Origin of the sequence: Rubrivirga sp. SAORIC476 (assembly GCF_002283555.1) — a bacterium.
Classification (GTDB): Bacteria; Bacteroidota; Rhodothermia; order Rhodothermales; family Rubricoccaceae; genus Rubrivirga.
Genome location: NZ_MVOI01000003.1, coordinates 1087484 through 1202826, shown reverse-complemented (window position 1 = coordinate 1202826; position 115343 = coordinate 1087484). Strand labels below are relative to the sequence as shown.

Genomic DNA, 115343 nt, shown 5'->3' with positions numbered 1-115343 from the left:
CTGGATCACGGCCATCGGCCTGCTCGGCTTCGGCGGGCTGGCGTGGCGCTGGCGCTCCCTGCCGGCGCCCCCGACGCCGCCGGCTCTCCTGAGCCGCGAGTCGCTCGTGTTCACGGGGGCGCTGCTGCTGGCCGTGACCGGTGGCGTGATCGCCCTGGGCACGTCGGCGCCCATCTTCGGCAAGCTGTTTCGCGACAACCCGAGCGCGGTCCCGATCGAGTTCTACAACACGTGGACGCTGCCGCTGGCCGTCGGCATCGCGTTCCTGGCGGGCATGGGGCAGCTCTTCTGGTGGCGCAAGATGACCGTCGAGGACGCCAACCGGGTGCTCTTCCGGCCGGTCCTGGCGACCGTCGTGAGCACGGCGGCCGTCGTCCTGATGACGCCCTTCGTGCAGGAGACAGTGCTGCCTGCCTCCGCCGAGGCGGCCTCGCCTGCGGTGGCCGGGGCGAGCGTGCTGGGGGTCGGCTTCTTCCAGACGCACGGCACGAGCCTGCTGCTGCTGCTGCTGCTCTTCGCGTCCTTCTTCATGCTCTGGGGCAACCTGAGCGTGATGTGGCGGGTCGGCCGCGGCAACCTCAAGATGGTCGGCGGGAGCCTGACGCACGTCGGCTTCGGGTTGATGCTGCTCGGCATCTTCGCCTCCTCCGTCTTCAACGACCCGATCTCGGACGGCGGCGGGACGGACATCCAGGGCAGCCGCGAGAACGTGGTCGTGCCGCTGGGGCGGACCGTCGCCGCGGATGGCTACCGCTGGACCTACACCGGCCAGGAGGTCAACGAGGACGGCCGGCCGGTCTACGTCATGGACGTGGTGGACCGCGACGGGCGCCAGTTCCAGACGCGCAACGTGGTCTACAAGGACGGCCGCGACCAGTGGATCCAGCAGCCGGACGTCCGGGAGGGCGTCACGAAGGATCTCTACGTGGCCGTCTTCCCATCGGCCATGAGCGAGAACCCGGCCGAGGGCCGCGCCGAGGTGACGCTTGCCCGTGGCGACTCGATCAAGCTGGCGACGCCCGCTCACGACCACGCCTTCACGGTCACGTTCCAGGACTACGAGCTGGAGGTCGACCTCGACGCCGTCGGCCTGGAGCGCGACTCGGTCGACCTCGCGGTGGCCGCGCGCCTGGAGGTCCGCAACGAGACCACCGGCGAGACGCGCCTGCTGCGGCCGGTGTACGTCATCACGCAGGACCGCCGCCAGCAGTACGTCCAGAACCGCGACCTGGAGTGGGGCCTGGGGACCGCCTTCGCCGGGATGGTGGTGGACGAGGGCGCCATCCGGCTCGTGTTCGAGGGCGCCACGGTGGCCTCCGAGGAGTGGGTGGTGGTGCAGGCCTACGAGAAGCCGTTCATCTCGCTGCTGTGGCTCGGGACGGGCCTGCTGGGCATCGGCTTCGGCATCTCGTTCCGGCGGCGGCTCGGCGAGGCGCGGCGGTAGCGAGTCGCCCCGCCTCGGCACCGAGGCGGGGCGGGCTACGCGTCGAGCGCCGCCTGGGCCGTCGCCATGAGGTCGTCGTAGAGCGCCTGGACCGGCGTGTCGGGCGGCGTCTCGCTCAGCGGCGTGTGCCACGCGACGCGGCGGCTGTCGCCGTCGGCCGTCACGGTGACGAAGGTGACCGTCGGGTCCATGTCCTGCCGCTGCATCGAGAACAGCTCGGCAGCCTGGACGCGCGCCCAGAGCGCCGCGATCTGGGCCGGGTCGAGGTGGCCCTCGGCCTGGACGTGCTCTTCGGGGGACCGGCCGTTCCAGCGCAGCACCGTCCCGTCGGCGCGGATCGTGTGGCCCTGCATCTGCCCGGCCATCCCGCCGGTCCGGCCGAACAGGACGACGAAGTCGGGAGGGGGCGCCCCCGCGTCCGATCCCGCCTGGCGCGATGGCGAGCAGGCGGCGATGAGCAGCAGGGCGAGGGCGAGGAGAGCGCGGAGCATGGGGTTACCGGACCAGGACGAACGTTTTCTGGAGCCGCGTCGGGGCGCCGCCAGGCGTCGACACGTCCAGACGGTACAGGTAGAGGCCGCTCGCGACGCTCAAGCCTTCCACGTCGCGGCCGTCCCAGTCAACCGTGTGGACCCCGGCCGGCCGCTGCCCGGCGTCGAGCACCCGGACGCGCCGGCCCGTCACGTCGAAGACCTCCAGCGTGACCTCGGCCTGGGTGTCCAACTCGTAGCGGATCGTGGTCCCGTCGCGGAACGGGTTGGGATAGTTCTGCGCAAGCCGCGCTCGCCCGGAGGGCGTCTCCTCGACGGCGACCGACCCATTGATGAGCACGTCGACAGGGATCGACAGGCTGCCGCCGTTGCTGGCCATCTGGACGGTGCCCTGGTAGGTGCCCTCGGCGAGTCCCTGCGAGTCGAACGACACCGTGATGGTGCGCGCGCCACCCGGCGCCACGGTCCCTTGCGCGGGCGCCACGGTGAACCGGGACGGCCCGGTCCCGCCCGTGATGGTGATCGTCCCCGAGACCTGCCCGGTGGCGCCGAGGTTGTCGGTCACCGTGAGCGTGAGCGTGTAGGTGCCCGCCGCCGCGTACGCGTGGGTCGCGACGGCCTGGGTGCTGGTGGCGCCGTCGCCGAAGGACCAGAGGTAGCCGACGACCGAGCCGTCGGGGTCCGACGAGGTGGAGGCGTTGAACGAGATCGACTGCCCGACGGGGGCCGAGTTGGTCGAGACCTGCGCGCGGGCCACCGGCGGCTGGTTGCCGCCGCCGCCGCCTGTTACGGTGAGCTGGGCCGAGACCTGTCCGGTGTCGCCGTCGTCGTCCGTGACCTGGAGCGACACGGTGTAGGTGCCCGCCGCCGCGTACGCATGGGTCGCGACGGCCTGGGTGCTGGTGGCGCCGTCGCCGAAGGACCAGAGGTAGCCGGTGATCGTCCCGTCGGGGTCCGACGAGGCCGAGGCGTCGAAGGTCACCGTCTGGCCTACCTGGGGCTGGTTGGTCGAAATCGTCCCGTTCGCGAGGGGCGGCTGGTTGGCGCCGCCGGTGGTCCCGATGGCCCGGACCAGGAACGCCCCGTTCTGGAAGCCCGGGATGGTGTTGATGTTGACGTAGCCCCCCACGTCGGGGTCGTAGTAGAAGCTCTTGTTCGGCACCTGCGCGTCGGTGTCGGCGCCCGCCGGGAAGGCGTACAGGCCGAGCATGAACACGTCCACGTAGAACGTGTCGCCGGGGTTGAAGGTGAGCGGGGTGTCGAGCGCGACGACGTACCACCGGCCCTGGGGGGAGAGGTCCAACTCCACCGTCTTCTCCTGCAGGCTCACGCCGCTGCCATCGAGGATCGAGATCAGGACCGTGTTGCTGGTGTAGCTCTCGGTCCGCATGTAGAACCGGACGCGCTCGATCTGGAAGGTTTCCGTGACGTCGAACTGGTTGGCGACCTCGACGAAGGAGCCGTCGCCGAAGCCCACGAAGTCGTCGGCGGTGTTGTTGCCGTCGTCGAGGATCAGGGTGGCGTCGGGGAGGCTGGTCAGCTCGATGCCGCCGGGGCCGAGGGTGACGGCGCGCTGGCCCAGCGCGAGGGGCGGGCCCACCTCGGTGAGAGCCGCCCGGGCCTCGGCGAGCGTCCGGGCCGGGCGTGCCCCCGAGGCGGACGGAGCCGCGAACGCCGACTGCGTGGCGGAGAAGGAGTACGACAGGTCCGCGGAGCCGGTGTTTCGGAGCGTGAAGCTGGTCGTCCCCGTCGCGCCCGGCTGAGCAGCGATGTCCAGGCGGGAGATGTCGACGCTGGCGGCGGCCGACCCCGCCTGACCGAGCGTAGCGCTGTAGGCGCCGCGGCCGTGCGTGCCGGCCACCACGAGCCCGTCCGAGGGACGGTGGACGATCATGTTGGTCACCACGTTGCCGATGGTTGAGGTCCCTTCCTGCGCCCACGTCGTGGTGGCTCCGCTGAGCGTGCGGGTCGAATACACGCCGGTGCTGGTCGCCAGGAAGTAGACCGTGCCGCTGGACGACGGCGCGATGGTCGCCCACCGCACCGACGGGCCGTCGGCGCCGCCCAGGTTGCCCTCCACCGATGACCAACTCGTCCCGCCGTTAGTCGAGTGCCAGACGCTCTCGATGCCATAGTTCGAGAACGTGGCGAGGATCTCGTCCGCGTTGGACGGGTGGACCGCGATCGAGGACGGGTAGGCGCCCTGCGTCAGGCCCCCCGGCGTGATGACGGTCCCCGCCGGGTTCGAGGCTGCATTGTCGACGCGCTTGAGGACAGTCTGCGTCTGGTAGTCCGTCGCCCCGAAGTAGAGGCGGTTGGCGGGCGCCGTGGAGACTGCGAGCGCCGTCACCTGGTGGGTGCTCGGCGTGCCGACCGCCGAGGCCGTCAGCCGGGTCCAGTTGACCGACGTCGGCTGGTTGCCGACCGGGATGGCGTCGAGGTTGCTGTTGCGCCAGACGGCGTTGCCCCCGGCGAGGTACATCACGCGCGCGTCGTTGGGGTCGAGCAGGTAGGGCGTGATGAACAGGAAGTTGCTCTCGCCAGCGGGCGCCACGGAGCTGTACGCCGTCTGCGTGATCCGAATCACGTTGCCATTCTGGGAGGAGGCGTAGACCGGGAAGCCGCCCGGGGCGACGGCTGCGAAGGCGCCGTCGCCGGTGAGGATCTCGATCCAGTCCTGGCTGCTGCTGGTGCTCTCGGTGAGCCAGGTGCCATTGTCCTGCAGGCCGCCGACCAGCAACTCGCTGCCCGCCGTCGGGTCCACGGCCAGCGCGTAGAACTGGGTGGTGAGGTACCCGTCGACGATCCGCGTCCAGGTCTGCGGCTGCTGCATCACGTTCGTCGTGACCGAGAGGCCGCCGTCGTGTCCCGAGATCATCGCGTTCGGGTTGTTCGGGTAGAACACGACGCGGTGCTGGTCGGGGTGGTGGTTGGGCCACTGCCCCTGCTGCATCGCGTCGGCGTGGTAGCCCGCCACCCAGGTGAAGCTCGCCCCTCCGTCCGTGGAGCGGTACAGGTTGGTGCCGCCGATCCAGACCGTGTTCGGGTCGTCGGGCTTCACGGCCACGACCATGTCGTAGCCGCCCTGGGTCGTGAACTCGCCCCCGAAGATGCTGGGGCTGTGCGGGAAACCGGCCGAGCGTTCCGTCCAGGTGTTGCTCGCCGCGTTGTAGCGGAAGAGCTGGTGGTCGCCGGGGGCGTTGCCTGCCTGGTTCTTCTGGACGAAGACGTAGGCCGTGTTCGGGTCCGAGGGGGCCGCGGCGACCACCATCCGGTAGGGGTCGGCGGTCAGTGTGGGCGGGTTGATCGAGGTCCAGGTCGCCCCGCCATCGGTGGAGCGGTAGACGCCGTACTCGGGGAAGCCGCCGCCACTCCGGCTCAGCACCGCGTAGGCCGTGCCGTTGGAGGCGAAGGTGACGTCGGTGGCGCGGCTGAACGGGGATGCGGACCGGCCGAGGACCTGCTGCCAGGAGGCGCCTCCGTCGGTCGAGCGCATGATGGCGCCGTAGGTCGCGGCCAGCACTGTCCCGTTCGTCGGGTGGACGGCGACGTTCCAGACGACGTCGAAGAACTGGTCGAAGGTCGTGCGGCTGCCCTGGGCCGTGCTCGGGAGCTGGGCCCACGTCTCCCCGCCGTCGGTGGACTTGAAGATCCCCTCGCCGACGAAGAAGGCGCCCGACCCACTCGCAGAGTTGCCCTCCAACTCTCCGGTGCCGTAGTACCACACCGAGCGGTTGCTGGGGTCCTGCGCCAGTGCCGTCACGCTGGCGAACTGGGACAGGTCCGAGGTGAGGCGCCAGCTGGTCCCGTTGTTCTCGGAGAGGTACATGCCACCCGAGATGCCTCCCGCCAGGACGCGCTGGTTGGAGGCCCCGTTGAAGTTGAGGTCGATCGCGAGCGCCCGCGTCCGCCCGCCGACGTTGAGAGGGCCGCGCTGGGCCCAGGTCTCGGCGAACAGGGACTCGGCGAGGCCGTCGACCTCCTCGCGCGATGGGACCCGCTCTGCGAACGCCAACTCACGCATGCGGATGTTCTCGGGGATGCGGCCGGTGCGCGGGTCCTGCAGCCGCCGCAGCTCATACTCGTTCCGCCCGATCGCGCCCGCGCGGTTCTTCGGCGACGACGACGACCGCACGCGGGGCACGTGCAGGTCGGCCATGAGGTCGGTCCAGTCCGTCGTGTCGGCCGGGGCGTCGTAGAGGGCATACCACGGGTCGAGCGCCTCGACGGTCTCCCGGAAGGCGGCCAGGCGCGGTCCGCACTCGTCGCCGACGCCCTCGACCTGCCACGAGGCGAAGCCCACCCGTCCCTCGGGCAGGTCCATGGCTGCCGAGGCGACGCGGAGGTTGGTGCCGACGTAGTCGTAGGCCCCGGCCTCGGTCCCTGCGAGCACATCGGGATGGGAGGCGATTAAGGTGTAGCGGCAGCCCGGCGCGTCCGCTCCCTCGACCGAGGCGGTCTGGATCGTCCTCGTCAGGAGCAGCGAGTCGCGGACGGCCTGCTGGGCGTGGACGGCCGGCGCGAGGACGAGCGCGGCGAGCGCGAGGGGCACGAGGCGCATGGGAGCAGTGTAGGTACTCCCTCTATATCGAGAAACCCTGCGAGACTGGCTCACGAGGCGACCCTTTATTTCTGCGCGGAGTGGAATGGGCGAGCGGACAGTGTGCCGAGGGGCCCGCGCAACACGGCTCGGTGAGGGCCGTAGCTGGCCCGACACCCACCCCACCCCCCCAATGCGCTCCCTCCTCCTCGCCGTCGCCGTTCTCTGGGCGCCTGCCGTGGTCGCCCAGGCTCCGGCCGACACCCTCACCCTCGCTCCCGGCGACGGCCACCTCACGACCGACTGGATGGCGTCTGGCACGCAGGCCTACACTGTCCGCCTGGTGCAGCCGCAGGCGATGGACATCGGCACGGCCTCGGAGACGACGACCGTCGAGGGCGGGACCGTCACGCGCGTCTTGACGCTCTCGATTCCCATGCAGGGGATGACCCAGACCGACTCGCTGGTCGCCGACGCGGCCACGCTGATGCCGCTCACGCACCACTCCACCGGCGGCCAGATGGAGGCCTCGCTGGAGTTCATGGCCGAAGGCGTCGTCGGGATGCTGACGCCGCGACAGGGCGAGGCGACGACCGTGCTGCTGGAGACCTACGACCCTGTGTTCGACTCGGCCTGGATGGGCGAGATCGCCCAGAGCCTGCCGCTCGTCGAGGGCGCCGTCGTCCGCGTGCCGGCGTTCACCAACCAGTCGCCGGAGGAGGCCATCGAGGCCATCCTGACGGTCTCCGGCCAGGAAACGCTCGGCGAGCGAACGGCGTGGGCCGTCGATGCCCAGATGGGGCCCCTGGCGGTGACCTACCTCGTCGACCCCGAGACGCGGGAGTTGCTCACGACCCGATTCTCGCCGCAGCCTGGCGTCCGCGTCGAGATCCTACCCGCCGACTGACCGCAGTCCGCTCCCCCCTCCATGCCTTCCTGCCCTGAGATGGGGTGGGTTTCTCTCCCTACGCCTTTCCATGACCCGACGACTTCTCGCCTCCTCTCTCGCCCTCCTGGCCGCTCCCGCCTTCGCGCAGACGGCCGACCTGGACGCCTTCGCGCTCGACGCTCTCACCCCCAGCAGCCGCACGGTCGAGCTGCTGGTCGACGGCGAGCCGGGGCAGTCCTTCGGGAGCGTCACCGAGACGGTGACCCTCGAGGGGGGCGTCCTGACCTACGTGTCCGTCGCCAACCTGCCGCAGGCGGGCGGCGTGCGCCTCGACTCCACGCGCATGACGTGGCCAGGCCTGGTGCCGCTCAGCGACGCGTTCGCCGCGGGCGGCGAGGTCGGGTCGACGACCTACACCGACGGCGGGGTTTCGGGCTCGTTCGGCGCCGAGGGGCGCGCGTTGCCGTTCGGGTTCGACCTCGATGCGCCTCGCCTCGCCCCGGCCGCTCTCACGCCGCTGGTCCAGGCGATCCCGTTCGAGGAGGGCTTCACCGTCACCCTGCCGACGTTCTCGGCGAAGGAGCGCTTCCAGGAGTCCACGCTGACCGTGTCGGGCCGTGAGGAGGTCGAGGGGCGCGATGGGGCGAGGGTCTCCGCGTGGGTCGTCGAGCAGCGCGGAGGGGGCGGCGCCGCGGGCCGGTTTCCCCAGACCCACTACGTCGACCCCCAGACGCGCGCGATCCTGAAGACGGAGATCGCCGCGCCCGGCATGATGATCGTCGCCGTCCCGATGACCGAGGCGGACCTGGTGGCCCGTGACCGGGCCGTCGCCGATGCGGAGGCGGCCGAGCAGGCGGTCCGTGCGGCCGCGCCCGCGCTGCGCCCCGGCGACGCGACGCTCGCCCTCGATGCCATCCAGAGCGAGGACGTGCGTCTCACTATCCGCCTCGTCCAGCCCCAGCAGATGGAAGCCGGAGCGGAGACGCGGACCGTCGTCGTGGACGAGGAGGCGGGCACCGTCACCCTGACCACGGACACCAACATCACGCTGGCCGGCCAGCGACTGCAGAGCACCCTCGTCGCCGCCTACCCGTCGTTCGCGCCGATCTCGATGGCCCAGGACGACGGCTCGGACCAGACCGAGCTGACGTTCGACGGCGCGCGCGTGACGGGCACCGAGGAGGGGGAGCCGACCGACCTGACGCTCGACGCTCCGGTCTTCGCCAACGCGTGGATGCCGGTCATCGTGCGGACGCTGCCGTTCGCCGAGGGCTACTCGGCCGTCTTCCACGGCTACTCGGCCGGCGACGGCGTCGTGGAGACGTTGCTGACGGTCACCGGCCAGGAGCCGGTTCAGACGTCGGCGGGCGAGCGGACGGCGTGGGTCGTGGAGGCCACCCGGGACGGCCGGACGCTCACGATCCGGATCGACGCGGAGACGCGGGCGCTTCTCAGCTACGGCCTCACCCCGCAGCCGGGCGTGATCATCGAGTTCGTCGCCGACTGACCGCGCGTCTCGGCTCCTTCCGCTGCCCACTCCGACCCGCTCGGGGTGGGCAGCGGCGCGTCTGGGCAGTCGCCTGGACCTCGGCCTGCCCGAAATCGTACCCTGTGTTCGACGATCCACGCCTTCCCCCCAATCCCACCCCATGCGCATTTCTCTTCTCGCCTCTCTGCTCGCCTTCGTGGCGGCTCCCGTGCTCGCCCAGGACGCGGTCGTCCTCCGGCCGGGCCACCCCGACCTGATGACGGCCGGGCTCACCCTCGACTCCGAGACCATCGGCATCCGCGTCGTCGAGCCCGCTCCGCAGGACCTCGGCACGGTCGCGTCGACGGTCAGCCGCGACGGCGACGTCGTCACCATCGTTACCGAGGCGGACGCGCCGCAGGCGGGGCAGGCCTACGAGTCCACCGTGATGCTGTCCTGGCCGTCGCTCGCCCCGATCTCGCGCACGCGGACGGCGGGCAACAGCACCGGCACCACCACCTACGACGGCACCCACATGACGGGGAGCTACGGCCGAGGCGACTTCGACCCGCTGCCGTTCGACATCACGCTTGCGGCGCCGGTGTTCCAGCCGGAGGCGATCCCGCTCCTTGCCCGGGCGCTCCCGTTCCGCGCCGGGTACACGGCGACAGTGCCCACCTTCACCGCCGACCGCCGCGTGCGCGACTACACGCTGACCGTCGTCGGCGAGGAGTCGTTCACCCGCGCCGACGGGACGACGGCTGAGGCCTGGGTCGTGGAGGAGACCAGCAGCGGTCGCGGCAGCTCCGCACGTCGCCACTTCGTCGAGGCGAGCACGCGGGCACTGGTCGCGACCACCTCCACGGCCCGCGGTGGCACGCAGATCGTGAGCGAGCCCGTTACCGAGGCGTCGTTGGCCGCGATGGCGTCCGCCGAGACGCCCGCCGTCGACCTGCGCCCCGGCCTCGACCGCCTCGCGGCCGACGCGCTCGTGGACTACGACAAGTCGTGGGTGGTCAAGCTGGTCGAGCCGCAGCAGCAGGACATCGGCACGCTCACGCGGTCGGTCGTGGTGGACCGCGATGCGGGCACGGCCACCATCAACGCGGAGACGGTAATCGCGATGGCCGGGCAGCGGACGGTCGAGCAGTCGGTGGTCGCCTACCCGTCCCTCTCGCCGATCTCGATGCGCGTCGAGGCGGGCGAGACGGTTCTCGACCTCGCCTTCGACGGCCTCTCCGTGACGGGCACGCGCACGGCCGACGGTGAGACCACCGACATCGAGCAGACGCTGGAGGAGGCGGCCTACGACCCGTCGTTCGCCGCCGAGGCGGTGCGCTTGATCCCGCTGGAGGCGGGCTTCCGCGGCGCCTTCCAGACGGTCGACCCGCGAGAGGGTGCGATCTCGATCGACATGGTGGTCGGCGAGCAGGAGGAGGTCAACGGCCGCACGGCCTGGCTCGTCGACGTGGTGGCGGGCGGCGGCGGCGTCCAGACGTTCGCCATCGACGCGGAGACGCGCGAGGTGCTGCGCATCCGCATCCGCCCGCAGCTGGGCGTGGTGGTGGACTTTGTCCCCGCCGAGACCGAGTAGCTGCGGATCTGCCGGAACGCACAGCGCCCCTTCGCCACATCGGCGAAGGGGCGCTGTCGTTCGGTGCGGCCTCTCGGGCGCTAGCGGCGGCCGGCGAGGCGGTCGAAGGCGCGCTGCTGGTCGGTGCCCGGCGGGACCTGGTAGGGGTCTGGCGGCAGGTTCACCATGCGGATGACCGGGTACTGCTCGCGGTGCAGGAACGGCTGCGGCGGCTCCGAGATGTCCTCGCCGATGATGAGCACCATCGTGCCCTGCTCCTTGATGCGGGCGCCGACCGACGAGATCGGGTCGCGCTGGTTCTCGACCTCCCACGTGTCGACCCAGTTGTAGAGCCACTGCGCGTCCGGCTCCAGCATCCGGATGCAGCCGTGCGACGCCGGGCCCGAGGTGGGCAGGGCGTACTGGTGCATGTGGATGCCGCGCTGCTCGTGGAGGTTCATCACCCAGTACATCTCCCACAGCTCGGCGTCAGGGGCCGAGGAGCCATAGCCTGGGCTGAGCGTGCTCACGCGGTACTCCTGCTGCCAGTTGACGTTGAAGCGCCCGCTCGGCGTCCGCGCGCTCTCGACGCCGGTGTTGATGATGCCCCAGCGGGCGAGCTCGCCGTTCTCGTAGGCGCCCCAGGCCTGGACGTTCTTGTCGAGGATGACCACCTTGCCGATGTCTCGCGCGCCGGGGTAGTAGCGCGGGAACGGCGCGTAGGCCCGGAAGTCGAGTCCGAAGTGGGTCGGCACCACGAGCGTGTCGCCGGGGCTGAGGTTCTCGAGGTCGTTGCGGTTGAGGAGCCACAGCAGCGGCTTGATCACGTCGCGGTCGCCGCCGTAGCGGCGGTACAGCGACAGCCGCGCCTCCAGCCGGTTCTGGCCCTGCGGCACGACGTAGTAGTCGTAGTACACGCGCGGCACGTCGCGGATGGACTCCGACGTACGCCGGTTCATCGTGTCGACGAGCCAGGACTGGCTGAAGTAGGTCACGTTGCCGTCCTGCGCGAAGTCGGCCGAGATGGCGGCGTCAGCGGCGAGGTCGGCGCTGCTCTGGGCGACGGCCGGAGCGGACGCGAGCGCGGCGAGGAAGAAGGCGGCGGCGAGGGCACGCATGAGAGTCGAATGCTGGGAGTGTGTCGAGTATACCCCGTGGGTCGGCGTCGGGGTCCGGGGCGATGGCTGCCAGGAGCGTGCCGGGGGCGATCCGACGCCTTCACGAGCGCGAAACGCACGGCACCGTCTACGATTGCGCGGGAAGTGCGCGCGAGCGGGACCGCCTGCCTCGGCACCGAGGCGGACGGCCGCGGAGGCTACCTCGCCTGCGCGCCCTCGGTGCGGATCTTGCGGATCTGCTCGGCGGTCGCGAGCACGATGAGCGCGTCGCCGGATGCGAGCGGGAGCTGGGCGTCCGGGTTGAAGCGCCACTCGCCGGTGGCCGCGCGCAGGACGCCCACCACGACGGCGTCGAAGCGGCGCCGGAAGTCGACCTCGGAGAGGGAGCGCCCGTCGAGGAGGCTGCCCGCCTCGACGGTGACCTCCTCCAGGTCGAAGTCGAGCGCCTCGACGCCGAGGACCTGCTCCATGAAGCGATCCACGCGGGGCCGGAGGATGGTCTGCGCGATGCGGTCGGCGCCAATCTCCAGCGGCGAGATCACCTTGTCGGCGCCCGCGCGGAGGAGCTTGTTGAGCGACGTCTGCTCGTTGGTCCGGGCGACGATGAACAGGCCCTCGTCGTCACGGATCTCGCGGGCCGTCAGCGCGACGAACACGTTGGCGGCGTCCTCGGGGAGCACAAGCACGAGCCCGGCGGCGCGCTCCAGCCCGGCGGCGCGGAGCGCGTCCTCCTCGGCGGCGTCCTCCTGTACGTAGGCGTAGCCCGCCTCGTCGAGTTGCACGGCCCGGTCGTCGCGGCGGTCGATCACCACGAAGTCGCGCCCGGCGGCGGCCAGGTCGCGTGCGATGCGCTGCCCGAGGCGGCCGTACCCGGCGATGACGTAGTGGCCCGAGAGGCGGGCGATCCGGCGCTGCATGGTCCGCTGACGAATGGCGTCGCTGGTGACGAGGATCTGAACGACGCGCGAGGCGATGGTGGCAAACGTACCGATGCCGATGAAGGCGAGCGCGGCCGTGAACACGCGCCCGGCGTCGGAGAGGGGCTGCACCTCGCCGAACCCGATGGTGGTCAGCGTGATGGCCGTCATGTAGAAGGCGTCCATCGGGGACCAGCCCTCGATGAGCATGTAGCCGGCCGTCCCGAGGCCCAACAGCGCCCCGACGGCGAGCGTCCCGATGGCGATCTCGCGGGTCGCCCCGGACCGAGCGCGGACCCAGTCGCCGGGGCGGATCACGCGGCGAGCGCGAAGGCGCGTGCGGCCCACGTGTCGCGCGCGTGGCGCTCGACGCCTCCGTCGCGCAGGTCGCCGACGGTCGCCGCGGTCACATCGAGGAGGACCGTCTCGGGGCCGGCGTCGCCGCTCCGCACAAGGCGGCGGAAGGCCGGTCGGGGGAGGCTCTGCCACGCCCCCGCGGCGTCGCGGTAGAGGACGCTGAGCGCAGGGGCCCGCTCGACGCTGTGTGCCTCCAGCGCCGCCGCGACGGCGTGCTCCATCGCGTCGATGCCACAGCCGGAGACGCCCGCGTTCAGATCCGCCTCCGAGATCACGGCGCCCACGGCGAGTGCCCGCCCGGCCAGCACGGCGGCCTCGGCACGGACCGGGCGCCCGTGGCTCTGCCACGAGGGGAGCCAGTCGGCGACGGACTGGCGGAGGGCGTCCGCCTCGGCGTCGTCGAGGGTCCGGTCCAGGGGGACGAGCCAGAGGCGGGCGGCGTCGGAGAGCGAGTCGAGCATGGGAGGGAGGGCCGTTTGGGAGGATACGCCTCCCGTCCGTCGCGGACTCCCGGTCGGGCGTCCGCGCCTCCCGTCACCCTCTACTCTTCATCCGTCACTCGCTCGGCCGCCCCTCGTCGCGAAGGGCCGCGAGGCCAGACAGGTCGATGCCGCGGAGCGCCGCCTCCAGGTCGTCGTCGGAGACCTGCGTGCCGGTCACCTCCACGTGGAAGCGGTCCGCGACGACGATGCTGAACTCGCCGGACTGCGCCTCCGAGTCGTACGACCGGTAGCCGCGCTCGCCGCCGAAGGTGACCGTCCGCTGGTACTCCGAGCCGGACTCGCGGTCGATGTCGGTGATCGTCCAGCCGAGGCCCATCATGGCCATCGACGGGATCGCGCCGTAGTCCATGATCCCGATGTCGATCTGGGCGCCGTCGGCGCCGGGGTAGACGGCCTCGACGCGCGAGATGGAGAAGCCCATCGCGCCGTCGGTCGCGCCCTCGACCTCGCCCTGGTCCATCCCGGAGACGGATGCGGGCAGGAGGTCGCGCAGGACGCGGAAGTTGACCGGGTCGGCAGGAGCACGCTCGGCCGACTCCTGCATCGTCTCGACCGCGTTTTGCATCTCCTGCAGCCGGCCCATCATGCCAGGCTCGCCGGTCTCTTCGACCTCGCCATCGAAATCATCGCCGTCGCCGCCGCAGGCGGAGAGGGGCAGGGCGAGGGCGAACAGGAGCGCGAAAGCGGTGTGAGCGGTCATGACAGCAACAGGGGGTGGGGGTACTTCACAGTACGTGCTTTCGGCGTGCCAGCCGTCACCGCCGGTCGTACCGACACCGAACCGGCCTGCCTCGGCGTCACACCGAGGCGGGCCGGTCGGCTGGCAGACGAGAGGCTACATGTTGGGGGCGGACGGGTCCCACTTCAGGACCGTCAGCGTGCCTTCCAGGTCGCTCGTGTACAGGTAGCCGCCCGGCGACGGCAGCGAGACGCCCCAGTTGCCGTAAAACGCTGCGTCGTCGTTGTCGGGGTGCGTGTCGTAGCGTGCCACCTCGACCGGGTTCTCGATGTCGGTGATGTCGAGGATGTACATCCCGGACGCGTAGTGCGACACGAACGCGTAGTCGCCGTCAACCTGGACGTTGTGCGCGATCCGGCTGGAGCCGAGCCAGTCGCCGACCAGCGTCGGGTTCTCGGAGTCGGAGAGGTCCCACACCTTGACCGTCTTGTCGACCGTCTCCTCGGTGGTGAGGGCGTACATCCCATCGTCCGTCGGCCAGATGTTGTGGACGTAGCCCGGCGACGGCACGCTGACGCGCGAGATGAGCGTCGGGGTGGTCTTGTTGCTCACGTCCCACATCGAGAAGGTGGGCGCGCGGCCCTCGGCGACGAAGAGCGTGTCGTTGCGCGCGAACACGTCGTGGGAGTCCGGCACGGGCACCGCGCCGATGTCGACCGGGCGGATCGGGTCGGACAGGTCGATCATGATGATCTGGTTGCCGTCCGAGTTGAGCATGTACGCGTAGCCCGTCGCCGTGTCGATCGAGAGGTTGTGCGAGGACACGAGCCGATCATTCTGGCCGCGGACGACCGCGATCTCTTCGGCGTGGTGCGGCAGCCCGCGCAGGTCGATCACCTGAAGGCCCTCGCTCTGGCCGTAGGCCTCGGTCGAGATGTAGGCGAAGGAGCCGTAGGTCTTGATGTCGCGCCAGTAGAAGGGCGCGTTCAGGGTCGGGCCCGGGATCTGGGCGACGACCTCCAGGCTCGGCACGGCCACGATGGCGATGCCCTCGACGTTGCCCATGATGGCATACTCCGAGCCGTCGTTGGCCGTGTAGGCCCACACGTCGGAGCCGCCGACCACGTCCGGGATGCCCATCGCGCCCTCGGGGCGGGGCTCGTCGGCGCCGGGGCGGGGGATGGTCGGAAGCTCGACGACGCCGATGAGGTCGAGCTGCTGCGCGCTGGCGGGCGCGACGAGGAGGGCGGCGAGGGCCGCGGCGACGAGGAAACGCATGGTCGGGGAGGGTGGGGCGAGCCCCAATCTAGGCGTTCCCGCCCCGACCGCCGCTCACGAGGCCGAGGCCCGTGAGCGGCGCGTCCGTCCTGTGGCTAGTTGCGCCCGCGGCGGTCGTTCCGACGGTCGCCGCGACGATCGTTCCGGCGGTCGCGCTGGTCGCGCCGGGCCTCACGCCGGTCGCGCCGCGAGCAGGCACCGAGTTCGTCGCCGTGGCGCCGGTGGCTGCGGACGGTGTTGCGCGGGACCGCGATCGTGTTGCCGTTGTGGCAGACGTACGGTCGGGCGGCGCTGCCCGGCCGGGCGTTCCGGGTGTCGACGCGGGCCGAGCCGGGGTGCGCCCGGTCGTATCGGTTGGTCGACGAGCAGCCGACCATGAGGCCAGCCGAGAGGGTCAGGAGAAACAGTGCGCGCATCGTGGTGGGAGGCAAGGGTGTGGTGGGATACCTCGGTCCCTCCCACACACCGTGCCGGGCACCCAAGCCTCCCTTGCGTGCGCTCAGAGCCGATTTCCTCCGCCTCGGTGTCGACTCGGCCGGACAGCCGCGTCCGCCGAATCAGGCGATGAGCTAGTTCCGTCCCCGCCCCTGTCCGTTCCCTCGGCTCCCGTTGCGGCTCCGGCAGGCCCCGAAGCGATCGCCGTGACGGAGGTGCGCCCGGACTGCCGGCTCCGGGAGTGTCAGGGTGTTGCCGCGATGGCAGAGCCGGTACCGATCCTGCCCACCCTGGGCGTCGACGCGTGCGGACGCCGGGTAGGCCCGGTTCGAGGAGGTGCAGCCTGCCGCGAGCAGGGTGGTGAGGACGAGGAGGCCGAGGGCGCGCATGGGACGAGGAGTGGTGGGAGCCGAGAAACGCTCCGGCTCCCCCGCGGTTCACCTGGCCGCTCGCTACCGAACCCCGCGACTCAGGCGATCAGGCCGTCCACCACACCCCGGTCGTCGATCACCGAGTCGACGGTCGCGCCGTCGCCCGAGGTCGCCTCGGTGGCCTCATGGGACGCGCGGGCCGTCCCCACGAGCGGGCCGAGGTCGAAGAGACAGGCGGCCCACGTCAGCCCGGCGCCGAAGCCGACCAGCGCCAGCGTGTCGCCCGCCTCGGCGCGGCCCGCCGTCAGCGCCTCGCTCAGCGCGATCGGGATGGTCGCCGCCGACGTGTTGCCGTAGTCGGCCACGTTCATCACCACCTTCTCCGGCGGCAGCGCGAGCGTCTTGGCGGCGTACTCGATGATGCGCGCGTTGGCCTGGTGCGGGATGAACAGGTCCACGTCGTCCACACCGACGCCCGCCTTGCCCATCACGCGCTGCAGCGACTCCGTCATGGTCCGCGTCGCGAACTTGAACACCGCGCGGCCGTCCATGCGGAGGTAGTGCGTCCGGTTGTCGACGGCGTACTGCGAGACGGGATTCCGCGTGCCGGGGCAGGGCGCGATGAGTGCCTCGGCCTGCGAGCCGTCCGAGCCGAGTTCGAACGAGCGGACGCCGCACGGGGCGTCGGTGGCCTGCAGCACGACGGCGCCCGCGCCGTCGCCGAACAGCACGCACGTCGTCCGGTCGGTCATGTCGAGGTTCTTCGAGATCACCTCCGCGCCGACGACCAGGATCGTCTTGTAGGCGCCCGTCTGGATGAACTGATCAGCCGTGACGAGGCCGTACACGAAGCCCGTGCAGCCGACCATCATCGCGAACGCGCCCGCGTTGACGCAGCCGAGCCCGTGCTGGACCTGGCTCGACACCGGCGGCGTGAGGTAATCCGGGCTGGAGGTGGCCACGATGACGAGGTCCACGTCTTCGGGCGCGACGCCCGACATCTCCAGCGCCCGCCGCCCGGCCTCGATGCTGAGGTCGCTCGTGGCCTGATCCTCACTCACGAAGTGTCGCCGCTCGATGCCCGACCGGGACTTGATCCACTCGTCCGAGGTGTCGACGATCTTCTCCAGGTCGGCGTTGGTGACGACGTTTTCGGGGGCGTAGTGGCCCCATCCGATCAAGGAGGCGTGCTTCCGGGTCATGGCGTGGCGCGTGGGTACAGAGCGGGCAAACGGGCCCGACGCGGAAGCGGTTTCAGGCATCCCCCGACTCCGCGAACTGGCCCGTCCGCAGGAAGCGAATCGTAAGCCCGATCACCAGCGGCGACATCATCATCATCGCGTGGGTCTTCGGGACCACCGCGCGGTCTGCCAGCCCGTCGGGCGCGTGGGCGCTCTCGACCGAGACGAGGCCGTCGTAGGGGCCAGAGAAGAGACGGCCGAACGGGAAGAAGGTCCGGGTGCCCGCGATCACGCCCGCCTCGACGCCGCGGAGGGGGCCGAGGCCGATGGGCACGCTGGCGTCCCCGGTGCCCAGTTCACCCAGTGCCGGGCCGAGGGTGGCGCGGAAGGGCAGCCGGTCGCCGAGCGCGTCGGCGACCTCGGAGCCGCCGTGGGGGGGCGCCAGCATGACGGCCCGCGAGCCGTCCGGGAGGGGCGTCCCGGCGTCGGCACGGCCTGCGGCGAAGGCGCGGACGAGCACGCCGCCCAGCGAGTGCGTCACGAAGTGGACCCGATCGGCGTCGGCCAGCGCGGCGTCGACCGTTGGCGAGACGATGGTCTCGACGAGGGCGCCGATGGCGTGCTTCCGGGACGGATAGTCCACCACGTGCGGGTCGAAGCCCGCCCGGCGCAGCGCGCGGGCCATCGGCAGCATCGACAGGCCGGTTCGGCCGAGGCCGTGGAACAGGAGGACGGGGTCGGCCATGCGCCTCGAACGGCGCCCGAGGCGGGGAGGGTCCGCTTCGCTCAGTCCGTGGGCGCAGGTGCGTTCTGGGCTGTCCGCACGGCCTCCACCAGCAGGTCGCGCAGTCGGAACTGCGTGCCGAGACGCGCCGAGACGCCCATGCCGCCGAGGACCCACACGAGCCCGACTCCCAGTCCGCCCGGGAACGGCAGCCCGCGTAGCGTCCAGGCGGCCCAGAGGGCGACCTCCATGGCCAGCAGCCCACCGAGCAGGGCGCCCCAGCCGGGCAGGCCGATGGTGTAGGCCACCGTGACGACGCCGCTGCTCTCTGACAGCCTCGCCGTGCCCGACGTGAGGCCGTACGTCGATCGGAAGCGGACCTCGGTGCCCTCCGTCTCCACCGCTGTCTGGACGTCCGTCAGCGCGAGCGGGCCGCCCAGCGGACCGCGCCGCCGAAGGCCGTCGGCGAACGCGACCACGACCGCGCCGAGGCGGACGGGGCTCGCAGGCGTCACGACCTCCCGCCCCGTCACGCGCTACTCGCCGTCCATCGACAGGCCCGGGTCCCGACGGAGGTACTCGTCGAACAGCTCCGTCTGGCGGCTCACGAGCGGGATCTGGTAGCCGTCGATGAACACCGCCGTGATCGATGTGGCGGGCTCGAACGGGTCGCCGTCGGCGATGAACAGCGTCGCGCTCTTGCCGACCTCGATGCTGCCGAGCCGGTCGTCCACGCCGAGGATGCGGGCGGGGTTGATGGTGATGGCCTCCAGCGCCGCCTGACGGTCGAAGCCGACCTCCTGCCCGTAGGCCACCGCAAAGCCCGCGTGGAAGGGCAGGTTGCGGTAGTTCTGCATCCGGTCGTCGGTGCGAAGGGCGACGCGGATGCCCGCCTGCGCCATGAGGGCCGCGTTCTGATAGGTCCGGTCGTAGCGGTCGCTGGCGCGCGTCGGCAGGCCGGTGACAGGGCCGGTGATGACGGAGAGCCCCGCCTCGGCGATGCGGTCGGCCACGCGCCAGCCCTCGGCGGCGCCCGTCAGGATCGCGCGGACGCCCTTGCCGTCGAGCCACTCGATGGCCTTCACGATGTCAGCCGCCGCGTTGGCCTCCACCAGAAGCGCCTGCTCGCCCCGGACGACCGGCAGCAGCGCCGCCATCTCGGGCTGGTACGGCATCGCGCCGCGGCCCGCCCGCGCCGAGTCGATGCGCGCGTACAGCAGAGCCTGCTCCCAGACCTCGTCCAGCGCCTCCATGGCCTTCTTGGTCGCCTCGTCGATGGCCGACTGCTCGCGGCGGTCGAACCGTCCGCGGCGGCCGGAGAGCGGGAAGTTGAGCACGACGCCCTCGAAGCCCGCTGCCATCTGCTCCGGCGTGTAGCCGTGCAGGTTGACGAGCGCCGCCGTGCCCGGCATCATGGCGCCCTCGGGCACCGACAGCGTGGTCGTGACGCCGGAGACGCGCGTGATCGGCACGTGGATGGTGGAGGGGTTGACGGCGGTCAGCGCCCGCATCTGGGGCGTCACGTCACCGACCTCGTCCACGTCCTGCGTCTCCTCCACGGAGCCGACCTCGACCAGTCCGAGCCGCGTCCCAGCATCGATCATCCCAGGGTAAACGGTGCCGCCAGCACAGGGCACCGCGATGGCTCCTGCCGGGGCGCTGGCCGTGCCGACGGCCGTGATCTGTCCGCCTTCGATGACGACTGTCCCGCGTTCGATCACGCCGTTGGTGACCGTCTCGATGCGGCAGCCGGTGAGCGCGAACGTGCCCGTCTGCGCGCGGTACTGCGCGCCCTGCGCCGAGGCGGGCAGGGCGACCAGAACGGCGAGGGTGAGGAGGAGAGAGCGCATCAGCATCGGGCGCGAGAGAGAGTCGAGGAGTCCCCCTCCAGAGGGGACACGAGGGGTGGACGTGGGGCGCCGATCACTCACCGGCGGCGAGTTCGTACAGGTCGGTGCCGAGCATGCACGAGGCCGAGTGGGCGTCGGAGCGCGACGGCAGCGCCATCACTTCCTCCTCGGGGTCGACGAACAGGCGCTGGTCGTCGCCGTCGCGGGCGCGGTCGAAGCGCGCGACGCCGTCGACGTACGTCAGGTCCACGCGGGCGTAGATCGAGAGCGGGTGGTCGGTGAACACGGCGAGGTCGGCGTCCTTGCCCACCTCGATGCTCCCGACGCGGTCGTCGATGCCGAGCTGCCAAGCCGGGTTGAGGGTGACGAGCGCCAGCGCCTCGTCATCGCTCAGGCCGCCGTAGCGCTGCGTCTTGGCCGCCTCGTGGGTCAGGTAGCGGAGCAGCCCGGCGTCGTCCGAGTTGATGGAGGTGCGGACGTCGTTCCGTGTGAGGACCGTCGCGTTGTAGGCGGACGAGTAGTAGACCTCGAACTTGTAGCTCGCCCAGTCCGAGAACACGCTCGCGCCCGCGCCGAAGGCGGCCAGCTCGGGGGCCACCTTGAACGCCTCGTTGGCGTGCTGGAACGTGAGCCGCTCGATGCCGAAGTCCTCGAAGACGCGCATCAGCATCAGGATCTCGTCGGCGCGGTAGCTGTGGCAGTGGACGAGCACGTCGCCAGAGAGGATGTCGGCGAGGGTCTCCAGGCGACGGTCGATGGGCGGCAGCGGCTGGCGGGCTTCGCGGGCGGCGTCCTGCGCGGCGCGGTAGGCGCGGGCCTCGGTGAACGCCTCGCGGTAGACCTGCTCGATGCCCATCCGCGTCGCCGGGCGGATGCCGCGGCCCCGGCCGTGGACGCGCGTCGGGTTCTCGCCGAGGGCGAACTTGATGGTGCGCGGGGCGCCCTCGAACAGGAGCCCGTCCGGGTCCAGCGTGCCCCAGCGGAGCTTGATGGTCTCGTTCTCGCCGCCGACGGGGTTCGCCGAGCCGTGCATGGTGTGGATCGTCGTCACGCCGCCCGCCAGCGCGCGGTAGATGCCGACGTCCGCCGGGTCGAGCGCGTCGCGCATCTGGACCTCGGCCACGATCGGGTTGCTGGCCTCGTTCACCGACGACAGCGCGATGTGGCTGTGCGCGTCGATGATGCCGGGCGTGACGTGGCGGCCGGTCACGTCGACCACTGTCACGCCGCGCGGAGCCTCCAGGCCCTGCCCGATCCGGGCGATCCGCCCGTCCGTGACCAGGATGTCGATGGCCTCCAGCGTCCCGCCGGTGACCGTGTGGACGGTGCCGCCGCGCAGCAGTACGCTGCCACGGGCATCCGCCGGGGGCAGGTCGAGCGGCGTCTGTGCCGTCGCGGCGACGGCGAGGAGCGTGAAGAGGAGGGTGCGGATCATAGGGGTACTCAGTACGAGGTACAGGGTACGGGCAGGCAGAGCGGGCCTCGCGTACCGGGTACCCTGTACCCCGTACTGCGGCCGAAGGGCGCTACTCGGGCTGGCGAGTGCCGGTCATCGGGAAGGACCCCAGCGCGCCGACGTCGGCGGTGCCGGAGAAGGTGTCGCCGGTGATGATGCCGGTGACAGTGACCAGGCCGATGTCGGGGGACGAGAACGTCATCGTGAGGGCGTTGCCCTCCAGCGTGGCCGACGCGAGCGGGGTCGTCTCGTCGGTCGTGATCTCGCCCGTGAGTGCATCCGGCGTGCCGGTGAGCGTGAACGTGCCGGACTGCGTGCCGCCCGGCGTGGCGACCTCGAAGTCCCACGTGCCGAGGGCCTGGACGACGGCGTCGGGGTCGGCGCCCGCCGGGCCGTCGTCCTCATCGATGTCGGTGCGGACGCCCTCGACGAACACGTGACGGATCTCCGTCGAGTCCGCGAAGAGAGGGCCGGTCGTGAGCACGAGGTTGGCCAGCTTGCCGGCCTCGACCGTGCCCACCTCGCGCCCGAGGCCGAGCATCTCGGCGGGCGTGGTGGTGAGCGCGGCCAGCGCGGCCTCCGGCATGAGGCCTGCCGCGATCATCCGGCGCAGGTTGCCGTGGACGTCGGCGGGCTTGACCTCGAAGGTGCCGAAGGCGAACGGGACCTCGGCGGCGGCGAGCACGGCCGGGCTGCCCTCGGCCCGCGCGACCGCAGCGCGGCGCTGGACCGTGAGTGCGGTGACCTCGGCCTCGGCGTCGGCGTAGGAGCGCACGCGGCGGTTGGACACGAACGAGGCGCCGCCCGGCGAGGTGGTCGGGAGGGCGGCGGCGAGCGCCGTGCTGTCGGCCTTGACGGTGTCGGGCAGGGCGAGGGGCGCGAACACCGCGAGGTCGTCGGCCTGGAGGCGGGCGACGAGGGGCGCGGCGTCGGGGATGCCCGCGAGGACAGGCGTCAGGCCCATCTCCTCAGACGCCCGCAGCGCGCGGAAACCGTCGAGCCAGCCGTCGGCCACGAACACCAGCTGGCGGTCGCCGTCGAGCAGGGCCGTGACGGCGTCCAGCACGGGGTCGAAGCGAGGCCGCGCGGCGCCCTCGGCAGCGCGGTCGTAGGCGGCCCGGCCGGCCTGGCGCCGGCGGGCGTTCTCGACCGTCTCCCGCATCTCCGAGAGCACCCCCATCGGCGTGGCGGGATAGACGCCTCGCGCGGTCGCGATCTGGGCCACGAAGCTGATCGGCTCGGTCAGCACGAGCGCTTCGGGTGCCTCCATCCGGCCGACCTCGCGGAGCAGCACCACGGCGCCCTGACCGGCGAAGTAGCCACCGCGCGGGGCGATGTGAGCGGCCGTGAACCCGACCTCGCGGAGTTGCCCGATGCGTGCGTCGGTGGCGTCGAACCCATCGCGCACGTCGCGCTCGGGCGTCAGGCCAGCGAGGGCACGCGGCGGGGCGCCGCGGTCGCCGTCGTAGTCCTCCGGGTCGGCGGGTTTGGGCACGCCCGCGATGCTGAAGGCATCGACGAAGCCTGCATAGACGGTCAGCGAGTCGCCCTCGACCACGTCGGCGTCGAAGGGCACGGCCACGTCGGGGCCGACCGCCACGATCCGCCCGTCGCGGACGACGACGGTGGCGCGCTCCAGCACCCGGCCGGGGGCGACCACCACGCGGGCGTTCGTAATGGCTGCGGCGCCCGTGACCGGGCGGAGCGGCGTCTCGGCGCCGACACCCTGGGCGCGGACGGGGCCGAAGAAGAGCAGGGCCGCCAGGGCGGCGAGACAGACGCGAACGGGCATGCGACGGCGGGGGAGGCGGCGAGAAGATAGGCGGGCGCCGCTCGGCTGCGGGGGCGCCCGGTCGTGGGGAATCGTCTGAAGCTGTGTCGGCGGCTCCGGGCGGGCACCCCGCCGACGTGGGCCTACCCCACAAAAATGCCCGCTTCCCGTCCGAGCGTCTGTGCGGCGGGCGTCACGATCTGGCCCGGCGTCAGCCGGATGCGGCGGTGCTTCAGGCGTGCCTGCCGCACGTCGGTCTCGGTGACCACGCGGCGCTCGATCACGACCACGCCCGCCTCGGCATCCGGCTCGGAGGGGGCGGGCGCGAGGTTGACGCCCGGCATCCAGCGCGCCGTCTCGGGCCGGTCGGCGGCAAGCCACAGGGCGCGCTCGGCCTCTATCCTCACCTCGGGTCCGGTCTCGACCGGGAGGCCGACCGCGAGCGGTCCCAGCCCGACCGTCGCCACGTCGCCGATGCCCCAGGCGCGACGGAGCCCGTCCGGGAGGACGAGCCGGGAGCGGACCGACTTCGCCGTCACCGGCCCGATGGCTCCGACGGGGCCGCGCAGGGAGGCGGCGCCCGCGATCGCGTCCGTCGCGTCCACCCAGAGCGCTAGCGCTGCGCCGGTCTCGACGGCGACGCGCCCCACGGCCTCCCCGAGGCGGACGACCTCGGCGGTCGCCGATGGCCGCAGCGTCGCCCCCGGTCCGAACAGCGCCGCTACGGCGTCGGGCGGAAGCACGGCCCGCGAGGCGAGCGGGCGCACCGGGAGAGCGTCGGGGCGCACCGGGAGAGCGTCGGGGCGCACTAGACTGTGCCCTCCGCGCCGGGCAGGAAGCGCGCCTCGACGTCCAGGATCTTGGCGACGCGCTTCGCGTGGCGCCCGCCCTCGAACGGGACGGCCAGAAACTCGGCCAGGACGCGCTTGCAGACCTCCACGCCCATCGTCCGGCTGCCGAGCGTGAGCACGTTGGCGTCGTTGTGCGCCTTCGCGTTGTACGCCGAGAACACGTCCGGGCACAGCGCCGCCCGCACGCCCGGCACCTTGTTGGCCACCATCGCCGACCCCACGCCGACGCCGTCGATCATCAGGCCGTACTGCACGCGCCCGAGGTGGACCAGCCGCGCGACGGCGTACGCGAAGTCGGGGTAGTCGACGCTGTCGGTCGAGTGCGTGCCCACGTCGGTGACGGTCCACCCGAGGCTGGTGGCGTGGGCCACGAGGGCATCCTTGATGTCGAACCCCCCGTGGTCGCAGCCGACGGCGAGGGTCTTCACGGGCGCGCTCGGCGGGCGGACCGGATCGGCGGGCGTCGGGGCGGAGGCTCCGGAGCCGGTGACGAAGGTGAGGCCCTGGGCCTTCGCCGTGTCGCGGGCGAGGGCCGTCACGAGGGCGCCCGCGGGCACCTCCAGCGTGGACTGGCCCGCAGCGAGGGCGTCGAGGACGGTGCGTTCGGAGACGAGTCGCGGCATAGGAGGAAGCTACGCGACCTCCGCACGGTCCGGTCCCGCCGGGCTCGTGTAGTCCGATCTCATCAGGTGGTCGAGCTCCGTACCGCGTAGCGTGTGCGTTCCCCCCAGACTCCGGCTCATGCGCATCTCCTTCCTGGTCGTCCTTCTCGTCGTGTGGGCCGCCGCCGCCGACGCCCAGCCACGCGTGGGTGTCGATGTCGGCGTGGCCGTCCCCACAGGTGCGCTGGGCGAGCACCGGTCGGCCGGTGTGGCAGCCACCGTCTCCATTGGGCCACGCGCGTCCGGCCTCACGCCCCGCCTCGACGTGGCGCTGGCCCATCTCCCCGGCGACGGGACCGTCTCGGAGAACGGCACCAACAGCAGGCGAGGCGACTACACCTCGGCGGGCCTCCGGCTGTCGGCTGTGTACCGAGCGCGGGGGCGCGGGGTGGTGCCGTACGGACTCATCGGCGGGGGGCTCTACGTCCTCACCATCGAGCGCGATCGGAACCCATACGGCGACGTGTTCGGAGGGCTTCACGCCGGCCTCGGCATCGACGTCCCCCTGGAGCGCGTCGCCCTCACGGCGGAGATCGGCGCGGTGGCGATGGCGACAGACTACGGGGCCGGCGCGTTCAACTTTCCGACGCTCCACGTCCCGCTGACGGTCGGCGTCCGGTTCTGACGGTTCCACGCCTGCTTCGCCCGACGCACGTCGCACCGGCGATAGCTTGCGGCACCTCCGATCGTACCCCGACCCGACATGGCGTCCACTCAAGATTTCCGCAACGGCCTCGTCCTCAACTGGAAGCACGATCTCTGGCAGATCGTCGAGTTCCAGCACGTCAAGCCCGGCAAGGGCGGCGCGTTCGTGCGCTCGAAGCTGCGCAACGTGCGCAACGGCAAGATCGTCGACAACACGTTCCGGGCCGGCGAGAAGGTCGAGACGGCGCGCGTCGAGCGGCGCGAGATGCAGTACCTCTACGAGGACGAGATGGGCCTCCACTTCATGAACACGGAGACCTACGAGCAGCGCTCGCTCCGGAGCGAGATGGTGGACAAGAAGGACCTCATCAAGGAGGGCTCCACCGTCGAGATGCTGATCGACGCGGGCACCGAGGAGCCGCTGACCGTCGAACTGCCCCGTCAGGTGGACCTCGCCGTGACGCAGACCGACCCCGGCCTAAAGGGCGACACCGCCACCGGCGCCACCAAGCCCGCCGTGCTGGAGTCCGGTGCGACGGTCTACGTGCCGCTGTTCATCAACGAAGGTGACATCGTCCGCGTCGACACCGAGTCGTCCAGCTACACGACGCGCGTGACGGCGGCGTAGGGACAGGCCCGGCTCGCACCCAGCGAGCGCCGCGGGTGCGGCGCGGGCTGGGTAAAGCGGACGGGACGCCCGAAGGACCTTGCCCGACCTGCGGGTCGCGCACGCTCCTGCGCTCTCCTCGCCCCGAGCGTCCGTAGCTTGGGGCTCCCCTCTGTGCCCCGCTCGTCCCATGGACATGGACCTCGACAAGATCCAACGCCTCCTCGAAATCGTCGCCGAGAGCGGCCTCGACGAGGTGAAGGTGGAGGAAGGCGACTTCAAGCTGACCGTCCGCGCGACGGCCCGGCCGACCGCCGCGCCCGCCGCGCCGATGATGATGGCCGCCCCGGCCGCTGCGCCCGCGCCGGCGGCCCCCGCTGCTGCGCCGGCCTCGGCCCCGCCGTCGGCCGCCCCGGCTGCCGAGCCCGGCTCGGGCGCCAACGAGTCCGTCGTGCTGGCCCCCATCGTGGGCACGTTCTACGAGGCGCCCTCGCCCGACGCCGCCGCGTTCGTGTCGGTCGGCCAGCGCGTCGAGGTCGGCCAGACGCTCTGCATCATCGAGGCGATGAAGCTGATGAACGAGATCCAGGCCGAGGAGGCCGGGACCATCACGCAGATCCTCGCAAAGAACGCGGAGCCGGTCGAGTACGACCAGCCGCTGTTCGTCATCGAGAAGTGAACGTGATGTGTGGTTCGTGATGCGTGACTCCCCGAGAGCCCGCATTCCGCATCCCTCCGTCCCGCACCCCTCCCTATGATCAAGAAAGTCCTCATCGCCAACCGCGGCGAGATCGCGCTCCGCATCATCCGGACCTGCCGCGAGATGGGGATCCAGACGGTCGCCGTCTACTCCACCGCCGATCGCGACACACTGGCGGTCAAGTTCGCTGACGAGGCAGTCTGCATCGGGCCGGCGCCGAGCGCGCAGAGCTACCTCAAGATCCCGTCCATCATCGCCGCGGCCGAGGTCACCGGCGCCGATGCGATCCATCCCGGCTACGGCTTCCTGTCCGAGAACGCCGAGTTCGCGCGGATCTGCCAAGACCACGACCTGACGTTCATCGGGCCGCGCCCAGAAACGATCTCGTCGATGGGCGACAAGTCGGTCGCCAAGGACACCATGAAGGCGGCGGGCGTGCCCGTCGTGCCGGGCTCCGACGGGGCCGTCGAGAACGTCAAGGAGGGACTGGCGGCCGCGAAGGAGGCCGGCTTCCCTGTCATGATCAAGGCGTCTGCGGGCGGCGGCGGCAAGGGCATGCGGATGGCGAACGACGCCGACGAGTTCGAGCGGCTGTTCGTGGCGGCCTCCAACGAGGCCCAGAACGCGTTCGGCGACGGCCGGATCTACATCGAGAAGTTCGTCGAGGAGCCACGCCACATCGAGATCCAACTCGTGGGCGACGGACAGGGGACGGTGGTCCACTTCGGCGAGCGCGAGTGCTCCATCCAGCGGCGCCACCAGAAGCTGCTGGAGGAGGCCCCGAGCCCGATCCTCGACCCCGTCCTGCGCGACGCGATGGGCGAGGCGGCCCGCGCGGGCGCCCTGGCGGTCAACTACCGCGGCGCCGGCACGGTCGAGTTCCTGGTCGACAAGAACCGGGACTTCTACTTCATGGAGATGAACACCCGGATCCAGGTCGAGCACCCGGTGACGGAGGAGGTCACGGGCACCGACCTGATCGAGTGGCAACTCCGGGTCGCGGGCGGCGAGACGATCACCTCGGGCGACCACCTGCCCACGGGCCACTCCATCGAGTGCCGGATCAACGCCGAGGACCCGTTCCGCAACTTCTCCCCGAGCCCGGGCAAGATCACGGCGTTCCACAGCCCCAAGGGCCGGGGCGTCCGCTGCGACACGCACGTCTACGCGGGCTACACCGTCCCGCCGACGTACGACTCGATGATCGCCAAGCTGATCGTCCGCGAGGACACGCGCGAGCGGGCCATCGCGAAGATGCTCCGCGCGCTCGACGAGTTCATCATCGAGGGCATCCGCACGACCGTCCCCTTCCACCAGCAGCTCCTCCGGGACCCCCGCTTCGTCGCGGGCGACTTCGACACGAAGTTCCTGGAGCGCTTCGAGCTCACGCCTCCGGCGTAGTCGGTTCAGGGTTCTCAAGGCCCCACACCTCGCGAACCCTGAACCCCGAACCCTGAACCACCCATGGACTTCCCCTCCGACCTCCGCTACACCAAGGACCACGAGTGGGTCCGCCTCGACGACGACGGCCTCGCGGTCATCGGCATCACGGACTACGCCCAGGGCGAGCTGGGCGACATCGTGTTCGTGGAACTGGAGGCCGAGGGCACCGAGGTTGACGCCGAGGGCTCGCTCGGGACCGTCGAGGCGGTCAAGACGGTCAGCGAGCTGTTCGCGCCCATCGCAGGCACCATCGAGGCGATCAACGAGGACCTCGACGGCGCGCCCGAGTCGGTCAACGGCGACCCCTACGGCGACGGCTGGATGGTCAAGGTCCGCCCCGCCAACGCGGACGACGTGGCCGGCCTCCTCTCGGCCGACGAGTACAAAGAGATGATCGGCGCCTAGCCGCCGACCGCTCCACCTTCCGAGGGTGCCGACGGACCGCGTCGGCACCCTTCGCTGTTTCCCCCGCCCGCCATGACCCACGAAACCGTCGTCATCCTGGACTTCGGCAGCCAGACGACCCAGTTGATCGCCCGGCGCGTCCGCGAGGCGGGCGTGTACTGCGAGATCCACCCCTGCACGCTGCCCGCCGCGGAGGTCGCGGCGCTGGAGCCGAGCGGGCTGATCCTGTCTGGCGGCCCGATGTCGGTCTACGACGAGGCCGGCCCCCAGCTGGACCCGGCGCTGCTGGCGCTCACGAAGCCCGGCACCGACGACAAGGTGCCGGTGCTCGGCATCTGCTACGGGTTGCAGGCGCTGGCGCACGCGCTCGGCGGGAGCGTCGAGCCGAGCGACCACCGCGAGTTCGGGCGGTCGCCGATCGTGTCGCACGAGGAGAACGAGCTGTTCCGCGGCGTCCCCGAGGGCTCGGTCGTCTGGATGAGCCACGGCGACCACCTGACGAAACTGCCGGCCGGCTTCCGCGCGGTCGCGGCGACCGACAACGCGCCCATCGCCGCCGTCGCCGCCGAGCCGGACTCGGGCCACGGCCCGATCTACGGTGTCCAGTTCCACCCCGAGGTGGTCCACACCGAGCACGGCGCGGCCATCCTGGGCAACTTCGTCACCGAGGTCTGCGACCTCCGCGGCGACTGGACGACGGGCTCGTTCATCGACGAGAAGGTCGAGGCCATCCGCGAGCAGGTCGGCGACGACCACGTGATCCTGGGGTTGAGCGGCGGCGTCGACTCGTCGGTGGCGGCGGCGCTCTTGCACAAGGCCATCGGCGACCAGCTGACGTGCGTGTTCGTGGACAACGGGCTGCTGCGCGCGGGCGAGTTCGAGCAGGTCCAGCACACGTTCGCCGAGGGCTTCGACCTCGACCTGGTCGCCGTCGATGCGTCCGACCTGTTCCTCGACCGGCTGGCCGACGTCGCCGACCCGGAGCAGAAGCGCAAGATCATCGGGGCGACGTTCATCGAGGTCTTCCAGGCGGAGACCGAGAAGGTGACGGAGCGCCTCGGCCACAAGCCGCGTTTCCTGGCGCAGGGCACGCTCTACCCGGACGTGATCGAGTCGGTCAGCTTCAAGGGCCCGAGCGCGACCATCAAGACGCACCACAACGTCGGCGGGCTGCCCGAGAAGCTGGGCTTCGAACTCGTCGAGCCGTTCCGCGAGCTGTTCAAGGACGAGGTCCGCGCGGTCGGCCGCGAGCTGGGTGTGCCCGAGGCCATCATCAAGCGGCACCCGTTCCCCGGCCCCGGCCTGGCCGTCCGCGTGCTCGGTCCGGTCACGCGCGAGGCCTGCGACCTGCTCCGCCAGGCCGACACGATCTGGCTCGACGAACTCGTCACGTCGGGCACCTACGACGACGTCTGGCAGGCCTTCGCAGTGCTGCTGCCGATCAAGAGCGTCGGCGTGATGGGCGACTACCGCACCTACGAGCAGGCGGTCACGCTCCGCGCTGTCACGTCGACGGACGGCATGACGGCCGACTGGGCGCGGCTCCCGTACGAGGTCTTGGGCCGGGCGTCGAACCGCATCATCAACGAGGTGCGCGGCATCAACCGCGTCGCGTACGACATCTCGTCCAAGCCGCCCGCGACCATCGAGTGGGAGTGACCCCGCCCGCCTCGGCGGCGCGTCCGAGGTGGGATCACCCGTCGGGACACGCCGGTGGCGTGCCCGGGGTGACGGCGGTGCTGGGTAGGGGCGTATTGCGATACGCCCCTACCGCATCATCGAGGCTGGATCTCAGGCGTCGTCGATACCGATTCGCTTCAGGTACCGGTCTGCCGCTGCTTCGTGGGCGGCCATCTTGTCCTCGCCCATCCGGTCGAGGTGGCCGGTGATCATCGCCATGCGGTGGTAGCCCTCGATCGGCTCGCGGTAGTCGCGGAGGAAGGTCCAGTAGAGGCCGTCCCACTCGGCCTCCCAGCCGCCGCGCGGGTAGTGGCTCATCTTGCGGAGGTAGTTCGAGCCCGACATGTAGGGCTTCGTGGTCAGGAGCGGACCGGCGGCGTGCTGGCTCATGCCGTACGCGTTGGGCACCATCACCCAGTCGTAGGCATCCACGAACAGCTCCATGAACCAGCGGTACACCTGCTGAGGGTGGATGCGGGTCAGGAAGAGCGCGCCGCCGAGCACCATCAGCCGCTCGATGTGGTTGGCATAGCCGGTCTGGAGGACGCGCGGGATCACGTCGTCCACGGGTGCCAGGCCGGTCGTGCCGTCGTACCACGCGTCGGGGAGGTCGCGGTCGAAGCCCCAGACGTTGGCCGTCCGCAGCGGGACGCCCTCCAGGTCGTAGAGCGCCCGCATGTACTCGCGCCACCCGATGACCTGACGGACGAATCCCTCCAGGGAGTTCAGTGGGATGCCGTCGGCCCCGAGCACGGCGTCCAACACCTGCTGCGGGGTCACCAGCCCGACGTTGAGGACGGGCGTCAGGACGGCGTGGTAGAGCGCCGAGTGTCCCGGCTCGATGGCGTCCTCGTAGGGTCCGAACCGCTCGAAGCGCTGGGCCACGAACGCGGCCAGCCACTCCGCCGCCCCGTCGTGGGTGGTCGGGTAGGGGAGCGGCCCGCTCGCGCCGACGTGGTCGGGGAAGTGCTCCTCGACGTAGGCCTGGGCCTCCTCGATCACGGCGTCCTGCTCGACCTCGGGCAGCGGGGGGACCTCCGCCAGTATCGCCTTGGTCAGTGTTTCGCGGTTGTCGTGGTCGAAGCTCCACTGGCCGCCCGCGGGCTCCCCGTCGTCGTCCACCAGAATGCCGAGGCGGCGGCGCTGGTGCTTGTAATAGTCGGCCATGAAGTACCGCTTCCGGCCCTCGAAGAAAGCCGCGTTCTCGGCGCGCATCGTCAGGAAGAGCGGCGTGTCGAGGATGTCGAGGTCCACCCCGGCCGCCTCGGCGGCTGCGTGGAGGCGCTTTTCCAGGATGAAGTCGACCGGCTCGCACAGGCGGACGGTCTCGGCCCCGTCGTCTGCCAGCCGGGCGAGGAGAGCGGCTGTCGAGACGCGGTCCGCCCAGGCCACGACCTCGACCTCGTGCCCGGCGTCGCGGAGGTGCGCGGCGTAGCGCTGCATCGAGGCGCGGTGGAGCACGAGCCGCAGCTTGTGATTGCGGGCCGGGTACTGCTCGTCGCGGAAGAACAGGTCGTCCTCGTGGAGCACCACGCGGTCGGCCCCGTCGAGGGCCGGGTGGTCGGCGAAGAGCTGGTTGGGGTAGACGAGGGCGACGGTCATGGGTCGGGAGGCCGGGCCGGGGCAACCCGGCGGCTCCGGGCGGGTTCGCCCAGCCCCCGCCGATCAGGAAGTGCCCCGTCGGCGTACGAGATCGTGCCCGTCGTGCGTCAACGCTCCACGCTTTGCCTCCCTCCCCATGCGCCTGCTCCTCCTCCTCGCCGTCCTCCTCGTCGGCTGCGACACCGCTGAGGTGATTCCCGAGGCAGACCCGGATCCGGTGCGCGCGCCGGCGACCTACACCGTGACGTTCGACGCGACGTGGAGCGCGGACACCCACCCGAATGACTTTCCCGGGAGTAGCGCCCACTTCTCGCCGCTCACCGGCGCCACCCACGCGCCCGACGTGACGCTCTGGGAGGTCGGCGGCACCGCGACCGAGGGGATCCGGTCGATGGCCGAGACCGGCGCCGTGGCGACCCTCCGCGCGGAGGTCGAGGCGATGGGCGTCTCGACGGCCACGTTCGTCGAGGGCGGCATCGTGGGCGTCTCACCGGGCACGGCGACCGCCGAACTGACCGTGACCTCGCTGCGTCCGCTCGCCTCCGTCGTGACCATGCTGGCACCCAGCCCCGACTGGTTCGTCGGCGTCGACCGGCTGGACCTCCGCGAGGGCGACGGCTGGGCCGACCGCGTCGAGGTCGACCTCGTGGTCTACGACGCAGGCACCGACGACGGGGCGACCTACACGGCCGAGAACGCGGCCCGCGCCATGCGCGCGCCCATCGCCGAGGCGACCTACAGCCCGCTGGCGGGCACGACCGTCGGCACGCTGACCTTCGAGCGGCAGTAGGCGCCTGCCGAACGGGCCCGCCTCGGCGCCGCGCTGGGCGGGGTGGAATCGTCGCCGCGCGCTGGGCGTTGGGAGCCGACGCCCCTCCCTCGCCATGACCGACTCCGACACGCACCGTCCGCTGGACGTGCTCGCCCTCGCTGCTCACCCCGACGACGTCGAACTCTGCGCAGGGGGCACGATGTGCCTGCTGGCCGACCAGGGGTACCGGACCGGTATCGTGGACTTCACGCGTGGCGAACTGGGCACGCGCGGCACCCCCGAGGGGCGGATGCAGGAGGCCGCCGCCGCCGCCGAGATCCTGGGCCTGAGCGTCCGCGAGAACCTCGGCCTGCCCGACGGCGACATCCAGAACACGAAGGCCAACCAACTGGCCCTGATCCGGTCCATCCGTCGGCACCGGCCGCCGATCGTGCTGATCACCGCCGAGCACGTCCGCCACCCGGACCACGGCGACGCCACCGCGCTCGCCGTCGACGCCCTCTTCTACAGCGGCCTCGCCAAGATCGAGTCGTTCGAGGACGACGGGACGCCGCAGGAGCCGTGGCGCCCGCACCACGTCCTCCACTACCTCCAGGCCCTCGACGTGGAGCCGACGTTCGTGGTCGACGTGTCGAGCGTCTGGGAGCGGCGGATGAAGGCGCTCCTCGCCTTCGAGAGCCAGTTCTACCAGCCCGGCACCGAGGGCGACGACGGCCCGGAGACTTACATCTCGAACCCGCGCTTCCTGAAGTGGGTCGAGGCCCGCGCCCGCACCTACGGCTATCGCATCGGGGCCGACTTCGGCGAGCCGTTCGTGTACCGCCACGGCCCGGTCGGCGTGGACGACCTGGTGGCGACGCTCAGCCGCGACAAGCCGTTCCGGTAGTCTGGAGCGAGGTGACCCGCCTCGTCTCGGCATCGAGGCCGACGGCTACCCCTCAAAGGCGTAGTTGACCAACTCGGCGGAGGTCTGGAACGGCTGCCCGTCCGGCACGGTCACCGCGCCGACCGACTGGAGGACGCGCTCGGCGTCCGCACCGAGTGTGGTGCGGAGGTGGGCCTGAAGGCTCCCGAAGAGCGCCTGGGCGGCGTCGGGCCCCGAGTCGGGCAGGACGACGGCCGCGCGCTTGCGGGGCGCATCGACGAGGAGGCGGTCGGTGGGGCGGAGGCCCGAGCGAAGGCCCGCCTCGACGGTGTCGAAGTGCGTGGCGTCGGGGACGGCCGGGTCCATGCGGAGGGCGATCACCACGAACGGCGTCGTCCCACGACTCGCGAAGGCCGCGTCGAGAGCCGTCCGAAAGGCGATGCCGGGGTCGGGGGCGCTCGTGGGGACGCTCCCGCCGAGGGGCGCGAATGCTGGCAGGCCGGGCGGCATCGCTGGCAGCGACGGCATCGCAGGTGCGGCCGGAGGCGCGCTCAGCGCGCTGCCTCGCGAGTCGGCGAGGTACCCCTGTGCGAAGAGGGCGTCCGCGGCGTCGTTGCCGAACGCGTCGGCCGAGGGGGCCAGCAGCGACGGGTCGGGCGGCGGCGGCGCGACGACGTCGGTGTACGGCGGTTCGCCCGAGGCAGAGGGAGCCGGCGCGCTCTGCGGCGCGGGGGGAAAAGAGGGCGCCGAAGGCTCGGGCGGGACCGTCGGTGCGGAGGTCTCCGGGGCGAAGGGGGGGGCGAAGGACGATTCCGGCTCGCCAGCCGGGCTGGGCGCGAATGTCGTCGAGTGATCCGGGCTGGCGGGCTCCGGCGAGGGCGGCTCCGACGAGGTCGGGGCGGGTGCGAACGCCGTCGGTTCTGGCTCGGCGGCGACCGGATCCGGCAGGGGCGACGGCGCGGGAGCGGGCGGCGCAGGCAGTGCGACGGCCGCTGGCGGTTCCGGAGCGGGCGGCGGCACGGCATCGACCGATGCGCCGTCGTTGGATGGGTAGTCGGCCCGGCCGGGCGTGCCCAGCACGAGGTCGCCCCCAGCGCCGAGGTGGATGGTGCCGTCGACCAGCCCCTCGACCACGTCGAGGAGGCGGCGGGAGGCGTCGTTGGCCGGGTCGCCCAGGCCGATGACGAGCGTCACGCCCTGTTCGCGGAGCGCGCCGACGAGCCCGGCGAAGGCGTCGTGGAAGCGCTCGAACGTGTCGAACTGGACGAGCGGCGTAAAGTCCTCGATGACGACGCGCGCCGGGTCGTCGGAGGCGACCAGGGCGACGAGGTCGCGGTACGACTTCGCCAGGCCCTCGGAGCCGCGCGCGGCGAGGTCCGCGGCTTTCGGAATGCGAAGCAGACGGAGCGTGCCCGCCGTGTGGGCCGCGGCCAGGTCCAGGCCGACCTCGTGCCCCACCTCGACGAGCTCGTCGGGCGAGCGCGGCGAGATGACGAGGCAGCGCTGGCCCGCATCCGCAGCAGCGCGGACCGTCTGCAAGGCGAGCGCGGAACGCCCGGCGCCCGCACGGCCGACGAGGAGGTAGGTGCGCCCGGCCGCCAGCCCGCCCCACTGGCGGTCGACGGCGGCGAGGCCGGAGGGGGAGGGGGTGGCGGCGGTCATGGTCGAGAGAGAGTCGCGCACAGGGGACGGCAAACGGCGTGCCACCGCCATGATTTTACATTCGACCCCGTATGAACGGTGAACGGGTGACTCGCGCGGGGTGAGTCGTAGCGGTCCCCGGCGGTCCCGTAACCCCACGGTACGGACTGGGATCCGTCCGCGCCCTGCCCGCCGTCCACGGAAGGAAGCCGTCACGCCGAGGCGACGCCGGGAGCGCCCATCGGCCGGGGTACCTTTCGGCCCGCCCGCCCGATGCTCCATGGACGCCGACCTCCTCTCCATCCAGGACGCCCGCGACGCCGTCCACGCGGCGCACGTCGCGACCAAGCAGTTCAAGACCGCCGATCAGGCCACCGTGGACCGCATCGTTGCGGCCATGGTCGAGGCCGGGGCTGCCGAGGCGAAGCGGCTCGGGCAGATGGCCCACGACGAGACCGGCTTCGGCAAGCCCGAGAGCAAGGAGCAGAAAAACCTCTTCGCGACCCGGACGCTGGCCGCGCGGATGGAGGGCATGAAGACGGCCGGCGTCATCGCCAAGAGCGACGACGGCAGCGTCTGGACCGTCGCCAGCCCGATGGGCGTGGTGGCCGCGCTCGTGCCGTCGACCAACCCGACCGCGACGGCCTTCTACAAGGCGATCATCTCGGTCAAGGCACGCTGCGGGATCGTGATGAGCCCGCACCCGAGCGCCGTCCGCTGCACGATCGAGGCGACCCGCGTGGTCGCCGAGGCGGCGGTCGCCGCGGGCGCACCCGAGGGCCTGATCGCCTGCCTCGGTGGCGGCGAAGGCGGGGTCACGCTTGCCGGGACGAACGCGCTCCTGGAGCACCCGGAGACCGACGTGATCCTGGCCACCGGCGGCGGGCCGATGGTCCGCGCGGCCTACTCGAAGGGCAAGCCCGCCTACGGCGTCGGCTCGGGCAACGTGCCGGCCTACGTCGACCGCAGCGCCAACGTGGAGAAGGCGGCGGCCGACATCCTGACAGGCACCTCGTTCGACTGGGGGACCCTCTGCTCCACCGAGCGCTCGGTGGTCGCCGATGCGCCCATCCGGCAGCGCCTGCTCGACGCGCTCCGCCAGCGCGGCGGCCACGTCTGCTCGGCCGACGAGGCGGCGAAGCTGCGCGCCATCATCAAGCCGGGCGGGCGCTTCAACGCGGGCATCGTGGGCAAGAGCCCGCGCCGGATCGCGGAGATGGCCGGGTTCTCCGTCTCCGAGTCCGCCCGCGCGCTCATCGCCGAGGTCGACGCGGTCGGGCCGGACGAGCCGCTGTCGATGGAGACGCTCTCGCCCATCCTGTCCTTCTATGCGGCCGACGGCTGGGAGAATGGCTGCGCGCGGTGCATCGAGATCCTGGAGTTCGGCGGCATCGGCCACACGCTGGCCCTCCACGCCACGTCCGACCGCGTGATCGAGCAGTTCGCGCTCCGCAAGCCGTCCATGCGGATCGTCGTCAACACGGTCGCCGCGCTCGGCTCGGTGGGCATGACGACGGCGCTCTTCCCCGCCATGACGCTCGGGCCGGGCACCGTCGGCGGGTCGATCACGAGCGACAACGTGACGCCGATGCACCTCGTCAACCTGAAGCGCGTCGCCTTCGAGACGGCGCCGCTCAACGACGACGCGGGGCAGGCACTGGCGGCGGCGAGCGGGAGACGAGGGGGGGACCGGGCGCGCGGGTCCGCCGCGCCCGCCTCGGTGCCCACACCGACCGCGTCGCCGAGGCGGGGCCAGCCGTCCGGTGACGGGTCGTGGATGGACGAGATCGAGGCGCGCCTCGTCGCGCGAGCGGGCAACCCGACGGTCGACCGCCCGACGCCTGCGTCCTCGCCAGCTGCGACCTCGCCGACCGCGACCGCCGCCGCGCCTGCGTCGTCAGTACTGCCGCTGCCGGACCCGCAGATCGAGGCGCTGGTGCGGCGGTTCAAGAAGTAGGGCCTCGTCGCGACAGGCTGGAGGAGAGCGGCTCCCCGGAGACCCGGTCGTCGGCGCAACCTCGTCCGATACCTGGGGCGTAGACTCCCGCATGGCCGAGGACGTCCCGCTGCCCGCACCGATCACCCGCGACGCGTTCGCGTCGGGGATGCTTGCGCCCGGGCCCGTCGCCGACCGCCTCCGGGAGGCGCTGGCGTCGATCCCCGATCGACCCGACCGGGTGCTGGCGCTGGCGCACGAGGCCCGCGACCTCGCCGACGGCGACCCGCTCGTGCTGGCGTTCGCGCAGGCCTACGAGGGCTTCGCGCGCCACATGCTGTCCGAACACGAGGAGGCGCTCGACCTGCTGACGCGCGCGCTGACCGCCATTGAGCCGCTCGGCGACCTTTCCGGCCGGTCGCTCGCCCTCGGCGCGCTCTCGTCCGTCCACGTCAGCCTCGGGCACTACGACGAGGCGCTCGACCTCGCCCACGAGAACCTACGCGTGGCGCGGGCGCTCGGGGCTCGCGAGCAGGAGGCGTGGGTCCGCAGCGGGCTGGGCAACACCTACATCGAACTCGACCAGCCGGACCGCGCCCTCGAACACGGCGAGGCCGCCCTGCGGATCTTCGCCGACCTCGACCATGCGGGCGGGCAGGCACGAGCACACACGGCGCTCGGCGGCGCCCTCCGCACCCTCGGCCGCTTCGAGGAGGCGAAAGCCCACCACGAGGCTGCGCTCCGGCTGGCCCGCGAGGAGGGGGTGCTGCTGACTGAGGCGCGCGCGCTCCATGACCTCGGCATCCTCGCCCACCAGCGCGGAGCGGACGACGAGGCGCTCGCCTTCTTCCGCGACGCGCTCCGCCTGCGCACCGGCAGCGGCAACCGGCAGTCCCAGGCGACCACCCTGATCGCGATCGGGCGGACGCTGACGGCCATGGGGCGCCCCGGCGACGCGCGGCCCGCGCTCGAAGAGGCGCTCGGCATCGCGGAGACGGCGGGTGCCGAACCACGCGCCGCCGAAGCCCACGCGGCGCTCGCCGACGCCTGCGAGGCCGACGGGGACCCCGCCGCCGCCCTCGCTCACCTCCGCGCGTTCCAGGGGCTCCGCGAGGCCCTGCTCTCGGCCCAGGCCCGCAGCCGCATCCAGACCGTCGAGATCCGGGCCGAGGCGGAGCGCGCCCAGCAGGAGGCCGAGATGGCGCGCATCCGCACCGACGAGTTGGGCGCGGCCAACGAGGAACTCTCGGAGACCCTCCGCGAGCTGCGGTCCGCCCAGACCCAGCTGGTCCAGGCCGAGAAGATGGCGTCCCTCGGGCGGTTGTCGGCCGGCCTCGCCCACGAGATCCAGAACCCGCTCAACTTCGTCGCCAACTTCGCGGCGCTCAACGCCGACCTGGCGATGGACCTGCTGGCGACGGTCGACGAGGCGCGCACGACGGGTGAGGCGCCCGACCGGGAGGCGGTCCGGGAGGACCTGGAGGCCATCGTCGACAACACCCGCCGGGTGCGGGACCACGCGCGCCGGGCCGAGGCCATCGTCCGCGGCCTCATGGGGCACGTCCGCGACGTGGGCGGCGAGCGGCGGCCGACCGATGTGCACGAGCTGATGGAGCGGGCGGTCTCGAACTCGCTCGGACAGGCCGACGGCGTCCGGGTCGAGCGGCACTACGGCGATCTGCTCCCGGTCGAACTGGAAGCCGCCTCCATCCAACGCGTGATCGTCAACCTCCTGGAGAACGCTCGCTGGGCGGTCGAGCGACACGCCGAGGCCGCCGGGGACGGCTTCGTGCCAACCGTCCGCCTATCGACGGAGGACCTCGGCGACGTGGTCCAGATCCGCGTCGAGGACAACGGTGTCGGGATCCCGGCGGCGCACTGCGCGCGCGTCTTCGAGCCGTTCTTCACGTCCAAGCCCGCCGGGACAGGCACGGGGCTCGGCTTGTCGCTCGCGTATGACATCGTGACCGAAGGCCACGGAGGCACGCTCCAGGTCTTCAGCCGCCTCGGCCAGGGCGCGACCTTCGTGATGACCCTGCCCCGAAGGGGAGAGGAGTGACGGCTCGTCCCCACCACCCGTCGTCCCTGAGCCCTCACTCCTCCAGCCGTTGCACCTCGAACGCGGTGATGCCCTCGCCGTCGGCTTCGTAGGCGACCTCGATGGGGTGGCAGCAGACCTCGCAGTCCTCGACGTACGTCTGGGCGTGGACGCTGGGGTCGAGCAGCATGCTGATCGGCGCGAAGCAGTACGGGCAGGAAAAGTCGACTTCGACCTCGGTCACGGCGGGCTAGGTTGGGCGGCGGTCTCCGCCAACGCCCCGATGCTGCGTCTCGCTCCCGCCCTCATCGTGCTCGTGCTGCTCGCCAGCGGCTGCACCGCGACCCGCCCGGCCGCCGTCGCCGGTCCGCCCTGGCCCGTGCCGCGCGCCGACGCCGCCCTCCAGGCCCGCCTCGACGCGCTGGCGGACGGCTTCAACGGCGTCGTGGGGGTCTACCTCCGCCACCTGCCGACGGGCCGCGAGGCCGCGCTCCGGCCCGACGACCTCTTCCCGACAGCCAGCATCGTCAAGGTGCCGATCCTCGTGGGCGTCTTCGAGCAGATCGAGGCCGGCACGCTCGCGCTCGACACCGAACTCACCTTCCGCGACTCGCTCCGCTACGGCGAGGACTCGGGCGAGCTGTTCGCCCAACTCCGCGACTCGTCGACGGTGTACCTCCACTCGGCGGTCGAGCAGATGCTGGCCGCGTCCGACAACACGGCGAGCCTGTGGCTCCAGGGCATGGTGACCGGCGAGGCCATCAACGCGTGGCTCGCGGCGGAGGGCTTCGAGGGCACGCGCGTCAACAGCCGCACGGCCGGGCGCCGGGGCGACTGGGAGCGCTACGGCTGGGGCCAGACGACGCCCCGCGAGATGGCCGAGCTGGTCCGCCGCATCGTCGACGGCGAGGCCGTCTCGCCCGCGGCCGACCTGGAGATGCACCGGCTGCTCACCCGCACGCACTACGACGACGAGGCGATCGCGGCGCTGCCGCCGAGCGTGCAGGTCGCCAGCAAGCAGGGCGCCGTCAGCCAGTCGCGCAGCGAGGTCCTCTACGTCCACGCGCCCTCCGGCCCGTACCTGCTGATGGTGGTCACGAAGGAGCAGGCCGACACGCGCTACGCGCCCGACAACGCGGGCTACGACCTCATCCGCGCCGTGAGCCGCCTCGCGTGGGAGACGTTCGAGCCGGGCGCCGACTGGACGCCCCCGCCGGGGAGCGACCGGTTCCGGTTCTGATCGACAGGCACCCGGCGTCTCCCAACTCGCTCCGCCTCGGTGCCGAGGCGGGCACACCGGTTGCTCAGCCCGCCCGCCGCCCCAGAGCGGGGTGCCGGTCCACGCGGAGCGTCGTCGCCTCGGGGTCTGCTTCCTCGATGGCCAGCTTCTCGAACCGCCGCCGGTGGCCGACGAGGTGGACGCCGAGGTCGAGGGCTGTCTTGAACGCGACCAGTAGCGCGAGCGCCAGAACGCCTGAGCCGGTCGACTGGACGAGGAAGCCGCCCACGATCAGCACGATGTGGAGCAGGATGACGCGCCCGTACGGCCGGAACATCTCGACCATCGGCGTCGCCTCGCGCCACTCCCCCTTGCCGAGGTAGTTGAGCACGAACGACGCGCCGTGGCTCAGCACCAGCGGGACGAGACCCTCCCACGGGACGTTCTCGACGAACCCGGTGATCGGTCCCCGACCGTCGCCGAACAGGCTCACCACGAATGCGCCATGGACGGCCCAGAAGCCGCCGAAGTGGACGGCGAAAAACGGCCCCATGAACAGCTTCTGGCCGTGTCCCTCGCCGGACGCGGTCAGGATCCGGAGCAGCGCGTACGCGCCGATGATGCCGTTCTCGGCCCAGTACAGCCACATCACCCCGAACAGGTCCCACCCGAACCAGAGCACGCCGACCAGCGGTACCACGTTGGCGACCACCAGTCCGATGGCGGACGGGACGGACGGGGCGCGGACGAACGGGGCAGAGGCCATGACCCAACCTAGCGCGCCGACTCGGCTCGCGGCCTCACCGGGGTGGGGGAGGCGCCCTCGGGCGATCGCCGAGATGAGTCCGAAATAGCGGGTGGACGAGGCCCGGCAGGGCGAACTCTAGATTGAGCAGCCGACTGTGCTCACGTCTTCGCCTCGTCCCCATGCGTCTCGCCGCCGTGCTCGCTCTCCTCCTCGTGGCCCTGCCCGCCTCGGCGCAGCTCGCGGGGACCTACGCCATCCCGGGCGACTACGCCACACTGGCTGCCGCCGCCGCCGACCTCGACGCTCAGGGGGCGTCGGCCGCCGTGACGTTCGCGTTCGCGCCGGGCGCCTACGCCGGGGCCACGATCGACGCCTGGGCCTCGACGGGCACTGGCGACCACCTCACGATCACGTCGTCGACCGCCGACGCGGCCGACGTCACGCTCACGTCGCGCGTCGACTTCGGCGGGACCTCGCTGACCGTCCGCGACCTCACGTTCGAGACCAGCACGACGGCCTTCGCGACCTCCACGACCACGTCGCTTGTGATCGAGTCGTCGGTGTTCCGACTCGCCGCGGGTGCGAGCCCGAGCGGCACGTACGGGATTCAGGGCTCTGGGAGCGGGGGGGCGCTCACGTCCATCCGGGGCAACGAGGTCTCTGGCTTCCAGGTGGGACTCTCCCTCCTCTACTCCGGGGGGCCGGCCGACCTCTACGTCGAGGACAACGCCATCTTCGAGGTCGAGCAGGGGATGAGCGTGCGGGCGACGCGGGAAAACCGGTTCCGCCGAAACCGGATCACAGCGACCCAACTCGGGCTGTTCTATTCGGGCCGCCGCTTCAATGGATTGGAGTACGTCAAGAACGGGCTCTTCGAGAACAACATCGTGGTGTCCGACGCCGATGCCGTCGACGTCAACGGGGGCCTCGTCTTCGTCCACAACACGCTCGTCGCGGGCACGGGGACGGCCCTCTACGCGATGTTCTACAGCTACGCCGACGCCTCCGAGACCGCGGGCGTCCCGGCCGATCTGTTCGACAACATCCTGGTCTCCCAGCAGGGCATCCCGTTCGTGGCGCAGTTCACGACGGGCCGGTCGAGCACCACCCTGCACTCGGACGCCAACGTGTTCTGGACCGGCGGGACCGTCGTCGGGCGCGTGCGGCGGAATGCCACTACGGTGCCGCTGGACTTCGAGACCGTGGCCGAGTTCGGAGACAGCCTCGACGACCAGTCCGGCGAGAGCGGGAACGAGGATCATTCGGCGCTCCTCGACCCGCAGTTCACGCCTGACTACACCCCTACCTCGACCTTCGTCGATGCCTTCGGCACGGATGTGGGCGTCGCCGAGGACATCGACGGGCAGGACCGTGCCGCGCTGACGCCGGTCGACCCCGGCGCCGTCGCCTTCATCGCGACGACGGCCTCGCCGCTGGCCGGCACGTACTCGGTCGGCACGCCCTCGTCCGACTTCCCGACGCTCACCGACGCCGTGGCCGCGCTCGCCCAGCGGGGCGTCAGCGGCAACGTCCGGATGGAGATGGAAGCGGGCACGTACGCCGAGCGCGTCGAGATCGGCCCCATCCAGGGCACGTCCGCGATGGCGCGAGTCACGATCACGACCGCCTCGGGCGATCCCGCGAGCGTGGTCATCGCGCCGCCCCCGGCGACGGGCCTCGCCGACAACTACGCGGTATCGCTCGACCGGGCGACCCACGTCGCGGTCGTCGGGCTCACCTTCCACGCCACGAACGCCACGTACCAGACCGCCCTCCTCCTCGGCGACGATGTCACCGGGGTGCGCGTGCTCGACAACGTGTTCACCGGCGGAACGCGCACCGGGACGCCGCCGCGCATCGGCGGCTTCGCCGTCCGCACGGGGACGCCGTTGACCGGCGCCGGGCTCTACCTGATCGGCAACACGTTCGACGGGGTCGACTCGGCGGTCCAGTTGAAGGGCGAGAGCGGGGCGGAGCCGACCGACGTCCGCCTCGTCGAGAACACGGTCGACGCGCTGAGCGACGGCTTCTCCCTCGACGAGCTGGAGGCGCCGCTGATCATCCGCAATCGTCTCGACACGCGGACGGACGCGCTGGAGCTGATCCGCATCACCGGGGCGACGGCGATCCGCCAGAACCGCATTTTCACCCGATGGGACGGCATCGACATCTCGGGAGGCAGCGGGACGGCCGGTGCGGAGATCGTCAACAACACGGTCGCGATCTTCCCCTCGCCGGTGCGCAACGGCTACGCGATCCGGCTCAACAACGCGCCGGGCTGGCGGATCGTCCACAACTCCGCGTCGGTGCTCGGCCACATCGTCGCCGGGCGCGGGTTCACGCTACGCCTCCAGGCCTCGCCGAACGCGACCGTGCAGAACAACGCCTGGGAGGCGACCGGCCGCGCCGTGCCGGTGTGGATCTCGAGCGCCTCGCGGCCCCTCGTGAGCGACCACAACGCGTACTCGTCGGAGGTCGCCATCGGGCGGATCGAGGGGGACCTGTATGGCACGTTCTGGGCGTACGTCGCCGGGCTCGATGCCTACGACCCGGACGGCACCGAGGGCATGGGCTCCATCGAGGCGGCACTCGGCTTCGCGAACGCTCGACAGGGCGATCTCCACACGACGGCGGCCGCGCTCCAGGCGGCCGGCGTGGACATCGGCGTGGCCGTCGACATCGACGGCGACCCGCGCCCGGCGGGCGCCCCGGACATCGGGGCCGACGAGGGCAGCCCCGACGTGGCGACGGCGGGTGCGCAGGCCGCGACCGTGCCGGCGGAGTTCGTGCTCGGGCTGCCGGTCCCGAACCCGGCGCCAGGAGCGGTGCGCATCCCCTACGCGGTGCCCGAGGCGGGCCCGGTGGAGGTCTCCGTCTGGGACGTGCTGGGCCGCCGCGTGGCCGTGCTGGCCGACGGGGTGACCGAGGCGGGCAGCCACGAGGCCGTGGTGGCGCCGGGCGCGCTGGCGGCCGGGACGTACGTCGTGCGGATGCAGGCGGGCGCGTTTTCCGCGACGACGCGGCTCACGGTCGTTCGCTAACTCGGACGCCGGGCACCCCAGACCACCTTGCTCGGGATCTCGACCGCCAGGTCCGCCTCGACGCGAATCTGGCAGGAAAGGCGCGGGTAGCCCCATGCCGCGGCCATCCGGTCGTGCCAGTGCATCGGCTCCGGGGGCGGGGTGGCGAACACGCCGCAGGTCGCGCAGAGCCCGCGTCCGCCGCAGTTGGCGCGGGCCGTGAGCGCGGTGTAGGGCGAGAGGTCGGCGTCGAGGAGGACCTGCCGGAGGACGGTCCCCGCGGGCACGTCGAGGCGGTGGACCTGGCCGTCGCGGTCGGTGACGGTCAGCGTCGGCACGTCAGCGGCGGAGGCCGAGGACGAGGCCGGTTGCGAGGGCCGCTCCCGCGAGCGCGCGGACGGCCGGGCCGCGCCAGGTCGTCGGCGGCGCCCCCTCGATCCGAGCGGCGACCTGGGTGGTCAGCGCGGCGCCGAAGCCGGACCAGAACGTCTGCATGAGCGCGTCCCACGCGAGGCCGAGCCCGTCCCGCACATCGGCGTCGAACTGGAGGCGGACCTCGGTGGCGTCGTCGCCGTCGGCGTCGGCCCAGATCTGGAGGCGCGTCGGGCGGGCCAGCCGCAGCGAGCCGACGTACGAGCCGTAGCCGTAGACGAGGTCTCGGTAGGCCGTTCGCCCCGGTCCGGGGGCGACGTGCTCGCCCAGCCGACCGGCCGCCAGCAGGCCCGGCCCGTGGTGGGCCGTCCAGACGCCCTCGCCGAAGCCGCCGTCGCGCCCGCTCGGGGCGACGAACTCGACGCGGTACGGCGGGATCTGTCCGTCGACGAAGGTCGCCGGGTCGGTCAGCCACGTCCAGACGGCGTCGCGCGGGTGCGGCACGTGCCACGTCTGGCGGACGGTGCGGGCCGTGAAGCCGTCGGGGGTGGTCGGGGCGAGGCGGGCGGGGAGCGTACTCATGCCCTCGGGACGACCCGGCATCCGTCCGGGATCCGCCCGCCTCGGTGTCGCTGCCGAGGCGGGCCGGGCGCTACTCGAACAGGCCTGCGCGGAAGGCCGGGTTGGCAGCGTACGCGAGCACAACCGAGATCACCAGCCCGGCCGTGCAGTAGGCGACGTCGCGACCCGCCAGCCGGAGCCCGTCGCGCAGCGGCCGGTCGCTGGCCCCGCGCAGGCTCAGAACCAACTCGCGCCCGGCGAGCAGGCCGATGAACACCCAGGTCGTCGACATCGGGATGGTGGAGACCTCCTTGAAGCCGAACAGGATGATCGCGTAGACGAAGTCGATGACGGTCGCCGAGCGGATGTCCTCCACGCTCGACTTCTCGTCCACGACGCGCTGGATCTTGTCGCCGCGGAGGTAGAGCAGCACCGCGAGGCCCGCGAGGATGACGCCCACGAACACGCCGAAGTCGGTCGCCGAGAGTTGGCGCGGGAGGTAGACGGCCAGGTTGGCGGCGTCCTGCATGATCCACGTCGCCCAGAGCGTGCCCGTCGCGAGCCACTGGAGCGGGTACCAGACCGGGTGCATCGGCGTCTGCTCGACGCGTCGCATCAGCCGCCCGACCACGAGCCAGGCCACGAGGGCAGTCGCGAAGGCGACGACGTAGCCCCAGAGGCTCTTCGTCAGCACGTCCCAGATGCCGTCCGGCGTCGTCGCGAAGCACGACAGCAGCAGGAAGGTCGTCGAGACCGGCATCCGCATCCGGGTGATGAGGAGCAGGAAGATGGGGGCCGCGACCTGGAGGAAGGTGAACGACGCAGGCGCCGTCTCGAAGCCCTTCGAGGCGAGGCGCCCGTAGCTCACGTCGCCGTCCATCGTGCTCCAGCCGTAGAACGCCGTCACCAAGAAGACGCCGCCGATGAACAGCCACAGCAGCCACCACGGCCGCGCCTTGTTGGACGCGATGAACACGCCGACCGTCTGGATGGAGTCGTTGGCGATGGCCGAGTAGGCCGCCAGCCCGAAGCCCAGCCACCGGGCGATGTCCGGGTACGGGAACGCGGCGCCCGCGGCGAAGAACGCCAGCCCGATCAGGATGAGGAACTGCCGCTCGGTCTGCGCGAGCCGGAGCAGCGCGCTCCCTTTCGGGACCGCAGTGGTGGAAAGGGACGGATCGACAGAGGTGGACAATGAGGTGGCGGAGAGAACCGCCCTCGAACGATTCAACCGTCGTCCGTTCCGTCCGCCGGGTCACCGAATCATTGCCCTTTCTGTCTCCGTCCCGCCCGCCTCGGCGCCGAGGTGGAGGGAGGCGACGGTCGGATCGCTCCTTCCCTGGGGCCAGCCCCCGTCCGTCGACCAGGGGCTTCCTGGCTCAAGGGCAGGGGGCGGTGCCTTTCTATAGCGTGCTCTCCATTCTATAGTGTGCTCTCCTCTTTCCCTCCTCTTTCGCCATGCACCGTCTCGCTTCGCTCGTCCTCGTTCTGGTCGCTCTCGCTGGTTGCGATGCCACGGCCCCTGCACTCGATAGCGGTTCGCCCGACGGCGGTGTGCTCAGAGCGCCTGTCACGCCAACCACGGCCTCCGCTGGGATCGTGGTCAGCCTCACCGCGCCCGACACCACCGTGGCGTTCGCAACGCCGCCGCCCGACCTCACCACGTACTACGCCGTCGGGGAAGGGAGCTACAGCACGCCGACGGGCGAGACCGTCTCCTGCGGCCCGACCGTGCTCCACTCGCTCAGCGTCTCAGCGTCGGACGGCCCCTATGTGGTCAGTCTCGATATCCCGGGGACGGAACTCCGCGAGGGGACGTTCGAGGTCAAGAAGCGCCACGGGGCGCTCTACCCCGAGGGCTGCATCAACCGCGACGACGTGGTGGTGAGCGGGCTCCGCGACGAGCGGACGCCGCAGTTCTTCTATGGCCTCGAGCAGGGAACGCTGACACTCGCCCGGGACGCCGCCGGCGACTTCGTCGGGACGCTGACCGGGACGTTCGTCTACAAGCAGGTCAGGGTCACGTACACGTCGTACACCCTGCCGGGGCTTCCCCGCTTCGATGGTGTGGTGGAACTGCGCATCCCGGCCGACACCCCGGTCGTCGACGCGGGCGGTCCGCCGCTCGACTGACCGTCCGCCGCGGCGTCGTCAGTTCGTGAGGCTCCGGATCGGCGCCGGGATGCGGCCACCGCGCCGCGCGAACACCACGTTCGAGGCCTGCGAGACCGGCTGGATGGGCGCTCGCCCGAGCAGGCCCCCGTAATCCGCCCACTCGCCGACGCCCTTCCCGGCGACCGGGAGCAGCCGCACGGCCGTCGTCTTGTCGTTGATCATCCCGATGGCGAACTCGTCGAACAGGATGCCCGCGATGGTCTCGGCGGACGTGTCGCCGGGGATGGCGACCATGTCGAGCCCGACCGAGCAGATGGCGCTCATGGCCTCCAGCTTCTCGATGGTCAGGTGTCCCGCCGCCGCCGCCTCGATCATGGCCTGATCCTCGGAGACCGGGATGAAGGCGCCCGACAGCCCGCCGACGTGGCGCGCGGCCATCAGCCCGCCCCGCTTGACGGCCTCGTTGAGCATCGCCAGCGCCGCCGTCGTGCCGGGCGCGCCGACGTGCTCCAGGCCAAACGCCTTCAGCACGTCGCCCACGGAGTCGCGCTCGGCGGGCGTCGGCGCGAGCGAGATGTCGACGACGCCGAACGGCACGTGCTGGCCCGAGCGCTGGGCCAACTCCTCGGCCACGCGGCGCCCGATGAGCTCTCCGGCGCGCGTGATTTTGAAGGCGGCCGTCTTGACGGCGTCCGTGACCGCTCCGAAGTCGGCCGTCGGCCCCAGCGCCTCGATGGCGCGGAGCACGACCCCTGGCCCCGAGATGCCGACGTTGAGGGCCAGCCCGGCTTCACTCGGCCCGTGGAAAGCGCCCGCCACGAAGGGGTTGTCGCCGACGGCGTTGCAGAAGGCGACGAACTTGGCGCACCCGATCGAGTCGCGGTCGGCGGTCCGCGCGGCCATTCCCTTGATCGCGTGGGCGACCCGGAGCACGGCGTCCGCGTTGATCCCGGCCGGCGTGCTCCCGCAGGCGACGGAGGCGCACACGCGGGCGGTCGTCGCGAGCGCCTCGGGCAGCGCCTCGATGAGGGCGGCATCGCCGGGCGTCATGCCCTTCTCGACGAGCGCGCTGAACCCGGCGAGGTAGTCGACTCCGACTTCGCCGGCCGCCTTGTCCAACGTCTCCGCGAGGCGGACGAAGTCGGCGGGCGAGAACCCGTCGGCGGCGAGGGCGGCGGGCGTGATCGAGACGCGCTTGTTGGCGATCCGCACGCCGTACCGCTTCTCGACCTCCTGCGCCGCGGCCAGGTGGTGGTCGGCCGCCCGCGTGACCCGGTCGTAGATGTTGCGCCGCGTCGACTCGGGGTCGCGGCTGGCGCATCCCCGCAGGCTGACGCCCAGCGTGACCGTCCGAATGTCGAACGCGTCCGCCTCGGTCATCCGAACGGTGTCGAGGATTTCGCCGAGGGAGAGAGGCATGGAGGGATGCGGGATGGAGGGGTGCGGAGGAGGTCGAGCTCAGCCCAGCGAGCGGACGAGGCCGTGGAGCATGCGGCGGATCTGGTCGACGGTTCGAAGGGACGTGGCTACTGTCTCCGGCGGACAGAGACCGATGCGCTCAGCGATGATGAGCTGGGGGCGCAGTTCGAATAGCGACCCGCGCGCGATCTTGAGGAAGCGGGCGTACTCGGCCTTCGACCCACGTCCCCAGCCTTCCGCGATGGTCGAAGGGACGGAGACGGCTGCTCGACACAGTTGGCTCGTCAGCTCGAATCGCTCGGTGCCGGGAAATGATCGGGTGATGCCATACACCAGTTCGCAGAGCACAACTCCTTTCTGCCAGACGCGGAGATCTTCGTAGCTCTGGATCTCGGGCTCCGTCACGAAGGAAGGAGCAGGCGTTTCTGCCCGTCCCTCCTCATCCCGCACCCCAAATCCCTCCCCGCTCATGGCCGATGCATCGCCTGGAACAGCTCTTCGTGCTGGAGCAACACCCGTGCGCCCATCGCCTCGCCGCGAGAGGTGAGCACGTCGCGGACGGCGCCGAGGTCGGTGCCCTCTGACAGGTCCGCGACGAGAACGACGGTGAAGTAGCCCTGGAGCACCTTCTGCGACACGTCCAGGATGTTGGCGCCCGATGCCGACAGCTCGGCCGTGATAGCGGCCAGCACGCCCGGCTGGTCCTGCCCGTAGGCGGTCACCACGACGCGCGTCGCGCCCGTGGCGGGCCCGTCCGGAGACCGAGGAGCCAGGGCGGGAGCACGCGCCGGGGCAGTCGGAGCACGGGCGTCCAGGACAGCCCGGGCGACGCGCTCGACGCGCTCGGGCGTGGCCTCCGGCCCGAGGGCGGTGGCGATGCGGTCGATCAGGGCGCGGACGTCGGCAGACATGGCGAGGCGGGCGGGGACGGAAGGTACCAGCGGGCGGACCCTGACCGACGCCCTCTCCCGGAACCCGAGCACCCGTCACTCGTGACGCTGCCCCCTCTCCGCGATCCCATGCCCGACTTCGTCCGCGTCGCTTCCACCGCCGACCTCGCCGACGGCGAGATGCGCCAGGTGTCGGCCGACGGCACCGAGGTGCTCCTCTCGCGCGTCGACGGCGCCTTCCATGCCTGCACCGCCTTCTGCACCCACTACGGCGCGCCGCTGGCGACCGGCGTCCTCGACGGCACGACCGTCGTCTGCCCGTGGCACCACGCCGCGTTCGACGTGGCCTCGGGGGCGCTGTGCGAGCCGCCCGCGCCGGACGCCCTGCGCACCTTCGAGGTTCGCGTCGAGGGCGAGGACGTGCTCGTCCGCGTGCCCGCCGACGCCGACGCACACGGCAAGGGCATCGCCTACCGCGAGAGTGACGGCGAGACGCCTGCGATGACCGACATCGACCTGGACGCAGACGACCGGCTCCTGCTCATTCTCGGAGCGGGGTCGGCGGGCGAGGCCTGCGCCGAGGCGCTCCGCCAGCAGGGCTATCGCGGGCGCCTCGTGATGGTCTCGCAGGAGACGCGCCCGCCCTACGACCGGACCGCCCTCTCGAAGGGCTACCTCGGCGGGGGCACCGCCGACGACGCGCTCCGCCTCCGCGACGGCTCGTTTTTCGAGCAACACGGCATCGAGCTCTGGACCGACCGCACGGTCACGGCTCTCGACCCCGACACGCGGACGGTCACGTTTGCCGAAGGCGACCCCATCACCTACGACGCCGCGCTCGTCGCCACGGGCGGCGTTCCCCGCCGCCTGCCCATCCCCGGCGCCGACCTCGACGGCGTGCTCGTGCTCCGGTCCTGGCAGGACGCGCAGGCCCTCGTCTCGCGGGTCGGAGACGCGACCTCCGTCGTCCTCATAGGCGCCTCGTTCATCGGGATGGAGGCCGCCTCGTCGCTGGTCGGCCGCGGGCTGAACGTGACCGTGATCGGCCAGGAGACGACGCCGTTCGAGGGCATCCTCGGCACAGAGGTCGGCCAGGTGTTCCGAGAGGCCGCCGAGGCCAAGGGCGTCACCTTCCGCCTCGGGGCGAGCGTCGAGCGCATCGAGACGGTCCACTCCGATCCCGAGGTGGGGCCGCCGACGCGCCTCCGCGTTGCCCTCGGCGAGGACGCCGTCGCGGCGGACGTGGTGGTGATGGGCGTCGGCGTCCGCCCGGCGACGGACTTCCTGAGCCGCGCGCCGTTCGTGCGCGAGGACGGGGGGATCGAGGTCGACGCGTACCTCCAGGCCGCGCCCGGGCTGTTCGCGGCGGGCGACGTGGCGGCGTTCCCTGAGGCCCGGCTCGGGCGGAGGGTTCGCATCGAGCACTGGCGGCTGGCCCAGCAGCATGGCCGCGCCGCCGCCCGCGGCCTTCTGCACGAGGCCGACCCGACGCTGCCCCGCACACCCTTCGACGCCGTCCCCTTCTTCTGGACGGGCCAGTTCGGCGTCAGCCTTCGCTACGTCGGCCACGTCGAGGACTGGGACGAGGTGATCATCGACGGCTCCCTTGCCGATCGGGAGTTCGTCGCCGCCTACGTCGAGGGAGGGGAGGTCCGAGCCGTCGCGGCGGTCGGGCGCGACAAGGACGCCGCCACGGCGCACCGCCTCATGGCGCGGGGCGCGATGCCGACGCCCGAGGAGGTCCGCAACGGCGTCGACTGGCAGTCCCGCCTGGCCCACCTCGGGTGACGGGTCGGGCGCCTCAGTGGGGACCGAACGCCCCGCTTCCTCCGCCGCCGACCGCCTGCGACCAGTCGCTCGGACACAAAGAGACCCCGCCCGACACATCGAGCGGGGTCCTAGACCCGGCGCGGTCGTCGGAGAGAAGAGACGTCTCTACTTCGTGAGCGCCGTCAGGAACGAGCTCGCCCCGGCCCGCACGCGGATGAGGAAGGACTCGCCCTCCTCTACCGCAGCCACGGCAGCCTCGAACTCATCGACCGAGGCGACCGGCTCGCGGTCCACCTCGGTGATCACCATGCCCGGACGGATGTTGGCGTCGCGGTAGGCCTCGCTGGTCCGCTCGATGTCCGTCACGGCGACACCAGTGATGTCCTCGCCGAGCTGGCGGGCGAGGCTCGGCGTGACCGTCTCCAGCGTCAGGCCCAGCATCTCGACCGAGGCGGGCTTCAACGTTGGCGCCGGGTCGCGGTCGGGCGCCGAGGACGGGCCCTGGCTGATCTGCTCGTCGGACGGGCGGCGGCCGAGCGTCACGCGGGCGACGCCCTCGGTGCCCTCCCGGTTGTACGTGATCTCGACCACATCGCCGGGGCGCTTGCTGGAGATCAGCGACACGATCTGGCGGCTGTCGGTCAGCTCCACGCCGTCGATGGCCGTGATCAGGTCGTCGGGCTGGAGGCCCGCGTCAGCGGCCGGCGTGCGGCCAGTGGCGTCCGGCGCGATGTCGGCGATGTTGGCCGCGCCTGGCCCGACGCCGTACAGGCGCCGCAGCGCCGGAGACGCCTCGTTGAACGAGATGCCGAGGTAGCCGCGCTCGACCGTGCCCGTGTCGATGATCTGCTCGACGGTCGAGCGGACGATGTTGGACGGGATGGCGAACGAGATGCCGTTGTAGGTGCCGGTCCGCGTGGCGATGGCCGAGTTGATGCCGACGATCTCGCCGCGGAGGTTGACCAGCGGACCGCCCGAGTTGCCCGGGTTGACGGCCGCGTCGGTCTGGATGTAGTTCGAGATGGTGGTCCGGCCGCGCGGGTCGGGGGCGCCCGAGAAGCGGCCGAGGCTCGACACGATGCCGCTGGTGACCGTGTTCGAGAGGTCGGCCGAGAGCGGGCTGCCGAAGGCCAGCACCCACTGCCCGACGCGGAGCGCGTCCGAGTCGCCGAAGGAGAGCGTCGGGAAGCCCTCGCCATCCACCTTGAGCACGGCCAGGTCGGAGAACGGGTCGGCCCCGACCACCTCGGCCTCAAACTCGCGGCCGTCAAAGAGGGCCACGATCAGCTCGTCGGCGTCCTCGATGACGTGGTTGTTGGTCACGATGTAGCCGTCGTCGGAGATGAAGGCGCCGCTGCCCAGGCCACTCTGCGTGCCGTCGCCGCCACCAAACGGCGACATCCCGCCGAACGGCGACATCGGGTTGGCGCCGCCCTGGGCGAGCACGCGCGTGGACTGGACCTGCACGACCGCCGGGTTGACCGCCTCGGCGACCGAGGAGAACGCCTGGCCGAGGTCCTCGGCCGTGGCGACGGCGTCCGCGGGGACGTCCGCAGTCTGGGCGCCGGCCTGGCCGAAGAGGCTGCTGAGCCCGGTCAGGTTGGCTGCGGAGGTGACGAAGACGATGCCGCCGAGCACTGCGGCGGCGACGAGGAGCGCGACAGAGGCTTTGCGCTTGACGTCGGACATGGGGGATCGGATCGGAAGGGAACGGGTCGGCGGTGGAGCGCCCACCGGAGGATGACGTGGGGCGGCCTGTCCAACGAGTCGAGGCGTGGCATGGTGCCCGACCCCGTGGTCCGACACGAGATCGAGACACTCTGCCGAGGGCGACCCCTCCGGGCGCGGCACGGCTAGAAACGAGATCGGGGCGCCCCTTCGAGAAGGTGGCGCCCCGACCGGCGTCCTGCGGACACACACAACCGCAGGAGGTAGCCTCCTCGAAACGGACCGATGCCCGGGTTCGTGTCCGCCTCTCGAAAAAGCTGGGAGCTGCCCTCCTGACTCAGCGCCCGCCGACCCGCTCGGCGGGGGTGGACAGCTCGACGCGGGTGCCGCCCTCGGCCCGGGGAGCGATCGCGAGCGTGCCCCCGTGTCGCTGGGCACGGGCGCGCATGGTGCGCAGGCCCATGCCGTCGTTGCTGGGGCGGGCCAGCTGGATGCCGTGCCCGTCGTCTTCGATGGCCAGCACCACGTCGTCCTCGGCGCGGTCGAGCGCGAGGCGGACGGTCCGCGCCCGACCGTGGCGGGCGGCGTTGGTCAGGGCCTCCTGGGCGATGCGGTAAAAGTCCAGCATGGCCTCGTCGTGCAGGTGGAACCCCGCCAGCCGGTCCTCGACGACCACGTCGACCCGGAGCACCTCCTGGGCATCGGCAGCAAGGCGTCCGAGCGCCTCTCCCATCCCGAGGCGGTCGAGGTCGACGGGGTCCAGACCGAGGGCGAAGGAACGGAGCTGGCTCTGGGACCGGATCAGGAGGTCCCGCAGGCGAGCGCCGTCGGCAGCCTGGGGCGTGCCCTGGAGGTCGCGCGCGAGCGCGGTCGCGATCATGGCTGCGCCCGTGAGCGACTGCCCGAGCCCGTCGTGGATGTCCTGCGCGATGCGCTTCATCTGGTGGTTCGAGACGTGGAGCAGGTCCTCCACGGCGGCCCGCCCCGAGGTCACGTCGGCGGCGAGGTAGAGGAAGCGCTCCGGCGCGTCTGGCTCGGCATCGGGGCGGACGGGCGAGAGGAAGACCTCGAACGTCCGGTCGTCGCCGTCGAGCGAGACGTCGAACCGGACCGGCTCGCCGGATCGGCGGGCCGACTCGGCAGCTGCCATCCAGCGGGCGACGGCGTCTTCGCCGATGGCCTCCAACGTCGCGCCCCCTTCGCCGCCGAGGCCGAGGGCGTCGCGCGAGGCGTCGTTGTGGAGGACGTGCAGCAACTCGCCGTCCGGCGTGCGCTCCAGCAGCCCCAGCGGGACGGCGGCGGCGGAGAACAGGCTCTGGAGGCGCTCTGCCGCCTGCATCCGCTCCCGCATCGCCTCGATGCGGGAGGTCACGTCGTTCTGCACGCCGATGATGTGGGTCATCACGCCAGCGGCGTCGCGCACGGGCGTCAGGAAGAGCTCGTTGTAGAACAGCGTCCCGTCCTTGCGGTAGTTGCGCAGCACCACGCCCGGGACGGGTTCGGCGTGCGCGATGCCGTGACGGATCCGGTCCAGCGCCTCCTCCTGTCCGTCGCCCGTGCTGTCGTACTCGCCGCGGTGCATCTGGAGGAAGCGGCAGTTCCGCCCGATCACCTCGTGGGTCTCGTAGCCGGTGAAGCGCAGGAAGTACTCGTTGGCGTAGACCAGGGGAGCGTCCGGGTGGCGGACGTCGGCGATGACCACCGCGTTGTCCGCCGCGTCGACGGCCTGGGCGAGCAGGTCCACGTCGATCTCGCGAGGGCCCTCCACCGCGAGGCTCACGAGCACCACGAGCCCGCCGTTCTCCCAGGCGCTCGCTCGAGCCTGAAACCGAACCTGCCCCGTGGCGCCTGCCACGCTCAAAGGTCGGCCTTCTCCCAGCCACCCCGCCAGCGCGGAGGGGGCGTCCGGAAGCGCCGCCCCTTCGGCGAAAAGCGACGACACGGCTCGCCCGACCGGGGACGCGGGAAAGAGATCGCGCGCGAGATCGTTGACCTCCGCCACGCACCCCTCGGCATCGAGCCGGAGCGCGGGGAAGGGCAGAGCGGAGAGCGGGAGGGCGTCCAGGGCGCTAGCGGGTCAGATCCAGGGACCAGTCCGCGCGTCGCGCGGTGCTCTTGCACATAAGGTATTGCCCTATGGTTCCCGGGGGGGATTCCAGGTGGAACGGTGGCGCGAGGGCTCGGGTACTCGGCTGCCCCGCACCACCCGATTTCGTGTCCTGGATCCGCCGCCTCGCCGTTCGCCCCGACGCCCGCCTTCGCACCGAGGGCCCGCCCGTCCCGGTGGCTCCCGACGCGCCCGATGCCGTCGTCATCGGCGCGGGCTTCGGAGGGCTCGCGGCGGCCCTCCGCCTGCTCGCACGCGGCTACCGCGTCACCATCGTCGACCGCCTCGACCAGCCGGGCGGGCGGGCGCGTGTCGAGCGCGTCCCCGGAACGGGCACAGACGGCACGCCAGGGCACTACACCTTCGACATGGGGCCGACGCTCATCACGGCGCCGTTCCTGTTCGACGAGCTGTGGGCGCTGTTCGACGAGTCGCGCGAGGCGCACCTCGACTTCGTCCCCACGACGCCGTTCTACCGCATCCGCTTCGACGATGGGAGCGTGTTCGACTACACCGGCGACCAGGATGCGATGGAGGCCGAGATCGCCCGGTTCAACCCGGCCGACGTGGCGGGCTACCGCCGTTTCCTGGCCAAGAGCGAGACCATCTTCGAGACCGGCTTCCTCGAACTCGGCCACGTCCCGTTCGACCGGGCCGCACACATGGCCAAGATCATCCCGTCCATGGTGGCGCTGGAGAGCCACCGGACGGTCTACGGGCTCGTCTCGAAGTACATCGAGGACCGTCGGCTGCGGAAGGTGTTCAGCTTCCACCCGTTGCTCGTCGGCGGCAACCCGTTCTCGACGACGAGCATCTACGCGCTCATCGCGTACTTGGAGCGCCACTGGGGGGTGTGGTATGCGATGGGCGGCACCGGCGCCATCGTGACGGGGATGGCCGACCTGTTCGCGCGCCACGGCGGCACCCTCCGCCTCGGCGAGACCGTCGAGGAGATCACCGTCGACGCGAGCGCGGGGAAGCCTCGGGCGACGGGCGTTCGCCTGGCGTCCGGGGAGTCCATCGAGGCGGAGGTGGTCGTGTCCAACGCCGACGCGGCCTGGACCTACCAGAAGCTGGTCGCCCCGGAACACCGGACCACGTGGACCGATGCCAAGCTGGCGAAGGCCAAGCACTCGATGAGCCTCTTCGTCTGGTACTTCGGGACGGACAAGACCTACGACGACGTCGCCCACCACACCATCCTGCTGGGCGAGCGCTACAAGGCGCTCCTCGACGACATCTTCCACAAGAAGGTCCTGGCCGACGACTTCTCGCTCTACCTCCACCGCCCGACGGCGACGGACCCCAGCATGGCGCCGGCGGGCCACGACACGTTCTACGTCCTCTCGCCGGTCCCGCACCTCGACTCGGGCACCGACTGGTCCACGGAGACCGAGGTGTACCGTCAGAAGGTCGAGGCGTACCTGGAGGCGACCGTGCTGCCCGGCCTGAGCGAACACGTGACGGCCAGCCTGACCCTCACCCCGCAGGGCTTCCTCGACGACTACCTCTCGGTCAAGGGCGCCGCGTTCTCGCTGGAGCCGCAACTCATGCAGAGCGCCTACATGCGCCCCCACAACGCCAGCGAGGACGTGGACGGGCTCTACCTCGTCGGCGCGGGGACGCACCCGGGCGCGGGGATGCCGGGGGTGCTCTCGTCGGCTCGTGTGCTGGACACGGTCGTGCCCGACCCCGAGGACTTGGTGGCCGGCTGAGGCTCTCTCGGGAGGCGCTGAGAATAGGAGGCCCGTCTGCCCCGTGCGGACGGGCCTTCGTGCGTCTGGTCGGTGAGGGAAGGGAGGGGCGGCCTGAGAGGCGGGCAGGAGGTGGGTCGTGCCCGAAGGACTCGTCGATCCAGAGTGCGTGAAGTTCAGGGAGGCACACTATCTGGATCTGATCTAAACTTAGACTGAGTCCAGATAGTGATCCGGGCCTCAAGCCACTCCCTCATGCGCGTCCTCGCCGCCGTCCTCCTGATCAGCGTTGGCCTTCCGGCCGCGGCGCAGTCGCGCGGGCAGGTGGAGGGGCGGGTGACGGCCTCGGCCACCGGGCAGGCCATCCCGGGCGCGACGGTCTGGCTGGTCGCGCAGAGCCGAGGCACCGCCGCAGACGGCGACGGCCGGTTCACCCTCGCAGATCTCCCCGAGGGCCGCCTCGTGCTGACGGTCTCGGCGGTCGGCTTCGCCTCAGCGGAGGTGGCCGTCGAGGTGCGGCCCGGAAAGACCGAGCGTGTCGAGGTCCGCCTCGACGAGGCGCCGGTCGAGACGGGCACGGTGGTGGTGACGGCCACACGGACGGCCCGCGCGCTCGAAGACGTGTCCGTGCCTACCACCGTCGTCGACGCGACAGAGATGCGGCAGCAGGGGGCGATCCGCCTCGGGGAGGTGCTGGAGGCGGTGCCGGGGCTGTTCCTGTTCGACGACCACGGGACCGGGCTTCAGGTGCAGGGCTTCGCGTCCGACTACACCCTCGTGCTGCTCGACGGCGAGCCAGTCGTCGGGCGGACGGCCGGCACGCTCGACCTCGACCGGCTGACCGTCGCGGGCGTGTCGCGGGTGGAGGTGGTCGAGGGGCCCTCGTCGTCGCTCTATGGGAGCGAGGCCCTCGCGGGCGTCGTCAACCTCGTGACCGACCTCCCGGCACCGGGCCTGGAGACCGGCAGCGTCCGGCTCCGCGCCGGGTCGTACGGGCAGTCCGACGCGACCGCCGAGGTGGCCGTCGGCCGGCGTGGGTGGGCAGCCCGCGCGCTCGTCAACCGCTACGGGTCGGACGGCTACGACCTGACGCCGGACGCCTTCGGCCCGACGACCCCGGCCTTCACCGACTGGACGGCCGACCTCCGGGCGAGTGCCGACCTGGGGGCGGCGCGGATGCGCCTCGGGGCCCGGCTGGCGGCTCAGGACCAGGCGGGCGCGTTCGCCGGGGTCGAAGACGGGGCCGAGGTGCCCTACGATGACACGGCGAGCCGGATCGACTGGAGCCTCCATCCCGAGGTGACGGTCCCGCTGGGCGACCGCCTCCGCCTCACGACGACGCTCTACGGCGCGCGTTACGCCACCGAGACGCGCCATCGCCGCCAGTCCGACGGCGCGCTGAGCTATGCCGACGACTTCGACCAGCGCTACGCGAAGGCCGAGGCCCAGGTCGACGCCGCGTGGAGCGCCCGCCACCTCACCGTCGCGGGCGTCGGCGTGATCGACGAGCGGTTGGCGGGCGACCGGTACGCGCCGGATGCCTCGGGCCAGGCCCCGAGCGCGCAGCAGGGGTACGCCTTCGCCCAGCACGAGTGGGCCCCGTCGCGCCTCCTGGCGGTCACCGCGAGCGCGCGGTTCGACGCCCACACGGACTACGCGGCGCGGCTGACGCCGAAGCTCTCGGCCATCGTCCGCCCGAGCCCGGCGGTGCGGCTGCGGGCGAGCGTGGGGAGCGGCTTCAAGGCCCCAGCCTTCCGCCAGCTCTACCTCGCGTTCACGAACGCTGCCGCCGGCTACAGCGTGTTCGGCTCGACGCGGCTGGCGGAGGGCGTGGCGGAGTTGCAGGCCCAGGGGCAGATCGCTCAGGTCTTCCTCGACCCGTCGGCGCTCGGCGCCATCGAGGCGGAAAGCTCCGTCGCGCTCAACGCGGGTGTCTCGGTCGACGTGGTGCCGGGCCTCTCGGTCGAACTCGGCGGGTTCTGGAACGAGGTGTCGGACTTGATCGAGACCCAGCCGGTCGCGCAGAAGACGAACGGGCAGTCGGTCTTCGGCTACTTCAACCTCGACCGCATCGTCACGCGGGGGCTGGACGCGCAGGTCACGGCCCGGCCGGCGGAGGGACTCGACCTGACCGCGAGCTACCAGTTCCTCCAGGCCCGCGACCGCGACGTCGTGGACGCCCTCGCCACCGGGACCGTCTTCGGTCGTGACCCCGACGGGCGCGAGGTGCGCCTCGGCGTCGGGGACTACGGCGGGCTGTTCGGGCGGTCGCCGCACGCGGCCACGGTCCGTGCGACGCTCACGCGGGGGCCCGCCTCGGCCTCGCTGCGGGGCCGCTGGCGGAGCCGCTACGGCTACCGCGACCTCGACGGCAACGGCCTCGCCAACCGCGACGACGAGTTCGTCGCCGGCTACGGGGTCCTCGACCTCACCCTCACGCGCACCATCGCGCTCCCTGTCGGCCGCCTCGACGCTCAGTTCGGGGTCAACAACCTCGCCGACGTCACGCGGGCCACGCTCGTCCCCTCCATGCCCGGGCGCACCGTCTTCGCGTCGCTCGGCCTCTCGTTTTAACTCCCCCCGAATCGCGCCGCTGGCGCTCTCTCATGTCTCGCCTCTTGCTTCTCGCCCTCACGGGCGCTCTCGTCCTCTCGGCCTGCGACTCCACCGGTCCGGAGTCCGAGCCCACGCCCCTCAACGTCCAGACCGCCACCGACGTGGAGGCCGACCCGACCTCGGGTCGCGACCCGAACACGGGTGCCCCGCTCGCCAACAACCTGTTCACGCTCTTCGACCTCGACACGGGCGAGATCGTTCTCTCGTCGTCCGAGACCGACGCTGCCGTGCGCGCCGCCGACTCGACCGGGACCGCCTGGGACCTCGGCTTCCGCGGCACGACGATCATCGTCAACGGCGGGACGAGCGGGCCGGGCGGGGGCACGGCCCAGGTCCTCACGGAGGCCTTCGCCGACGTCACCGAGGCCCCGGCGACGGGCTACGCGGCGGACGGAGCGAACGCCAACTGCCCCGCCGTCGAGACGCCCGGCGGCACCTTCCCGGGCGCGCCCTACGCGATCTGCACCGGGTCCGACAACGGCTGGTACAGCTACAGCTCGGCGACCAACCTGATCGTCCCGGTCGCGGGCCGGACGATCGTCCTGACGACGGGCGACGGCGACTACGCCAAGGTCCGCATCCTGAGCTACTACCAGGGCAACCCGGCCACGCCGAACCCGCAGACGGACGCGAGCCGCTACTACACGTTCGAGTACGTCGTCCAGCCGGACGGCTCGCGCGGATTCGAGACGACGGAGGACTGATGCGCGCCTTCCTCCTGACCCTGCTCCTCGCCGCCCCGCTGGTCGGGTGCGGCGAGGCCTCCTCACCGGACCGCGCGGACGCTCCGGCCCCCGACACGACGGCCGGCGAGTCCGTGCTGGCCGCGCCGATGCTGGCCGACGTGGACCCCGCGTCGCTCGACGCCTCGCGCGTGGTGGTACTGGGCGGACCGATCACCGAGACCGTCTACGCCCTCGGCCTCGGGGACCGCGTCGTCGGGACGGACCAGTCGAGCCTGTACCCGGCGGCGGTGCTGGAGATGCCGCGGCTGAACTACTTCCGCCAGACCTCGGCCGAGGGCGTCCTGTCCCTGACGCCGACGATGGTGCTGGCGTCCGACGAGACCGGGCCGCCGGCGGTCCTGGGCCAGATCGAGGCCTCGGGCGTGCCGGTCGTGCGCGTGCCCACGCCGAGCACCGTCGAGGAGGCGGTCGCCCGCGTGCAGGCGCTCGGCCGGGTCCTCGGCCGCGCCGCCGAGGCGGACTCGCTCGTCGGCCGGATGCGCCGCCAGCTCGCCGACGCTGAGGCGCTCCGTCCGGCCACGCCGCCCCGCGTCCTGTTCGTCTACGCGCGGGGCGCCGGGCTCGTCCAGGTGTTCGGCACCGGGACGGCTGCCGACGTCGTGCTCCGGCTGGCGGGCGCCGAGAACGCGGCCGATGCCGAGGGCGCGGTCCCGCTCACGGCCGAGGCCGTCGCCGCGGCCCAGCCGGACGTGGTCGTGATCCCGTCGCGCGGGCTGGAGAGCCTGGGCGGCGCGGAGGGCCTGTTCGCGCAGCCCGGCCTGGCGCAGACACCGGCCGGTGCCGCGCGCCGCGTGGTCGCCGTCGACGACGCGCTCCTGCTCGGCCTGGGACCGCGGTTCGGCGAGGGGGTGGCCGAGCTGGCCCGGGCGCTGGCCGACGCCGGGAGCCGATGAGTGCCGTGGCCTCCCTCGCCCCCGCGTTCGACCACGCCTCGGACGAGGCGCCCGTCGAAGGCGCGGCGGCGCTCGCCCGCGCGGCCGAGCACCGCGCGCGGCGGGTGCGCCTCGCGCTGGGCGGGCTGAGCGCCGCGCTCGTCGTCGCGTGCGTGATCTCCGTCGGCGTCGGGGCCGTCCGCGTGCCGCCGTCGGCGGTGCTGGCCGCGCTGGCCGGGGCGCTCGGCCTTGACGTGGCCGGCGGGACGGCGCAGCAGGAGGCCGTGCTGTTGGCGATTCGGCTGCCGCGCGTGTTGCTCGGCGTGCTCGTCGGAGCCGGGCTGGCCGTCAGCGGGGCGCTGATGCAGGGGCTCTTCCGCAACCCGCTCGCCGATCCCGGCCTGGTCGGCGTGTCGAGTGGGGCGGCGCTGGGCGCGGCGACGGCCATCGTGCTCGCCTCGACGGTCGGCGTGACGGCGCTCGCGCTGGGGCCGGCGCTCGTGGCCGTGGCGGCGTTCGCGGGCGGGCTCGCGACGACGGCCGTGGTCTACCGGATCGCCACGCGCGGCGGGCGCACGTCGGTGGCGACGATGCTGCTGGCCGGCATCGCGGTCAACGCGCTGTGCGGGGCAGGCGTCGGCGTCCTGGTCCTGTTCGCCGACGACGGCCAGCTGCGGGACCTGACGTTCTGGACGCTCGGCAGCCTGGGCGGCGCGACGTGGGGCACGCTCGCCGTCGTGGCGCCGCTCATCGGCGCTGTCGTGCTGGCCGCGCCGCGCCTGGCGCGGCCGCTCAACGCGCTCCTGCTCGGCGAGGCCGAGGCGGGCCACCTCGGGGTGCGCACCGAGCGCGTCAAGGGGCTCGTCGTGGTCGGCTCGGCCCTGGCGGTCGGCGTGGCGACGGCGGCGGCCGGACTGGTCGGGTTCATCGGGTTGGTGGCGCCGCACCTGGTCCGCCTCGGGCTGGGGCCGGACCACCGGGCGCTGCTGCCCGCCTCCGCCCTCACGGGCGCGCTCCTGCTCGTCGCCGCGGACCTGCTCGCGCGGACCGTCCTCGCGCCCGTCGAGGTCCCCATCGGCATCGTGACGGCCCTCGCCGGCGCGCCCTTCTTCCTGTGGCTCCTGCTCCGCCAGCGGCCCGCCCTTTAACTCATGCTCACGCTCTCCTCCGCGACGGTCCGGGTCGGCCAGGCGACGCTCCTGTCGGACGTCTCCCTCGACGTGCGGCCCGGCGAGGTGCTCGCCGTCGTCGGCCCCAACGGGGCTGGCAAGACGACGGCGCTCCGCGTGATCGCAGGGGAGACCCCGCCCACCACCGGGGGCGCGACGCTGGGGGGCCGGCCGCTGGCGGAGATCGAGCCGCGCACGCTCGCGCTCCGGCGCGCCGTGATGCCCCAGGCGTCGACGCTGCCGTTCGACTTTTCGGTGCTGGAGGTCGTCCTCCTGGGGCGGACGCCGCACCGAGCCGGGCAGGCCGCCGACCTCGACGCGGCCTTCCGGGCCATGCGGGCCGGCGGGGTCGAGGCCCTCGCCGCGCGCCGCTACCAGACGCTCTCCGGCGGGGAGCAGCAGCGGGTCCACCTCGCCCGGGCGCTCGCCCAGCTCGACGCCGAGGCGGGCCCGGGCGAGACGCGCTACCTCCTGCTCGACGAGCCCACGAGCGCGCTCGACATCGCCCACCAGCACGCGGTCCTGCGAACCGCCCGGGACCGGGCGGCGGAGGGCGTCGGCGTGCTCGCCGTCCTCCACGACCTCAACCACGCCGCCCAGTACGCCGACCGGGTGGCGGTCCTCGCCGCCGGCCGCCTCGTCGCCTGCGGCCCGCCCCGCGAGGTTCTGACCGCCGACGTCGTCGCCCGCGCCTTCGGGATGACGGTCGTCGTGACCGACCACCCGTGCGCGGCCTGCCCGCTCGTCGTCCCCGTGCCGGACGGCGCCCTTCCCCTCGTTCCCCTGACGCTTCCCACGCTCCCATGACCGACCTCCGAGACCGCTACGCGGCGTTCCGCGCCGAGCACCCCACCACCCGCATCCGCACCGCCGCCCGGGACCTGGACACCAACGAGGCCGCCCTGGTCGCGACCGGCGTCGACGGCCCGGCGACCCGGCTCCGCCCGGAGTTCGAGGACCTCTTCCACGCGCTCGAAGCGCTCGGGCCGGTGATGGCGCTCACGCGCAACGACGCCTGCGTCCACGAGAAGACCGGCGTCTACGACGACGTGCACACGGGCCTGGCGCACCGGATGGGCCAGGTGCTGGGCAAGGACATCGACCTGCGGCTGTTCCTCGGCCGCTGGCGGTTCGCGTACGCCGTCGCGACGCCCTGGGACGGCAGCGCCGACGGCCTGCGCCGGAGCCTGCAGTTCTTCGACGCCCACGGCGACGCGGTCCACAAGGTGTTCTGCACGCGCAAGAGCGACCTCGACGCCTTCGCCGCCCTCGTCGAGCGGTTCGCCGAGGCGGAGGCAGGGGCTCCGGAGACGGAGCCGCGCCCGGCCCCGACCGCCGACCGCCCCGACGCCGAGATCGACCGCGACGCGCTCCTGGCCGACTGGGCGGAGCTGCAGGATACCCACGACTTCTTCCAGCTCCTCGGGCGGCATCGCGTCGGGCGGGCACAGGCGCTGCGGCTCGCAGAGGGACGGTTCACTGAGCGCGTCGCGCCCGGTGCCATCCGCCAGACGCTGGAGGCCGCCGCCGCCGACGAGGTCCCGATCATGGTGTTCGTCGGCAACCGCGGGTGCGTCCAGATCCACACCGGGCCGGTCGCGAAGCTCGTCGAGCGGGGGCCGTGGTACAACGTGCTCGACCCCGGCTTCAACCTCCACCTCGACGAGACCGCCATCGCGGACGCCTGGATCGTCACGAAGCCGACCGAGGACGGCGACGTGACGGCGCTGGAGCTGTACGACGCCCGCGGCGAGGCCGTCGTCCAGGTGTTCGGGGAGCGGAAGCCGGGCCGCGCCGAGCGGGAGGAGTGGCGGGCCGTGCTGGCGACGCTGACGCGCGCCGAGCCGGTCGGCTAAGACGACACCGCCCGCCTCGGCAGGACACCGAGGCGGGCGGAGCCGATGGGGACAGGGCGAGCTAGGCCGGGATGCCCTCCGAGTGGGCCTCGTCGTACTCCTTGCGCACCACGTCGATGCCGGCGCGCTGGAGCTTGCCCTCCAGGCGCTCGTAGCCGCGGTCCAGGTGGTAGATGCGGAGCACGTCCGTCTCGCCTTGGGCGACCATGCCGGCCATCACCAGCGAGACGCTCGCGCGCAGGTCGGTGCTCATGACCGTCGCGCCGGAGAGGGGGCGCGTGTTGCCCGCCACGTGGACCGTGTCGCCGTCCACCTTGAGGTCAGCGCCCAGGCGGCGCAGCTCGGGGACGTGCTTAAAGCGGTCCGTGTAGACCGTGTCGCGGACCGTCGACGGGCCGTCGGCCTGCGTCATCATCACGGTCCACTGGGCCTGGAGGTCGGTCGCGAAGCCGGGGAACGGGGCCGTCTCGATGGACACCGGCCGGATGGTCTCCACGCCCGTGACCTCGACCACGTCGCCCTTGAACTCGAACGGCACGCCGGTCTCGCGGAAGTAGTCGGTGAATGCCGGGCCGAGGTGGTCCGGGTTGGCGCCGGTGATCCGGAAGACCTCCCCGGCGGGCGTCGCCATGGCCGCCGCCATCATGTAGGTGCCCAGCTCGATGCGGTCGGGGCAGTTGGTGAACTCGACCGCGTTCATCGTCTCGACGCCCTGGATCGTGATCGTGTCGGTGCCGAGGCCCTCGATCTGGGCGCCCATCGCCTGCAGCATCTCGCCGAAGACGACCACGTCCGGCTCGGCGGCGCAGTTTTCCAGCACCGACTCGCCCTCGGCCGTCACGGCCGCCAGCATCACGTTGATGGTCGCGCCCACGGAGACGGGCTCGAAGCGCATCCGCCCGCCGGGGAGGCGGCCGCCGGGGGCCTCGGCGATCACGTAGCCCGCCTCCTCGCGAACCGTCGCGCCGAGCGCCTCCATGCCCTTGATGTGGAGGTCGACCGGGCGCGGGCCCCAGGCGCAGCCACCGGGCAGCGACACGCGCGCCTTGCCGCCGCGGCCGAGCAACGCGCCCAGCATGTAGAACGACGCCCGCATCTGCTTGACGAGGTCGTACGGCGCCTCGAAGTGGTGGATGTTGGACGCGTCGATGGTGATGGTCTCCGGCGTGTTCGGGTCGTCGTCCGGGGACCAGTCGATCGTGCAGCCGGTCACGCGGATCACGTTCGAGAACGTGGCGACATCCTTGAGGACCGGGATGTTGTGGATCGTGGTCACGCCGTCGGCGAGAACGGCCGCGGCCATGAGCGGGAGCGCGGTGTTCTTCGAGCCGCCGACGTGCAGCGTGCCCTGGAGAGGGGCGCCGCCCTGGATGACGAGCTTGTCCATGTGAGGAGTCGAGTGGAGGAGGCCGGGAGGGCCGAAAAAAAGGGGCTCGGTCGAACGCGGCGACCCCGTGCGAGGGTTCGAGGGACGCGCAGGGCAGCTGGAGCCGACGGGAAACCAGGAAGCTAGGTCGCCTCCAGGGGGGGCTGTCCACCCCGTGCGCTCCACGAAACGGCCCGATGCTCGGAGGGCACGTCGAAGGGACTGGCACGATGGCCCGGTTGTTGAGAAGAATCAGTGAACGAATGTCCCCCCGACGTCATGCCTGCCCTCTCGTTCCGTCTGTTCGATGCCGCCTCCGACGCCGAGGCCGCGCGCTACCGCATCCTCGCGGGCCTCGCCGAGACCCGCGCCGCCTTCCGCTCCAACCAGATCTCACCATGGCTGGGCGACCTCGTGACGCTCCATCGCGGCCTCGCGGCGCTCGTCGCCGGGGCAGCGTCGGTCGAGACCCACGCCGGCCCCGTCGTGGACGTGGACTGGGAGGCGGGGCGGTTGGTCCGCAGCGGCCCCGAGGCGCCGGTGGCTGTCGGACTGGCGCGCTGGGCGTTGCCCCAGATCGCGGGCGCCATCCGGGAAGGCCGAACGCTCTACGAGTTCGTCGCCGAGCGGGCCGCGCTCCGTGCCGTCGGCGTGGTCCCGTCGTATCGCGACGAGGGCTTCCTGCTGGTCCGTGACGTCGCCTCGGTGTGTGTGCTGCGCTACCGCGTCTCGCCGCTGGCCGCGCCCGACGGGCCGTACCGCGCGTTGCGCACCGAGCGCCTGGACACGGTCCTGGACCCGATGGCCCCACCCTCTGACTGGAAGTCCACGCTCGCCGAAGTCGCGCCCGACCTGCCCGCGCCTGCCGCCTTCCGCCTCGACGCCGAGGTGGACCTGCCCGTGGATGCCACGCTGGTGCCGGTCGCCAAGCGCAAGCTGCTCGGCCTCATCGGCGCCTGGGGCGAGGCGTAGCGGGCGAGAGGTGCATGAGGATCGGTCCGTGGGGTCGCGCGGTCGGTCTCGCTCCGTGAGGCCGGAGCGAGACCGAAAAAAAGCGCGCCGCCCCCGGAGGAGCGGCGCGCTGCAGTCGATCCGGCGACGGGCTCGCGGCCCGTCGTGCGTCCACCGGTTCAGCCCCGCGAGCCCCGCGCGGTGACGCGGAGGCGCTGGCCGACGTGGATCACGTCCGAGGAGAGGTTGTTCCACTCCTTGAGCTGCGACACCGTGACGCCGTAGCGGCGGGCGATGTTGGTGAGGTGGTCGCCCGATGCGACGCGGTGGGTCGTCGCGCGGGCCGGCGCGGCAGCGCGCGGCGCCGGGGCTGCGGAGGCTGCGGAGGGGGCCGGGGTGCCGCTCACGCGGAGCCGCTGGCCGACGCGGACGTTGTCGCCCACGCCGGGGTTGAGCGCCCGGAGCTCGTCGAGCGACATGCCGTACTGGCGGGCGATGCGGAGGAGGTACTCGCCACGCTGGACCGTGTGGGTCGTGGTCCGCTCAGAGGTCACGCTGACCGTGCGGACCGGCGGCGCCGTGCTGGGGGCGGGCGGCGGCGGCGGCGTGAAGGTGACCGCGACGGCGGCGGGCGCCTCGGTCGGCTGCGGCGTCGCGATGTCGAGGTCCTCCACGATCTCGGGCTCCGCGGGAGCCGCGGCGGCGGTCGCCACGAGGCGGACGGCCTCGGCCTGGGCGCGGGCAGCGTCGCGGGCCTCGGCCTCACGCGCCTCCGCGATCTGCTGCTCGGCGGCCTGCTGGGCCTGCGGCACGCTCGTCGGCGTCGTCGCGGCGTAGCGCACCACGGGCTCATCGCGGACGGCGCGGCGCACCGGCGCCTGATGCGCCCGGCGCACCTCGCGGCGCGCGACCAGCGCGGCGACGGCCTCGCTGTGCTCCTGCGGCGCCAGCGGGCGAACGGCGCGCGGGCCGTACGACACCGACCCGGCGGCGAAGCGCTCGCCCGAGGCCTCCGGCGGCGCGAGACGGTCGAGGGCCTCGGCGTGCTCCACGTAGGTCCCCATCGGGATCCGAAGCATGTGGGGCACGCGGACGTTCGGCACGCGGCTCTGGCGCAGCGACGGGTTCAGCGCGGCCAGCACCGACTCGTCGACGTCGATGATGCGGGACACGTCACGGAGGCGGGTGCCCCCGGCGACCGGGATCTGGTCGAACACGTACGACGGGCCGGGCTCGTGGGCCGGGAAGCCGTAGGCGTCCGGGTTGGAGAGGATGAGCGCCGTCGCGATGAACATCGGCACGTAGGCGCGCGTCTCGCGCGGGATCACGTGGTCGATGTCCCAGAACGTCGCCGTCTGGCCCGTCCGCTCCTCGAAGCGGCGGACGCCGCGGGCGATCACGGCCGGGTTGCAGTTGTAGCCCGCCAGCGCGAGGTGCCAGCTTCCGAAGCGGTCGTACAGGTCGCGGAGGTGACGGGCCGCGGCGCGCGTGGACGCCTCGGGGTCGAGGCGGTCGTCCACCTCGCGCTCGGCGCGGAGGCCGTAGGCGCGGCCCGTGGCCGAGATGAACTGCCACATGCCGGCGGCCGCCATGTGGCTGCGCGCGACCGGGTTGAGGGCGCTCTCGACCATCGCGAGGTACTTCATCTCGTCCGGCACGCCCTCCTCGGCGAGGATGCGCTCGACCATCGGGAAGTACGTGTCGGCGCGCGAGCGGAGGCGCTGGACGTGGCTGGGGCGGTTGAGCAGGAACTGGATGTAGCGCTCGACCTCCGGGTTGATGTCCATCGGGATCGTCGCCACGAAGGTGTCCACGTCGGGGAGCGTGACGTGCTCCAGGAGGGGCGTGCCCTCGTCGAAGCCGCGCTCGATGGCGCGCGTGCCCGCCGCGCGGATGGCGTACACGTCGCCGCGGTCGACCAGCGTGCGGTCGTAGTAGCGCTCGTACTCCGTCATGACGGAGCCGAAGAGGTCGCGGAAGCGCGGCTGGGTGAGCATCCCCGGCCGGAGGGCCGCGGCCTGGACATCGGCCACGAGGTCGTCCAGGAGGATTGTGTAGCGCGCGACATCGCCGTCGGCGTCGGCCTGGAGGAGGTCGGCCTGGCGGGCGTAGAAGGCGGAGAGGCGGCGGGCGAGCTCAGCGTCCGAGGGCGCGTCGGCAGGGACGGACTCGGGCAGGCGGGCGTCGGCAGAGGCTTCGAGAGCCTGAGCGGCGCGCACCGGCGCGGTGTCCGTCCGTGCCGTCTGGGCATGGACGCTGAGAGCCGGCGCCACGGCGACGAGTGCCGCGACGAAAAGGCTGCGGGGCATGGCGGAGGAGAAAAGGGAGAAACGCATGACGAACGACGGCGAGAGGGCACACCGGCCACTCTCTACAAACCACAGGCCCAAAACTACGTGCAGGCGGCGGCGGTGGCGTCCTCCCGGCTCAAAAAGAGGCTGCAACGCTGGCCTAGGGAAGCGCTAGCCCTTGAAACTCAGGCTCTTCCCCAGTCGGACGGCATGGATGCGTTCCGAATCCACCTGTTGATGGGTTGGCTCTCCCCGCCTCGGGGCTCTCTGCGGAGGGGGCGCACGGTCGCCGAGGTGGAGGGACGGGCCGCTCGTGATCGGCGAGCCTGGGCGGCTGACGGCGCCACTCGCACATGGTGGGGAGGGGAGTCGTGAGCGTGGTCTGAGTGATTCGTGTGCGGCGACGACGACCCGTGACCCTCCCGGCTGCCAAACGACGAATGGGCTAGCAACACATTCGGCGGTCCCAGGGGATCGACCGTGCAACGGCTCTCTTTCCTCCTCCTGCGGAATGCGCATCCTTCTCTTTCTCTTTCTAACCGCTGTCTCGGCCTCACCCTCTGCCCAGACCTTCGTCTGGACCGCCGGGGGCGCTGGTGACTGGACCACTGGCACAAACTGGAACAACTGCATCGAGGTCAGCCCCGGGCCTCCGTGCTTCCACCCCCTCAGCACGGACCACACGGCCATCTTGCCTGCAGGCACAGTCGTCACACTGGACGAGAGTCGGTTCATCGGCGCCTTGCAGGTGGAAGGCAACGCCGTGCTTCGAGGCACCGGCTACGTGGGCACTGGTGTTCTGGAGATCAGTCCCGGCCGACAGTTCAGCATCGATGCCGAGGTGGGCACAGACGCCATCACCGCCGATGCCTCGACTCAGATCGGCGGCACCGGCCGACTGCGCATTACCGATGGCATTGCGACCTCCACCGCCCTCTCGGTGGGGACCGTCGAGTGCAACAACAGCCTGGGAGAGACGTGCGACCTCACCGGCTCAACCGTCACCTCCCCCGCGTTGTGGATGACGGGTGGCGGCCTGATGCTCGTCGACGGCTCCGCAGCGTCCTCTCTCGACGCCATGCGCGTCGATGCCCGGCCGCTGGGCAGCGGGGGGCCGGTACCGGGCGACATCACGTTCACCGGTGCCCCCGCCACATTCGACCTCAGCTCCGTCATCACGTTCGACTCGTTCGGCACCATCGACTTCAACGGCGGCTCGGCCTCGGTCGAAACCGTCGCACTGCAATCCGCCAACGTGGACGGGCTCCGCAACCTCGCCGACCTGACCGTCACCGGCGAGATGGATTGGAACAGCGGGACGATCGAGACGGCGGGCGTGTTCACCGTTTCACCGGGCGCGACGGTGCTGTCGAGAGGAAACAATCACATCAAGGGGCGGATGGAGGTCGCGGGCATCCTCGAGTGGACGAACCTGCGGCTCACCCTCGGCTCTAACGTCAACGACCCGACGCCCGCTTCGGGCGATCTCGTGATCCTGCCTGAGGGCCTCTTCCGGGCCTACAGCAACTCGAACCAGATCGCGGGGCCGGGCGCGCTGGTCGTGCAGGGGACGCTCCAGTCGGACGCCAGCATCGGGCCCTTCCCGTTCCCGTCCTTCGACACGGTGCGGCTGGTGCCGGACTCGCTCGCCATCGACGGCGGCGACGTGCGCGTGCTGGCGGGCACGCTCCAGCTGAACACCGGCATCGAGCCGGGGGGCATCTCGATAAACGAGGCCAGCATCCTCATCCCGACCGGGACCATGATCGAGCTCTTCAACCAGGACCTCGCCATCGACGCGGCCACGACGGTCCGCGGAGGCGGCACGCTGGGGCTCTACGGCAGTTCGAGCGCGGTGAGCACGCTCACGAGTGCGGCGGATATCCGGGTGGGCGCGCTGGAGGTCAACTCCAACTTCGACCTGGTGGATCTCTCCGCCGGGGCCGTCAACGCCGGGACGGTGACGCACTACGCGGGCTTGCTGCGCCTGCCCGGTGGGGCGCCGGTGCGTGAGCTTCTGGTGCCCGGCATCAACGCGCAGGTCGAGTACGAGCCGGGCGGGACGCTCCGCTTCCGCACGCTCGACGTGTACGGCAAGGTCGATTTCGGCGGCGCCGATGTGGTGGTCCGCACCCTGTTCGCGTTCGGCCAGGGGGCGTCCACGACGCTGCTCGACAACATCCGTCGGCTCACGATCAGCCGACGCCTTGCCAGCGGGACGTGGGGCACGGGCACGATCAACGCGTCCCAGATCATCATCGAGAGCGGCGCCGAGCTGGACCTCGTCGGTGGCGCGCACACCTACACGGGCACGCTCCGCAACTCGGGACTCATCCGCCACACGGGCGGCGACCTCCGGATCAACGGCTCGTTCTTCAACAACGGCCTCTACCTCTTCGAGGCGGCGCTGGGTGACAACGTCGAGGGGAGCGGCAGCTTCACCAACCTGGGGGTCTTCGAGCGCTCCGAGGCGGGGACGGAGGGCGTCGTCGGCGTGCCGTTCGACAACCGGGGCACGGTACGCCTGCCCGGCGGCGCGCTCCGGTTCGGCGGTCCGCTGACCAACACCGGCACGCTGGCCGGGACCGGGACGCTCGACCTGCCGTCGCCGCCGCTCGTGGGCGGCGTCCTCGCCCCCGGCCTGTCCCCGGGCGTGCTGACCATCGACGGCTCGATCACGCTCGACACCGACGCCCGGCTGGACGTCGAGATCGGCGGGCTGGCGGTGGGCACCGAGTACGACCAGCTCGCGGCGACCGACACGGGCACCCTCGGCGGCACGCTGGCGGTGACGTTCGTGGACGGCTTCGTGCCGTCGCCGGGCGAGAGTTACACGCTCGTGACCTGCGCCACGGCCTGTGTGGGTGCCTTCGACACAGTCGACCTGCCCCTCGGCGTGGTCGGCGACGTGACGGTGTCGGCCACCGACGTGGCACTCTCCATCACCTCGGTCGGCGTCGCGCTGTCGCGCTTCGAGCCCGTCGGCGCCGTCGTGGTCGGGCCGGAGGGCGGCGACTTCCGCATCAAGTACGAGATCAACAACCCGACCGGCCAGACGGTGACGACGCAGACGTGGACCACGCTCACGACGCCCGGCGGCACGACCTCCGAGGTCCAGAGCGCCGCGGCGCTGACCCTCGCCCCGGACGAGGCGGTGGCCCGCGCGACGCGGATCGTGCTCCAGGCGGGCGCCGCGGACGGCACCTACACGTACCGGCGCTACGTCGGCACGCAGAGCGTGGACACGCTGGCGGTGGCGAGCTACGCCTTCGACAAGAGCGCCTCGGCGGCGCTGGCGACGGTCCAGGCGAGCGACGCAGTCGTCGGCGAGGCGACGGTGACGGTCGGCGAGACCGGCGTGACGAGCGACGCGCCCGCGACCGTGGCCGCGGCTCCGTCCGCCTCGGTGGCGCTCCCGGCTGCGACGACGCTCCGGGCGCCGTACCCGAACCCGGCGCCGGGCCGGGCGACGGTGGCCTACGAGGTGGCCGAGGCCGCGGTGGTGCGCGTGGCCGTCTACGACGCGCTGGGCCGCGAGGTCGCCGTGGTGGCCGACGGGCCGACCGAGGCGGGCCGCTTCGAGGTGGCGGTGGACGCTAGGGCGTGGGCGCCGGGCGTCTACGTGGTCCGGCTCGCGGCCGGGTCCGTGGTGGCGACCGAGCGGCTCACCGTCGTCCGCTGACGGCGCCGGTCTGAACGGCTCGCGGCCGGACGCTCGCCTGGAGAGGCAGCGTCCGGCCGCGGGTGTATCGGGGAGAGGTCCGGGTCAGGCGCCGAAGCCGTACTCGCGGAGGTGCCCCTCCTTGTCGCGCCAGTCGGCCCGCGTCTTGACGAACAGCTGCAGGTAGACGCCGCGGCCGAGGAAGGCCTCCATCTCCTCGCGCGCCGCGCGCCCGAGGTGCTTGAGCGCCTGCCCGCCCTTGCCGATCAGGATCGCCTTCTGCGAGTCCCGCTCGACGACGATGTCGCAGGCCACGAAGTCCTTCTTGCCCTCGCGCTCCTGGTAGGTCACCACCACCACCTGCGTCGCGTACGGGACCTCGTCGCGGAAGCGGTGGAAGATGGCCTCGCGGACGATCTCAGAGATGAAGAAGCGCTCCGGGTGCTCCGAGAGTTGGTCGGCCGGGTAGTAAGGCGGGCCTTCGGGGATGCGGTCCAGCACCAGCTCCAGCAGCGCGTCGGTCCCGGCGCCCGTCCGCGCGGAGATCGGGACGACGGCGTCGGGCGCGCGGCCGAGCGCCTCGGTGTAGAGCTCCACGAGCGGCAGCGCCTCGTCCACCAGGCCCAGCTTGTCGACCTTGTTGAGCGCCAGCAGGACCGGCCCGCGGGCGTTCTGGACGCGCTCGGCAGCGCTCAGCGCGTCGTGCGTGAGGCGCGTTTCGGTGGCGTCCGCCAGGAAGACCGTCACGTCGGCGTCGCCGAGCGAGCGGTCGACGTCGCGCATCATGTGCTGGTGGAGGCGGTACTTGGGGCGGACGACGCCGGGCGTGTCGAGCAGCACCAACTGGTAGCCCGCAGGGCGGGCCTCCACCTCGCCCGCCTCGGCGGTCAGGATGCCGAGGACGCGGTTGCGCGTCGTGCTCGGCCGGGGCGACACGATGGACAGCTTCGTCCCCAGCCACCGGTTCAGCAGCGTGGACTTGCCCACGTTGGGCGCGCCCACGATGGCGACGTAGCCGCTCTGGTGGGTGGGCGGCGGCGCGTCGGCGGCGGGCACGGGGACGCCGTAGGCCTCCGCGGCCTCGTCGGGCGTGGCGAGGGTGGGGCGAGCCTCCTCTGCCTCGGGGCCGAGGTGGGGGGAGTCGGGGTCGAGAGGGGCGTCGGGAGTCATGCGGGGCGGGGGCGAACCATCCGAACGCGCGACGTCGTGCCCCGTTCGCCGCGGGTCACTCTTCGGCGAGCACGGCCGCCGTCCGCTCGGGCTCGGTCGCCGCCAGGCGCTCGGCGAGGTCGGCCCGGAGGATGCGCGACGAAGTCGGCTCCTGCGGCGTCCATGTCAGGAGGAGGCCCCCCGCGAGGTGCGTCAGGTGCGTCAGAAAGGCGACCCAGAGGAGCGTCATCGCCACCATTTCGAGGCTCTCCTCCACGATCCGCGAGAGGTGGAGGACCACCGCGGGCCCCGGCAGGCGGAACGAGGTCTCCGCCACCGCCTCGACGCGGGCCATCGACCCCACGCGCCCGATCAGGTCGAGGGGGTGCCCATCCGGGAGGCCGTCGACGAAGTCGATGGCGACGGCCGTGCCCAGGAGGGCGAACGCGCCGCCGACGAGCCGCCAGAGATCGCTTCCCCGGAACTCGCGCCACAGGAAGACGGCCATGAACAGACCTGCGCCCGCGAACACCGGCCCGAGCACGAGTTGCCAGTAGTAGCTCGGGAACGCCGCCCCGACCCCGCGCTCGCTCGCCTCCGAGGCTCCGAAGGCTCGTCCCACCCGCTCGTGAATCTGGGTGCCGTCGTCCAGGGCGAGGTACGACACGAAGGTCGCGAGCGCGACCCACCCCGCCACGCGTGCCCGCGACGCGCCGGTCCGCCGTACGACCGCGACGACGACCCACAGCGTGAGGGCGACCAGCACCGTCTGCGTGACCGACAGCCACGAGCCGAGCCCGCGCTCGCTCGCCGCGTCGAACCACCCCGCGAGGTCGGGGGAGGCCACGCCGCCGCCGAGGTGGAACCAGACGTCGAGGGCGACCACCATCGCCGCCGCCCAGACCATCCCGAACCGGAGGTTCGAGAGGGCCCGGGCGGCGGGGAGGGGAAACGAGAGCGGGGCGGGCGCCATGGCCCGGAGTATCGGCCGACCGTCCGTCGTCCCTAATGGCTCGAAGGAGACGCCTGGGTCACGAGCCGCCGGAGCCGCCGGAGCACGAGCCGACCGTGGCCCCGAGGGCGAGGTAGCCGTCCAGGGCGGACGTGCTGATCTGGATCTCGGCGCCCAGCAGGCAGATCGTCACGGTGGCGTTGCCGCCGCCCGGAGGCGCCGTGGTGGGCAGGCCGTTGGCCTCACACGTGCCCAGGCGGCACCCGTGGTTGAGGTGATTCTGGACCTTGTCGCAGTCGACCGTTCGATCGCGCCAGATGCCCTGACCGTTGGGCTTGTTGCAGATCTGGACCTGGTCGCCGGGCGACGCGCAGCCCGGGGGCAACTGGCAGACACCGGGCAGGTCGCCGTGGGCGAGGTGGTTCTGCAAGCTGCTCGCGTCCAGGGTGAGCGTGTTCTGGTTCCCACTCGCAGAGACGTGGCAGACGGCGTTCGAGCCCGAGCCGTCTCCGGCCCGCATCTCCGCGGCCGTCTTGTGCGACGTCGAAGAGGACACGAGCACCACCTGGGTGCCGTCGAAGTTGAGCCGCTCCGACAGCTCGGCGACCTCGCGGATGTCGAACGTCAGCGTGACATCCGGGCCGAAGCTCAGGTGTGCGCCGAACGCCTCGCCGTTGCGGATCTTGGTGCGCCACGCCTCCTCCTCGGCGGCGTGCGTCGCGATCTCGTCGGTCCGCATGTGCCAGTAGAGGGTCGACTCGTAGAGCCGCGCGTCGTCGCTGGCGCGGTGGACGCGCACCGCGAGGGCGCCGCGGCGGTTCCAGTCCTGCCCGATGCAGATGGGCCACTCGACGCACGCGGGGTCGTCGAAGCCCTTCTTGAGGGCGCGCAGGCTCAGCACGTCCACGTCGAAGGCGCGGAGCGCGTTGGCGGGGAAGGACTTCGTGCGCAGGTCGTTGCCCGCCGCCGCGAAGCGGCCGAAGCCCGCCTGCACGGAGCGCTTCAACACGCCCTCGGTGCCGTCGGCGCCGGCGACGTCCAGCCGGAAGCGCGAGTGCCCGTCGTTCTGCGGGTTGCCGAAGGTCAGGTAGACCGGCGTGGCGCCGAAGCGCGACAGGAACTCCTTGAACTGGACCACGCTCTCGTGCCGGCCGACGCCGCTCTCGGTGAAGAACACCCGGTCGCCTCGCGGCGCGGACGCCGGCGTGATGTCGAAGGCGTGCATGTGCTGGTGGAAGGGGAAGCCCGGCTTGGTCGTCCAGGGGTACTGCTGCTCCGAGACGTCGCCCTTGGGGATGGCGGGGTTCATGCCCGCCTGCGCGCGGTACACCGACACGTCGAGGTGGCCGCCCGGCGGGAACGCCTCGTGGACGACCACCATCATGCCGGTCACGTCCACGACGCCGTCGAGATCGATCGGCAGCACCGCGTCGGTGCCGTGCACGATCACGATGCCGTTCCACGTGAGGTCGGCGCCCGGCAACACCGTCAGCGCGCCGCCGACCAGCAGGACGCCGTGGCCGGAGAGCGACCCGGCGACGGTGAGGTCGCCGTCGAAGAGCGTGATCTGGGTGCCGCTGGCGGCCGTGCCGAAGGTGGCGTCGGGGAGGGTGCCGCCGGGCGCCGCGGCGGCCGGGAGCATCGCGGCGGGCGCGAAGGCGAACGTGGCCACGCGGGCGCCCAGCATCGGCACGGTGGCGAGCGGGCCGCCGCCGAACGTCGTCCCGCGACCGGACGCCATCGCGGCCGGGGCGCCGACCGTCCAGTCGCCGTCGTACCGGATGTCGCCGTTGTCGGTGTCGAGGGCGCCGAGCGCCTTCTGGTAGAGGCCCTCCGCGTCGTCCACGTTGAGGCCGTCGAGGAGGCCGCCGGTGCCCGCCCAGGCGTCGGCGGCCGGTACCGAGAGGTTGCTGTGCGCGGTCCCCATGGCCGCTCCGATGTCATCGTCGATGTCGTCGAGCGGGAGGAGGCTTTCCAGTTCGAGGTCGTCGTGCTTGCGGCGGTCGAACTGCACGTCGTGCCCGTTGCCCGAGATCTTCGTGCCGCCGACCGCCGAGGCGGTCGCGTAGGGCACGTCGAGCCAGAGCGGCCCCGGCGCGTCGAGCGGCTGGATCGCGTAGGTGCTCTCGATGGTGTGGATGGCGCCGCCGTGGGAGCCGGTCACCCGGAGCGTGGCCTCGGCGCCGCCGGCGCCGGGGATGTACTCGATCTGGAACTGGCCGCCCTCGTAGTCCTGCGAGTCGCCGAGGCGGACGGTGGGGTCGCGGAAGGCCCCCCCGCCGACCATCTCGCTCAGGGCGACGCTCTGGCCCGCCTCGGCGATCTCGCGGGCGAGCACGTCCGCCTGGGTTTCAGCGTGCTGCTGGAGGGAGCCCGAGAGCGTGCCTCGCATGCTGAGCGTGAGCAGGCCGCCGCCGACGACGGCAGCGAGGACGAGGAAAAGGAGATAGCGTCCCATGGGTTTGGGGAGGGTCGAGACTGTGAACGAAAGGGGTGGGCCGTGGGGCTGAACGGCGCGGTCAGGTACCGATGCCGCCGGAGCCGCCCTGGCCGCCGGAGCCGCCCTGGCCGCCGCCGCTGCCCTGGCCGCCGGAGCCGCCGTGGCCGCCGTGGCCGCCGGAGCCGCCGTGGCCGCCGGAGCCGCCCTGGCCACCGGAGCCGCCCTGGCCGCCGCCGCCCGTGGTCGGGGGAGGCGCAGAGGAGGGCGACGACCCCGCCACGAAGCCAGGGTCGCCGGGCAGGAGCGGCGGGAGGCCGCCCGGGAGGGTGGCGTCCACGGGCGCGTCGCCGGTCTGAGCCAGCGCGCCGGTCACGCGCGCGGTGCGGGCGAGGCGGGTCGAGGTGACCATGTCCCGGGCCTGATCGCTGGTCTGCTGCCTCACCACGTCGGGCGCGAAGCGGAGTTCGACGTGGACGCGGACCGGCGTCTCGGCCATCTGGGCCTGCGCCGTGACCTCGGTGCCGTCGGCGGCGAACGCCGTCACGTCGAAGTCCACGATGCGGGTGTAGACGCCCGTCCGGCGGAGCGGGCCGCCGCGTGGAAACTCGAACCGGGCCACCTCGAGCAGTGGCCGGTCGCGGTTGTCCACGCGTGCGGTCCCGGCGGTCTCGGTCACCTCGTAGATCACCGTCTGGATCGGCGAGGCGTCGAGGGCGTCCGGGTCGCTGTGGGTCGGGAAGACGAGCTGGCTCGTGTAGACCGTGCCGTCGGAGGCAGTCGCCTGACGGATGCCGAAGCGGTAGCGGTCCGTGCCGAAGCGGCTCGCGCCGGACGCGACCTGGTAAATCCGCTCCGTCTCGGCGCGGCTGCGTGCGTTCTCCAACTCCCGCTCGACGGTCGTGGTGAAGGTGTTGGCCTGCGTCTGCGCCTGCTGGAGCTGGACGGCCGCCACGGCGGTCTGCTGCCCGCGCTGCTGGAGCACGAACAGCGCGCCGATCAGCACGGTGCCGACGACGATGGCCGTCAGGTTGTCGAGGAGGAACGTCATGGGGACGGCGGGGTGCGGGAGGCGATGCCGGCGGGCGTGACCACGCGGCGGAGCGACGCCTCGGCTGGGGCCCGGTCCATGGTGCCCTCGGGCACTTCCACCACGCTGACGAGGATCTCCTTGGTCAGCGTCGCGCTGGCGGAGGGCGTGGTCGGCGCGAGGTTGTTCACGTAGCGGACGCGCACAGTCGTGCGGAAGCGGAGCGAGCCCGCGCCGACAGGCACGTCGGTGGTGGCGTCGCTGCCCGCCCAGTCGTCCACGTCGTCGAAGTCGGCCGGGGAGGTCTCGCCGCCGTCGGGCCCGAGGGGCGTCGAGGATGGCTGCGCCCGGATGCCGGTCCGGTCGATGTCCTCCTCGTCGAAGGCCAGCCGCTCGATGGCCGTCATCCGCGCCGTGGCCGCGTCCACGGCAGCAAGCTCCGCCTCCATCGCGATCGTGTGCCGCGTGAGGTCGTTATCGTGCCGCTGCCGCCCGAGGGCGAGCAGCCCGAAGCAGAAGATGGCCGCGATGGCGAGGAGCGTCTGAGGCATGGAGGAGGGAGCCGGGGCAGTCCTATGCCCTCGCGACTTCCGTGCCCGCGTCGGCGCTCCGGCGTGCAACCACAATTCTGCGCCGAGATGGAGCGATTCGGTTCCACCAGGCCGCTGGGTAGTCTCCGGGCGCCCTCTCCCCTTCGAGGGGGAAAGTGACTGAGCGGGAGCGGGTTACCTCTCTCTGTGTGCTTTGTACCGGCACCCCTGCCCGGCTTCGAAGCGGACCCGCCCTGAACGGCCACGCCGCCGCATCCAGAGGGACACGGCGGCGTGGGAAAACGAGGCGGCTCGGAGACTACGTGCAGGTCCCGAACGGGTCGCCGTGTCCGAGGTGGATCGCGATCGAGAGGACGCTCACGACGAGGTCGCTCTCGGCCCCGGTGCCCGGCATGTGGCACACCTCCACCAGTCCGTCGCCGTCCGGGTCGGGGTTGCCGGGCGTGGGCGTCGTGGGAGGGGCCGACGGCCGGCCGGCCGAGGCGCGGGGCGCCTCGTCGAGGCTGCTTTCGGTCGAGACGTGGACCACCTCGTTGCCGTCGAACCCGACCTTCTCGGCGAGCGAGACGACGGGGCCGAGCTCGTAGGTGATGGCCGTGTTCGGGCCCATCGTGAGGTCCGTGCCGAAGGGGATGGAGCCGTCGCTGACGCCCGTGCGCCAGGCGTCCAACTCGGCCTGGTACTGGGCCTCCTCCGAGCCGACCTGCATGTGCCAGTAGACCGCCGCTTCGTAGAGCGCCACGCCGCCGCTGGCCCGCCGGATGCGGACCGTCAGCGCGCCCTCGCGGTCGTTGCGGTGGAGGCCCACGCAGACGGGCCACTCGGGGATCGGCGACTCGGAGCAGACGCCCGCCGAGTCCCAGAGCTTCTGGAACGACCGGAGGCTCTGCGGCCGGATCACGAGCCGCTCCAGGTCCTCGGCCGGGAACGTCTTCGAGCGGTACCGGGTCGCGCCCTGGAGGTCGGTCCCGGCGAAGCCCAGGTTCAGGCCGCGCTGCATCGGCGTCTCGCCGTCGACCTCCACCTCGACGATGGACTGGCCGTTGGCGCCGACGTTGGCGAACTCGACCTGGACGGGCGTCGAGCCGAGGTGGTCGAGCAGTTCGCGGAGGCCGGTGTAGCTCTCCTGCGGATCGCCCGCGTCGTCGTCGACGAGGTGGATCTCGCCGCGGCGTCGGTTGGTGTAGTCGACGTCGCCCGGGGTGGGGTGGTCGAACTTGTGGATGTGGTTCCAGAAGGGCCACTCGGGCGTGAGGCCGCGCGGCGTCGCGTGGAGGGCGCCCGGCCCGGCCTCACGGCGGCCCCAGGCCTTGGTCCAGTTGCCGTCGGGCTGGCGGAAGACGGTCAGGTCGCTGTGGCCGCCCGGCGGGTAGGCCTCCTGCGCCACCACCAGCGCGCCGTCGATGGTGGTCGGGCCGGTGAGGTCCACGGTCAGGTGGTCCGCCTCGGTGCGGACGACGACGAGGCCGTCCCAGTCGAGCCGGCCGCGCACCACGAGGTCGCCCTCGATCAGGAGCGCGCCCTCGCCGGAGAGGCGGGCGCCGGGGCCGACCGTGAGCGGGCCCTCGATGCGCGTGATCGACTGCGGCGCGGTGCCGAGCGTCTGCGAGCCCGTGACCGTCAGGCCGCCCGCCATCACCTGGTCGCCGTCGCTTGTGTCGACGGCGTTGCGGAGCGCGTAGTACAGGCCGTCGGCCGTGGTCACGCCCGCGCCGAGGTCGGCGGTGCGGCCTTTGCCGTCGTTGGTGGTGCCGCCCATGTCCCAGGCCGGGAGCGACGCGCCCGGGGCGACCACGTCGGAGGCACCGGCGAACGCCGCCCGGACGCCGTCGAGCGTGAAGCCGAACTCCGAGATCTCCAGGTCATTGTACTTCTGGGGGTCCACCTGCGGCGTGTAGCCGAAGTCGCCGCCGGACAGCTCGGCGTTGGCGTGGACCGCGGCGACGGCGTGGGGCACGTCCAGCCAGACCGGGCCGGGGAAGTCCATCGGGTCGAGCTCGTAGACGCTCGCGAGGCGGTGCGTCGCGCCGCCGAACTCGCCGCTCACCCGCACCGAAATGCGCTGCCCGTTGGGCGTCGACGGGGTCAGCGAGTCGTCGTAGGACTCGAAGCGGATCGTCCCGTCGTTGTAGTCGCGCTCACTCGGGAAGAGGCCGTCGTTCGAGAACCCATCGTACTGGGTCACCTCCGACAGGGCGATGGCCATGCCGCTCTCTGAGATCTGCCGGGCGAGCATGGTCGCCTGGGCGCCCGAGCGGCGCCCGAGCGTCTCGTTGCGCGCGCTCAGCGAGTTGATGGTGAGGTAACTCCCGCCGAGGACGGCAGCAAGGACGATGATCAGAAGGGCGCGTCCCATGGAAGGAGAGGTCTAGAGGCCGCCGGCACTGGTGCCGGTCGTGTCGAAGGGAGGGGGCGCCGGGGTCGGCGGCGGCGGCGGGGTGCTCGGGCCCGGCGGCGGCGGCGGCGGCGGAGTCGGGGTGCCCGGGCCGGGACCACCCGGCGGCGGCGGCGAGGGCGGCGGCGGCGGCGGGACCGCCGGGACCCACGGCACGCGGGGGATCAGGGTGCTGCCCTGGGACGGCGGCAGCGACAGGTTGCCGGTGCCAGCGGCGTAGATGCGCGCCGTCGCCCCCTGGCGCGTGAGGCCGTTCTCGGCTCGCGAGGTCTGGTCCGCCGCGCGGCGGCTGGGCGTCTCGAAGGCCATCTCGACCGTCAGGTCCACGCGAGGCGGCAGCGTCGTGATGCGGCCGCTCGTGCCGCCGGGGAGCGCGTTCACCCGGAACCCGACCACGGTGGGCGGGCTGGCCCCCTCGGGCAGCCAGGACCCGGTGCCGGTGCCGGTCCCGTCGTACACGTAGCGGACGATGCGGTGGAGGTTGCGGATCTGGCCGCTGGCCGTGACCTGCTCGCCGGTCGGCTCCATGCGGTAGGCCACCGCGATCAGGTCGGAGGTGGTCGTGGCGTCGTCGTCGGCGCTGGCCTCCGGGTCGGCGAGGGTCACGAACTGGATCCACTCGGTGTCGGCGGTGCCCGGAAAGAGGTGCAGGCCGAGCGAGCGGACGGTCGAGCCGCCGAGGGAGTCGGCCTCGTAGGGGCCCAGGGCCGTCCGCGACTGGTCGCGCGTCCGTGCGTTCTCGAGGTCGCGGGCGAGCGTCTCCACGAACGCGGTCGCCTGGGACTCGGTCTGGTACCGAATCGTCGACTCGACGGCCGAGGTGCTGTTGCGCTGCTGGATGAACAGGAGCCCGACCAGCAGGAGGGACCCCACCAGGATGGCGGTCAGGTGATCGAGGAGGAAGGCCATGGGGCTAGTTGGAGCTCGGGGTGACGACCTGGGACAGGGTGGCCGCGATCTCAGGCCGCCCCACGAATCCCTGGGGCGCTGCGCGGACCGTCACGGTGACCTCCTTCATCAGCGTCGGCGTCCCGGAGAACGTGATGCCCGAGGTGCCGACGGCGACGTAGCGGACCGACACGGAGTCGGTGAACGCGATCGTCTCGTCCATCCAGGGCGCGGAGACGGCGCGTGCCGGGGCCCCGTGCGCGTCGTCGACGTCGTCGTAGTCGGCCTCGGAGGTCTCCGTCAGGAGGCCGTCGTCCGGGCCGAGGGGGGAGAGGCCGGTCGGGCTGGTGCGCACGCGGCTCTCGCCGACGTCCGCCTCGTCGAAGGCCCGCGCCGTGATGGTGGCGAGTCGCTGCCGCGCCAGCCGCGCGGCGGCCATCTCGATCTCGCCCGTGATCGCGAACCGCTCCACATCGGCCGTCGCCGAATGCTGCGACAGCGCGAAATACGAGAACATGAGAATGGCTGCGAGGGCCAGCAGGGTCTGAGGCATGAGAGCACGGGAGGGCGCGCACACGCCAAGCGAGAGCCGTTCCGTTCTCGGATTTTGCCCCGTCAGGCCTGCGATAGGGAGGCAAATCGTTCCTGAGGCACGACTTTGCTCTTCGCCTGGGAAGGCCTCGTCTCAGGTCGTCTCGACTTCCCAGGAGGGTGTTTCGAAACGTGGGAACGGGCGGAGCCTGGGGCTCACGCCGCGTCGTGCGCCGTCTGGATCACCTCGACGTAGGCGCGGACGGTCGCGTCGAGCCCCATCACGAGCGCGTCGGCGAGGAGGGCCTGCCCGATGGAGACCTCCGCGACACCGGGCACGGCACGGAGGTAAGGGGCGAGGTTGCCGAGGTCGAGGTCGTGCCCCGCGTTGACGGTCAGCCCCACTTCTGCGGCGGTCTCCGCGGCGGCGCGGTGGCGGTCGAGTTCCGCCTCGGCGTCGCCACGGGCGTGGGCCCAGGCGTAGGGGCCGGTGTAGAGCTCCACGCGGTCGGCCCCGAGGTCGGCGGCGACGCGGACGGCGGCCGGGTCGGGGTCGAGGAAGAGGCTCACGCGCGCGCCCTGCGCCCGAAGCTCGGCGACGAGCGGGCGGAGGCGGGGGCCGTCGCGGGTGAGGTCCCAGCCGTGGTCGCTGGTGCGCTGGCCCTGCGCGTCCGGCACGAGCGTCGCCTGCGTGGGGCGCGTCTGGCGGAGGAGCGCCATGAAGCCCGGAAACGCGTAGTCCCCGTGGGTGGCGGGACCCTCGAACGGGTTGCCCTCCACGTTGAGTTCGTGGCCCGCTGCCGGGAGCCACGCCGCGAGCGCGGCCACGTCGCTGTCGAGCGCGTGGCGGCCGTCGGGCCGGGGGTGCAGCGTCAGGCCGACGGCCCCGGCCTCCACGGCGAGGCGACCGAGGCGGGAGAGGTCGGGGCGGTCGCCGCCGCGCGCGTTGCGCATGAGGGCGGCCTTGTTCAGGTTGACGCTGAGGCGGGTCACGGGGTGCGTAGCAGGACAGGCGGAGGCGGAGGGAGCAACCTACCCGCGGCTGCGGGGTCTGGGGAGGCCCGCCGTCTTGCCAATCCGGCCGCGCCGGGGGTATCCTGTGCAGCCGGCCGGACCCGGCCTCATCCCCTCTCTCGACCCACCCCGCCTCCTGATGGCCAACACTGGCGCCAGCGGATCCGACCTCGCGATTCGCGCCCTCCTCGGCCTCCTCATCATCGGCCTCTGCGTCGTGCTCTTCTTCGTCACGGTGGTCCCGGCGCAGCGGGCGGCGGCGGCCCAGCGCGAAACGGACCTGACCCGCGAGCGCATGTCGGACGTCCGCACGGCTCTGATCTCCTACCGCGACTCGCTCGGGAACTACCCGTCCACCCTCGACTCGCTCGTCCTGTTCGCGCGCACCGACTCGGTGTTCGCGGCCCAGGCCGGCGGCGAAGAGGAGCGCCTCGGGCCCCCGATGGCCGACTCGCTCGCGGTCTCGCCGCGCTCCGGCACGCCGTTCCTCTACGAACTCGTCAGCGACACGACCGGCGTCGAGATCTACTGGCTCGCCGACCCGGACAGCGAGGCCGACTCGATCGGCTCCCGCGACCCGAACCCGTCCCTCCGCAACGCGGCCTCCTGGGAGTAATCCGATGAGCGAACCCGCCCGCGCCGTCGCTGTCGCCGGCCTCAGCGGGCGGACGCTCCGCTTCGCCGAGGTCGTCCCCGGCGAGACCGGCCCCTCCCTCCGTCGCCTCGGCGCCGCCGACTTCGACTTCGACGCCGAGCGCGCCATCTTCGAAACCGGCAACGGCGCCGCGCTGGAGACCGTGGCCGAGGCGCTCGTGGAAGGCCTCGGCGGGACCGCGGCCGACACGCTGGTCCTCGCGGCGCACCCGACCGTGACGACGTCGTTCTTCTCGCGCCTCCCCGTCGCCCTCGCCCCGGACGTTCGGGCCGGGCAGCTCCGGCAGGAGACCGCGCTCCTCGCCGACCTCTCGCCCACCCAGGCGGTCCGCGTCCGGTCGCGCTCGGTCCGCGTCGAGGCGACGCCGCAGGGCGACCGCGAGTGGGTCCACGTGGTGCACGTCGACGAGACCGTCCACGTCCGCCTCGCGCGCCTCGCCGAGGTGCTCGGCGTCGGCGGCTACGACCTCGCCGACTCGACGCGGGCCGCTGCCGCCGTGGCCGGCCCGGGCGCCTCGCTGGTGGTCGGGGCCTTCTCCGAGCACACCGAGGTGGCCGTCGCCCGTGACGGCGTCTTCCTCTTCGGCACGCACGGCCCCAGCACGGCGCCTGCCGACACGGCCTACTTCGCGCTCGCCGCCCTCCAGCAGGCGGGCATCGGCACCGCCGACCTCGCAGGCCTCCGCGTCTACGGCGACGACGCCACCGACGAGCGCCTGGACCTGACCGCCGAGTTCACCGGCGCGGAGGCGACCTGGATCGACCCCTTCAGCCCGTTCCGGCGCCGCCCCGAGGCCGATCCTGCGGAGTTGGCCGCCTTCACCCCCGTCCTCGGCGCAGCCCTGTAAGGATGGGACAGGCCGCGGAGCACGAGGCGCGGCGGTGCCCTTCCGTCTGTTCGGGACCCGGTACCTCGCCATGAGAATCACCGGCGGCACGCTGGCCCGGCGCCCCATCGAGGCGCCCAAGGGCGACCGGACGCGCCCGACGGCGGACCGCGTCCGCGAGGCCCTCTTCAGCGCACTTCAGTCGCGGATCGACCTCGGCGGGGCGCGGGTGCTCGACCTGTTCGCAGGTAGCGGCGCGCTGGGGCTGGAGGCCGTGAGCCGCGGCGCCACCCACGCCACCCTCGTCGAGCGCCACGGCCCGACGCTCGCCCTCGCCCGCCGCAACGCCCAGTCGCTCGGCGTGCTGGACCGCGTCGCCACCGTCCGCGCCGACGCCCTGGTTCACCTCGGGCGCCTCGCGGGCGAGTTCGACCTCATCCTCGCCGACCCGCCCTACGCGCTGGCCGAGCTGCCGACGCTTCCCTCTGCCGCCCGCCCGCACCTCGCGTCGGGCGGCCTGTTCGTCCTGGAGCACGACGCCCGCCACGACTTCGCCGAGGCCGACGGCCTCGTGTGGACGCGCGCCTACGGCCGCACCGTCCTGAGCGTGTTCGAAGGGGGGAGGGAGGAATGAGCAGAGTGCGCGCCGGGGACCGATCTTCCCGCATCGCACCTCCCGCACCTCTGTGGAACGCCTCGCCCTCTACCCCGGCACCTTCGACCCCGTCACGTACGGTCACCTGGACGTGCTCGAGCGGGCCCTCCACGTGTTCGACCGGATCGAGGTCACCGTCGCCGTCAACGCCTCCAAGCAGACGCTCTTCTCCATCGAGGACCGCGTCGGCCTCGTGCAGGCCTGCGTCGCCGACCTCGACGGCCACGACCGGATCTCGGTGACCGCCTTCGAGGGACTCCTCGTGGACCACGCCCGCGCGACCGGCGCCGTCGCCCTCGTGCGCGGCCTCCGGCAGGTGTCCGACTTCGACTACGAGTTTCGGATGGCGCTCGCCAACCGGCGCCTCCACCCGGAGCTCCAGACCGTCTTCCTGATGCCGGCCGAGGCCCACACGTTCGTGGCCGCCTCCATCGTCCGCGACATCCACCGGTGGGGGGGGGACGTGTCCTCGTTCGTGCCGCCGGTCGTGGTAGAGGCGCTCGCGGGCCTCCGCGACACCCCCCGACCGTGACGCGCCGCTGATTGTGAAGGCAATCCGAGACGGCATCGGAGCCCTCCGAGACGGCATCGGAGCCCTCCGAGACGGCATCGGAGCCCTCCGAGACGGCATCAGAGCCCTCCGAGACGGCGTTGGAGCCCCCCGACACGGCGTCAGAGCCCTCCGGCACGGCATCGGAGCCCTCCGGCACGGCATCGGAGCCCCCCGGCACGGCATCGGAGCCTTCCGACACGGCATCGGAGCTCTCCGACACGGCCCCCGTCGCCTCCGACACGCCCCCAGACAGTGTCGAGGCGCCCCGTGACCTCCTCGAGGCGGTCCGCGAGGCCCTCGACCGCGCCCCCTCGCTCACCGGCTGCCTGACTCCGCGAAGAGAAGCGCTTCCAGAGCGCCGCCCGTCGCCCCCCCGAGGCGGACCGGCCTACCTTGCGCCGCCCCTTCCACGCCTCCATGACGACCCCGGCCCCCGCCCTCGACACCCTCAGCCCGCGCGTCGCGGCCATGCAGCCGTCGGCGACGCTGGCGATCTCCGGACGCGCCGCCGCACTGCGCCGCGAGGGCCGCGACGTGATCGCCCTCTCGGCCGGCGAGCCCGACTTCCCGACACCCGCCCCCATCGTCGAGGCCGCCCACCAGGCGCTCCGCGACGAGCGCTTCAGCTACACGCCCAACCCCGGCATCCCGGAGCTGCGCGAGGCCATCGCCGAGAAGCTGCGGACGGAGAACGGGCTCGACGTGACCGCCGCCCAGGTCGTCTGCTCGAACGGCGCCAAGCAGTCCGTCGCCCAGGCGCTGCTCGCCATCTGCCAGCCCGGCGATGAGGTCCTGATCCCGGCGCCGTACTGGGTGAGCTACCCCGAGATGGCCCGCCTCGCGGGCGCCACGCCCGTCGCCGTGGAGGCCACCGCGGCCGCAGAGTACAAGCTCACGCCCGACCAGCTGGAGGCCGCCATCACCGAGCGGACGCGCGTGCTGATCCTCAACAGCCCGTCCAACCCGACCGGCGCGGTCTACTCGCCCGACGAACTGGAGGGCCTCGCGGCCGTCCTGCGTCGCCACGAGCACGTCGCGATCATCTCGGACGAGATCTACGAGCGCGTCGTGTTCGACGCGACCTTCGCGGCCTTCGGCGCGCTCGACGGCATGGGGCACCGGACGGCGACCGTCAACGGCTTCTCGAAGGTCTTCGCCATGACGGGCTGGCGGCTGGGCTACCTCGCCGCACCCGCATGGTGGTCCGGCGCGACGGCCAAGATCCAGAGCCAGCTCACCAGCGGCCCGTCGTCCATCACGCAGTACGCCGCGATGGCCGCCTTCACGCTCGGCGCCGAGCCCATCGACACGATGGTCGCCGCCTTCCGCGAGCGCCGCGACGCCGTCCTGGCCCGCCTCCGCGCGCTCGACGGCGTCACCTGCCCGACGCCCCAGGGCGCCTTCTACCTCTTCCCGGACGTGTCGGCGCTGTACGGCCGCACGACGCCCGACGGCACGGAGATCACGGGCAGCGTCTCGCTCTGCACCTACCTCCTCGAAGCGCACGACGTGGCGCTCGTCCCCGGCGAGGCGTTCGGCTCCGACGCGGGCGTCCGGCTCTCCTACGCCACCGACCTCGACACCTTGATGCGCGCCTGTGATCGCATCGAGGCCGGCGTGACGGGGCTGCGGTAGGGCGGCTCGGTCCGCCTCGGTGCCGAGGCGGGCCGACCGGAGGCCCCGCCCCATGCCTCAGAGCGTGTTGAGCCGCTCCAGCAGCGGGCCCCGGTAGGTGGCCCCGACCGGGATCACCTTCCGGCCGACCACCAGAGACGAGTCCTCCACGTCCCCGATGCGGTCGAGGCGGACGAGGTAGGAGCGGTGGACGCGCACGAACGCGTCCGGCAGCCGCGCCTCCAACGCCTTCATCGTCGAGTGGACGAGGTGGTCCCTGGCCTCGGTGTGGAAGAGCACGTAGTCTTTCTGCGCCTCGATCCACGCCACCTCCCGAAGGTCGAGACGGACCAGCCGCCCGTCGGCCTTGACGAACAGCGTGTCGGGGTCGGCCGGGGCCGACGGCGCGGCCTCGGTGCGGGCGAGGGCGCGCTCGACGGCCTTCACGAAGCGCCCGTACGTGGGCGGCTTGATCAGGTAGTCGGTCACCTCCACGTCGAACGCCTCGCGGGCGTACTCCTCCTTGGACGTGATCAGGATCACCTGGGGGCGCGACCCCGACGGCCCGGCGCCGATGGCTTCCGCCAGCTCCAGACCCGACATGTCGGGCATCTCGACGTCGAGGAACAGGAGCTCCAGCGGCATCTCGGCTGCGCGGCGGCGGGCGACCACGTTGGCCGCCTCGACGGCGTCCTCGCAGGCGCCGACCAGGGTGAGCGCGTCGTGGCGCTCGACGAAGCGTTCGACGAGCGCCCGCGCGATGGGATCGTCGTCGACGACGAGGCAGGTCATGGTGTCGTGAGGGTGGGGCGAAGGCGGTGCAACTCGTCGACCGCGGCGGCGGCCGTGGCGACGGTGGCTTCGACGGTCTCGGGGAGGCGGGCGGGCTGGCCCTCGGTGGCGAGCCGCTCGACCTCGGATAGCAGCGCGTGGAGCGGGCCGATGCCCAGGATCCCGGCCGACGACTTCAGCTTGTGAGCCGCCGACGCCAGGCCCTCCAGGTCGTCGGTGGCGAGGGCTGTCTCCAGGGTGCGGACCGAGACAGGCACGAGGTCGATGAACAGGTCGATCAGGCGCAGCATGAAGGGGTGGTCGCCCTCGACGTTCTCCTCCAACTGCGCCAGGTCCACGAGCGTGTCGGCGGCGCCCGCGGTCGCGTCGGGGTCGGGCGGGGCGGTCGTGCGGCCGAGGTGCGCGGCGACGGCGCGGCGCAGGTGGACGGGCTTGAACGGCTTCAGCACGAGCCCGTCCATGCCTGCGGCGTCCATCTGGCCGCGCTGCTCGACGAGCGCCGACGCGGTGAGCGCGAGGACGGGCAGGTCGGCCGCCGCGTGCTGCCCGCGAATGCGGCGGGTCGCCTCGAAGCCGTCCATCTCGGGCATCTGGATGTCCATCAGGACGAGGTCGAACGGCGCCCCCTGGGCGTGCGCGGCCTCGACCGCCTCGACGCCCTCGCGGCCGTTCTCGGCCACCTCGACGGCGGCGCCCCAGCTTTCCAGCATCCGGCGGGCGACGAACTGGTTGAGCGGGTTGTCCTCGACGATCAGCAGCCGCGCGCCCGTCAGGTCCGCCTCGGCGGCGTCCGGCAGCGCCTCCGGGGCCGACTCGGCGAGGGCGAACGCGAGGCAGACCACGAACGTGCTGCCCCGGCCCTCGGTGCTCGTGACGGTCACCGTGCCGCCCTGCCGCTCGGTCAGCTCCCTGACGATGGCCAGCCCGAGGCCGGTGCCGCCGAACCGGCGCGTGGTGTCGCTGCGGGCCTGCGTGAAGCGCTCGAAGACGTCCGCCAGCTTGGCCTCCGGGATGCCGACGCCGGTGTCCTCGACGGTGAACCGCAGGGCGACCTCCGTGTCGCGCACCGCGTCCACCTCGACGCAGAGGCGGACGCGCCCGCGCTCGGTGAACTTGACGGCGTTCGAGAGCAGGTTGAGGAGGATCTGGTTGAGCCGCACCGGGTCGCCGACGAGGCGGGTCGGGACCGCCGGGGCGAGGTCGAGCGCCAGCGCGAGCCCCTTGTCGGCTGCCCGGAACCGGAGCGCCTCGGCCACACCCTCGACCACCTCGTCGAGGCGGAAGGGGACGCGCTCGAACTGGATCTGGCCGGACTCGATCTTGGCCACGTCCAGCAGGTCGTTGATGAGCGCCAGCAACTGGTCGGCCGAGAACGAGAGGGCGTCGAGGAAGTGGCGCTGCTCGCCGTCGAGCGCCGTCTCGCGGAGCAGCTCGCCCATGCCGAGGACCGCGTTGAGCGGCGTCCGCATCTCGTGGCTCATGTTGGCGAGGAACTCCTCGCGGGCGCGGCTGGCGCGCTCGGCCGTCTCGCGGGCGGCCACCAACTCGTCCATCACGCGGCGGCGCTCGGTCACGTCGCGGGCGACCGCCTGCACGCCCACCGGCTCGCCGTCCTCCATCAGCAACTGCACGTTCTGCCCGATCCACACCGTCTCGCCGTCTGCCGTCACGATGGGCAGTTCGAGGTACGTGTTGGGCTCCAGGTCGGCGATCTGGCGGGCGTAGAACGCGACCACGTCGGCGCGCTGGTCCTCGGCGACGAGGTCCCAGAACGGCATCCCGATCAGGTCCGCCTCGGGGTGGCCCGTGCGGTGGGCGGCGACGGCGTTGGCGAACGTGAACCGTCCGGAGAGGTCGGCCCGGTAGATCAGGTCCTGGCTGTGCTCGACGATCTGCTTGTAGCGGCCCTCGCTCTCGGCGAGCGCGTCCTGCGCCGCCTTCTGCTCGGTGATGTCGCGGAGCGTGGCCGTGAACACCTCGCGGTTGTCGTCGAGGCGGACCGGGTTGATGGCCAGTTCGCAGGGGAACTCGGAGCCGTCGGCGCGGAGGGCAGGGACCTCGATGCGCGTGCCCAGGACGGGGCCGTGGCCGGTGGCGAGGTAGCGCTCCATGCCCGCGCGGTGCGCGTCGCGCAGCGCCGGAGGCACGATGAGGTCCGCCATCACGTGGCCGATCACGTCGGCGGCGCGGTGCCCGAAGGTGCGCTCGGCGGCGGGGTTGAACTCGAGAATGCGCCCCGCCGTGTCGATGGTGATGACCGCGTCCAGGGCCGACTCGAAAACGCCGCGCTTGAGGGCTTCGCTGGCTGCGAGCGCCTCCTCGGCCGCCTTCCGGTCGGTGATGTCGAGCCCGTAGCCGAGCACCTGGGTCGTCGTCCCGGCCTCGTCCACGACCGGGCTCACGAAGCGGACGAAGTGGCGCATCGCGCCCTCGCGCGTCCGGAACGACTCCTCGAACTGGATGGGCTCCTGCGAGGCCGCCACGTCGCGGATCGTCTGCATGCGCTTCACCGGGATCTCGGGCGGGAGGCCGCGCATGACCGCATACTCCTCGTCGGTCCGCCCGATCACCGCCGCGCGCCGCTCCGGGTCGCCGATCGCGCTCGGCGTGACGAAGAGGTAGCGCCCGTCCGGGTCGAACACGGCCAGCTGGGCCGGGATGGACTCCAGGACGGACTCGTAGAACTGGCGGAGGCGGTCGATCTCGCGTGCGCCGCGGAGGCGGTCGGTCACGTCGCGGTACTCCCAGAGGTGCCCCGCGTAGGTCCCGTCCAGCAGAATGGGGACGTAGTCGCGCTCCAGCATCCGGCCGTCGGCCATTTCCAGCACCTCGCTGGTGACGCGCTCCCGGGCGTCGAGCAGCCGGTCGACGTTGGCGAGGAAGGCCGGCGGGTCTGCGAAGAGCGCCGCCGACTCGTCCGCGGCGGCGGCGCAGTCCATGCCCACGAGGGCGTCGGGCGGGGCAGGGATGCCGAAGAGATCGCAGAAGGTCTGGTTGGCGAGCGTCACGCGCCGGTCGGCGGTTTCGACGAGGACGGCCGCCGGGGACGTGCGGATCAGCGCCGCCAGCCGCTCGGCGGCGAGGCGGCTCGCGCTCTCGGCCCGGTCGCGCTCCTCGGTCCCGCGCTGGAGCTGGCAGTGGGCGAGGGCGCCGCGCAGCGACACGGCGAACTTGTCGACCACCTGGCCGAGGGCGTCGGCCTCGATCTCGATGAACGGTCGCTCGTCGGCCCGATGGAAGGCGAGCACGCCCACCTCGGGGAGCGGCAGCACCGCCGTGGCGCCGGCCAGGGCAGGCGCGTGGCGGGCCGCGTCGCGCGTCGCCTCGGAGACCGGCACCGGCTCGCCGACGCGGACGAGGAGGTCGAGCCCGTGGGTCGTCACGGTGGCGTCCAGTGCGCACGTGTCGGCCCACACCTCGGCGCCATCCAGCCCGAGGCGCTCCACCAGGGCCGCCGCGAACGTCCGCGCGGCCTCCCGCGGGTCCAGCGAGGACCCGACGGCGAGCGACAACTCGTAGAGCAGGGCGGGGTCGCGTCGGGAGAGCGGCATGAGCAAAGGGAGCGACCGATGGCATCGGCCAACTCAGCGTAAACTAGAGGGCACCTCCCCCCGCATCATGCCCGACTCCTCACGAACGGTGCTGGTCGTCGACGACGACCCCGTCATGCTCGCGTTTCTGGACCGCGCCGTCGGGGCCGAGTACGCGGTCGTGTCGGCGGCGGACGGGGCGGCCGCGCTGGACCGGGTCCGCGCGGGCGGCGTGGACCTCGTCGTGGCGGACCTCAAGATGCCCGGCCTGGACGGGTTCGCGTTCACCGAGGCTCTCCGGGCCGACGAGCGGACGGCCCGGCTGCCGCTGCTCATCCTGTCGGGCAGCGACACCAGCGCGGACCGCATCCGCTGCCTCCGCCTCGGGGCCGACGACTTCGTGGCGAAGCCGTTCAACCCCGAGGAACTGATGGCGCGCATCGCCAACCTGTTCCGTCGGCTGGGGTAGGAGCGCCGTTCGTCGAGACGCCGGGGGGCGTTCGTCGAAGCATGGGCCGGTTGGTCGAAGCGGCACCCGAGGTGGGGCGCCGGAGCCGGAGACTGCGAGCCGTGACCGCACGACGCGGTCCGCTCCCAGCCCTCCCGACTCATGGTCTCGCTCCGATTCGCTCTCTTCGTCCTCGCCACCCTCACGGCCAGCGGCCTGGTCGGCTGTGACGCCACGGCCCCCGACGCGCCCGAGGCGGAGGGCCTCGCCGGGCTGACCGTCCCGGCCGGGTTCGACTTCGCCACCACGCGCGCCGTCGAGGTCCGCGTCCGGGCGCTCGACACCGCCGGGCGTCCGCTGGCGGGCGTGCCGGTCGACATCAACGACGCGAGCGGGCGGCGGCTGGCGACCGGCCTCACTCCGGCCGACGGCACCCTCGTGCTGTCGCTCGCCGTCCCGGCCGACCTCGACGCGCTCACGGCGCGGCCCCGCTACCTCGGCCTGCCCGACTCGGTCGCGCTGACGGTGTCGGGCGGCGTCGCCGCCGGCACGGTCGGCGGCGTGCCTCGGGCGGTCGGGGTCGGCCGCGTGGCCGGGCCGTCGGCGCGGATGGCGGCGGGCTTCGCAACGCTCGGCACCTGGGATGGCAATGGCGTGCCGGACTACCTGGAGCCAACGCGCGACCCCATCGACGCGGGCCTGCTGGCGACGCTCAACGCGAGCCTCCCCGAGAACGCGCCCGTCCCCGACGCCCACCCGCAGTACCTCGCCGACGGCAACGACACCGACGTGGTGCTGACCGACGAGGCCGACGTGTGGGTCACGTTCGTCCACGAGGGCGCGGGCTGGCGCAACGCGCTCGGCTACTACACCTACGACGCGAGCGCGCCGCCGCAGTCGGCCGCCCAGATCGACGCCCGGACGATCGTCTTCCCGAACGTGTCGTTCGCGGGCAGCGGCGGCGGGCTCGTCTCCGGCGACAAGGTCCGCCTCGGGCGCTTCCCGGCGGGCACCGGCATCGGCTGGTTTCTCGTCGCTAACGGGTGGACGGGCGGCGGCGTCGGCGACGGGACGCACGTGGTGTACTCGAACCCGGCGTTCAACCCCGAGCCCGACGCTTCGCTCCGCCAGCACAACGTGTTGCTGCGCGACGACGAGCGCGAACTGCTGCTGCTCGGCTTCGAGGACGTCCGCCGGGACGACATCCCGTTCGTCTGCGACCAGGACTTCAACGACGCCGTGTTCTTCGTCTCGTCGAACCCCGTCGAGGCCATCGCCTCGGGCGACGTGCCGACGGTGACCGACCCGGGCTCCGACCCCTCGGCCGACGCCGACAACGACGGCATCCTCAACGGCTCCGACGCCGACCCCTACGACCCGTCCGTCGCCGCCGTCTTGCACCTGCCCGCCGAAGGGACCGACGGCTCGGTCGCCTTCGAGGACCTGTGGCCCGGCCGCGGCGACTACGATTTCAACGACCTCGTCGCCGACTACCACCTGACGGTCGGGCTGGACGCGCAGAACCGCGCCACGCGCATCGACGCCGAGATCGCCGTCCAGGCCATCGGCGCGGGCTACCGGAACGGGCTGGTGCTGGCGCTCCCGATCCCCCGGGGCGGCATCGCGTCCGTCACCGGCGCGTCGCTGACGCGGGGCGTGTTCGCCCTGGCCGGGAGCGGCGCAGAGAGCGGTCAGTCGCTGGCGATCGTCCCCCTCTTCGACGACGCCTACGCGCTGGTGCAGCGCCCCGGCGGCTACTTCGTCAACACCCAGAGCGAGGCGCCGCGCACCGACGCCGGCCGGGTGACGGTCCGCATCGCGCTGTCGAGCCCGGTCGCCGTCTCGGCCCTCCGTCTCGACGAACTGGACCTCTTCCTGGTGGTCGACGGCGAGCGGGGCCGCGAGGTCCACCTGCCCGGCCGCGCCCCGACCGCCAAGGCCGACGCGTCGCGCTTCGGCACCTCCGCGGACGCGACGGAGCCCGGCACACCCCGCACCTACGTGACGGCCGAGGGGCTGCCGTGGGCGCTCCACCTGCCCGAGGCCTTCGCCTACCCGCTGGAGCGCGCGCCGCTCGACGCCGGGCATCTCCGGTTCGTGACCTGGGCCCGCTCCGGCGGCAGCACCGCCGACGACTGGTACCGCGACCTGCCGGGCCACCGCGACGCCGGGTACCTCTTCGCGCGCTAGTCCACGCTTCTGCTCTCTTTCAGACCCTTCGTCCGATGCTGACTCCTCGCCCCAGCCGCGCCAAACGCGCCTTCGACATCGTCGCCTCCGCAGGCGCGCTCGTCGTCCTCTCGCCTGTGCTGCTGCTGGCGGCCCTCGCCGTCCGGCTGGAGTCGCGCGGGCCGGTGTTCTATGCCTCGTGGCGCGTCGGCGCGGGCTATCGCCGCTTCCGCCTCTTCAAGTTCCGGACGATGTACCCGGACGCCGACCAGCGGCTCAAGGACCTGGCGCACCTCAACCAGTACGCCGCGCCCGTGTCCGCCCCGACCGGCTGCCCCGACTGTGCCCGCCTCGGGGCCGAGGCCGAGGGGGCGACGTGCTCGCCGCTGCTCGTCGGCGACGCCGGGGCGGTGGTCTGCGAGGCCGCGCACCGCCGCCAGCAGGCTGCCGGGCCCGCCTTCTTCAAGCTCCAAAACGACCCCCGCATCACGCGCGTCGGCCGCTTCCTGCGCAACACGAGCATCGACGAGCTGCCGCAGCTGGTCAACGTGCTCCGCGGCGACATGTCGCTGGTGGGCAACCGGCCGCTGCCGCTCTACGAGGCCGAGCAACTCACGGCCGACGGCGCGGTCGCGCGCTGGATGGCGCCCGCCGGGCTGACCGGTCTGTGGCAGGTCACCCAGCGCGGGACGGGCGAGGTCTCGCCCCAGGAGCGCATCGCGCTCGACAACACCTACGCCGAGCGCCACGGGCTGGGCTTCGACCTCCGCCTGATCCTCAAGACCGTCCCCGCGCTCTTCCAGAGCGAAAACGTCTAGGCCGCTCCCGGTCCCTCTCCGCTTTTCAGCCACCCGGCCGCTCGCGGCCACCCCCTTCAGACTCATGAACATCTCCGTCATCGGCACCGGCTACGTCGGCCTGGTTTCCGGCACCTGCTTCGCCGAAATGGGCCACACGGTCCGCTGCGTCGACATCGACGCCGACAAGGTCACCGCGCTCCAGAACGGCGCCATCCCGATCTACGAGCCCGGCCTCGAGGTCTTCTTCGACCGCGGCGTCCGCGAGGGCCGCTTGACGTTCACGACCGAACTGGCCGGGGCCGTCGAAACGACCGACGTGGTCTTCCTGGCACTCCCGACGCCGCCCGCCGAGGACGGCTCGGCTGACCTGCAGTACGTGCTCGGCGTGGCCGACCAGATCGGTCGGCTGCTCGCGGACAACGACTGGGGCTACAAAGTGCTGGTCGACAAGAGCACCGTGCCGGTCGGCACCGCCCGGCGCGTGGCCGAGGCCGTCGAGGCCCACGGGCTGACGGCGGGCGTCGACTTCGACGTGGTCTCGAACCCCGAATTCCTCCGCGAGGGCGCGGCCGTGGACGACTTCATGAAGCCCGAGCGCGTCGTCGTGGGCACGTCGTCGGCGTCGGCGGGCGAGATCATGCGGCGGCTCTACGCACCGTTCGTCCGCTCCGGCAACCCGGTGATCGTGATGGACGAGGAGAGCGCCGAGATGACCAAGTACGCGGCCAACGCTCTGCTGGCGACCAAGATCACGTTCATGAACGAGATCGCGAACCTGTGCGACCGCGTCGGGGCGGACGTGGACCAGGTGCGCCGAGGCATCGGGACGGATAGCCGGATCGGGCCGAAGTTCCTCTATGCGGGCATCGGCTTCGGCGGCTCGTGCTTCCCGAAGGACGTGCAGGCGCTCCACCGGACGGCGCGCGAGGAGGGCTACGACTTCCAGATCCTGGACGCGGTCCTCCGCGTCAACGACGCCCAGAAGCACGTCCTCGTCCCCCACGTCCTGGAGGCGCTGGCGGACGGCGCGGGCCGCCTCGACGGCCGCCGCATCGCGCTCTGGGGCCTGGCCTTCAAGCCGCACACCGACGACGTCCGCGAGGCGCCGGCCCACGTGCTGATCCGCGAGTTCGTCCGCCTCGGCGCCGAGGTGGTGGCTTTCGACCCGGAGGCCGTCGAGACCACGCAGGCCGCGTTCGCCCGCGAGCCGCTGGTCGGCCCGGGCTCGCTGACCTACGCCGCGACGGTCTACGAGGCCGCCCAGGACGCCGACGCGCTGGTGGTCGCGACCGAGTGGCCCGAGTTCCGGCGCCCCGACATGGAGCGCGTCCGCCGGTCGATGGTCCAGCCCGTCGTGTTCGACGGCCGCAACGTGTTCGAGCCGGCGCAGATGGTCGCGTCCGGTTTCACATACCGCTCCATCGGCCGCCCGACGCCGTCGGCCCCGGTGGAGCACGCCGCGCCCTTCGCCGACCGCCCGGCCCTGGCGAGCTCGCGGACGGCGCGCACGATCCCTTCTCGGGAGGTTGGCTGACCGACCGAGACCGCGCCCGTCACGGACGGACCGACGGCACCACACGTCGGGCCGGGGCGCGGATGGGCGGGCGGTGGCTCTCGGAGCCGCCGCCCGTTTTTTGTAGTCGCACGACGGCCCCGAGGCGGGCAGGGTGACGACGACAGCCCAGCGTTCGTCGAAGCGGGCGGGGCGTTCGTCGAAACGCGGCCGGAGAAAGAGAGAGGACGGGGGACGTTGCGATCGGTCAGCCAACCACACCCTGATGCATCGCTTCCTTCTCCTGCTCGCGCTCGCGCTCCCTGCGGCCGCCCCTCACGCCCAGGCCGACGACGGCCTGCCGGCCCTCCCCACGCTGGACACCGTCCTCGCTGCGGTCCACCGTCAGTCCCCGTCCGTCCGCTACGCGGCGGCGACAGTCGCCAAGAACGAGGCCCAGCTGGACCGGACGCGCAGCGCCTGGACCGACAACCTGGGCGTCAACGTCGGGGCGACGGCCGGGACGTATGGCAACGACCTGGTGGACCAGCTGTCGGTCGGCGCGACCGTGGGCGTGAGCGTGCGGCTGTCGCTGTACGACGTGCTCGGGCGGCGCCACGAGGCGCGGCAGGCCGAGGCCGAGCTGGCGCAGTCGCGCGCTCGCCAGGCCGAGGCCGACGAAGAGCTGGACCTGGTCGTGATCGCGCTCTACCGGCGGACCGAACTCGCGTACCGCCTCGTGGGCGTCCGCTCCGGCGGCATGGAGTCCGCGCGGACGCACCGGGCGATGGCCGAGGCCGAGTTCGTGCAGGGCGACGTCGCCGTGGGCGAGCTGGCGCGCGTCGACCAGATCGCCGCCGAGGCGCAGGCCGCCTTCGAGACGGCGCGCACCGACTACCTGACGGCCTACGGACAACTCGACCGCCTGTGCGGCGGCACGCTGTCGGCGCTGACCGCGCAGGCCGCCGCCCCGACCGCCGCCCCGGCGGCCGTCGCCAGCGCCCCGGGTCGATGAGCCTGCTCCACGTCCTGCGGCTGCTCGGCCGCCACTGGCTGCTGCTGACCGCCGTGCCCCTCGGCATGGCCGCCGTCGTCTTCCTCGCCACGCGCGACCTGCCCCGCGAGTACGCCGCCTCGACAACCCTCTACACGGGCTTCGTGTCCGGCTACTCCATCGACTCCGAGAGCGGCAGCCGGGTCGACTACCTGACCACGCAGACGGCGTTCGACAACCTGATCCAGCTCATCAAGAGCCGCGAGACGGTCGAGCGCGTCGCCCTCCAACTGATCGCCCGCCGCGCCGACGGCCGACTGCGGCTGGCCGAGGAGGTCGAGATCCCGACGGTGCCTGGCGCCGTCGTCCGGGCCGTGTCCGCGACCGAGGGGGCCAGCGCCGCCCGCCTCGCCCGCCTCAGCGCCGAGGCCGACGATGTCGGGAGCCCGATCTACGCGGCGCTCTACATCGACGAGTCGCCGGTGAACGTGAGCACGCTCCAGGGCGCCATCCAGGCGAACCGCGTCGGCGGGTCCGACATGGTCGAGATCCGCTACACGTCGCCCGACCCGGTGCTGGCGCAGCTCGTGCTGGAGCTGATTCTGGACGACGTGATCGACGAGTTCCGCGACATGAAGACGCGCCAGACGGGCGGCGTCGTGGAGTTCTTCGAAGAGCAGACCGCCCTGGCCGACAGCGCCCTGCGGAGCGCCGTCGGCGGGACGCGCGCGTTCGGCGTCGACAACCGGATCATCAACTACTACGAGCAGACGAAGTACGTCGCCTCGCAGAAGGAGAGCCTGGACCACGAGGTGCAGCAGGAGGAGATGGCGCTGGCCGCGGCCGAGAACGCGCTGCGCGACACCGAGCGACGCCTGAGCGAGCGCGAGGCGGTCCTGATCCAGAGCGACGCCGTGGCGCAGCAGCGCCAGTCGCTCTCGGCGGCGACCGCCCGCGCGGCCCGCGCCGAGGCGCTCGGCACGGCCGACCCCGCCGCCCGCGCCCAGGCTGACTCGATGCGCGCGGCGCTCAACGGGAGCGTCCGCGGCCTGCACCGGCTCAGCAACTCCGAGCAGGGCGTCGCCCGGAGCGCCCTCACCGGCGCCTGGCTCAACCACGCCACGAGCGTCACCGAGGGCCGCGCCCGCCTGGCCGTCCTGCGCCAGCGGCGCGACGAGTACCAGCGCGTCTACGACGTGTTCGCGCCGCTCGGCTCGACGCTCTCCAGCCTGGAGCGCGAGGTCGACATCGCGGAGGGGACCTACATGGAGATGCTCCACAGCCTCAATCTGGCGCGGATGCGGCAGCAGAGCATCGCGCGGGCGGCCAACCTGGACGTGGTCGCGCCGCCGCAGCGCCCGGCGCGGCCCAACTCGTCGAAGCGGCCGCTGCTCGTGGTCGTCGCCTTCCTGGCCGGGCTGGCGCTGTGCGTCGGCGGCCTACTGGCGGTCGAGGTGTTCGACCAGTCGATGCGGACGCCCGAGCGCGCCGCCGAGGTCTCGGGCCTGCCCCTCGCCGGCGCCTACCCGACGGCCCCCGCCGACCCGGCACTCCTGAAGCCGCTCGACGCCCAGTTCCTGCGCAACGTGTCGCTCGTTCTGCGTGAACGCGACGCCCGGGAGCCCCAGTTCGTCGCGGTCGCCAGCGGCCAGGCGGGCGAGGGCGCGGGCTTCGTCGCCGCCCGGCTGGCCGAGCGCTTCGCCGCGCGCGGGCGGACGGTCAACTACCTCGCCCCCCACGCCGACGGCGGCGCGACGCCCTACGCCGTGACCGACGCCTTCCCCGAGGCCGAGACCCTCGACGCCATCGCCGGGCCATCCGACGCTGACCTCACCATCCTGGAACTGCCGCCCGTCCTGGACGCGCCGCTGCCGGTCGGTCTGCTGGCCCACGCCGACGTGGTCCTGCTCGCCGCCCGCGCCAGCCGCTCCTGGGCGACCGCCGACGCCCACACGGCGTCGGCGCTGGAGCGGGCCAGCGGCCACGCCCCGCACCTCGTGCTGACGGGCGCCCAGCCGGTCCGCCTGGAAGGGCTGGTCGGCGAGGTGCCGCGGCGGCGCTCGTGGCTCCGCCGCACCGTCAAGCGCGCCGCGCGCTTCGAGTTCAGCCGCTGACCCCACACGCCTCCCCCGCCCGCCTCGGTGCCGAGGCCGACCGACCCAACGCTCATGCCTGATTCCCCGAAACCCGCCCTCGTCTGCCTCGCCCAGCCCGCCTGGGACGGCGACTACGTCAAGTCGACGGTCCGCTTGATGGAGGCGCTGGCGGCCCACTACCGCGTGCTCTACGTCGACTATGCGCACACGCTCGCCGACGCCGCCCGCGCCGCACTCGGCCGGGGGGGCGCGCCGCTGGAGCGGATGTTTGGCCGGGAGGACCGCCTGCGCCGCATCAACGGACCGCACGGTCCGATCCACGTCCTGACCCCGCCGCCCGTCCTGCCGACGCGCTGGATGGACGAAGGGCCCGCGTTCCGCGCCGCGCTGGCGGTCAACGCCCGGATCGTCGGTCACGTCGTCCGCGCCGCGATGCGGGAGTTGTCGATGACGGACCCTGTCGTGGTGACGGCGTTCGCGCCGCAACTCGGGCTGCCGCTGGTCGGGCAGCTCAGCGAGCGGGCGCGGGTCTACTACGGCTACGACGAGATCGCGGCCGCGCCGTGGGTCGGCAAGCACGGGGCGCGGCTGGAGGCCGAGTACCTGGCGAACGCGGACGCCGTCGTGGTCACGTCCGAGGGCCTGCGGGAGAGCCGGGGCGCACAGCACGCCAACGTCCACCTGGTCCCCAACGGCGTCGACTTCGACCTCTTCTACCCGGCGGCTACGTGGCAGCCTGAGGGCGACCGGCCGTGCGTCGGCTTCATCGGCAGTCTGGACGGGCGGGTGGACTACGCGCTCCTGGGCGCGCTCGTCGAGCGGCGGGCCGACCTCGACTTCCTGTTCGTCGGCCGCGCGACGGCGCCTGAGGCGGAGGCGCTGGCAGCGCACGCGAACGTGACGCTGGCCGGTCCGCACCCGCCCGACGCCCTGCCCGGCTTCCTGGGGCAGATGGACGTCGGCATCATCCCGTTCCAGGTGACGCGCTTCACGCGGAGCATCTACCCGATGAAGCTGAACGAGTACCTCGCCGCCGGCCGGCCCGTGGTGACGACGCCCTTCGCGCCGCTCGGCGACGCGGAGGCGCACGTCTACACGGCGTCCGACGTCCCGGTCTTCTCGCAGGCGCTCGACCTGGCGCTCCGCGACCGGGGCCTGGCTGCGCGCCGCCGCCGCGTCGCCTTCGCGCGACAGAACACGTGGGCCGCTCGCGCCCGCGCCTTCGCGGCCGTCGTCGAGCAGGCCCCGGCCGCTCCGCGTCGCCGGGCCGCCTGACATGCGCCGCCTCCTCGCCCTCGCTCGCGGACCGCGCGCCCTCTCGCTCGCCACGCAGGCCGCCAGCGCCGTGCTCGGCTTCGTCGGGTTCGCGCTCGTCGCCCGCGCGCTCGCGCCCGCTGCGTTCGGCACCTGGGTGCTCTACCTGACCGTCGCCACATTCGTCGACATGCTGAGGAGCGGGCTGGCGCAGTCGGCGCTCGTCCAGCAGGCGTCGGGCCACGGCCGTGCCGAGGCGGACCGGGTCGTCGGCGCCGCGTGGACGGTCGGCCTCGGGGTGACGGCGGGCGTGGCCGGGCTCGGCGCGCTGGTCGTATCGGTCGTCGGCGGCGTGTGGGTCGTGCTGCCGGTCTTGCTGGTGGCCGGGCTGCCGCACACGGTCGCGGCGTGGGAGGCGCAGGCCCGGGAGCGGTTCGGGCGCGTGCTGGCGCTGCGGCTGGCGCTGAGCGTCCTGTTCGTCGGCGCCGTCGTGGCGATGGGGGAGGGGGTGACGCTGGGCGCACTTGCGTGGGCCCACGCGGCGGCGCACGGCATCGTCTCGCTGGGTGCGCTCGCGCTGGGCTGGGCGCGGCCAGAGACGGTCCGCCAGACGCGACGTGCCGACGTGGCGCGGCTGCTCCGCTTCGGCCGCTTCAGCGCCGCGACGACGGTCGGCGCCAACCTGCTGCGCAGCGCGGACGCGCTGATCCTGGGCACCGTCCTCGGTCCGGCGGCGGTCGCGCTCTACGGCGTCCCCCAGAAGCTCGTCGAGGCGGCCGAGGTGCCGATCCGGGGGCTCGCGGGCGCGGCGTTCCCCGCGATGGCGCGGTCGGCCCGGGTGGGCGACGGGGCCGCGCTCGCCGCCCGCCTCCGCCGCGACGTGGCGACGCTGACGTTGGTGCTGCTGCCCGCCGCCGCGCTGGGCTGGGTGTTCGCGACCGAGGCGACGACGCTGCTCGGCGGCGAGTCCTACGCCGAGGCCGCCGCGCCCTTCCGCTGGTTCCTGCTCTACGCGCTGCTGCTCCCGCTCGACCGCTTCCTCGGGCTCGCGCTCGACGCCCTCGGGCGGCCCCACCTCAACACCGTCAAGGTGGGCGCGATGCTGGCCGCCAACCTCGGCGGCGACGCGGTCGCGCTGGCGCTCGGGTTCGGCGTCTCCGGCGTGGCCGCGGTGACGGTCGGGATGACGGCGGTCGGCGTGGTCGTGGGCGGGGTGCTGGTGGCGCGCGAGGTGCCGCTCGTGCCCGGCGCGCGTCGGCCGATACCGGAGGTCGCGTAGTCTGATGTCCCCCGTGCTCGACCTCCCCTCCGGCTCCGTCTCGTGGTCCGCCCGCCTCGTGCGTGGCGCGGCGACGGTCGTCCTGGCCGTCGTTCTCGGCCTGGTCGTGGCGAAGGGCGGCGTCGTAGCCGGGCTGGCGCTGGTCGCGCTCGCGCCCGCGTTCTTCGTCGCCCGCGCCGTCTTTCTGGACCCGCGCTGGGGCCTCGTGGCGACGCTCGTGGCCGCGTTCGTGGGCGTCGGCGTGACGCGCTACGTCCCCGCGCCGACGGGCCTGCTGGTGGACGCGTTCCTCGCGCTGACGCTGCTCGCGGTGATCGTTCGCCCCCGCGCGTGGGACTGGGACCGGCTGAAGAACGGCGCCGTCTGGGCGGTCTCGATCTGGATGGCCTACAACCTGTTCCAGATCGTGAACCCGGAGGCGCGAAGCCTGGCCGCGTGGTTCTACGCCGTCCGCGGGGTGGCGCTGTATCCGGTGCTGGCGGTCCCGCTGTGCCTGCTGCTGCTGCGCGACCGGCGCGACCTGGACCGGCTGCTGGGGCTGTGGCTCGCGTGGTCGGTCGTCGGCGCGCTCTGGGGCATCAAGCAGAAGGTCGTGGGCCTGGACGGCTCCGAGCAGGCGTGGCTCAACGTGCCCGGCAACCTGTCGACGCACCTGCTGTTCGGCAAGCTGCGCGTGTTCTCGTTCTACTCCGACTCCGGCCAGTTCGGCGCGGCGATGGGGCACGCTGGGCTGGTCGCGATCATTCTGGCGCTCGGCCCCGCCTCACGCGGACGCAAGGTGCTGCTCTGGATCGCGGGCCTGCTCGGCCTCTATGGCCTGCTGATCTCCGGCACGCGCGGAGCGATGGCGGTGCCGATGATCGGCTTCTTCGTCTACTTCCTCCTCAGCGGCAACTGGCGGCTGCTGGTGGTCGGCATGGCGGCGCTGCTGCTGGTCTACGGCGCGCTGCGGTTCACGAGCGTCGGCAGTGGCATCTACGAGGTCCAGCGGATGCGGACGGCCATCGTGGAGGGCTCCGACAACGCAAGCCTGCAGGTGCGGTTGGAGAACCAGAAGAAGCTCAAGACCTACCTCGCGAGCCGCCCATTCGGCGGCGGCGTGGGGTCGGGCGGGTACTGGGGCCAGCGCTTCAGCCCGGGCACGTTCCTGGCGGAGCTGGCGCTCGACTCGTGGTACGTCAAGATCTGGGCTGAGCAGGGGCCGGTCGGCCTGTGGCTGTACCTGATCGGGCTGGCGTCGCTGCTGGGCGGCGCGCTGCGGCGGCTGCTCCGCGTGCGCGACGCGGCGCTGAAGCAGCGGCTGCTGGCGCTCTTCGCCGGGCTCTGCGGGATCGCGGTCGCGAGCTACGGCAACCAGGTTCTGGGCCAGATGCCGACGGGCATCCTGGTGGCCGTCAGCGTGGCCGCGCTCTACCTCGCGCCCCGACTGGACGCGCAGGCGGCCGTGCCGCCCGAGTAGCCCCGCCTCGGTGCCGAGGCGGAGGCGGTCACCGACCGGCGGCGACGATGTCGGCGACGGTGTTGCCGATCAGCGTCTCGCGCTCCGGGAGGGCGGACCACGTGTGGCCGGCGTCGGGGTAGGTCACGAGCAGGGCGTCGGGGTCGCCCCAGATCTCGGCGTAGCGACGGCTGTAGCGCACCGGCACGACGTCGTCCTCCAGCCCCTGGTGGATGCGGGCGGGGCCGGTGTAGGCGTCGATCCCGTCGTACGGGTCGGTGCCTCGGAGGTCGTCGACGAAGGCGGGGCCGAGGGCGAGTCCCTCGATGTCGATGCGACCGTGCGTGTCGAGAGCATTGGTCGACTGGCCGTGCACGGTGCCCTCGGCCACGTCGTCGGCGGAGACGGCGGCGGGGGCCCAGAGCGCGAGCGACGCGATGCCATCGGGCCGACGGGCGGCGGAGAGGGCGGTCTCGACGCCTCCCAGCGAGTGGGCGACGAGGTGGATCGGGCCGCCCGCACGGTCTTCGGCCCACCGGCGCATGCCGAGAACCTGCTCGACCTCCTCGGAGACGGTGATGTCGAAGAAGTCGCCGTCGCTCTCGCCGTGCCCCAGCCGGTCGAAGGCGACGGCGGTGACGCCCGCCTGGCGGAGCCGGTCGGCCAGGAGCGCGAAGAGGCGGCGGGGGCCGATCCGCGAGCCGCCGAAGCCGTGGACCAGCAGCGCCCACGGCGCGTCCGCTCCGGCGTCGTAGAGGCTGCCGGCGAGCGTGCGCCCGTGGTGGGTCAGGGAGACAGAGATCGGGTGGGTCATCGCGGCGGTCGAGTCGTTCGTGGCCCCAACGCGGCCCCCAGACCGCCGTTCCACCACCTCCGCCTCGGTGCCGAGGCGGAGGTGTTCGTCGAAGGGGAGGGGGCGTTCGTCGAAACGGGACCGGGCGGAGAGTGGGCGGGCGAGATCCTCCAGGCACTCCGCCCCCCGATCCATGCCGCCACTCGTCTCCATCGTCACGCTCAACTGGAATCAGGCCGAGGTCACGTGCGACCTGCTGGCCTCGCTGGAGCGCGTGACCTACCCCCGCGTCGAGGTCGTCGTCGTCGACAACGGCTCCGAGCCGCGCGACCTGGCGTTGCTCGACGCCTACTACCCGCACCCGCGTCTCATCAAGAGCCCCACCAACCTGGGGTTCACCGGTGGCAACAACCTCGGGATGCGGCAGGCGCGTGGCGGGTACGTGCTGCTCCTCAACAACGACACCGAGGTCGAGCCCGACTTCCTGGAGCCGCTCGTCGCGGCGATGGAGGCGGACCCCGGACTGGGGGCCTGCTCGCCCAAGATTCGCTACTTCCACGAGCCGGAGCGCATCCAGTACGCCGGCGGCACGGCGGTCGACCCCTGGCGCGGACAGGCCCGGTGGATCGGCTCGGGCGAGGTCGACCGAGGTCAGCACGACGTCTCCGGCCCGACGGAACTCGGCCACGGCGCGGCGCTGCTGATCCGGCGGCGCGTGCTGGAGGAGGTCGGCCTGCTGGGCGAGGACTACTTCATCTACTACGAGGAACTGGACTTCGGGACGCGCCTCCGCCGGGCGGGCTGGCGGGCCCACTACGTCGCCGAGTCGACGGTCTGGCACAAGGAGTCGGTGACCGTCGGCAAGGCGAGCCCGCTCAAGACCCGCTTCCAGACCCGCAACCGGGTGCTCTACCTGCGCCGCAACGCGCGCGGCTGGCGGAAGGCCCTCAGCATCGCCGCCCTCGTCGCGGTCGTCGCGCCGGTGCACGTCGTCCGCCACGCGCTGGCGGGCCGGTGGGCGCATGTGCGCGCGGTCGTCCAGGGCCTCGCGTGGCACCTCGCGCACCCCTCGCTGACCCCGGATGCACGGTTGCCCCGGCGACCCTGGCCCCGCGTCGACCGCCCGGCCGCCGCGCCGCGGCTCCTCTCCGCCGACACGCTGCTGGAGGTCACCCGATGAGCGCGCTGCTGCTGGTGCTCTGGGTGCCTCTGGCGCTGTCGGTGGGCTACCTGCTGGTGTTCGCCGTCGCCGGCCGACTGCGTCGCCTGCCGACGCCCCCGGCAGGCGCCCGCTTGAGGACCGCCGTCCTGCTGCCCGCCTACCGCGAGGACGCCGTGATCGTGGCGTCGGCCCGCGAGGCGCTCCGCCAGGACTACCCGACCGCCCGGTTCGACGTGATCGTGATCGCCGACGGGCTCCAACCCGAGACGCTCGGCGACCTCCGCGCCCTCGGCGTGCAGGTGGTCGAGGTCGCGTTCGAGCGGTCGACCAAGGCGAAGGCGCTCCGGGCCGCGCTGGCGACGTTCGCGCCCGGCCAGTACGAGACCGTGGTCGTGCTCGACGCCGACAACGTGATGGCGCCCGACGCCCTCGCCCGTCTCGACGACGCGCGCACCGAGGCGGCCGTGGTGCAGGGGCGGCGCGTGGCGAAGAACTTCGACACGCCGCTCGCCCGCCTCGACGCGCTCTCGGAGGCAGTCAACAACCACGTCTTCCGGCAGGGCCACGCCGCGCTCGGGCTGAGCGCCGCGCTCATCGGCTCTGGCATGGCCTTCGACGCCGCTCTTTTTTCGGAGTTGATGGCGACGGCCGAGGCGGTCGGCGGGTTCGACAAAGAGCTGGAGCTCGACCTGACCCGGCGCGGCATCCAGATCGCCTACGCGCCCGACGCCGTCATCCTCGACGAGAAGGTGTCGACCTCCGACGTGTTCGTCCGCCAACGGAGGCGGTGGCTGGCGGCGCAGTTCCACTATGCTCGCGCGCACGCGCTCCCGGCGCTCGCCACGCTCGTCCGCACCGGGAATGTGGATTACGCCGACAAGGCCCTCCAGATGCTGCTGCCGCCCCGCGCGGTTCTGCTTGCTCTGTCTCCGGTCCTGTTCGGGGTCGCAGGGCTCGTCGGCGCCTCGGTGCTGCCATGGGCCGGGCTGTGCGGCGCGCTGGCGGTCGCCATCGGCCTGGGCATCCCGGCCGACCTGCGGCGCGGGCTCCTGGGCGACCTCCTCCACCTGCCCCGCGCGCTCGCGCTGATGGGCTGGGCGCTCGCCAAGAGCCGCGGCGCCAACCGGACGTTCCTCCACACCCCCCACACCGCGGCGACGGCCGCCCGGCCATGAGAATCGGCATCGAAGCGCAGCGGCTGTTCCGCGCACGCAAGCATGGAATGGACGTGGTGGCGCTGGAGCTGCTCCGGCGGCTCCCGGCGCTCGCGCCCGAGCACACGTTCGTCGCGTTCGTCCGCCCCGGCGAGGACCCCTGCCTGGAGCCGAGCGCGAACCTGGAGGTCGTCGAGGTGGAGGGGCGGTCGTACCCGTCGTGGGAGCAGGTGGCCCTGCCCCGCGCCGCCGCCCAAGCGGGCGTGGACCTGCTGCACTGCACCGCCAACACGGCCCCGCTCCGCTCGCCCGTCCCGGTCGTGCTGACGCTCCACGACGTCATCTTCCTGGAAGGCGGGAGCCCGCTGACGCGCGGCGGCACGGCGTACCAGCGGCTCGGCAACCAGTACCGTCGCTGGGTCGTGCCGACGGCCGTCCGCCAGGCCGCGCGCGTGACGACGGTCTCGGCGTACGAGGCCGGGCGCATCGCCGAGCGCTTCCCCGATGCCGCCGACCGCCTGGCCGTGGTGTCGAACGCGGTCAGCGAGCGGTTCGCGCCGGTGAGCGACCCGGTCCGCCTGGCCGAGGTGCGGGAGCGCTACGGACTGTACGAGCGGTTCGCGTTCCTGCTGGGCAACACCGACCCCAAGAAGAACATCCCGGCCGCCGTCGAGGCCTACGTCCGCTACGCCGAGCGCGTGCCCCAGGCCGTGAAGCTCGTCGTGGCCGATCTCGCGCCGGAGCGGCTGGACGAGATGTTGCGCGGGCTCGGTGCCGGGCACCTCCGCGACCGGTTTGTGCTGCCCGGCTACATGGCCCACGCCGACCTGGCGGCGGTCTACTCGCTGTGCGACGCGTTCCTCTACCCGTCGCTCCGCGAGAGCTTCGGCCTGCCCATCCTGGAGGCGATGGCGAGCGGCGCGCCCGTCATCACGTCCGACGCCGCCTCCATGCCCGAGGTGGCCGGGGACGCCGCGCTGTTGGTGGATCCTCGCCGGCCCGAGACCATCGCGGACGCGCTGGAGCAGGTGCTCACGAGCCCGCCGGTCCGCCGGACGCTGCGGGAGCGCGGGCTCCGTCAGGCCGCCACCTTCTCGTGGGACCACGCCGCCCGCCTCATGCTGGCGGAGTACGACACGGTGCTGGCGGCGTAGGGCTCGGCGTTCCGGACGGGAGACGTGGAAGGGTGCGACGGGCTCGCGTCAGGGTGCCGGCCCCTCTACTCACCCAGGAACGCGCACAGGCGGGCGTGGACGGCCTCGGGCTGCTCCAGCATGACGAGGTGCCCGGCGCCATCGATCATCTCGACCTCGGCGTGCGGCATCGCGTCGCGGGCGGCCTGCGCGACGGCCTCGGTCGTCAGCGTCGGGTGGAGGTAGGGATTGGGGATGAGGCGGTCGCCCGCACCGTAGAGGACCAGCGTCGGCATGGCGATCTCGCCCAGGCGCTCGTAGACGCGGCCGTCGAGCATCCCGGCGACGCTGGCGGCGTTGGCGGCGGCGTAGGCCTGGAAGTCGGCCCGCGCCATGACGGCGAGGCGCTGGTCCAAAATCCAGCCATCGCGGGCCTCGTCGTAGGCGGCGAAGTTGGCCGCGATGTTGGCCGCCACCTGCGGCTCGGGCGTGTTCGCGATGGCCGCCGCTGTGACCAGCATCTTCATGCCCGCGCTCTCCTGCTCCGTGAACGTCTCGATGCCCGCAGGCGAGAGGAGCGCGAGATGCCGCACGCGGTCCGGGTGGTCCAGCGCGAGCGTCATCGCGATCTGGCCGCCCATCGAGATGCCGACTACGTCGGCCTCGGGCACGCTGAGGGCGTCCATCGTGCCCGCGACCGCTGTGGCGAAGCCGCCCATCGTGCCGTCCACGCCGTCCTTGTCCGAGAGGCCGTAGCCGGGCAGGTCGAGTGCGATCACGCGGCGGCCCTCGGCCTCCAGCACCGGGATCGTCCCGCGCCAGAACGCGAGGTTGGTGCCCAGCCCGTGGAGGAGCACGACCGGCTCGCCCTCGCCGCCGGTGTCGTAGACCGCGACCGCGCGGTCGTCCACGTCGACCATCGAGATCGGCGCGGGGTAGTACGGGAGGTCGACGGAGTCGGCCAGAGCCGGGGACGGGACGGCCATGAGCGCGGCGAGGCAGAAGGCGAGCATGTCAGGAGTCGGAGACGAGAGCGGTGAGGGCGGTTTTCTGGATCTTCCCGCTGTGGCCGACGGGGAGCGCGTCGAGGAAACGGACCGCGCGGGGCACCTTGTACCCGGCGAGTCGCTCGCGGCAGAACGCGAGGAGGGCCTCTGGCGCCAGAGGCGCGCCCACGACGACGAAGGCGAGGCCGGCCTCGCCCCAGCGGGCGTCCGGCACGCCGATCACGGCGGCCTCGGTGACCGCGGGGTGCTCGCGCAGGACGGCCTCCACCTCGGCGGGGTAGACATTCTCGCCGCCCGAGATGTACATCTCCTTGAGGCGGCCGACGACGTACACGTAGCCCTCGTCGTCCTGGCGGACCAGGTCGCCGGAGCGGAACCAGCCGTCGGGGGTGAAGGCCGCCGCGGTCGCCTCGGGGTTGCGCCAGTAGCCGGGCGTGACGACCGGCCCGCGGAAGACGAGCTCGCCCGTCTCGCCCGTCGCCACCTCCTGTCCGTCGGCGTCCAGGATGCGGATGTCGACGAACAGGTTGGGGAAGCCGATCGAGCCCATCTTGCGGACGGCGTCGGCCTCGGGGAGCGAGAAGCAGTTGACGCCCACCTCGGTCATGCCGAAGCCCTGGCGGACGGGCACACCCTTGGCCTGCCAGGTGCGCGTGAGCGGTGCGGGCATCGGCTCGCCCCCCACGATCGCGTAGCGGACGCTCGCCAGGCTGGCGTCCTCGAAGGCCGGGCTCTCGGCCATCATCTGCAGCATCGTCGGCACGCCCCACAGGATGGTGATGCCTCTGGCGTCACACAAGCGCAGCAGTGCGTCTGCGTCGAAGCGGTCGAGCAGGATGGTGGTGCCGCCCGCGAGGAAGAACGGCGTCAGGAGCACGTTCCAGCCGCCCGTGTGGTAGAACGGCGCCGCGTTGAACGACACGTCGCCGGGCGTCAGGCTCAGGCGGTGGATGGAGTTGACGGCGTTCCACACCAGCATCCCGTGCGTGTAGATCGCGCCCTTGGGGCGGCCCGTCGTGCCGCTCGTGTAGAGCAGCATCAGCGGGTTGTCGTGCGTGACCGGGGCCTGGGGCGCGAACGTCGCGTCGCCCTCCGCCAGAGGCCGCACGTCGGCCAGCGGGACCTGCTGAACGTCCGAGGCCAGCGTGCAGGCGTCGGCGACGAACACGACCGTCGGGTCGCTGTCCTCCACCAGGTAGGCCAACTCAGGGCCGGTCAGGCGGTAGTTCAGCGGGACCAGGATCGCGCCCGACTTCTGGCAGGCCACGAAGAGCAGCACGTGCTCCAGGCTGTTCTCGGCGAGGATCGCCACGCGGTCGCCCGGGTCGACGCCGAAGCGCTCCTGGAGGGCTCGGGCGAGGGCGCTCCCGAGGCGGTCGAGGTCAGCGAAGGAGAGCGACTCGCCCGTCGGCTCCCACACCACGGCAGGGCGGGCGCCGTGGTAGAGCGCCTGTCGGGCGAGCCAGTCGGTGCGGATGGCGTCGGTCATGCGGCGGCGGGCTCGGCCGGGCGGCGGGCGACGAGCAGCGAGAGCGAGGCGACGGCGCCCGCGGCCAGCAGCGCGAAGGTGGCGGGCACGGCCGGGTTGTTCCAGTACGGCCCGATCTCGCCGTAGTACATCCCGAAGTGGACGACGAGCGCGGCGACGGCCGCGGCCGAGACGCCCCAGGTGGTCACGCGCGGCACGAAGACGCCGAACAGGATGGGCACGAACGTAGCCGCGAACAGCCCGTAGACGCCGTTCTGCGCCAGGATGGCGACCGACAGGTCGGGGCTCTGGATCTGGCCCCACGAGAGGAGCGCGACGACCGGCGCGAGCGCCAGCAGGAAGAGCTTGCTCAGCCCGATGGACTTGCGCTCGATGGTTTCCTGCGCCACGCCGCGGCTCCGCGCCAGCGGCGAGTACACGTCGTTGGCGAAGATGGTGGAGAGCGCCACGAGCAGCCCTTCCAGCGTCGAGAACCCGGCGGCGACCAGGCCGACCGTGACGACCGACCGGGCGACGGGACCGAATTGCTCGACGAGGTAGGTCGGCACCACTTGGTCGGGCGGGAGCAGGTCGCCGGTGAGCGTGACGCGGGCGTAGAGGCCGATGGCGAGGACGGAGAAGAAGAGCGTCAGCGCCACGAAGCCGACGCCGAGGTAGACGTTCACGTCGCGCTCGTCGCGCAGGTAGAGCGCCTTCGACATCACGTGCGGCTGCGTGATGACGGCCACGCCGATCACGAAGTTGGCCACGAACACCTCGAACGGGCTCCGGAACAGAAGGCTCTCGGGGTTGACGGGCTCGGCCAGGACGGGCGAGATCTCGGCCAGCCGCGCCAGCAGTCCGGGCTCGCCGAGCAGCAGGTCCAGGCCGGAGCCGACCAGCATCAGCGCCACGGCGATCATGATGAGCGCCTGGACCGAGTTGGTCAGCGTGTGCGCGCTCGCGCCGCCCAGCATCACGTAGATCAGCGGGATCACGATCACGATCGCCATCGCGCCGAGTGTGGGCAGCGCCAGGACGTTCGAGAGCACGAGCGTCAGCCCGACCACGATCAGGACGAGAAACGTGATCTGGAGGAGCGAGAGGCCCGCGAAGAAGAACCGCAGCGAGCGGCTCCCGTAGCGGTCCGCGATCCACTGCGGGACCGTCAGCGCGGCCGTGCGGTCGCCCACGCGGCGGAACGCCTTCGTCAGGACCGTCAGCCCGAGCAGGATGCCCAGGGGCGTGGCGACGGCGTAGCCCAGCATCCCGGACAAGCCGTAGAGGTAGATCAGCCCCGGGTTGATGACGAACGTGGCCGCGCTGGTCAGGTTGGCCGCGAGCGCGAGCCCCACCCAGACCGGGCTCGTCTTGCGGTCGCCGACCGAGAACGACGTGAAGCTCTTCACGCGCCGGATGCCGACGAACGCCGCCGTGCCGACGAGGGCGAGGTAGCCCAGGAAGAAGGCCCAGGAGATGGCGACGTCGGTCATAGATGCAGGCCTCTGGCGGCGGTGGGAAGACGAATGGGAACGAGGCGCCGAGAGGAGGCCTCTGGCGCCAGAGGCTAGTCGGTGCCCCAGCGGAGCGCCAGGCCGGCGATGGCCGCGCCGCCGCCCGAGGCGATCAGGACGACCAGGTCGCCGGGCCGGAAGCGACCCTGGGCGTCGGCGTCGGCGAGGGCCATCGGGACGCAGGCGCTGCCGGTGTAGCCGTAGCGGTCCATGACGAGCACGGCCTTCTCCATCGGCTGCCCCAGCGCGTCCATCGCCTCGCCGATGCTCTCGACGTTGATCTGGGTGAACACCCAGTGGTCCACGTCCGAGACGGCCACGCCGATGCGGTCCGCCAGTCGGCGGGCGACGGCGCTCCACGCCTCGCGGTTGAACTCGCGGGGGAACTTCTCCCGGAACTGGAGCAGGTGCTCCTGCGCCTCGACGCGCTCCAGCGAGGCCGGCGCCGCGGCCCCGCCGACGTAGATCCCCATGTGCTCGGCGAACTCGCCGCGCGTCTCCAGGTCGCTCGCCAGCACGCCTCTCGCATCCCGGCCTCTGGCGCCAGAGGCCGGACCGAGCACGACCGCCCCGGCGCCGTCGGCGAAGAGCGTCGCGGTGTTCTTGTGCCGGTAGTCGATGAACCGGCTCATGAGGTAGGCCCCGGCGACGAGCACGCGGCGGTACTGCGGCCGCTCGGGGTCGTCGCTCGCGATGTACTTGTTGGCGATGTCGAGCGCCGTCACGAAGCCCGCGCATGCCGTGTTGACGTCGAACGAGCCCGCGCCGATCGCACCCAGCTTGTGCTGCACGATCGCCGCGGTCGACGGCGAGAGGTAGTCGGGCGTGTCGGTCGCGACGATGACGAGGTCGAGGTCGCTCGCCTCGACGCCAGAGGCGGCCAGGGCTGAGCGGGCCGCTTCCACGACCAAGTCGCTCGTCGCCTGGTCATCGGCGGCGTAGCGGCGCTCGCGGATGTTGCGGCGCTCGACCAAGAAGGAGGACACGTCCTCGCCGTACATCTCGTCGAAGTAGGCGTTCGGGACGACGCGCTCGGGGGCGTACAGGCCGGTGCCGAGAATCTGGGCGCGGCGCATGGGCACAGGGGAGAGCTTCGGGCGCCGGACGACGCCCGAGGCGAGACTAGAGGACGAGGCCGCCGTCGACGTTGAGGCAGGTGCCCGTGATGAAGGCGGCGTCGTCGGAGGCGAGGAAGGCGTAGGCCGCCGCGATGTCGTCGGGCTGGCCAAGCGTGCCCAGCGGCGTCTTGCCGCGCAGGCCGTCGAGCACCTTCTCCGGGACCGTCAGCACCATCTCGGTCGCGATGAAGCCCGGGGCGACCGCGTTGACGCGGATGCCCTTGCGGCCCAGCTCGCGCGCCCACGTCTTCGTCATCCCGATCACGCCCGCCTTGGTAGCCACGTAGTTGGTCTGGCCGAAGTTGCCGTTGTGCGCGACCACGCTGGCGGCGTTCAGGATCGCGCCCCCGCCGCGCGCTTCGAGGTGCGGCACGGCCGCCTGCGTGCACAGGTACACGCCCTTCAGGTTCACGTTGATGACGGCGTCGAACTGGTCGCCGGTCATCTTCTTGAGCGTCGCGTCGCGCGTGATGCCCGCGTTGTTGACCACGATATCGAGGCCGCCGAAGTGGTCTATGGCGGCCTGCATCGCGCCAGAGGCGCTGTCGGCGTCGGTCACGTCGGTGTGGACGAACACGGCCTTGTCGCCGAGGGCCTCGGCCAGTTTGGCGCCTGCCTCGTCGGCCACGTCGGCGATGACGACGGAGGCGCCGTCGCGGACGAACCGCTCGCACGTGGCGCGGCCGATGCCCTGCGCGCCGCCCGTGATGACGGCCACTTTGTTGTCTAGCATGATGGAGTCGTAGACCGCGCCCGCCAGAGGCTCCGGCGGGCGCGGGGAGGAAGAAGAGCGCCGAGGACTAGCGTCCGAACGCGGGCACGTCGGTGCGGAGCGTCAGGGTGAAGAAGCGCGGCGTGGGGGCCGCGGCGACGAACTCGCGCTGCTCGACGCCGAACAGGTTGGTCACCGACGCGCCCAGCGAGAGCGCGTCCGAGAACTGGTAGCCGAGGCTCAGGTCCGTCGTGACGAAGCCGCCCAGCGGGCCGTAGTTGTAGTTGAACGGCACGTTGCCGCCCGGCGTGGTCAGGATCACGCGCTGGCCCTCCTGCTCGGTGCTGGCGAAGTGCCGGCCCGAGACGAACGAGTACTCGGAGACGCCGCGGACCGTGAGCGCGCCCGTGAGGCCGGCCATCCCGAGGTCGCGGGCGGTGAGCGTGAGCGCGCCCTTGTGGCCCGGCGTGTTGAGCGAGATCTCGTTCGGCGAGACCGTGCCGTCGCCGTTGAGGTCGAAGCTGTCCTCGTCGATGTCGGCCGAGAACGTGGAGTAGACCGCCGTCGCCGTGATCTGGTCGGAGACGACGTAGGACACCGAGAGGTCGGCGCCGTAGTTGGTGACCTCGCCGAAGTTCTGGTAGGTGAGGACGATCTCGGGCCCGCTCAGCGGCTGGTCGCCGATGGCCGTCACCAGGTCCGGCACCGTCGTCAGGGGCGAGATGAAGTTCTCCGAGGTGGAGCGGTACGCGTTGACGTCAACGAACAGGCGCTGGCCGAACAGCCCGCGGTAGCCCGCCTCGACGGTGCGGACGACCTCCGGAGACAGTGCTGCGACGCCGGCACCCGGCGACCCGTCGGCGTTGATGGTGTCGAACCCACGCCCGTTGCCGCGGATCACGATCGGGATGGTGCCGACCGCGCCGGACGGGATGTAGATCTCCTGCTGGAGCACCGTCGGCGCGACGTAGGCCTGCCCGTAAGTCAGGCGGACGCTGCTGGCGGCGTTGGGCGTCAGCACGAGGCCGAGCTTGGGCGAGAACTGGCTGCCGTAGTTGGTCTGCCAGTCGTAGCGCCCCGCGGCGACGACGCGGACCGGCCCGAAGCCGCGCTCGGCCTGGGCGCTCAGGCCGTACTGCTCGAACTCAAGGCCGCCGACGCCCGTGGTGTCGGAGAGGTAGGTACCCTCCGAGACGGCCGTCTCCAGCTCGTAGTTGGCACCCGCGATGAAGCGGAAGCCCTGGACCTCCACGTTGCCCTGGATCTCGGCGTTCGTCCGGCGGCTCTTGTCGATGAAGCGGGCCGCCGCGAACGCAGCGTCGGGCGAGAGCCCGGCGCGCGAGAAGGCGGCGTAGTTCTGGAGCGCGTACGTCTCGCCCGAGTTGCTCCACGTCTGGTAGACCTGGGCGAACACGCGCGGGTGGACGGCGCGCAGCTGGAGTTGGTGGAGCGTCCAGTCCTCGACCTGGTTGCGGCCCAGGTTGGTGGGCCCGAGGTAGCTGTTCTGGCTGCCCGCGTAGGAGAGCACCACGTCGGTGTCGGCCATCGGGCTGGCGAACAGCTCGGCGGTGCCGCGGAGGTGCTCCACGCCGAAGTCGGGCTCCTCGGCCGTCGGGCTGGGCACGCTGGTGTAGACCGTGTCGACGAACGCGTAGTCCTCGCCCCGGGTGAACTCGCCGGTCGCCTTGAACGCGAAGCGGTTGTCCAGGAACGCCTGCGCGTAGCGGCCCCTCGCGG

At 72.3% G+C, this 115343-nt stretch carries 92 protein-coding genes (2 of these 92 running past the window's edge); 44 read left to right on the top strand and 48 right to left on the bottom strand.

The annotated features are described in order from the left end of the window. A protein-coding gene (locus B1759_RS06885; protein ID WP_095514279.1) for a heme lyase CcmF/NrfE family subunit crosses the window boundary here: on the top strand, nt 1-1444 show its 3' portion. Its footprint begins 1052 nt before the window's first position; only the last 1444 of its 2496 coding nucleotides appear in the window; the start codon falls outside the window, past its left edge; it ends in the stop codon at nt 1442-1444. A gap of 35 nt (nt 1445-1479) precedes the next feature. Here B1759_RS06885 and B1759_RS06880 read toward each other — a convergent pair whose 3' ends face one another. Beyond that, nucleotides 1480-1935: a hypothetical protein gene (locus B1759_RS06880; RefSeq protein WP_095514278.1), complete on the bottom strand. Its 456-nt coding sequence runs from the start codon at nt 1933-1935 to the stop codon at nt 1480-1482. A 4-nt stretch (nt 1936-1939) separates the two neighbouring features. Then, nucleotides 1940-6496 carry a PKD domain-containing protein gene (locus tag B1759_RS06875; protein ID WP_095514277.1) on the bottom strand — a complete coding sequence of 1519 codons (4557 nt, stop codon included), beginning with the start codon at nt 6494-6496 and terminating at the stop codon, nt 1940-1942. Between the two features lie 172 nt (nt 6497-6668). Between B1759_RS06875 and B1759_RS06870 the strand changes: the two genes are divergently transcribed. The 3 genes from B1759_RS06870 (at nt 6669) to B1759_RS06860 (ending at nt 10426) form a co-directional block, all read left to right on the top strand. Next, the gene (locus B1759_RS06870; protein ID WP_095514276.1) at nt 6669-7382 is read left to right on the top strand and encodes a hypothetical protein; all 714 of its coding nucleotides are present in this window, start codon (nt 6669-6671) and stop codon (nt 7380-7382) included. A gap of 70 nt (nt 7383-7452) precedes the next feature. After that, nucleotides 7453-8871 carry a hypothetical protein gene (locus B1759_RS06865; RefSeq protein WP_095514275.1) on the top strand — a complete coding sequence of 473 codons (1419 nt, stop codon included), beginning with the start codon at nt 7453-7455 and terminating at the stop codon, nt 8869-8871. Between the two features lie 142 nt (nt 8872-9013). Further along, nucleotides 9014-10426, top strand: a complete 1413-nt coding sequence (locus tag B1759_RS06860; protein WP_095514274.1) for a hypothetical protein — start codon at nt 9014-9016, stop codon at nt 10424-10426. An 80-nt stretch (nt 10427-10506) separates the two neighbouring features. Here B1759_RS06860 and B1759_RS06855 read toward each other — a convergent pair whose 3' ends face one another. The 14 genes from B1759_RS06855 to rpiB form a co-directional block, all read right to left on the bottom strand. After that, nucleotides 10507-11523: a L,D-transpeptidase gene (locus tag B1759_RS06855; protein WP_095514273.1), complete on the bottom strand. Its 1017-nt coding sequence runs from the start codon at nt 11521-11523 to the stop codon at nt 10507-10509. A 197-nt stretch (nt 11524-11720) separates the two neighbouring features. After that, a complete protein-coding gene (locus tag B1759_RS06850) occupies nt 11721-12758 on the bottom strand; it encodes a TrkA family potassium uptake protein (protein ID WP_143537290.1) in 1038 nt (345 codons plus the stop codon). Further along, nucleotides 12755-13258: a hypothetical protein gene (locus B1759_RS06845; protein WP_095514271.1), complete on the bottom strand. Its 504-nt coding sequence runs from the start codon at nt 13256-13258 to the stop codon at nt 12755-12757. The genes B1759_RS06850 and B1759_RS06845 overlap by 4 nt, the downstream gene beginning before the upstream one ends. Before the next feature lie 94 nt (nt 13259-13352). Beyond that, entirely contained in the window at nt 13353-14000 is a 648-nt protein-coding gene (locus B1759_RS06840; protein ID WP_095514270.1) for a hypothetical protein, read from the bottom strand. A 135-nt stretch (nt 14001-14135) separates the two neighbouring features. After that, nucleotides 14136-15257: a choice-of-anchor B family protein gene (locus B1759_RS06835; RefSeq protein ID WP_095514269.1), complete on the bottom strand. Its 1122-nt coding sequence runs from the start codon at nt 15255-15257 to the stop codon at nt 14136-14138. 95 nt (nt 15258-15352) lie between these two features. Then, nucleotides 15353-15673 (bottom strand): hypothetical protein, encoded by a 321-nt coding sequence (locus B1759_RS06830; protein ID WP_095514268.1) that lies wholly within the window; start codon nt 15671-15673, stop codon nt 15353-15355. Between the two features lie 488 nt (nt 15674-16161). After that, complete coding sequence (locus B1759_RS06820) at nt 16162-17265, bottom strand: beta-ketoacyl-ACP synthase III (RefSeq protein WP_095514266.1); 1104 nt, start codon at nt 17263-17265, stop codon at nt 16162-16164. Between the two features lie 52 nt (nt 17266-17317). Then, entirely contained in the window at nt 17318-17989 is a 672-nt protein-coding gene (locus B1759_RS06815) for a triacylglycerol lipase (protein ID WP_095514265.1), read from the bottom strand. A 41-nt stretch (nt 17990-18030) separates the two neighbouring features. Beyond that, a complete protein-coding gene (locus B1759_RS06810; protein WP_143537289.1) occupies nt 18031-18483 on the bottom strand; it encodes a hypothetical protein in 453 nt (150 codons plus the stop codon). 21 nt (nt 18484-18504) lie between these two features. Beyond that, nucleotides 18505-19818, bottom strand: coding sequence for an amidohydrolase family protein (locus B1759_RS06805; protein ID WP_095515078.1), 1314 nt, complete (start codon nt 19816-19818; stop codon nt 18505-18507). Nucleotides 19819-19891: 73 nt separating this feature from the next. Next, nucleotides 19892-21253: an amidohydrolase gene (locus tag B1759_RS06800; RefSeq protein WP_095514263.1), complete on the bottom strand. Its 1362-nt coding sequence runs from the start codon at nt 21251-21253 to the stop codon at nt 19892-19894. 91 nt (nt 21254-21344) lie between these two features. Then, entirely contained in the window at nt 21345-23066 is a 1722-nt protein-coding gene (locus B1759_RS06795; protein WP_095514262.1) for an amidohydrolase family protein, read from the bottom strand. 122 nt (nt 23067-23188) lie between these two features. Further along, a complete protein-coding gene (locus tag B1759_RS06790; RefSeq protein ID WP_143537288.1) occupies nt 23189-23833 on the bottom strand; it encodes a hypothetical protein in 645 nt (214 codons plus the stop codon). 20 nt (nt 23834-23853) lie between these two features. Beyond that, nucleotides 23854-24519, bottom strand: a complete 666-nt coding sequence (rpiB, locus tag B1759_RS06785; protein WP_095514260.1) for a ribose 5-phosphate isomerase B — start codon at nt 24517-24519, stop codon at nt 23854-23856. 118 nt (nt 24520-24637) lie between these two features. Here rpiB and B1759_RS06780 point away from each other — a divergent pair, with 118 nt between their 5' ends. The 6 genes from B1759_RS06780 (at nt 24638) to guaA (ending at nt 30017) form a co-directional block, all read left to right on the top strand. Beyond that, nucleotides 24638-25183, top strand: coding sequence for an outer membrane beta-barrel protein (locus B1759_RS06780; RefSeq protein WP_095514259.1), 546 nt, complete (start codon nt 24638-24640; stop codon nt 25181-25183). Nucleotides 25184-25261: 78 nt separating this feature from the next. Then, on the top strand, nt 25262-25831 hold the full coding sequence (gene efp, locus B1759_RS06775; protein WP_095514258.1) for an elongation factor P: 570 nt from the start codon (nt 25262-25264) through the stop codon (nt 25829-25831). A 175-nt stretch (nt 25832-26006) separates the two neighbouring features. After that, entirely contained in the window at nt 26007-26489 is a 483-nt protein-coding gene (gene accB, locus B1759_RS06770; protein WP_095515077.1) for an acetyl-CoA carboxylase biotin carboxyl carrier protein, read from the top strand. 75 nt (nt 26490-26564) lie between these two features. Then, on the top strand, nt 26565-27911 hold the full coding sequence (accC, locus tag B1759_RS06765) for an acetyl-CoA carboxylase biotin carboxylase subunit (RefSeq protein ID WP_095514257.1): 1347 nt from the start codon (nt 26565-26567) through the stop codon (nt 27909-27911). 63 nt (nt 27912-27974) lie between these two features. Then, nucleotides 27975-28358 (top strand): glycine cleavage system protein GcvH, encoded by a 384-nt coding sequence (gene gcvH / locus B1759_RS06760; RefSeq protein ID WP_095514256.1) that lies wholly within the window; start codon nt 27975-27977, stop codon nt 28356-28358. Nucleotides 28359-28430: 72 nt separating this feature from the next. Continuing rightward, nucleotides 28431-30017 carry a glutamine-hydrolyzing GMP synthase gene (guaA, locus tag B1759_RS06755; protein ID WP_095514255.1) on the top strand — a complete coding sequence of 529 codons (1587 nt, stop codon included), beginning with the start codon at nt 28431-28433 and terminating at the stop codon, nt 30015-30017. Between the two features lie 132 nt (nt 30018-30149). Here guaA and B1759_RS06750 read toward each other — a convergent pair whose 3' ends face one another. Then, a complete protein-coding gene (locus B1759_RS06750) occupies nt 30150-31640 on the bottom strand; it encodes a cryptochrome/photolyase family protein (protein ID WP_095514254.1) in 1491 nt (496 codons plus the stop codon). 136 nt (nt 31641-31776) lie between these two features. Here B1759_RS06750 and B1759_RS06745 point away from each other — a divergent pair, with 136 nt between their 5' ends. Both B1759_RS06745 and bshB1 read left to right on the top strand, forming a co-directional pair. Continuing rightward, a complete protein-coding gene (locus tag B1759_RS06745) occupies nt 31777-32430 on the top strand; it encodes a spondin domain-containing protein (protein ID WP_158225155.1) in 654 nt (217 codons plus the stop codon). Nucleotides 32431-32524: 94 nt separating this feature from the next. Beyond that, on the top strand, nt 32525-33298 hold the full coding sequence (gene bshB1, locus B1759_RS06740) for a bacillithiol biosynthesis deacetylase BshB1 (RefSeq protein ID WP_095514252.1): 774 nt from the start codon (nt 32525-32527) through the stop codon (nt 33296-33298). Between the two features lie 45 nt (nt 33299-33343). Here the strand turns inward: bshB1 and B1759_RS20440 are convergent, their stop codons facing one another. Next, nucleotides 33344-34939 carry an ATPase domain-containing protein gene (locus B1759_RS20440; RefSeq protein ID WP_158225154.1) on the bottom strand — a complete coding sequence of 532 codons (1596 nt, stop codon included), beginning with the start codon at nt 34937-34939 and terminating at the stop codon, nt 33344-33346. A gap of 259 nt (nt 34940-35198) precedes the next feature. Here B1759_RS20440 and B1759_RS06730 point away from each other — a divergent pair, with 259 nt between their 5' ends. Both B1759_RS06730 and B1759_RS06725 read left to right on the top strand, forming a co-directional pair. Further along, nucleotides 35199-36875: an aldehyde dehydrogenase family protein gene (locus B1759_RS06730; RefSeq protein ID WP_095514250.1), complete on the top strand. Its 1677-nt coding sequence runs from the start codon at nt 35199-35201 to the stop codon at nt 36873-36875. Between the two features lie 91 nt (nt 36876-36966). After that, the gene (locus tag B1759_RS06725) at nt 36967-38913 is read left to right on the top strand and encodes a tetratricopeptide repeat protein (protein ID WP_095514249.1); all 1947 of its coding nucleotides are present in this window, start codon (nt 36967-36969) and stop codon (nt 38911-38913) included. A 34-nt stretch (nt 38914-38947) separates the two neighbouring features. Here the strand turns inward: B1759_RS06725 and B1759_RS06720 are convergent, their stop codons facing one another. Further along, nucleotides 38948-39082, bottom strand: coding sequence for a CPXCG motif-containing cysteine-rich protein (locus tag B1759_RS06720; RefSeq protein WP_095515076.1), 135 nt, complete (start codon nt 39080-39082; stop codon nt 38948-38950). 93 nt (nt 39083-39175) lie between these two features. Here B1759_RS06720 and B1759_RS06715 point away from each other — a divergent pair, with 93 nt between their 5' ends. Further along, nucleotides 39176-40132 (top strand): serine hydrolase, encoded by a 957-nt coding sequence (locus tag B1759_RS06715; protein ID WP_095514248.1) that lies wholly within the window; start codon nt 39176-39178, stop codon nt 40130-40132. Nucleotides 40133-40196: 64 nt separating this feature from the next. Here B1759_RS06715 and B1759_RS06710 read toward each other — a convergent pair whose 3' ends face one another. Beyond that, on the bottom strand, nt 40197-40877 hold the full coding sequence (locus tag B1759_RS06710; RefSeq protein WP_095514247.1) for a DUF6498-containing protein: 681 nt from the start codon (nt 40875-40877) through the stop codon (nt 40197-40199). 161 nt (nt 40878-41038) lie between these two features. Between B1759_RS06710 and B1759_RS06705 the strand changes: the two genes are divergently transcribed. Continuing rightward, the gene (locus tag B1759_RS06705) at nt 41039-43900 is read left to right on the top strand and encodes a T9SS type A sorting domain-containing protein (RefSeq protein ID WP_095514246.1); all 2862 of its coding nucleotides are present in this window, start codon (nt 41039-41041) and stop codon (nt 43898-43900) included. Here the strand turns inward: B1759_RS06705 and B1759_RS06700 are convergent. The 3 genes from B1759_RS06700 to B1759_RS06690 all read right to left on the bottom strand — a co-directional run bounded on the left by B1759_RS06700 (nt 43897) and on the right by B1759_RS06690 (nt 46007). Further along, nucleotides 43897-44217, bottom strand: coding sequence for a 2Fe-2S iron-sulfur cluster-binding protein (locus tag B1759_RS06700; RefSeq protein ID WP_095514245.1), 321 nt, complete (start codon nt 44215-44217; stop codon nt 43897-43899). The genes B1759_RS06705 and B1759_RS06700 overlap by 4 nt on opposite strands. Nucleotide 44218: 1 nt before the next feature. Beyond that, a complete protein-coding gene (locus tag B1759_RS06695; RefSeq protein WP_095514244.1) occupies nt 44219-44833 on the bottom strand; it encodes a hypothetical protein in 615 nt (204 codons plus the stop codon). Nucleotides 44834-44903: 70 nt separating this feature from the next. Further along, nucleotides 44904-46007: a hypothetical protein gene (locus B1759_RS06690; RefSeq protein WP_095514243.1), complete on the bottom strand. Its 1104-nt coding sequence runs from the start codon at nt 46005-46007 to the stop codon at nt 44904-44906. Between the two features lie 263 nt (nt 46008-46270). Here B1759_RS06690 and B1759_RS06685 point away from each other — a divergent pair, with 263 nt between their 5' ends. Beyond that, nucleotides 46271-46945 (top strand): hypothetical protein, encoded by a 675-nt coding sequence (locus tag B1759_RS06685; RefSeq protein ID WP_143537285.1) that lies wholly within the window; start codon nt 46271-46273, stop codon nt 46943-46945. An 18-nt stretch (nt 46946-46963) separates the two neighbouring features. On the opposite strand, the gene B1759_RS06680 is transcribed toward B1759_RS06685, so the two are convergent. From B1759_RS06680 to B1759_RS06670, 3 genes are all read right to left on the bottom strand, one after another. Then, complete coding sequence (locus B1759_RS06680; RefSeq protein WP_095514241.1) at nt 46964-48346, bottom strand: PFL family protein; 1383 nt, start codon at nt 48344-48346, stop codon at nt 46964-46966. Between the two features lie 39 nt (nt 48347-48385). Further along, nucleotides 48386-48751, bottom strand: a complete 366-nt coding sequence (locus B1759_RS06675) for a four helix bundle protein (RefSeq protein WP_158225153.1) — start codon at nt 48749-48751, stop codon at nt 48386-48388. A 62-nt stretch (nt 48752-48813) separates the two neighbouring features. Then, nucleotides 48814-49257 carry an ACT domain-containing protein gene (locus B1759_RS06670; protein ID WP_095514239.1) on the bottom strand — a complete coding sequence of 148 codons (444 nt, stop codon included), beginning with the start codon at nt 49255-49257 and terminating at the stop codon, nt 48814-48816. Between the two features lie 108 nt (nt 49258-49365). On the opposite strand from B1759_RS06670, the gene B1759_RS06665 reads away from it, so the two are divergent. After that, nucleotides 49366-51024 (top strand): apoptosis inducing factor family protein, encoded by a 1659-nt coding sequence (locus B1759_RS06665; RefSeq protein ID WP_095514238.1) that lies wholly within the window; start codon nt 49366-49368, stop codon nt 51022-51024. Nucleotides 51025-51171: 147 nt separating this feature from the next. Here the strand turns inward: B1759_RS06665 and B1759_RS06660 are convergent, their stop codons facing one another. Together B1759_RS06660 and B1759_RS06655 are read right to left on the bottom strand one after the other, a co-directional pair. Further along, the gene (locus B1759_RS06660; RefSeq protein ID WP_095514237.1) at nt 51172-52695 is read right to left on the bottom strand and encodes a trypsin-like peptidase domain-containing protein; all 1524 of its coding nucleotides are present in this window, start codon (nt 52693-52695) and stop codon (nt 51172-51174) included. A 316-nt stretch (nt 52696-53011) separates the two neighbouring features. Beyond that, nucleotides 53012-54616 (bottom strand): sensor histidine kinase, encoded by a 1605-nt coding sequence (locus tag B1759_RS06655; RefSeq protein ID WP_143537284.1) that lies wholly within the window; start codon nt 54614-54616, stop codon nt 53012-53014. Nucleotides 54617-54888: 272 nt separating this feature from the next. On the opposite strand from B1759_RS06655, the gene crtI reads away from it, so the two are divergent. The 7 genes from crtI (at nt 54889) to B1759_RS06620 (ending at nt 63734) form a co-directional block, all read left to right on the top strand. Then, nucleotides 54889-56496: a phytoene desaturase family protein gene (gene crtI / locus B1759_RS06650; protein WP_198948777.1), complete on the top strand. Its 1608-nt coding sequence runs from the start codon at nt 54889-54891 to the stop codon at nt 56494-56496. A 234-nt stretch (nt 56497-56730) separates the two neighbouring features. Continuing rightward, a complete protein-coding gene (locus tag B1759_RS06645) occupies nt 56731-59049 on the top strand; it encodes a TonB-dependent receptor (RefSeq protein ID WP_095514234.1) in 2319 nt (772 codons plus the stop codon). A 44-nt stretch (nt 59050-59093) separates the two neighbouring features. Continuing rightward, a complete protein-coding gene (locus B1759_RS06640) occupies nt 59094-59795 on the top strand; it encodes an HmuY family protein (protein ID WP_233134389.1) in 702 nt (233 codons plus the stop codon). Further along, on the top strand, nt 59795-60730 hold the full coding sequence (locus tag B1759_RS06635; RefSeq protein WP_095514232.1) for a hemin ABC transporter substrate-binding protein: 936 nt from the start codon (nt 59795-59797) through the stop codon (nt 60728-60730). The genes B1759_RS06640 and B1759_RS06635 overlap by 1 nt, the downstream gene beginning before the upstream one ends. Continuing rightward, the gene (locus tag B1759_RS06630) at nt 60727-61857 is read left to right on the top strand and encodes an iron ABC transporter permease (RefSeq protein WP_095514231.1); all 1131 of its coding nucleotides are present in this window, start codon (nt 60727-60729) and stop codon (nt 61855-61857) included. Before B1759_RS06635 ends, B1759_RS06630 begins: the two co-directional genes overlap by 4 nt. A 3-nt stretch (nt 61858-61860) precedes the next feature. Further along, nucleotides 61861-62685: a heme ABC transporter ATP-binding protein gene (locus B1759_RS06625; protein ID WP_095514230.1), complete on the top strand. Its 825-nt coding sequence runs from the start codon at nt 61861-61863 to the stop codon at nt 62683-62685. Further along, nucleotides 62682-63734, top strand: coding sequence for a hemin-degrading factor (locus B1759_RS06620; protein WP_095514229.1), 1053 nt, complete (start codon nt 62682-62684; stop codon nt 63732-63734). Before B1759_RS06625 ends, B1759_RS06620 begins: the two co-directional genes overlap by 4 nt. A 61-nt stretch (nt 63735-63795) precedes the next feature. On the opposite strand, the gene murA is transcribed toward B1759_RS06620, so the two are convergent. Beyond that, entirely contained in the window at nt 63796-65121 is a 1326-nt protein-coding gene (gene murA / locus B1759_RS06615; protein WP_095514228.1) for a UDP-N-acetylglucosamine 1-carboxyvinyltransferase, read from the bottom strand. 258 nt (nt 65122-65379) lie between these two features. Here murA and B1759_RS06610 point away from each other — a divergent pair, with 258 nt between their 5' ends. Beyond that, on the top strand, nt 65380-66072 hold the full coding sequence (locus tag B1759_RS06610; protein WP_095514227.1) for a hypothetical protein: 693 nt from the start codon (nt 65380-65382) through the stop codon (nt 66070-66072). A 158-nt stretch (nt 66073-66230) separates the two neighbouring features. Here the strand turns inward: B1759_RS06610 and B1759_RS06605 are convergent, their stop codons facing one another. Beyond that, complete coding sequence (locus B1759_RS06605) at nt 66231-68360, bottom strand: lytic transglycosylase domain-containing protein (protein ID WP_143537283.1); 2130 nt, start codon at nt 68358-68360, stop codon at nt 66231-66233. Nucleotides 68361-68853: 493 nt separating this feature from the next. Here B1759_RS06605 and B1759_RS06595 point away from each other — a divergent pair, with 493 nt between their 5' ends. Beyond that, nucleotides 68854-72024, top strand: coding sequence for a T9SS type A sorting domain-containing protein (locus B1759_RS06595; RefSeq protein WP_095514224.1), 3171 nt, complete (start codon nt 68854-68856; stop codon nt 72022-72024). A gap of 84 nt (nt 72025-72108) precedes the next feature. On the opposite strand, the gene era is transcribed toward B1759_RS06595, so the two are convergent. The 9 genes from era to B1759_RS06550 all read right to left on the bottom strand — a co-directional run bounded on the left by era (nt 72109) and on the right by B1759_RS06550 (nt 82929). Beyond that, the gene (era, locus tag B1759_RS06590) at nt 72109-73173 is read right to left on the bottom strand and encodes a GTPase Era (protein WP_095514223.1); all 1065 of its coding nucleotides are present in this window, start codon (nt 73171-73173) and stop codon (nt 72109-72111) included. A 55-nt stretch (nt 73174-73228) separates the two neighbouring features. Then, nucleotides 73229-74125, bottom strand: a complete 897-nt coding sequence (locus B1759_RS06585) for a hypothetical protein (protein ID WP_095514222.1) — start codon at nt 74123-74125, stop codon at nt 73229-73231. Between the two features lie 58 nt (nt 74126-74183). Next, nucleotides 74184-76562, bottom strand: coding sequence for a hypothetical protein (locus B1759_RS06580; protein WP_095514221.1), 2379 nt, complete (start codon nt 76560-76562; stop codon nt 74184-74186). A 61-nt stretch (nt 76563-76623) separates the two neighbouring features. Beyond that, nucleotides 76624-77592 carry a hypothetical protein gene (locus B1759_RS19220; protein ID WP_143537282.1) on the bottom strand — a complete coding sequence of 323 codons (969 nt, stop codon included), beginning with the start codon at nt 77590-77592 and terminating at the stop codon, nt 76624-76626. Beyond that, on the bottom strand, nt 77589-78122 hold the full coding sequence (locus B1759_RS06570; RefSeq protein ID WP_095514220.1) for a hypothetical protein: 534 nt from the start codon (nt 78120-78122) through the stop codon (nt 77589-77591). Before B1759_RS06570 ends, B1759_RS19220 begins: the two co-directional genes overlap by 4 nt. A 298-nt stretch (nt 78123-78420) precedes the next feature. Next, complete coding sequence (locus B1759_RS06565) at nt 78421-80478, bottom strand: hypothetical protein (protein WP_095514219.1); 2058 nt, start codon at nt 80476-80478, stop codon at nt 78421-78423. A gap of 12 nt (nt 80479-80490) precedes the next feature. Further along, complete coding sequence (locus B1759_RS19940) at nt 80491-81426, bottom strand: hypothetical protein (protein ID WP_198948775.1); 936 nt, start codon at nt 81424-81426, stop codon at nt 80491-80493. Between the two features lie 4 nt (nt 81427-81430). Then, nucleotides 81431-81958, bottom strand: a complete 528-nt coding sequence (locus B1759_RS06555; protein ID WP_095514218.1) for a hypothetical protein — start codon at nt 81956-81958, stop codon at nt 81431-81433. A gap of 194 nt (nt 81959-82152) precedes the next feature. After that, complete coding sequence (locus B1759_RS06550; RefSeq protein ID WP_095514217.1) at nt 82153-82929, bottom strand: pyridoxine 5'-phosphate synthase; 777 nt, start codon at nt 82927-82929, stop codon at nt 82153-82155. A gap of 160 nt (nt 82930-83089) precedes the next feature. On the opposite strand from B1759_RS06550, the gene B1759_RS06545 reads away from it, so the two are divergent. The 5 genes from B1759_RS06545 to B1759_RS06525 all read left to right on the top strand — a co-directional run bounded on the left by B1759_RS06545 (nt 83090) and on the right by B1759_RS06525 (nt 87274). Then, entirely contained in the window at nt 83090-83566 is a 477-nt protein-coding gene (locus B1759_RS06545) for a hypothetical protein (RefSeq protein ID WP_095514216.1), read from the top strand. 4 nt (nt 83567-83570) lie between these two features. After that, nucleotides 83571-84452, top strand: coding sequence for a hypothetical protein (locus B1759_RS06540; protein ID WP_095514215.1), 882 nt, complete (start codon nt 83571-83573; stop codon nt 84450-84452). A 70-nt stretch (nt 84453-84522) separates the two neighbouring features. Further along, entirely contained in the window at nt 84523-85065 is a 543-nt protein-coding gene (locus tag B1759_RS06535; RefSeq protein ID WP_095514214.1) for an RsmD family RNA methyltransferase, read from the top strand. 52 nt (nt 85066-85117) lie between these two features. After that, a complete protein-coding gene (coaD, locus tag B1759_RS06530; protein ID WP_095514213.1) occupies nt 85118-85618 on the top strand; it encodes a pantetheine-phosphate adenylyltransferase in 501 nt (166 codons plus the stop codon). A 438-nt stretch (nt 85619-86056) separates the two neighbouring features. Then, the gene (locus tag B1759_RS06525) at nt 86057-87274 is read left to right on the top strand and encodes a pyridoxal phosphate-dependent aminotransferase (RefSeq protein WP_095514212.1); all 1218 of its coding nucleotides are present in this window, start codon (nt 86057-86059) and stop codon (nt 87272-87274) included. Nucleotides 87275-87331: 57 nt separating this feature from the next. Here B1759_RS06525 and B1759_RS06520 read toward each other — a convergent pair whose 3' ends face one another. Both B1759_RS06520 and B1759_RS06515 read right to left on the bottom strand, forming a co-directional pair. Next, the gene (locus B1759_RS06520; RefSeq protein WP_095514211.1) at nt 87332-88045 is read right to left on the bottom strand and encodes a LytTR family DNA-binding domain-containing protein; all 714 of its coding nucleotides are present in this window, start codon (nt 88043-88045) and stop codon (nt 87332-87334) included. Beyond that, nucleotides 88042-91596, bottom strand: coding sequence for a PAS domain-containing sensor histidine kinase (locus B1759_RS06515; RefSeq protein WP_095514210.1), 3555 nt, complete (start codon nt 91594-91596; stop codon nt 88042-88044). The genes B1759_RS06520 and B1759_RS06515 overlap by 4 nt, the downstream gene beginning before the upstream one ends. A gap of 67 nt (nt 91597-91663) precedes the next feature. On the opposite strand from B1759_RS06515, the gene B1759_RS06510 reads away from it, so the two are divergent. The 9 genes from B1759_RS06510 (at nt 91664) to B1759_RS06470 (ending at nt 103566) form a co-directional block, all read left to right on the top strand. Next, nucleotides 91664-92044 (top strand): response regulator transcription factor, encoded by a 381-nt coding sequence (locus B1759_RS06510; RefSeq protein WP_158225151.1) that lies wholly within the window; start codon nt 91664-91666, stop codon nt 92042-92044. A gap of 141 nt (nt 92045-92185) precedes the next feature. Next, nucleotides 92186-94213 (top strand): LruC domain-containing protein, encoded by a 2028-nt coding sequence (locus tag B1759_RS06505; RefSeq protein ID WP_095514208.1) that lies wholly within the window; start codon nt 92186-92188, stop codon nt 94211-94213. Between the two features lie 35 nt (nt 94214-94248). After that, complete coding sequence (locus B1759_RS06500; protein ID WP_095514207.1) at nt 94249-95010, top strand: sugar transferase; 762 nt, start codon at nt 94249-94251, stop codon at nt 95008-95010. A gap of 64 nt (nt 95011-95074) precedes the next feature. Beyond that, on the top strand, nt 95075-96526 hold the full coding sequence (locus B1759_RS06495) for a UDP-glucose/GDP-mannose dehydrogenase family protein (RefSeq protein WP_095514206.1): 1452 nt from the start codon (nt 95075-95077) through the stop codon (nt 96524-96526). A 244-nt stretch (nt 96527-96770) separates the two neighbouring features. Then, nucleotides 96771-97499 carry a TolC family protein gene (locus B1759_RS06490; RefSeq protein WP_095514205.1) on the top strand — a complete coding sequence of 243 codons (729 nt, stop codon included), beginning with the start codon at nt 96771-96773 and terminating at the stop codon, nt 97497-97499. Continuing rightward, a complete protein-coding gene (locus B1759_RS06485) occupies nt 97496-99592 on the top strand; it encodes a hypothetical protein (protein ID WP_143537281.1) in 2097 nt (698 codons plus the stop codon). The genes B1759_RS06490 and B1759_RS06485 overlap by 4 nt, the downstream gene beginning before the upstream one ends. Before the next feature lie 54 nt (nt 99593-99646). Then, a complete protein-coding gene (locus tag B1759_RS06480; RefSeq protein WP_095514203.1) occupies nt 99647-100849 on the top strand; it encodes a glycosyltransferase in 1203 nt (400 codons plus the stop codon). A gap of 1 nt (nt 100850) precedes the next feature. Further along, nucleotides 100851-102107 (top strand): lipopolysaccharide biosynthesis protein, encoded by a 1257-nt coding sequence (locus B1759_RS06475; protein WP_095514202.1) that lies wholly within the window; start codon nt 100851-100853, stop codon nt 102105-102107. A 4-nt stretch (nt 102108-102111) separates the two neighbouring features. Continuing rightward, nucleotides 102112-103566 (top strand): O-antigen ligase family protein, encoded by a 1455-nt coding sequence (locus B1759_RS06470; protein ID WP_095514201.1) that lies wholly within the window; start codon nt 102112-102114, stop codon nt 103564-103566. A gap of 28 nt (nt 103567-103594) precedes the next feature. On the opposite strand, the gene B1759_RS06465 is transcribed toward B1759_RS06470, so the two are convergent. After that, on the bottom strand, nt 103595-104359 hold the full coding sequence (locus B1759_RS06465) for an alpha/beta hydrolase (protein WP_158225150.1): 765 nt from the start codon (nt 104357-104359) through the stop codon (nt 103595-103597). A 172-nt stretch (nt 104360-104531) separates the two neighbouring features. Between B1759_RS06465 and B1759_RS06460 the strand changes: the two genes are divergently transcribed. From B1759_RS06460 to B1759_RS06450, 3 genes are read left to right on the top strand one after another with little or no spacing between them, the layout of a single operon-like run. Further along, on the top strand, nt 104532-105518 hold the full coding sequence (locus B1759_RS06460; protein WP_095514199.1) for a glycosyltransferase family 2 protein: 987 nt from the start codon (nt 104532-104534) through the stop codon (nt 105516-105518). Next, complete coding sequence (locus B1759_RS06455; protein WP_095514198.1) at nt 105515-106675, top strand: glycosyltransferase family 2 protein; 1161 nt, start codon at nt 105515-105517, stop codon at nt 106673-106675. The genes B1759_RS06460 and B1759_RS06455 overlap by 4 nt, the downstream gene beginning before the upstream one ends. Further along, entirely contained in the window at nt 106672-107808 is a 1137-nt protein-coding gene (locus B1759_RS06450) for a glycosyltransferase family 1 protein (protein WP_095514197.1), read from the top strand. Before B1759_RS06455 ends, B1759_RS06450 begins: the two co-directional genes overlap by 4 nt. A 65-nt stretch (nt 107809-107873) precedes the next feature. Here the strand turns inward: B1759_RS06450 and B1759_RS06445 are convergent, their stop codons facing one another. The 6 genes from B1759_RS06445 to B1759_RS06420 form a co-directional block, all read right to left on the bottom strand. Then, the gene (locus tag B1759_RS06445; protein WP_095514196.1) at nt 107874-108800 is read right to left on the bottom strand and encodes an alpha/beta fold hydrolase; all 927 of its coding nucleotides are present in this window, start codon (nt 108798-108800) and stop codon (nt 107874-107876) included. Between the two features lies 1 nt (nt 108801). Continuing rightward, nucleotides 108802-110283, bottom strand: a complete 1482-nt coding sequence (locus tag B1759_RS06440; RefSeq protein ID WP_095514195.1) for a long-chain fatty acid--CoA ligase — start codon at nt 110281-110283, stop codon at nt 108802-108804. After that, nucleotides 110280-111755, bottom strand: a complete 1476-nt coding sequence (locus B1759_RS06435; RefSeq protein WP_095514194.1) for a sodium:solute symporter — start codon at nt 111753-111755, stop codon at nt 110280-110282. The genes B1759_RS06440 and B1759_RS06435 overlap by 4 nt, the downstream gene beginning before the upstream one ends. 74 nt (nt 111756-111829) lie before the next feature. Continuing rightward, on the bottom strand, nt 111830-112852 hold the full coding sequence (locus tag B1759_RS06430) for a 3-oxoacyl-ACP synthase III family protein (RefSeq protein WP_095514193.1): 1023 nt from the start codon (nt 112850-112852) through the stop codon (nt 111830-111832). A 46-nt stretch (nt 112853-112898) separates the two neighbouring features. Next, nucleotides 112899-113630 carry a beta-ketoacyl-ACP reductase gene (locus B1759_RS06425; protein WP_095514192.1) on the bottom strand — a complete coding sequence of 244 codons (732 nt, stop codon included), beginning with the start codon at nt 113628-113630 and terminating at the stop codon, nt 112899-112901. A gap of 64 nt (nt 113631-113694) precedes the next feature. Further along, a protein-coding gene (locus tag B1759_RS06420) for a TonB-dependent receptor (protein WP_095514191.1) crosses the window boundary here: on the bottom strand, nt 113695-115343 show its 3' portion. Its footprint extends 778 nt past the window's final position; only the last 1649 of its 2427 coding nucleotides appear in the window; its start codon lies off the right edge, out of view; it ends in the stop codon at nt 113695-113697.

What these genes read in the sequence shown, in the direction of transcription:
- B1759_RS06845 (WP_095514271.1), bottom strand. Translation starts at nt 13,258, where the DNA reads ATGCTCGACTCGCTCTCCGACGCCGCCCGCCTCTGGCTCGTCCCCCTG.
- B1759_RS06710 (WP_095514247.1), bottom strand. Translation starts at nt 40,877, where the DNA reads ATGGCCTCTGCCCCGTTCGTCCGCGCCCCGTCCGTCCCGTCCGCCATC.
- B1759_RS06660 (WP_095514237.1), bottom strand. Translation starts at nt 52,695, where the DNA reads ATGTCCGACGTCAAGCGCAAAGCCTCTGTCGCGCTCCTCGTCGCCGCC.
- B1759_RS06435 (WP_095514194.1), bottom strand. Translation starts at nt 111,755, where the DNA reads ATGACCGACGTCGCCATCTCCTGGGCCTTCTTCCTGGGCTACCTCGCC.
- accB (WP_095515077.1), top strand. Translation starts at nt 26,007, where the DNA reads ATGGACCTCGACAAGATCCAACGCCTCCTCGAAATCGTCGCCGAGAGC.
- B1759_RS06730 (WP_095514250.1), top strand. Translation starts at nt 35,199, where the DNA reads ATGGACGCCGACCTCCTCTCCATCCAGGACGCCCGCGACGCCGTCCAC.
- B1759_RS06450 (WP_095514197.1), top strand. Translation starts at nt 106,672, where the DNA reads ATGAGAATCGGCATCGAAGCGCAGCGGCTGTTCCGCGCACGCAAGCAT.
- efp (WP_095514258.1), top strand. Translation starts at nt 25,262, where the DNA reads ATGGCGTCCACTCAAGATTTCCGCAACGGCCTCGTCCTCAACTGGAAG.
- B1759_RS06480 (WP_095514203.1), top strand. Translation starts at nt 99,647, where the DNA reads ATGCCTGATTCCCCGAAACCCGCCCTCGTCTGCCTCGCCCAGCCCGCC.
- B1759_RS06510 (WP_158225151.1), top strand. Translation starts at nt 91,664, where the DNA reads ATGCCCGACTCCTCACGAACGGTGCTGGTCGTCGACGACGACCCCGTC.
- B1759_RS06750 (WP_095514254.1), bottom strand. Translation starts at nt 31,640, where the DNA reads ATGACCGTCGCCCTCGTCTACCCCAACCAGCTCTTCGCCGACCACCCG.
- B1759_RS06475 (WP_095514202.1), top strand. Translation starts at nt 100,851, where the DNA reads ATGCGCCGCCTCCTCGCCCTCGCTCGCGGACCGCGCGCCCTCTCGCTC.
- B1759_RS06570 (WP_095514220.1), bottom strand. Translation starts at nt 78,122, where the DNA reads ATGCCTCAGACGCTCCTCGCCATCGCGGCCATCTTCTGCTTCGGGCTG.
- B1759_RS06745 (WP_158225155.1), top strand. Translation starts at nt 31,777, where the DNA reads ATGCGCCTGCTCCTCCTCCTCGCCGTCCTCCTCGTCGGCTGCGACACC.
- B1759_RS06780 (WP_095514259.1), top strand. Translation starts at nt 24,638, where the DNA reads ATGCGCATCTCCTTCCTGGTCGTCCTTCTCGTCGTGTGGGCCGCCGCC.
- B1759_RS06440 (WP_095514195.1), bottom strand. Translation starts at nt 110,283, where the DNA reads ATGACCGACGCCATCCGCACCGACTGGCTCGCCCGACAGGCGCTCTAC.
- B1759_RS06485 (WP_143537281.1), top strand. Translation starts at nt 97,496, where the DNA reads ATGAGCCTGCTCCACGTCCTGCGGCTGCTCGGCCGCCACTGGCTGCTG.
- B1759_RS06555 (WP_095514218.1), bottom strand. Translation starts at nt 81,958, where the DNA reads ATGCCTCAGACCCTGCTGGCCCTCGCAGCCATTCTCATGTTCTCGTAT.
- rpiB (WP_095514260.1), bottom strand. Translation starts at nt 24,519, where the DNA reads ATGCCGCGACTCGTCTCCGAACGCACCGTCCTCGACGCCCTCGCTGCG.
- accC (WP_095514257.1), top strand. Translation starts at nt 26,565, where the DNA reads ATGATCAAGAAAGTCCTCATCGCCAACCGCGGCGAGATCGCGCTCCGC.
- B1759_RS06505 (WP_095514208.1), top strand. Translation starts at nt 92,186, where the DNA reads ATGGTCTCGCTCCGATTCGCTCTCTTCGTCCTCGCCACCCTCACGGCC.
- B1759_RS06870 (WP_095514276.1), top strand. Translation starts at nt 6,669, where the DNA reads ATGCGCTCCCTCCTCCTCGCCGTCGCCGTTCTCTGGGCGCCTGCCGTG.
- B1759_RS06625 (WP_095514230.1), top strand. Translation starts at nt 61,861, where the DNA reads ATGCTCACGCTCTCCTCCGCGACGGTCCGGGTCGGCCAGGCGACGCTC.
- B1759_RS06725 (WP_095514249.1), top strand. Translation starts at nt 36,967, where the DNA reads ATGGCCGAGGACGTCCCGCTGCCCGCACCGATCACCCGCGACGCGTTC.
- era (WP_095514223.1), bottom strand. Translation starts at nt 73,173, where the DNA reads ATGACTCCCGACGCCCCTCTCGACCCCGACTCCCCCCACCTCGGCCCC.
- B1759_RS06865 (WP_095514275.1), top strand. Translation starts at nt 7,453, where the DNA reads ATGACCCGACGACTTCTCGCCTCCTCTCTCGCCCTCCTGGCCGCTCCC.
- B1759_RS06490 (WP_095514205.1), top strand. Translation starts at nt 96,771, where the DNA reads ATGCATCGCTTCCTTCTCCTGCTCGCGCTCGCGCTCCCTGCGGCCGCC.
- B1759_RS06645 (WP_095514234.1), top strand. Translation starts at nt 56,731, where the DNA reads ATGCGCGTCCTCGCCGCCGTCCTCCTGATCAGCGTTGGCCTTCCGGCC.
- B1759_RS06605 (WP_143537283.1), bottom strand. Translation starts at nt 68,360, where the DNA reads ATGCCCCGCAGCCTTTTCGTCGCGGCACTCGTCGCCGTGGCGCCGGCT.
- B1759_RS06830 (WP_095514268.1), bottom strand. Translation starts at nt 15,673, where the DNA reads ATGCGCGCACTGTTTCTCCTGACCCTCTCGGCTGGCCTCATGGTCGGC.
- guaA (WP_095514255.1), top strand. Translation starts at nt 28,431, where the DNA reads ATGACCCACGAAACCGTCGTCATCCTGGACTTCGGCAGCCAGACGACC.
- B1759_RS06800 (WP_095514263.1), bottom strand. Translation starts at nt 21,253, where the DNA reads ATGATCCGCACCCTCCTCTTCACGCTCCTCGCCGTCGCCGCGACGGCA.
- B1759_RS06705 (WP_095514246.1), top strand. Translation starts at nt 41,039, where the DNA reads ATGCGTCTCGCCGCCGTGCTCGCTCTCCTCCTCGTGGCCCTGCCCGCC.
- B1759_RS06805 (WP_095515078.1), bottom strand. Translation starts at nt 19,818, where the DNA reads ATGCGCTCTCTCCTCCTCACCCTCGCCGTTCTGGTCGCCCTGCCCGCC.
- B1759_RS06795 (WP_095514262.1), bottom strand. Translation starts at nt 23,066, where the DNA reads ATGCCCGTTCGCGTCTGTCTCGCCGCCCTGGCGGCCCTGCTCTTCTTC.
- B1759_RS06840 (WP_095514270.1), bottom strand. Translation starts at nt 14,000, where the DNA reads ATGACCGCTCACACCGCTTTCGCGCTCCTGTTCGCCCTCGCCCTGCCC.
- B1759_RS06455 (WP_095514198.1), top strand. Translation starts at nt 105,515, where the DNA reads ATGAGCGCGCTGCTGCTGGTGCTCTGGGTGCCTCTGGCGCTGTCGGTG.
- B1759_RS06880 (WP_095514278.1), bottom strand. Translation starts at nt 1,935, where the DNA reads ATGCTCCGCGCTCTCCTCGCCCTCGCCCTGCTGCTCATCGCCGCCTGC.
- B1759_RS06715 (WP_095514248.1), top strand. Translation starts at nt 39,176, where the DNA reads ATGCTGCGTCTCGCTCCCGCCCTCATCGTGCTCGTGCTGCTCGCCAGC.
- B1759_RS06665 (WP_095514238.1), top strand. Translation starts at nt 49,366, where the DNA reads ATGCCCGACTTCGTCCGCGTCGCTTCCACCGCCGACCTCGCCGACGGC.
- B1759_RS06545 (WP_095514216.1), top strand. Translation starts at nt 83,090, where the DNA reads ATGGCCAACACTGGCGCCAGCGGATCCGACCTCGCGATTCGCGCCCTC.
- B1759_RS06465 (WP_158225150.1), bottom strand. Translation starts at nt 104,359, where the DNA reads ATGACCCACCCGATCTCTGTCTCCCTGACCCACCACGGGCGCACGCTC.
- gcvH (WP_095514256.1), top strand. Translation starts at nt 27,975, where the DNA reads ATGGACTTCCCCTCCGACCTCCGCTACACCAAGGACCACGAGTGGGTC.
- B1759_RS06445 (WP_095514196.1), bottom strand. Translation starts at nt 108,800, where the DNA reads ATGCTCGCCTTCTGCCTCGCCGCGCTCATGGCCGTCCCGTCCCCGGCT.
- B1759_RS06525 (WP_095514212.1), top strand. Translation starts at nt 86,057, where the DNA reads ATGACGACCCCGGCCCCCGCCCTCGACACCCTCAGCCCGCGCGTCGCG.
- B1759_RS06585 (WP_095514222.1), bottom strand. Translation starts at nt 74,125, where the DNA reads ATGGCGCCCGCCCCGCTCTCGTTTCCCCTCCCCGCCGCCCGGGCCCTC.
- B1759_RS06430 (WP_095514193.1), bottom strand. Translation starts at nt 112,852, where the DNA reads ATGCGCCGCGCCCAGATTCTCGGCACCGGCCTGTACGCCCCCGAGCGC.
- B1759_RS06720 (WP_095515076.1), bottom strand. Translation starts at nt 39,082, where the DNA reads ATGCTGCTCGACCCCAGCGTCCACGCCCAGACGTACGTCGAGGACTGC.
- B1759_RS06565 (WP_095514219.1), bottom strand. Translation starts at nt 80,478, where the DNA reads ATGGGACGCGCCCTTCTGATCATCGTCCTTGCTGCCGTCCTCGGCGGG.
- B1759_RS06515 (WP_095514210.1), bottom strand. Translation starts at nt 91,596, where the DNA reads ATGCCGCTCTCCCGACGCGACCCCGCCCTGCTCTACGAGTTGTCGCTC.
- B1759_RS19220 (WP_143537282.1), bottom strand. Translation starts at nt 77,592, where the DNA reads ATGACGTTCCTCCTCGACAACCTGACGGCCATCGTCGTCGGCACCGTG.
- B1759_RS20440 (WP_158225154.1), bottom strand. Translation starts at nt 34,939, where the DNA reads ATGACCGCCGCCACCCCCTCCCCCTCCGGCCTCGCCGCCGTCGACCGC.
- B1759_RS06875 (WP_095514277.1), bottom strand. Translation starts at nt 6,496, where the DNA reads ATGCGCCTCGTGCCCCTCGCGCTCGCCGCGCTCGTCCTCGCGCCGGCC.
- B1759_RS06535 (WP_095514214.1), top strand. Translation starts at nt 84,523, where the DNA reads ATGAGAATCACCGGCGGCACGCTGGCCCGGCGCCCCATCGAGGCGCCC.
- B1759_RS06580 (WP_095514221.1), bottom strand. Translation starts at nt 76,562, where the DNA reads ATGGGACGCTATCTCCTTTTCCTCGTCCTCGCTGCCGTCGTCGGCGGC.
- B1759_RS06685 (WP_143537285.1), top strand. Translation starts at nt 46,271, where the DNA reads ATGCACCGTCTCGCTTCGCTCGTCCTCGTTCTGGTCGCTCTCGCTGGT.
- B1759_RS06670 (WP_095514239.1), bottom strand. Translation starts at nt 49,257, where the DNA reads ATGTCTGCCGACGTCCGCGCCCTGATCGACCGCATCGCCACCGCCCTC.
- B1759_RS06855 (WP_095514273.1), bottom strand. Translation starts at nt 11,523, where the DNA reads ATGCGTGCCCTCGCCGCCGCCTTCTTCCTCGCCGCGCTCGCGTCCGCT.
- B1759_RS06595 (WP_095514224.1), top strand. Translation starts at nt 68,854, where the DNA reads ATGCGCATCCTTCTCTTTCTCTTTCTAACCGCTGTCTCGGCCTCACCC.
- B1759_RS06520 (WP_095514211.1), bottom strand. Translation starts at nt 88,045, where the DNA reads ATGACCTGCCTCGTCGTCGACGACGATCCCATCGCGCGGGCGCTCGTC.
- B1759_RS06460 (WP_095514199.1), top strand. Translation starts at nt 104,532, where the DNA reads ATGCCGCCACTCGTCTCCATCGTCACGCTCAACTGGAATCAGGCCGAG.
- B1759_RS06470 (WP_095514201.1), top strand. Translation starts at nt 102,112, where the DNA reads ATGTCCCCCGTGCTCGACCTCCCCTCCGGCTCCGTCTCGTGGTCCGCC.
- B1759_RS06820 (WP_095514266.1), bottom strand. Translation starts at nt 17,265, where the DNA reads ATGACCCGGAAGCACGCCTCCTTGATCGGATGGGGCCACTACGCCCCC.
- bshB1 (WP_095514252.1), top strand. Translation starts at nt 32,525, where the DNA reads ATGACCGACTCCGACACGCACCGTCCGCTGGACGTGCTCGCCCTCGCT.
- B1759_RS06635 (WP_095514232.1), top strand. Translation starts at nt 59,795, where the DNA reads ATGCGCGCCTTCCTCCTGACCCTGCTCCTCGCCGCCCCGCTGGTCGGG.
- B1759_RS06835 (WP_095514269.1), bottom strand. Translation starts at nt 15,257, where the DNA reads ATGCGTTTCCTCGTCGCCGCGGCCCTCGCCGCCCTCCTCGTCGCGCCC.
- B1759_RS06815 (WP_095514265.1), bottom strand. Translation starts at nt 17,989, where the DNA reads ATGGCCGACCCCGTCCTCCTGTTCCACGGCCTCGGCCGAACCGGCCTG.
- B1759_RS06610 (WP_095514227.1), top strand. Translation starts at nt 65,380, where the DNA reads ATGCCTGCCCTCTCGTTCCGTCTGTTCGATGCCGCCTCCGACGCCGAG.
- B1759_RS06695 (WP_095514244.1), bottom strand. Translation starts at nt 44,833, where the DNA reads ATGAGTACGCTCCCCGCCCGCCTCGCCCCGACCACCCCCGACGGCTTC.
- B1759_RS06540 (WP_095514215.1), top strand. Translation starts at nt 83,571, where the DNA reads ATGAGCGAACCCGCCCGCGCCGTCGCTGTCGCCGGCCTCAGCGGGCGG.
- B1759_RS06500 (WP_095514207.1), top strand. Translation starts at nt 94,249, where the DNA reads ATGCTGACTCCTCGCCCCAGCCGCGCCAAACGCGCCTTCGACATCGTC.
- B1759_RS06860 (WP_095514274.1), top strand. Translation starts at nt 9,014, where the DNA reads ATGCGCATTTCTCTTCTCGCCTCTCTGCTCGCCTTCGTGGCGGCTCCC.
- B1759_RS06680 (WP_095514241.1), bottom strand. Translation starts at nt 48,346, where the DNA reads ATGCCTCTCTCCCTCGGCGAAATCCTCGACACCGTTCGGATGACCGAG.
- B1759_RS06630 (WP_095514231.1), top strand. Translation starts at nt 60,727, where the DNA reads ATGAGTGCCGTGGCCTCCCTCGCCCCCGCGTTCGACCACGCCTCGGAC.
- B1759_RS06495 (WP_095514206.1), top strand. Translation starts at nt 95,075, where the DNA reads ATGAACATCTCCGTCATCGGCACCGGCTACGTCGGCCTGGTTTCCGGC.
- B1759_RS19940 (WP_198948775.1), bottom strand. Translation starts at nt 81,426, where the DNA reads ATGGCCTTCCTCCTCGATCACCTGACCGCCATCCTGGTGGGGTCCCTC.
- murA (WP_095514228.1), bottom strand. Translation starts at nt 65,121, where the DNA reads ATGGACAAGCTCGTCATCCAGGGCGGCGCCCCTCTCCAGGGCACGCTG.
- B1759_RS06620 (WP_095514229.1), top strand. Translation starts at nt 62,682, where the DNA reads ATGACCGACCTCCGAGACCGCTACGCGGCGTTCCGCGCCGAGCACCCC.